Consider the following 111701-nt stretch of genomic DNA (forward strand, 5'->3'; position numbering starts at 1 on the left):
GCTGGCGACCCTTGGCAACGATGGTGGTGGCGCCGCGCTTGGCGAGGAACTGGTCGAGCGTCAGCGAGAAGCTGCGCTGGCCACGGTCGGCCGCGATGGTGGCACTGGCGTAATTGGTCTGCATTAGCGCCGAGAGCGCAGTCTGGCCGACGCCCTTGCCCTGCGCCTCCGCGCTGAACTCGCGCTTCCAGGCCTCGAAGCCGGCCGACGAACTGCCGCATTGCGCGGCGTGGGCGGCGGGCGCCAGGCAGCCGAGCAGCGTCATCGCCCCAAAAACCGCCGCAGTTCTGCCCCTGATCATGTCCGACGTCCTCTCCCTGGGTGATCCAATGCCCGAGCTTACCCGGACGAAGGCGCCGACTCCATGGCGTGATCATACGACAGTTCCAGTCCATCCAAATTGCCCTCCTGGCGCCACTTGTCCAGCAGCCGCAGGAATGCCACCGGCCCGCGCCAATACTGGCTGTTTCTCGCCGCGATCGGATCGAACACGCCTTCATTGTTGTAATAGCCGGGCGTGCATTCGGCGAGATAGGTCTGGCGGCCGAGCGCAGCTTTGACCACCTCCTCGACCCAGGCGTTCTCGGCATCGAGCGTCGGCTCCAGCGTCCGGGCTTTGCGCTTGCGCGCCTCGGCTATCACATAGGCGATGTGCTGCGACTGCTCGTCGATGATGTGCGGGAAGTTGGCGCTCTGGCCGGCCTGCACCATGACGATCAGGAAGCAATTCGGGAAGCCGCGACTGTAGAAGCCGTGCAGCGTCTTGACGCCATCGCGCCAGCGCGCCGACAGGCTCACGCCGTCACGGCCGTAGACCTCAAAGCCCATGCGGCGGGCGTAGTCGGTGCCGACCTCGAAGCCGCTGGCATAGATCAGGCAGTCGAGCTCATAAGCCCTGCCGTCGACCACGACCGCGTTCTCGGTGATGCGCTCGACGCCCTGTCCCCTGGTGTCGACGAGATGCACGTTGGGACGATTGAAGGTGTCGAGATATTCGTCGTGGAAACACGGCCGTTTGCAGAATGCCTTGTACCAGGGTTTCAACGCCGAAGCCGTCGCCTCATCCTTGACGATCGCATCGACGCGCGCTCGGATCTCTTCCATCTTGCGATAATCGGCCTGCTCGATGACCTTGAGCGCCTCCTCGATCGAAGTCACCGGCTGCGGCTGGCGGCGCGGCGCCAGCAGGATCTCGCCGAGCAGGCCGGTCCAGCCGTCCTGCACCAGATCCTGTTCGAATGGCTCGCCCGAGATCACGGCGGTGAAATTGTCCATGCGTTCGCGCTGCCAGCCGGGCCTGAGCCCCTGCGCCCAGCTCTGATCCGTCGGGCGGTCGTCGCGCACGCCGATCGCCGACGGCGTACGCTGGAAGACGTAGAGCTCCTTGGCCGAGCGGCCGAGATGCGGCACACATTGCACGGCGGTGGCCCCGGTGCCGATGATACCGACGCGTTTGTCGCCAAGACCACTAAGATCACCTTCGGCCGTGCCGCCGGTGTAGGCGTAATCCCAGCGGCTGGTGTGGAAGCTGTGTCCCTTGAAGCTTTCGATACCGGGAATGCCCGGCAGCTTCGGACGGCTCAGCGGGCCGCCAGCAAGGATGACGAAGCGCGCGCGGATGCAATCACCGCGATCTGTCTCGACCAGCCAGCGTGCCTCCTGCTCCCGCCATTCCATGTGGGTGATGACGGTCTGAAACAGCGCGCGCTCATAGAGGCCGAAATGACGGCCGATGCGGCGCGAATGCTCGTAGATCTCGGGGGCTCGCGCATATTTGCGCACCGGCATGTAGCCGGTCTCTTCCAGCAACGGCAGGTAGATGTAGCTCTCGGTATCGCAGGCCGCGCCAGGGTAGCGATTCCAGTACCAGGTGCCGCCGAAATCGGCTGCCTTTTCCACGACCCGGAAATCATCGATGCCAGCTTCGCGCAGTCGCGCGCCGCACAGAAGGCCGCCGAAGCCGCCGCCCACGATCAGCACCTCGGTCTGTTCGCTGACGGCCTCGCGGGCAAATCCGGAATTGGCCCAGGGATCGTCGAGATAGCGCCCGAACTCGCCGGTCACTTCGACATATTGCGCCTTGCCTTCGGCGCGCAGGCGGCGATCGCGCTCGTCGCGATAGCGCGCACGGAGTGCGGCAATGTCGATTGTAGATTCGCCGGCTGCACCGGTCTTGTGTCTTTGCGCTGTCATCCGTTTCCTCCCCCGGCGGACACTGCTTCGCCGGCAGCTCGCATCACTTAGCCCTGAAAAAGTGACGCATGCAATCGCGTCTCTCGCTTTTTGCGTGAACGTCGCGTGGCGTTCCGCTAACCTCAAGCGCACATCACAAGCGTACGTCATGCAGCGACATGGCGGTCCGGAGGAGACGATGCAGGGATTGATGATGGATATGCCGCTCCTGATCAGCGGCCTGATCCAGTATGCCGCCGACTATCACGGCGAGGCTGAGGTCGTCGCTCGCGAGATCGAAGGCGACATCCATCGCTATACCTATGCCGACGCCCATCCGCGCATCAAGCGCATGGCGTTGGCGCTCGAGAGGCTCGGCATGATGTCCGGTGACCGCGTCGGCACGCTGGCCTGGAATACGCACCGGCATTTCGAGATGTTCTACGCCGCGCCGGGCATGGGATATGTGCTGCACACCATCAACCCGCGGCTGTTTCCCGAACAACTCGTCTACATCGTCAATCATGCCGAGGACCGGCTGCTGTTCATCGACCGTGCCACGCTGCCGATCGTGGAGGCGATCGCGCCGCAGCTCACATCGATCGAAGCCTATGTCGTGATGTGCTCGCGCGAGCGGATGCCGCAGACCAAGCTTGCCAACGTGCATTGCTACGAGGAGCTGCTGGAGAACGAGAACGACGCCGGCTTCGCCTGGCCGGAGTTCGACGAAAAATCGGCGTCCACCATCTGCTACACCTCCGGCACGACGGGCAATCCGAAGGGCGTGATCTATTCGCACCGCGCCGCGATCCTGCAAACCATGGTCTCCTGCAATTTCGACTTCCTGCCCGGGCACCTGGAAGGCGTGCGCGAGGTGATGATGCCGATGGCGCCGCTGTTCCACGGTAACGGCTGGAACATGCCGTTCACCGCGCCCTATACCGGCTCGAAGCTGGTGCTGCCCGGCCGCAATTACGAGCCCGACAAGCTTTATGAACTGCTCGAAGGCGAGAAGGTGACGCTGTCGGCGGGCGTACCGAGCTTCTGGCTGATCCTGCTCGACTGGCTCGGGCGCACCGGCAACAGGTTCTCGACACTTCGTGCAACATTGTCGTCGGGCTCGGCGCCGCCGCGCGCTATGGTCGAGAAGCTCAAGCGCGAATATGACATCGACTACGTCCAGGCCTGGGGCATGACTGAAGCCTTGGGCTGCTCGATGCCGGGCTTGCGGCCGGGCTCCGAGCATCTCGACGACAAGGAGAAGTTCGAGCGCCGCCAGGTGTCCGGCCGCGCCTGTTTCGGCACCGCCTTGCGCATCGTCGACGACGGCGGCAACGAGCTGCCGCGTGACGGCAAGAGCGTCGGCCATCTGCGCGCGCGGGGACCGTGGGTTGCGTCCGGCTACATGAAACTCGACGAAGGCCTCGACCGCGACGGCTGGCTGATCACCGGCGACATGGCCGTAATCGACCCCCAGGGCCACGTCACGCTGACCGACCGCTCCAAGGACGTGATCAAGTCCGGCGGCGAATGGATCTCCTCGATCCAACTCGAGGACGTGGCCTTGTCTCACCCCGATGTGCTGCAAGCCGCCGTGGTCGCGATCAACCATGAGAAATGGCAGGAGCGGCCGCTGCTCCTCGTCGTCCGCAAAAAGGGCGCGACCGTCGACGGCAAGACGTTGCTCGACCACATGCGTCCGAAAATCGCGAGCTGGTGGATGCCTGACGCCGTCGAATTTCTGGACGAATTCCCGATGACCGGCACCGGCAAGGTGCTCAAATCGGCGCTGCGCGAGAAATTCAGGGAGTATCGCGTCGCTTGAGCCGATCGTGCACCGGCCTGTCTGTCGATCGAGGAGACCAAAGATGCTCTACCCGATGTCCCCCAAAGTCGTCGAGCTCATGCGCAAGCTCGACAGTTTCATGGATCGGCACATCTATCCCAATGAGGAGCGCTTTTATCGCGAGGCGGAGGAGCTGGGACCGTGGAAGGTCTATCCGGTCGTCGAGGAGCTGAAGCCGCGGGCGCGCGCTGAAGGCCTCTGGAACCTGTTTCTGCCGGACTCCGGCCACGGTGCCGGCCTGACCAACCTCGAATATGCCCCGCTCTGCGAGGTCATGGGCCGCTCGCATCTCGCACCCGAAGTCTTCAACTGCTCGGCGCCCGACACCGGCAACATGGAGGTGCTGGAGCGCTATGCCACGAAGGAGGACAAGGAGCGCTGGCTGAAGCCGCTGCTCGCAGGCGAAATCCGCTCCTGCTTCGCCATGACCGAGCCTGCCGTCGCCTCTTCCGATGCGACCAACATCGAAAGCTCGATCGTTCGCGAGGGCGACCATTACGTCATCAACGGCCGCAAATGGTACACCACCAATGCGACCGACCCGCGCTGCAAGATCTGCATCTTCATGGGCAAGACCGATCCCGACAATGCTGACCGCCACAAGCAGCAATCCATGATCCTGGTGCCGATGGACACTGCGGGCGTCGAGGTCAAGCGCCCCCTGCCCGTGTTCGGCTTCTATGGTGTGCCCGACCGTGCCTCTGAGGTCGTCTTCACCGATGTGCGCGTGCCCAAAGAGAACATGCTGCTCGGCGAGGGCCGCGGCTTCGAGATCGCGCAGGGACGCCTCGGCCCGGGGCGCATCCACCATTGCATGCGGCTGATCGGGCTCTCCGAGCGCACGCTGGAGAAGATGTGCCGGAGGGTGCGCAGCCGCATCGCCTTCGGCAAGCCGGTCTCCGAGCAGACGGTGACGCAGGAACGCATTGCAGAAGCCCGGATCATGATCGAGCAGGCGCGGCTGCTGACGCTCAACGCCGCCTACGCGATGGACACCGTCGGCAACAAGGTGGCGAAAGCGGAGATCGCGATGATCAAGGTCGCCGTGCCCAACATGGCCTGCCAGATCATCGACTGGGCGATCCAGGCCCACGGCGGCGGCGGCACGTCGAACGATTTCGGATTAACCCAGGCCTATGCGACCGCGCGCTTGCTGCGGCTTGCGGATGGGCCGGACGAGGTGCACAGGAACCAGATCGCGCGGTTCGAGCTGAAGAAATATTCGAATGAGTAGGACGAAGCATTCCGCTCGTGCGGCTCGCTCTCTTTCCTTCTCCCCTTGCGGGAGAAGGTGGCGCGAAGCGCCGGATGAGGGGTCTGCTTCCGCGGAGACAAACCCCTCACCCCAGTGAGTCTGCATCAACCAGCGGAGCTGCCCTCTCCCGCAAGGGGCGAGGGCACGCTGACACGCAGCCCGATTACAACCAGCGCCGTGGCGCCCTCACTCAATTCACCACGTACACATCGGGATCGAAGCTGGAGCTCGGCTTCTTGAAGGCGTTGCGCAAGGCGCCCGACATCGGGACGTTGTAGTTGAGGCCGTTCGGCGGAGTCGGCGATTCCAGCCACTTCTTGTAGAGGACCTCGATCTCCTGGCTGGCGTACAGCTCCGCAGTCGCGCGATCGGCGAGCGCCTTGAATGGAGCGTCCTCTCGCCGCAACATGATCCCGTAAGGCTCGGGCTTCGAGAACGTCTCCTCACTGATCATGAAGAGCTGTGGTTCCTTCGAGCGCGCGATCGCCACCGCGAGCTGCACGTCGTCGAGCGCGTAGGCCTGGGCGCGATCGGTTTCCAGCAGCAGGAAGGCTTCGGCCTGGTCCTTGGCCGGCATCACATTGATGCCCAGATTGCGCTCGGTGTTGACCTTGGCGAGCTGTGTCAGGTTGACCGAGCCGGCCACCGCCGTCACCGCTCTGCCCTTGAGATCGTCGATGGTGTTGATCTTTGCGGCTTTCTTGGCCGCAAATCGCGTTGCGCTGAGGAAGTGCGTGTTGGTGAAGGCGACCTGCTTCTGGCGATCGGCATTGTTGGTGGTCGCCGAGCAATGCAGGTCGAGCGTCCCGTTGACCATTAGCGGAATCCGGTTCGACGACGTCACGGCGAGGGTGTCGACGGCGATGTCGGGCATACCGAGCTGCTTCTTCACGGCATCCACGATCCTGAGGCAGATATCCATGGCAAAGCCGACCGGCTTCTGGTTGCCGTCGAGATAGCTGAACGGGACCGAGGCCTCCTGGTAGCCCAGCGTGATCTTCTTGGTCTCTTTGACCTTCTGAAGCGTACCCGACAGGTCTTCGGCGGAGGCGGCAGTTGCAAGGCATGTGAGGGCCAGGACAACGGTGGGTAAACGCATCGGGAACTCCTCGAGGAGGCTTGTGCCCCCATGCCGGGCGCAGCAATCGCACCGTTGATAGCGCAGGCGCGCGGCAGCCGCCACACGAGCTTGCATCTATCAGGTATCGCGGCTTGCGATATGGTGGACCGGCCTTTTGTCCCCCTGGAGTCGGGGCGCTCAAGCGCCAGGATGGCTGTTACGCGTCGATGCCGCGCTGGACCAGGATCCGCTCGGCGCTGTCGTTCCAGACGTCCATCTTGGTGATCTGGCCATTCCGCACCACGAAGCGGTCGACATAGCGGTTGCCCTCGAACGCGGACCCATCCATCCATTCGCCGTAGAGCGTGCCGACGCTATAGACCACGGTCTCGCCGTCGCCGGGGCAGACGTCGAAACGGTCCATCTTCTTCTTGACCCAGCGGTAGCGCTTGGCGTTGAAAGCGGTCGGGCCGCGCGGATGATCGAACTCGCGCCCACCGGTAAAGGTGATCACCGTGCCCGGCGCCATATAGGCAGCCGCGGCGTCCGGATCGGGGATCATCGACGCCGTGAGATAGGCTTCCACGATCTCGGCGTCGGACGACGGACCGGCTTCGGCTTTTGCGGCAGCGGACATGGCTCATTCTCCAGGGCTTGCGGAATACTAACGCCGCTCTCGGGGAATACGTGCATATATTTTGAACATTTCCGTCGCTAGACTGCCGACAATCTGGAGCCGCCAAACGCGGCCGAATGCACTAAATTCCTTCCGCAAGAGCCATGACCGCCCAATCCGCCTTTGACCTTATCTTTCGCAACGCCTTGCTGCGTGGTGCCGCCGACCCGATGGACATCGGCGTCACGCGCGGCCGGATCACCGCCATCGAACCGACGCTCGCTTGCGAGGCCGCCGAAGTCGATGTCGGCGGACGCCTCGCCCTGCCCGGCTTCGTCGACAGCCACATCCATCTCGACAAGGCCTGCCTGCTCGGCCGCTGCGGGCATGATCACGGCAGCGTCTCCGAAGCGATCCGCGCCGTCTCCGAGATGAAGAAGGGTTTCTCGGTCGAGGACGTCTACGCGCGCGGCGCCCGGGTACTCGAACGTGCTATCGTCCACGGCACCACGCGCATGCGAACCCACGTCGAGATCGATCCCCGCATCGGATTGCGCGGCTTCGAGGCGGTGAAGGCGCTGAAGCGTGACTATGCCTGGGCGATCGACCTGTCGCTCTGTGTCTTTCCGCAGGAAGGCCTCACCAACGATCCCGGCAGCGAGGAGCTTCTGATCCAGGCGCTGCGCGATGGTGGGGAGGTGATCGGCGGCTGCCCCTACACGGACACCGACCCGAACGCCCATCTCGCACGCATCTTCGACCTCGCCGAGGCGTTCGACCTGGACGTCGATCTCCATCTCGATTTCGATCTCGATCCCTCCTGGTGGCACCTCGACGAGGTCTGCCGGCAGACCGAGCGGCGCAACTATGGGGGGCGCGTGGCAATCGGCCACGCCACGAAACTCTCCGCACTGCCACCGGAGCGGCTGAGGGCCGCCACCGCGCAGCTGGCCAAGGCTGGCGTTGCCGTCACCGTGCTGCCGGCAACCGATCTGTACCTGATGGGGCGGGAAGCGACCCACAACGCGCCACGCGGGCTGACGCTCGCCCACAAGCTCGCCGCCGACGGCGTGCTGTGCTCGATCGCGACCAACAACGTGCTCAATCCCTTCACGCCGTTCGGCGATGCCTCACTGCTGCGAATGGCGAATTTCTACGCCAACGTCGCGCATGCCTCGGTGAACGACTTCGATACCTGCCTTGATCTCGTGACCGAGCTGCCGGCGCGGCTGATGAACCTTGGGGATTACGGCATCAAGGTCGGAAACCCCGCCGATCTCATCGTGCTCGATACGCAAGACAGCCGCTTCGCCGTCGCCGAGCTGCCGGATGTCGTAATGGGCTTCAAGAGCTGCCGGCAGACTTTTGCGCGGCAACGGCCCACTGTGTTCCGCCCCGGCTCCTGAGCCGCTCTGGACGCATATCTGCATTGAAGCGGGGCGAATTGCCGCGTTTTTTCCGTTAGATGTTACCGTCGATCGTTCTCATGTTCCGAATCCGGTAGAATACCGGATAGTCGATCGGCGCTGATTGCCGATAGCTGAGCATATTGCCAGTCCCGCGGTGCCGTTCAAAGCAGAACCTGCACTGAAGTCTGCATTCAACGGGGAAGCATCGACATGTTCAGCGCATTCAGCAGCATCGACCATCACGCCATTCGAGCGAGAACGCCCGGCGAGGCCGCTATAAAACGGCTCGACGGCATCGGGCATGTCCTGTCAAACCTCGATCTGGTGAGCATCCGGACCCAAGATGACTTGACGCGCATGCTCCTGACGCTCGATACCGCCGACAAGTGTATTCGATCGATCCGCGCAGAATTCCGGACCGAAGTCGCGAACGATCGGCTGGCCCGCAAGGCCGAAGACCTGATGGCGCTGATCGAACGCACCCGCGACGAACTCACTGGCTCTCGCACGGCGAAGTCCTGAGCAGGAGCCGCCCTATTTCTCGCGATTGATCTTCGCCAGGATTCGGTCCGCCTCGGTGCGCCAGTCAGCGTTGCGGGCGAACTCCTTGGTACCCTTCGTTCCGAACAGGCCCTCGTCGGCGAGGTCCGCCACCCAGGCCTGCCGCTCGGCGGTGCCCTGCGCGGACCACGGCGTCAGCCCCGCTTCACGCACGGTCTCGGCGACCTCGCGTACTTCCTCGGCGCGGCGGCGGCCATGCTCGATCACACGCTGGAAGCAATAAGCACCCTGCTTCTCCCAATCGATCATGGGAAAGGTTTCCGCCAGCGAAGCCAGTACCGCATCCTCGACGCCATAGGCGCGCGCGGTAGTGAAGCTTTCGATCACCATGGCCTCCAGGCCCTTGATCATGATGCTGCGACACATCTTCACCGCCGATGAAACCCCGAGCTTGTCGCCCGCAACCTTGGCCGCAAAACCCATCCCGTTCAAAAGCGGCTCCAGCTCCCTGGCCCCGGGACCGCCGAGCAGCAGCGGCACCTTGATGCGATAAGGCGGCACCGACGTCATAACCGCGCCCTCGACATAACGTCCGGCGGCGCCATCAATCAGCGCGGCAGCGCGCTGCTTGGCGGCGGGAGACGCCGAATTGAAATCCAGGAACCAGGTGCCCTGATTGATCGCGGCCGCGCAGGCCTTTGCCACCGGCACGGCCTGGCTCGCGGTGACCGCGGAGATGATGAAATCGGACTTGGCGGTCAGCTCGGCGTGCGAGGCTGCGAGCCCCACACCGAATTTTTCAGCATGCTCGTGCAGCGAACCACCCTGCTCGCCCGCGAGCTTGATGTCAAAGGCTGTGACCTTGATGTCCTGCTGGCGCAAATCCTCGGCCAGAATCCTGCCGACCTCGCCATAACCGACCAGCCCGACCTGCCATCGCTTGGGATCGCCCGCCATCAGTTCAGTCCTCGCGTTGTTGCGTCGAACAGGTCCTCAACCGCATAGCGGCGCGGGATCAGCGCCTGCTGGAACGCGTAGTCGACGATCAACTCCAGCGACCTTCTGTTCGCTTCGATTCCGAACGGAACCAGGTCCGGCGTTGCCGCAGGCCCCGCCTGCGCCTTATTTTGCTTGAGGAGATCATAAATGCCCGAAACTACGTCAGGACGCGATTTCGCTAGCTGCTCGGTCACGACCACGAGATGGTTGACCGGCACGACGCCGCGGCGCGCGTACCATATGGCGGCTTCCGCGGCCGGATCGGGGAACAGCGGCCTCAGCTTGGGATCGTTCGAGGCCTCACCAAGGACGACGTCGAGCTCGCCGTCGAGCAGCATCTGAAGGATCTTCTTGTGCTTCGGCGCGCGCTCGGTGGTGTCGACATATTCGGCGACATGCGGGTCTTCGAACGTGACCCAGCGGATCTTGTCGAGGTTGACGCCGTAGTCGTTGGCGAGGATGCCCCTGATCCAGGCGCCGGTCGTGGTCGTGAACGAACGGATGCCGACGCGCTTGCCTTCGAGATCGGACGGCCCGAGAGTTCCCTGCGCAGAACTATAGAGCGCGTAGGAATGCTGAAAGCGGCCGAGCATTGTGGCAGGCAGCAGCACCAAGGGCTTGCCATGCGCCTTCGCCATCAGATAGGTGACGATCGCCATCTCGCAGACGTCGAAGGCTTGCTCGCGCACCATCGGTTTGAACGCAGTGTTGGTCGGCGTGTAATCGATGAAGTCGAGGTCGAAGCGGTTGGAGCGGAGCTCGCCGCTCTTCACCGCCTGGACATGGGGGTGACTGCCGAGCACGGCCTTCAGCTTGAGACGATCCATCGGCCCACTCCGCTGATTGTTTTAGACGTCCTCGGGATTGTCGACATAGACGAGCCCGGCCTTCGCCAAGGCCTCGCGCATGCTGTACATGTCGAGGCCCAGCTCGCCCGAAGCCAGCCGCTTGCGTTTGCCGCCTTCGTCCGCGTTGCGCTTCCTCGCCTTCTCGGCGACCTCGGCCGCGTAGCGCTTCGGCACCGCCACGACGCCGTCGTCATCGGCCACGATGATGTCGCCGGGATCGAGGTTGACGCCGGCGCAGACCACGGGGACATTGACCGAGCCGAGCGTCGCCTTCACCGTGCCCTTGGCCGAGACCGCGCGCGACCACACCGGAAAGTTCATCTCGTGCAGTGCCCTGACGTCGCGGCAGCCGGCATCGATGATCAATCCCTGCACGCCGCGCGCCTGCAGCGAGGTTGCGAGCAGCTCGCCGAACATGCCGTCGGTGTTGTCGGTGGTGCAGCCCACGACGAGGATGTCGCCCTTCGTGCACTGCTCGACCGCGACATGAATCATCCAGTTGTCGCCGGGCTGCGCCAGCACGGTGACGGCGGGGCCGGCGATCGCCGCGCCGGCCCAGACCGGCCGCAGATACGGCTTCATCAGTCCGAGCCGATCATAGGCCTCGTGCACAGTCGAGACGCCGTACTCCGCCATCCCAGCGGGATCGGCACGCTTGATGTTGCGAACGACGACCGGCTTCATGCCAACTCCTCCGCAACCGTCGGAAACAGCCGCTGATAGGCCTCGCCATACGTCATCGGCACACCGGTGTTACGGCTGCCCTGGATGCCGCGATTGAGTGCGACACGTTCGTAATAGCCCCAGAGATGTTTTTGCGCGGCGAGGATCTGGAACGACTCGTACTTCTCCTTCCAGACCTCGTCGATCTTGAGGAGCAGGTCCGGCTTGTAGTTGCATTGCTCCGGCTGGTGCGGCTCGAACAAAAACACCGGCGGGGCCGAATATTTGTACTGCGCGCCGGGCTTGTGGCCCATCGCCTGCGCGACCACGCGGGTTTCCTGCGCGAAATGCGCCGCGTTCGGATGGTCGAAATTATAGGGATCCTCCAGCGCGTGCGTCAGCACGAAGCTCGGATTGAGCTCGCGGTAGACGTCGACCATGCGGTCGAAATGCGCCTCGGCGAGCTTCAGCGGATAGTCGCCGCAGTCGAAGAACTCGATCTCGGCGCCGAGCAGCTTGGCCGCCCGCTCCGCCTCGTCCTTGCGACCGGCCTTGACCGATTCCAGCGTGGCGCCCTTCTCCTTCCAGGCGAACTGGCTCTCGCCGCGCTCGCCGAAGGACAAGCAGACGATCTTCATGCGATAGCCCTTCTTCGCATGCAGCGCGATGGCGCCGCCGGCACGCCAGACGAAATCGCCCGGATGGGCCGTGATCACGAGACCTGTTTTCATGGGACAAACTCCCCTCTATCGTTCGTCAACGTCATCGGTTCATCGAGTCGCGACAGCGGATTCCTCGCCGTCGAGCACGCGCTTCAGGCGGTCGCCATCGAGTGCGCCTTCCCATTTGGCAATCGCGATGGTCGCGACCGCGTTCCCGATCAGATTGGTTGGCGTCAGCCCCTGCGACATGAGGCGGTGGATGCCGAGCACGAGCGCCACGCTCGTCACCGGAATGCTGCCGGTGGCGGACAAGGTTGCCGCCAGCACGACGAAGGCGGCTCCCGCGATTCCCGCCGCGCCCTTGGAGGTCACGAGCAGGATCAGAAGCAGCTCGATCTGCTCGGCGAGCCCAAACGGCGTGTTGGTCGCCTGTGCCAGGAACACCGAGGCGGCGGCAAGGTAGAGGCAGGTGCCGTCGAGATTGAAGGAATAGCCGGTCGGGATCACCAGCCCAACGACGCTGCGCTCGCAGCCGGCCTGCTCCAGCTTGGTTAGCATCCGCGGCAGCACCGTCTCGGACGATGTCGTGGCGATGCAGATCAAGAGCTCTTCCCAGATGTAACGGATCAGCTTGAGCAGCGAGAAGCCACACAGACGCGCGACCGGGCCGAGCGCCACGATGATGAAGATCACGCAGGTGAGATAAAAGCCGCCGAGGAGCTTGCCCAGCGAGGCCAGCGAGCCGACGCCGAACTTGCCGACCGTGAAGGCGATGGCGCCGAAGGCGCCGATCGGCGCAGCCCACATCACGAATCCGACGATGGTGAATACCATCTTCGCGGCGATGTCGATGAGATAGACCAGCGGCGCGGCGCGCTCGCCGAGCTGCACCAGCGCAAATCCGCACAGTACGGCGATGAAGAGCACCTGGAGGATGTTGCCCTCGGCAAAGGCGCCGACGAACGTCGCGGGCACAATGTTTATCAGGAACGGCACAAAGCCGATCACGCCCGACTGCTTGACATAGGGCTCGATCGCGCTGGCATTGATGCTGGCGGGATCGATGTTCATGCCGACGCCGGGCTTGAGCAAGTTCACCGCAATGAGACCGATGATCAGCGCGATCGTGGTCATGATCTCGAAATAGACGATCGCCTTGACGGCGACGCGCCCGACACGGGCCATATCGGCCATATGCGCGATGCCATGGACCACCGTGCAGAAGATGATCGGCGCGATCAGCATCCGGATCGCCTTGATGAAGGCGTCGCCAAGCGGCTGCATCCTGGCGCCCCCCTCGGGATTGACGATCCCAAGCGCGATTCCGGCCGCCATGGCGATCAGCACCTGGATCCAGAGCTCCTTCCACCAGGCGCGGCCGCGCGGCTTGTCGATCGCGAGCGCCGTCATTGGTCGAACTCGAACAGCCGCGCTGGATTATCGACGAGGATCTTCTGCTGATACTCCGGCTCCGGCGCGAACAGCGGGATCAGGTCGACGAGATCGCCGTCGTTCGGCATCGCCTTGACATTGGGATGCGGCCAATCGGTGCCCCAGATGACGCGGTCGGGCGCCGTCTCGACAATTTTTCGCGCGAACGGCACGGCGTCGGTGAACGGCGGACCGGCCGATGACACCCGCTCCGAGCCGCAGATCTTGACCCAGCATTTCTCGTCGCGCTGCATCAGCTCGACCAGGATCTTGAACGGCAGCTGGTCGAGCCCTTCGGACGCCTTCACCCGTCCCATATGGTCTATGGTGTAGCTCAGCGGCAGCCTTATCAGCGTGTCGGCATGTTCAGGCAGGTCGATCGCATCGAAATGCAGATCAATATGCCAGCCGAGCGGTGCGACCAGCGCGACGATGCGGTCGAACACCTGCTTGTCCGGGACCCCGCCGAGATGGCGGACGAAATTGAAGCGGCAGCCGCGGAAGCCGCCCTCATGCAGCACGCGAAGCTCGCGCTCGGTGATGGTGTCGTCGATATTGGCAACCGCGCGATAGGCCCCGTTGCTCTGCGCGATGGCGTCAAGCGCCACCGTGTTGTCGGTGCCATGCACACTCGCATTGACGATGACGGCACGTCCAACGCCGAGCTTGGCATGCAGCGCGCGGAAATCCTCGAGCGGCGCATCCGGCGGCGTGTAGGAACGCTCCGGCGCGTAAGGGTATTTCGCGCCGGGCCCGAAGATGTGGCAATGCGCATCGCAAGACAGGTTCGGCAGTCTGAACTTCGGCGTGCGCGTGTCCGGATCGGGCGGCGGAATGGTCGGCGTGTACATCATTGCCATCGGATAAACCGCCGAACCAGATCGTGTCTTCAAGTCTTGCTGCTGACGACCGGCCGTCGCCGTGCTGGCGCCTGATCCAGCGCCGGCGCCTGGAACGCGGCCACGGTGGCTTGCACCAATTGCTCGATGGCACTTGCGGCATCGCTGCCGTCGGCCTCGCCGCGCGACAGGCGCGAGACGCGATCCGGCGTCACCAGCGAATAATAGAGTGCGCCAAGCAGGAAGTGGCTGCGCCAGACGATATCGGTGCGCGGAACGTGCGGCAGGCTTTCGTGAACAGCATCGATGAAGGCGTGGCTGGTGTCGTCAAAAGTCTGTGCGATGATCTTTCGCGCGACTTCATTGCCCTCCGCGGACATCACCGCGCGCAGCCGCGTGAACCGCGCCCCGCCCCCGGCAAGATCACTGCCCGAGGTGAAGGCCGGCACGACATAGGCCCGCACCACCGCTTCGAGCCGGTCCTGGAGATCGCGCACGCGCTTGGCGGCCGCGAGCAGCTCGGAACGGCGCAAATTCATTGGCCCGCAATGGCGCCGGTAGATCTCCAGCAGCAGGCCGTCCTTGGTCTTGAAATGATAGGTGACGCTGCCGGGATTGGCGCCGGCGGCCTGTGCGATATCGCGCACCGACACGGCGTTGAAGCCGTTGGTGGCGAACAGCTCCTCGGCCGCGGCGAGGATCGCCTCGCGCATGTTCGGCTTGCGGGCCGTTTCCTTGCTGGCGGGGTTGCGGATCATGTGATTTGTACTATCGTACAAAAGATCAGGTCTCGTCAACAAAAACCATGGATGACACCCGGAAAGGCCGAGAGACCGCCGCTGGGTGCAAAGGAGTGCTGGGAAATGCTGGGTTTCAACAAGACCATCAGCGGTCTGATGGTGGGCGCCGGTCTGCTGCTCGCGGGGACCGCCGCACAGGCCGACAAATATCCGAGCAAGCCGGTCCACATCCTGGTGCCTTATGCGGCCGGCGGCGCCGTCGACGTGCTCGCGCGCACCTTGGCTCAGGCGCTGGCCGGGACTTGGGGCCAGCAGCCGGTGATCGACAATCGTCCCGGCGCCGGCGGAATCGTCGCGTCCCAAGCGCTGACGCAGGCCGCGCCCGACGGCTACACGCTGATCCTCGTCGCGAGCGGCCATCCACTCAACCAGTTCATCTATCCGAGCGTGCCCTATGACACGTTCAAGGATTTCACCGCGATCAGCGAAGTCGCCTCCTCCCCGCTCGCGATCGTCGTGGCCAAGGACAGCCCCTATAAGACGCTCAGTGATCTCCTCATCGCGGCGAAGAAGGAGCCGGATAAGCTCTCCTACGGCATGTCCGGCAACGGCACCTCGGCGCACCTTGCCGGTGAGCTGCTGAAATACATGTCCGGCACCAAGATCGTCGCGATCCCCTACAAGGGCGGCGCCCCCGCGCTGACTGCCGTGATCGCCGGCGACATCCCGCTCAGCATCAATCCGCTTGCGGAGGCCATCAGCCAGATCGAAGGCGGCGCGGTGCGCGCGCTCGCGGTGACCTCGGCCGAACGCTCCAAGGCGCTGCCCAATGTTCCGACCGTCGCGGAGTCGAGTGTGCCGGGTTACGACGTCTCCGTCTGGTGGGGCGTTCTTGGCCCGGCAAAAATGCCGCCGGATATCGTGGCGAAGCTCGAAACCGATCTGAAGGCGGCGTTGCAGGACCCGAACGTACTGTCGACGCTCGGCAAGATCGGCGCGGCCCCGGTCGGCTCATCGTCGAGGGATTTCGGCGCCTACATGCATGCCGAGGCGACCAAATGGGAGCCGGTGCTGAAGGCCGCCGACATCCGCGCGCAGTGAGGTGCTTCGCATGAGGACCAGCGCGCTGGACACGATCCAGCGCCAGGCAGGCTTGCGCGGCGCCACGAAGGCCGACGCGCAAGTAGGTCAATTGCGTGCGCTCGCCCGCATCTTCTCCGGCGGCGCGGGACGCCGCACGAAATCGGCGTCATCGTCGCCTCCTCCCGACGGGATCAGGATCGCGCGCTCGCGCGGCAGCGCTTCCGGCATCTCGTCCCGGATGAAGGCGATGAGCTTCTCCCTCATCTCGCAGCGCAGGTCCCAGGACTGCGGCGCGTTCCTGGCGCTGACGAGGGCGCGGAGCTCGATGGTGCGAGCATCCGCGTCAACGACCTGGAGATTGACCACCTCGCCGTCCCAGAGCTTGGACTCCTTCACTGCTTCTTCCAGCCAGCGCCGGATCCGCGGCACGTCGGCACGATAATCGACATGAAACGCAATCACGCCGATCAGGGACGCAGTGTCGCGGGTCCAGTTCTGGAATGGCTTTTCGATGAAATAAGACAGCGGCACCACCATGCGGCGCCAGTCCCACAGCCGGATCACCACATAGGTCGCGGCGATGTCCTCGACCCAGCCCCACTCGTTCTCGATGATGACGGCATCCTCGATGCGGATCGGCTGGGTGATTGCGATCTGCATGCCCGCGATCAGATTGCTCAGCAGCGGCCGGGCGGCAAGACCAACGATGATACCGGCGGCACCGGCGGAGGCGAACAGGCTGACGCCGTATTGCCTGACCGAGTCGAATGTCATCAGCGCGGTCGACACCGTGATGATGACGATGATGATATCGGTGACGCGCTTGAAGACGCGGACCTGGGTGACGTGCTTGCGCGCGACAAAATTCTCGGTGACGTCGCGAAAGTTCTGGAGATACCGTGCCGCGCTCATATCCACGATCCGGATCGAGATCCAGCCGATCAGCGCAATGAAGGCGACGACGAACAGGCGCGTCAGCGGCGTGCGGAAGGCGTCGTCCAGCGGCGCGAGCGGCAGCACCAACGCTACGGCGGCAAGACTGAGGGCCAGCTGAGTTGGGCCCGCGGTGCGGGCGATGAACACGCTCACGAGCGGGAGGCGGGTTCCGAAGGCGCGGTTGAACAGCCAAACCGAAAGGCGATAGATCGACAGGGCGATCAGGATCGCGCCCAAGACTAGAGTGAGGCCGACGAACCACGACGGGATCCACCCGAACATCCTGTCGATGTCGGCCAAAAGGGTCTGCCAATCCATTAATGTCCCCGCATTGCATCCGCGCTTGCGTTCAACGCGTTTCAGCGTCGTTCGCTCCCCCGCTCGGTGCAATGCAGCATCCCTCTGGTGCAATCATCGCCGAACTGCGCTATTTGTGGTCAATCATGACTCGACGGACCGGCAGCGCCGATCTTCCCCTTCACACCGGCCGGGTTCCACCCTGGCTGGCGACCCGCATGTCGTCGCTCGGCGCGATCGTCACACAGGCGATCGTGCATCACTACGGACGCGATGCATTCCTCCAGCGGCTCTCGCACCCGTTCTGGTTCCAGTCGTTCGGCGCCGTCATGGGGATGGATTGGCACTCCTCCGGCATCACGACGTCGGTGATTGGCGCGCTGAAGCGCGGGCTGGGACCGCTCCAGGACGAGCTCGGAATCTACGTCTGCGGCGGGCGTGGCCAGCACTCGCGCAAGACCCCGGACGAGCTGATGCAGCTCGGCGACCGAATCGGCTTCGACGGCGCAAAGCTCACGCGTGCGAGTCGCCTCGTGGCGAAGGTTGACAGCGCCGCGGTCCAGGACGGCTTTGACCTTTACCTGCACGGCTTCTTCGTCACCGCCGACGCCAAATGGACCGTGGTGCAGCAAGGCATGAACGGCGACAAGCGGCAGGCCCGCCGCTATCACTGGCATTCCGAGGCGCTGAAGAGTTTTGTCGACGCACCGCACAGCGCGATCGACGGGCCGCGGCAAGGCGAGATCGTCAACCTCACCGACCATCGCGCCGAGATCTCGCGCACCGCGCAGCTCGAGCTTCTGAGCGATCTCGGCCCGGATCGTATCCTTTCCGAATTCGAGCGGCTCACCGGAACTGCGCCCGCGCCCGCACAGGCGACGCTGCCGCACCTGATCATGCCCGGGCATCACGACGTGCGGCCGAAGGACGTGTTTGCGCGCCGCCTGCACGGCACACTCGCTGCTGCGGCCGAGCGCGGCCCGGTCGACTTTCCGGAGCTGCTGCTGACTCCCGGCGTTGGCGCTCGCACCGTTCGTTCGCTGGCGATGGTCGCCGAAGTCGTGCACGGCGCGCCCTACCGCTTCAACGATCCCGCGCGCTTCTCGCTTGCCCACGGCGGCAAGGACCGGCATCCCTACCCTGTTCCACTCAAGGTCTATGACGAAACCATTCGCGTGCTGAAGGGGGCGATTCAGAACGCAAAGCTCGGGCGCGAGGAAGAGATGCAAGCCATCAAGCGCCTCGACGACCAGGCGCGGCGGCTGGAGCGCACCGCGCATGGGCCATCCGTCGAATCCTATATCGCCGGAGAGCGTGCGGCCTCGCCCGATCTCGACGGCCGTTCCGTGTTCGGCTGGGAGCGTGATCTCGGGTCGACAAAAAAGCAGACCGGCTGAAAGCCGGTCCGCGAGTTCAGCGGGAAGGAACGCCGCTCTCAGGTCTCGTCGGTGCCCGGCTCCTCGTCGAGCCGGTTGGCCGAGTGGTCCTGATATTGTTCGGTCTGGATCGCCTTGCCGTCCATGCCGCGAATGTCCGAGTGCTGCGCCTTGTCGCGGTTTGACAGCACCATGTTGTCGCCGATCTTCTCCTTGGGCACGTCCGTCATGGCGCCGCTGCCGTCGCCCTTGCCGTGCATGCCCGATCTGAAATGCGTCTTGCTGCCACGACCACCTGGCATCTTTTTCTCCTCTTGCTTTGATCGCCCGTGCAGCTCAATGCTTCTGCTGTGCCGGCGTCGGTTTCGGCGGCTTGTGTCCGCTTTGGCCGGAATCATTGTGCTTGTTGTGATCGCTTTCCTGGTTGAGGCCGCCTCGGCTCACCGGGAATTCACTCTGTCGCGCCTCAGGTCGCGCCCGGTGAACGGCCGTATTCTCCGGATTGTGGCCGAGGGCGCGCTCAAGCTCTCGCGCGTCTGGAACATCCGGCTTGCGCTCGAGGATGCGAACCTGTTGCTCGTGGGTCTTCTTGCCTTGCATGCTCGTCCTCCGGAGCTATCGGCCTCTTCGGTGCGTGCCACTGCGTGCGATGTCCTTGTCGATGTCGCCAGCGGCGTTCACGTCGTTCTCGACGTCGCCTTCGATCGTGTTCTCGCCCAAGGCGTCCTCGAGGTCCTCAGGCGAGATACCGGCCATCGTTGCGCCCTTCGATCCGCCGATCATGGGGTTATTTTGCATATCCTTTTCCGTCGGTGCGTAGAGTTTGGGTTGCTTGTTGGTCATGCCTCACCTGCCTCCGCCTTTTCCGGCCTCGTCATGCCTGTGGTGTGAATCGTGCTCGCCACCTCCGCCGGAGACGCGGCTGTGGTTGCGCTGCGGGTCGTCCGCCGCGGGCTTCTTCACTTCGAGCGGTGCCTTCGCATTCTCATGCGATGCGCCTGGTCCGCCCTGACGGATGCTGTTCGGTGTCTTGGTGGATGTCGACATGAGGGTCCGCTCCTCAGCGATCTTGCTGATAGCCTTGGTTGGTGGTGTTCTGCTTGATGTTGCCCTGCTGCCCTTGCTGGTCCGGATTTTGCGCACGCTGCTGGCCGCGCGGGGCAGTCGAGGACACTTGCTTGCTGTCGCCGGTTCCCTTCGGACTTTGATTCTCGGCGGGAACAGGTGGCATCTTGCCGGTCATGATGCTGTCTCCTGTTGTTGATCTGCGACATCGACCGGAGGAACTCGTCGCGGCTTTCGATGTCGCAAAAACAACTAGAGCAACGGCATGCCGTTCCTACCGACGAGTGCAGAGAAATTTTCCGCAAGGTGTAAGTCTCAGCAGGCCACTGGCTGGGAACGAACCAACATCGATCCAGCTGATGCTGTCGCCTGTGCTGCGTGGCCGTCGGGCGCGACAGGGAGGTTCGCGATCGCTCGCATGCCCGGTCGCTTGCGCCAGTGGATCTGAGACACGTCCACAGCAAAGCCAAGCCGCGGCCATCGCACAAACAACGCTTCCAGGGCACACGCTGCCTCGATGCGCGCGAGTTGATGGCCGAGGCAGAAATGGATGCCCGTTCCGAAGGACATGTGACGGTTCGGCTTGCGCGCGGGATCGAGGCTCTCGGGGCGCTCATGCATCGCCGGGTCCATGTTCGCGGCGGCGAGCATCACCATGACGCGATCGCCCTTCTTGAGACGCACGCCCGCGAGCTCGATATCCCGCCTCACATAGCGGGGCTTGGAGAACTGCACCGGCGACACGAAGCGCAGGAATTCCTCCACCGCAAGCCCGACGCGGCTCCAGTCCTGTGCCAGCCAGTCGCGGACGCCGGGATTTCTGAGGAGCTCGTAGACAGAACCGCTGATGAGATGCGTGGTGGTCTCGGAGCCCGCCGCGAGCAGTAGGAACACCATCGACACCATTTCGTCCGGCGTGATCTGGCCGCCCTCGCGCTCGACCTGAACCAGCTCCGCGATCAGGCCTTCGCCGCCCCGCACGCGGGCAATCTGCAGCTGCCGTTCGAGGTAGGCTCGCATCTTGCGGAACGCGAACAGCATGCGGAAGAAGCTGGCGACGTTCGTAAGTGAGGACATCGTATTGGCCCAGGCGATGAAGCGGGGGCGATCGGCCAACGGCAATCCGAGCAGCTCGGAGATCACCGCGAGCGGCAGGATGCGCGCATAGCGCTGGACGAGATCGGCCGGGCTTCCTGCCAGGAACAGCTCGTCGGCGAGCCCGTCCGCGATGGCGCGGATGCGCGGCTCCATCGCGACGATCGCGCGGCGGCGGAAGGCCTCGTCAACAATGCTGCGCAGCCTTGTGTGGTCAGGCTCGTCCATTGTCAGCATGTTGTTGGCGATGGTTCTGACGTAGTTCGGCATCCACCAGCGTAAACCCGCGACGTCCCCATCCTCCTTGCGCAGCGTGAAATCGGTGCCGTCCTTCAGGACCTGCGCGGTGGCCTCATGGGTCGTGGTGATCCAAACATCGCCGACGAGAGGAAATCGCGCCGCGACCACAGGACCGGACATGCGCAACGTTGCGATCGCCTTGGGCAGATCGCGAAAGAAGGCCTCGCTGGTGAAATCGAGGCGTGGTGCCATGTGATCACCGAAGCGGTTGACGGGGTCTCACCAAGACGGTGCACGACGCCGCCCGCGCAAGGGAACCCGGAACCTCCGCTTCGGCTTCGGTGCAGGCGTGAGAGTCGAGTTTACCCCCGCCCCGGCGAACGCGGGCCGATCTTGCGCTGCTGCTGGTTGGTGTAGGCGTCCCAATTGCTCCAGCTGCCGTTGCTGAGGCTTCGCAGGTCGGTGGTGAGCGGACGGCGCGTGCGCTTGTCGTGATCGGCGATCACGCGCTCGGATTGCACGATCTTGCGCTTGAGTTCCCCGAGCGCCTTCTGGGTCTGGCCGTTCCGCTTCGAAGACGCGATCTCGCCCATCGTGAAGCGCGCGGTTTCGAGCGCCTTCAACTCGGCGCGGTTCTTCTTCAACTGAACCCGGTGCCAGGCGATATTGCTGTCGCTGTCCGCAACCATGTGGGAACTCCGCTGATTCGTTCCCACAGTGTATCGCGTGCCGAATCGACGCCGCAACGGGCGCGCGGCGGCGAAAATACGGTCTTCTTGCGCGGGGGTTCCGGGCTCAGCGCTCGGCGAAGGCCTTTTCGACCACGAATTGGGCCGGCTCGCCGTGATTGCCCTCGACAAGACCCCGCTCGCCGAGGAGCACGCGGGTATCCGCCACCAGCGCCGGGCTGCCGCAGATCATGACGCGATCGTGGGCCGCCTCCAGTGCCGGCAGGCCGATGTCGGAAAACAGCTTGCCCGACGTGATGAGATCGGTGATGCGCCCGCGATTGCGGAAGGGATCGCGCGTCACGGTCGGATAGTAGATCAGCTGGTTGCGGATGTACTCGCCGATCAGCTCGTCCTTGGGCAGCGTCTCGGTGATCATCTCGCCATAGGCGAGCTCCTTCACGTGTCGGCAACCGTGCAGCAGCACGACCTTCTCGAACCGCTCGTAGGTTTCGGGGGCCTTGATCACGCTCAGGAACGGCGCAAGACCCGTACCGGTGCCGATGAGGTAGAGGTTGCGGCCGTCCTCCAGATTGTCGATCACCAGCGTGCCGGTGGCCTTGCGGCTGACGATGATCTCGTCGCCTTCCTTTAGATGCTGGAGCCGTGAGGTGAGCGGGCCGTCCGCGACCTTGATCGAGAAGAACTCCAGCGTGTCCTCGTAATTGGCGCTGGCGACGCTGTAGGCCCGCAGCAGCGGCTTCTCGCCGACCTTGAGCCCGATCATGGTGAATTCGCCGTTGCGGAAGCGGAAGGTCGGGCTGCGGGTGGTCTTGAAGGAGAACAGCGTGTCGGTCCAGTGGTGGACGCTCAAAACGGCTTCCTGATTGAAATTGCTCATCTCACCCTTCCGTGGCGCGTCGTGGCGGTTTTCAAGGCGGCAGCTATGCGTCGTTTGTATACGATCATTTGTATACTAATGAATAATCCGGCTTGATCCCGCGGTCAAGGCTGCCCAAGATCGGAAGCGTTGCAGTTAAGGACAAGGACCCATTCCATGGCGCATGACGCACCCCAGGCCACCGGACCCTCGAAGCTCGTGATCCGCAATATCGGCCTGATCCTGTCCGGCGCGCTGGAAAAGCCGATCCTGGACGGCGACACCATCGTCGCCGAGAACGGCAAGATCACCGCGATCGGCCGCTTCAAGGACCTCAACACCGAAGGCGCGACCACCATCGTCGAGGCCAACGGCACCACGGTGGCGCCCGGCCTGATCGACAGCCATGTCCACCCTGTTGCGGGCGACTGGACGCCGCGCCAGAACCAGATCGGCTGGATCGACAGCAATTTGCATGGCGGCGTCACCACGATGATTTCCGCCGGCGAGGTGCATATGCCCGGCCGCCCGCGCGACGTCGTGGGGTTGAAGGCGATGGCCATCTTCGCGCAGCGTGCATTCTGGAATCTGCGGCCTGGCGGCGTGAAGGTTCACGCCGGCGCGCCTGTGATCGAGTGCGAGATGGTGGAGGAGGACTTCAAGGAGTTGGCCGCAGCCGGCGTCAAGCTGCTCGGCGAAGTCGGCCTGGGCGGCGTCAAGGACGGCCCCACGGCGCGAAAAATGGTCGGCTGGGCCCGCAAATATGGCATCCAGAGCACGATCCACACCGGCGGTCCTTCGATCCCCGGCTCCGGATTGATCGACAAGGATGTGGTGCTTGAGGCAGACACCGACGTGGTTGGCCACATCAATGGCGGTCACACCGCGCTTCCCGACGACCAGATCCGCTGCATCTGCGAGGGCTGCAAGCGCGGCCTCGAGCTCGTTCACAATGGCAACGAGCGCTCGGCGCTGTTCACGTTGCGCATTGCGCGCGAAATGGGCGATCTGCACCGCGTCATCCTCGGCACCGATGCGCCGGCCGGCTCCGGCGTGCAGCCGCTCGGCATTCTCCGCATGGTGTCGATGCTGTCCTCGCTTGGCGACCTCCCGGCCGAGGTCGCGTTTTGCCTGGCCACCGGCAACACGGCGCGGATGCGCGAATTGGATTGCGGCCTGATCGAAGTGGGCCGCTCGGCCGATTTCGTCATCATGGACAAGGCGCAGCACTCGGCCGGCAAGAACATTTTGGACAGCGTCCAACTCGGCGACCTCCCCGGCATCGGCATGACCATCATTGACGGTATCGTGCGCACCCAGCGCAGCCGCAACACCCCGCCGGCCGGCAGGGTGCCCGAGGTGGTGGCGAAGTGACGCAGCCGGAGCGGCTCGCCGCTCCCGTGCTCCCTTGACAGCATTGAACAAGTCGTCGGCCTGCTGCGTCTAACGCAGGCAGTTCATTGCTGGAACGCCGAGGGAGACATGAAGAATTCGTCGCGGATTGCCGCCGGTGTTGCCGGTGCGGTCGGAGGTTATGTCGCGACCTTTGTGCTGTTTTCAGTGCTCGATCTGGGCAACCGGGCGGACCCGATCACGTCTGGCCTGTTGGCACTGTTCGTCTACTCACCCATCGGAGCGATCGCTGGCGTGGTGCTTGCCAGCTGGCTGGTGACGCGTTCCGGCACGGATGCAGGCAATAGCGGTCTCGCGCGCAACAGCCTGAACTCGCTTGGTGTCGTGGTCCTGCTTTGCGTGGCCGCCGCCGCCACCTACCTGGGCGTCGCGTACATGACGGCCACGCCCTGGCTCAACCGAAACGGTGCCACTCCTGCGCTCGTCTTCGAGGTTCGCCTTCCGGCCGGCGCAACCGTGCCGAAGTCACCGCAAGATATCACCATCGAATTGCAGACGGACCTCAACACCATGCCGGGCGAATCGAACGCAGCTGGCTTCCATAGTGACGGCGATCAGCCCGTCATCGCAGGCGAAGTCGAACTGGCGTTCCGAACCTCGCACCGGCAACTCGCCGTCAACATCCAGGGACAGCCCAGCCGAATCTACCCGATCGGATTGACGGCCTCGGCTCCGCATACGCCGGAGTTCGGAACGTGGCGGCGGCTCGCCGATGGCAGCGAAATCCGCTATCGCGCAAAATGGCCGGGGAAGACGTAGCAGGATCACCGCGGTTTCGCTATCTCACAACGCACATAGGTCTGGCGCTTGCCCGGCCCGACCGGGCTGTTGTCCATCACCAGCTTGCCGTTCGCGGCAATGGAAACCCGGGGACTGGAGCGATACTTCTCACCCTCGCCTTCGCAGGCGAGCTTCATTTTCCAGGCGAGCTTCCCGTCGGCAGTGATCTCGCTGGCGCGGCACCGGGTCTCGTACCAATAGAGACGGTTGCCGCCCTCGATGCTCATGCAGTTGGCGCTGTCCTCGTCGCGGCAATCCTTTTTGGTTGACGCCCAGAACCCCTCATAGGCTTGCGCCGCCAGGGCGGGAGCAGACTGGCCCGCCAGCATCACACTCATGCTCAGAGCCATAGCAAACCGGGTCGCCGCTCTCATGTCAAAAACCTCGACAAGACCTTCACCGAGGTTAGTCGCGCCTCACCGCAGCTTGTTCAACAGCGCCATCAGCATCTCGCGCTCCTTTGCCTCGAGCGGCGCCAGCGTCTCTCGTGTGATCGCAAGCGCATTCGGCGCGACCTTTTCCGCCAATTGCTGGCCCGCGCGCGTCAGGCTGACCAGAAGCCGCCGTCCATCCTCCGGATCCTGGCTGGTCTCGGTGAGGCCGCGCGCCGTCAACCGATCGATCACGCCCTTGATGGTCGCCACGTCCATCGCAGTCAGGCGCCCGAGCTGGTTCTGCGAGCATGGCCCGGCCTCGGCGAGCTTCGACAGCGCCGCCCATTGCGTCGGCGTAATGTTGGTGCCGATCTCGCGAGAGAAGATCGCGCTGTGGCGCTGCCAGACCTGGCGAAGGATGAAGCCGACCTGCTCGTCGAGCACATAAGGCGGCTTTGCCGGTTTGACGCTTTTCTTCGCCGCGACGCTTCTCGCCATCCGCTCGATGCCCTTGCCCTTTGCCTTCACAACGACAGATGCGCGTCGCGGATATCCGGACGCGCGTCGAGCTCGGCCATGGTGCCGCCGAAGCAGATGCGGCCGCGCTCGATGATATAGGCGCGATCGGAGATCAGCCGCGCAAAATGCAGATTCTGCTCGGAGACGACGATGCTGACGCCCTCCTTCTTCATGGTCAGGATGGCCTCGACCATCTGCTCCACGATTTTCGGCGACAGGCCTTCCGAGGGCTCATCCAGCAGCACCAGCGATGGATTGCCCATCAGCGTGCGCGCGATGGTGAGCATCTGCTGCTCGCCGCCGCTCATGCGGCCGCCCGGGCGATTTTTCATCTCGCCGAGGTTAGGGAACAGCGAAAACAGCTTGTCGCGAGTCCAGTGCGGCGCGTTCGGGCGCTTCGGCTGGCGGCCGACCTCGAGATTCTCTTCCACCGTCAAATCGGTGAAGATACGCCGCTCCTCCGGCACGTAACCAAGCCCATCCCGCACGATCTCATGTGTCGGACGCGCCGAGACATCCTTGCCTTCGAACATGATCCGCCCCGACCGCTGCGCGACGAGCCCGACGATCGAGCGGAACGTCGTCGACTTGCCGGCGCCATTGCGGCCGAGCAACGCCACGACTTCCCCCTGGCCGACCTCGAACCCGATGTCGAACAGGATATGCGCCGGGCCGTAATGACTGTTGAGATCCTGTACTGTGAGCTTCATGCCGATGCTCCCTCGCGATGCCCGGCCTCGTAAAGCAGGCCCTCGCCGAGGTAGACCGCCTGCACTTGCGGATTGCCGCGGACCTGGGCGGGCGAGCCCTCGGCGATCAGCGTGCCGCGGTTGAGCACGATGATGCGGTCGGCGTGCTCGAACACCACGTCCATGTCGTGCTCGGTGAAGAGAACGCCGATCGATTTTTCCCGGGCGATCTGCGCGGTCAGCCGCATCAAATCGACCCGCTCGCGCGGCGCCATGCCGGCGGTCGGCTCGTCCATCAGCAGCAGCTTTGGCTGGTTGGCGAGCGCGACGGCGAGCTCGAGCCGCTTGAGATCGCCATAGGCAAGCTCGCCGCAGGGGCGATCGGCGTAACCGCCCATGCCGACCAGCTCGAGCAGTCGCCCGGCTTCGCCGCGGTCGAAGTTCGGCGCCGAGCCCCAAAGATTGTACAATTGCTTGCCATGCGAGATCAGCGCGACTTGCACGTTCTCGCGCACCGTCATGGTCGCGAAGGTCGCGGTGATCTGGAAGGTGCGACCCACGCCCATCCGCCAGATCTCGCGCGGCTTCCTGCCGGTTGTGTCCTCGCCGAGCAGGCGGACGTGGCCGGTATCAGGCTTGTTCTGGCCATTGAGCATGTCGAAACAGGTGCTCTTGCCCGCGCCGTTCGGTCCGATCAGCGCCAGGATTTCACCGGCGCGCAGCGAGAACGAGACGCCGCGCACGGCATGGACGCCGCCATAGGATTTGGTCAGTCCTTCGACCGCGAGAAGTGGGGGCGCGACGCTCATTCGGCGGACTCGATCGGCTTGGCAAGCAAGGGTGACCCCGGCGGCGACGTCTTCCTGCGGCGCTGCGCTAACATCTCCAGCATGCCGACGATGCCCTTGGGGAAGACGACGACGATCAGAACGATGAAACCGCCGAGCACGAGTTTTGACAGGTCGGTCTGACTGACCAGCCAGATGTTCAAGGCCTTGTAGACGATGGCGCCGATCACCGCGCCCGACACCGTCTCGACGCCGCCGAGCAGCACCATGACAAGGACGTCGACCGAGAGCGAGATGCCGAGATTGTCCGGAAAGACGCTGCCCTTGAGGTAGGCGAACAGCGCGCCGCCAATGCCCGCGGTCGTGCCCGCGATCACGAAGGCGGTCCACTGGATGCGCTTGGTGTTGATGCCGACCGCTTCGCTGCGCAGCAGCGAGTCGCGCGTCGCCCTCAGCGCATAGCCGAACGGCGAGAACACCATGGCCCGCAAAGCGATCGTCACGAGCGCCGCAACACCGAGCGACAGCCAATAGAAATGCGATGGGCTCGCCGCCCAGCTCGAGGGCCAGACGCCCAGGATGCCGTTGTCGCCGCCGGTGACGCTCACCCACTGGAACGCGATCGACCAGACGATCTGCGCGAAGGCGAGCGTCAGCATCGCAAAATAGACGCCGGAGAGCTGCACCGCGAAGAAGCCGAACACGGCAGCGCCCATGCAGCCGAGCAGCGGACCGAGCAACAGGCAGACGATCATCGGCAGTCCCGCCATCTTGGCGAGGAAAGCGACGCCGTAGGCGCCGAGGCCGAAATAGGCGGCGTGGCCAAAGGACGCGAGCCCGCCGACCGACATCAGGAAGTGCAGGCTGACGGCGAAGATCACCGAGATCGCGATCTCGGAGCCGACGGTGAGCGCATAGTTGCCGGCGAACAGCGGCAGCGTCGCCGCAACGACGAGCGCTGCAAACGCAGCCAACCGCTCATTCGACGTCAGCGGTCGCCAGGGATTGACGGTGAGACCGGGCGTCTTGCGGGCCGGCGCCTCGGGCCTGCCGAACAAGCCCCAGGGCCGCACGATCAGCACCACCGCCATCACCAGGAAGACCAGGATGATAGAGATTTTTGGAAAGATCAGGATGCCGAAGGCGTTGAGCTCGGAGACCAGCACAGCCGCGACGAAAGCGCCGATGATGCTACCGAGGCCTCCGATCACCACGACGACGAAGACCTCGACGATGATGCGCAAATCCATCGCATGATGCACGGCATCGCGTGGGATCTGGAGCGCACCGCCGAGAGCGGCGAGGAAAACGCCGACCGCAAACACGCTCGTGAACAACCATTTCTGATTGACGCCCAGCGCCGCGACCATGTCGCGGTCCTGCGTCGCTGCGCGCACCAGAACGCCCCAGCGCGTGCGCTGGAACAAGAGCCAGAGAATGCCGAGCACGACCGGTCCGAGCACGATCAGAAACAGATCATAGCTCGGAATGTTCTGGCCGAAGAAGTCGATCGCCCCCTTGAAGCCGGGCGCACGGCGCCCCACGAGATCGTCTGGGCCCCAGATCAGGACGACGAGGTCCTCGACCATCAAGGTCAGGCCGAAGGTCGCAAGCAGCTGGAACAGCTCGGGCGCGTGATAGATGCGCCGGAGCAGCACCATCTCGACGATGACGCCGATCAGCGCCACCGCGAACGCCGCCGCCACGATGCCGCCCCAGAAGCCGAATGCACCTGACAGCCGCTCCGTCAGCGTGAAGGCGACATAGGCGCCGATCATGTAAAAGGCGCCATGCGCAAAATTCACGATCCGCGTCACGCCAAAGATGATCGACAGGCCCGACGCCACCAGGAAAAGCGACGCTGCGCTGGCGAGACCGGTCAGAAACTGTACGACGTAAAAGGCCATCTGCGGTCCGGGTTAAGCGTAAGTCGCAATATTAGGCTTCATCCTTCGAGACGGCGCTACGCGCCTCCTCAGGATGAGGTCCGGGACCCTCATGGTGAGGAGCGCGGCTGCGCCGCGCGTCTCGAACCACGAGGCCCCGGTCTCACTTTGGATCAATCCTTCGGACGCAGCTTCTCGACTTCGGCATCACTTGGTAGATAGTCCGCGCCCTTCTTGTAAGACGAGTCCACCATCACGCCCTTACCGTCCTTCAGCGCGGTCTTGCCGACATAGGCACCGAGCGTCGACTGGTGATCGATCTTGCGGAAGGTGATCTCGCCCAGCGGCGACGGCATCGAAAGTCCTTCCGCCGCAGTGATCAGCTTCTCCGGATCGGTCGAATTGGCCTTCGCCAGGATCGCCGCCGCCGACTTGATGGTCTGGTAGCCAACGATCGAGCCGAGGCGCGGATAGTCGTTGTACTTGGCCTGATAGGCCTTCAGGAACGCGTCGTGCTCGGGCGTCTTGATCGAGTACCAGGGATAGCCGGTGACGATCCAACCCTCGGGCGTCTCCTCCTTGAGCGGATCGAGATATTCCGGCTCACCGGTGAGGAACGAGACGACCTCGCGTCCCTTGAACAGGCCGCGGGTGTTGCCTTCGCGCACGAGCTTGACGAGATCGGCGCCGAAGGTGACGTTGAGGATCGCTTCGGGATTGGCCGCGGCAACCGCCTGCACCACCGGACCGGCGTCGATCTTGCCCTGCGGCGGCCACTGCTCATCAACCCACTGGATGTCGGGCCGCTTCTCCGACATCAGCTTCTTGAATACGGCAACCGCGGACTGGCCGTATTCATAGTTCGGCGCGATCGTCGCCCAGCGCTTTGCGGGCAGCTTGCTGGCCGCTTCCACCAGCATCGCGGCCTGCATGTAGTTCGAAGGACGCAGTCGGAACGTGTACTTGTTGCCTTTCGACCAGGTGATGGCGTCCGTCAGAGGCTCGGCCGCCAGAAAGAACACCTTCTTCTGGTTGGCGAAGTCGCTGACCGCAAGACCGATGTTCGACAGGAACGTACCCGTCAGCATCGCCACGCCCTCGCTCGACACCAGCTCGTTGGCCGCGGTCTGCGCATCTGCCGGCTTGCCACCATCGTCCTTGGAGACGACGATGAGCTTCTTGCCGTTGATGCCACCGGCCGCATTGATCTCTTCGACCGCGAGCTGCCAGCCCTTGCGATAGGGCTCAGTGAACGCCGGCAGCAGCGAGTAGCTGTTGATCTCGCCGATCTTGATGTCCTGCGCAAGGGCCGAATGAGCCATGCCGCTTGCCAACAGCGCGAACGCCGCCCCGACAAAATAGTTCTTTGCTCGCATCCCAACCTCCACTTTCTGAAAAGATTAACGCAGTCCGTCTTCGCCCTTGATCTCCGCAACGGTCAGCCCGCCGACGCGCGGCAAAGGACGGCCACTGTCGGTGACGGCGACCGCGACCATGATCTCGTTGGCGCGCGGCGCGTCGTTGATCTGCACTTCCATGCCATCGAAATGACTGCGCACGAAGGCTGCATCCTTGTGGCCCAGCGGAACGTCCAGCGTCGTGCCGGGTCCACTGCGCTTCTTCGACGACGGGATCAGCGCAGCGCCTTTGCCCAGCACTTTACGCACCGGCGCGCCCATTTTCGGGTGAAGGATGGCGGCTGCATGCTCCAGCTCGCCATTCTCGCCGACGGCCGCGGCCTTGCCATAGCTCTGCGCCTTGGACCCGTCGATGCCGAGCGCCGCCACCGCGCGCTTCGAGAGCAGCTCGCCGAGCTCCTCGCCAATCGCGATTAGCGGCGAGAGATCCTCGACATACTTTCCAGCAAACGGATTCTCGATCACGGCGATCGCCGCCGCACGCCGCGTCGGCGGTGAGACCTGGCGGCCCATCTCCATCTGCGTCTCTTCGACGACGGTGACGATCTTGCGGATGATCGCGCTCATGATTGTTTCCTCAAACCGCTTCCCAGTTCAGGCATGGACCGCGTTCTCTTGTACAAGCGGGCGCGATCGTTGCCGTTCAATATCCTTGGTCCCGATGACAATCATATCACCACAAAGCTGCAACACGGCACCCTCGATCAATCCGCGATCGAATAATTGCCGTGCACATTCCGCGCCAGATTCGAGCGCGGTGGTGATCTCGTTCTGCGACAATCCACCAACGTTGCGGGTCACGAGCCGCGCGCCAAGATCGCTGTCGGCCTGAAGTTCGTTCGCAGGTTTTCGGATGATGGCGGGATGCCCCGGCAGATCGACGGCGTTCGCAACGATCGTCGCGGCCGCGTCGGCTTGCGACGCCGTTCCGGCCAGTACGGTCACCGCATCGGCAATCCCGAGGGAAAAGCTGCGGCCGTGCCGTCCGCTGGTCGCAATGCCACGCACGGGATCATCGGCGTCCACCCTGATTGTCCGCATCACGCCGTCGCGATCGGGCCGGTCCATCAGGCCGACCGAAAAATGCTCGCCCTCGCCGAGATGCAGGGCAATGTCTCCGCCATTGTTGACATAGGCCCGATCGAGCGCCGCAGCGTTCAGCATTGCGCCCAACACCTCCTCCGCCACGCTGCCGGCCACAGCTGCCATCGGCGTGATGAAGCCATCACCGGCATAGGGCGCCACCGCGGCGTGCATGCGACGCGCCACAACGCCTCTCAACGAGGTCCGCTCCTCGACAGCGGTCCGCAGTTCCGGCAGTTCCGCGCAGAGCTCGTCGAGAAGCCCGGTGAACCGTTCGGCCGCAGCCTTATAGGCCTCGCGCACTGCGTCGGTGGCCCCCCTCGCTTCGACGATCAGGTCAATCGGTCCATCCTGCAAATGCTGCCGCCGGCCGTCAGACAGCAATGCGATTTGCGGGAGCCTTGTCATGCCCGAGGTCCCGGGATCGGGTTTTGCCAGGGCAATTGGCGGACGTCGTCGCCGCCTTGAACCTCGGCGAGCGGCTTCACATAATCCATGTGCCCGCCGAGCGCCGCATAGTCCGACAGCTTCATCGTGAATTCGATCGGGGCGACCAGCGCTGGCGTCGGCACGTAACCGAATGCCCCCGCCGGCATCTGCGTCACGTCGACCATGTAGGTAATGCCGCCGCCCGGCCAGACATAGACCGGTGCGCCGCCACTGGTGACGCGCGTCAGCGCGTCCTTGACCGAGCGGGTCAGCCGCACCGGATTGTCGGTCACGCCCGCCCGCAAGGAACCACCGGCGCCCGCCATGAACAGCACCGTACACAGCGCCGGTTCGCAATTCTCCTGAATGCGCTCGACCGAAAACTTGAGGTCATCCGGCATCTCGGTCTCGACCGGCTTCAAGGCTTCGTCGAGCACGTAATAGGACGAATGCTCGCCCGTCGTGGAGACCATCAGCATCGAGAGGCCAGGCTTGGCCTCCTTCGCGTCGAACGGTCCCAGGATTGCGAGCGGATCGGAGATATTGGTGCCGCCCCAACCCGTGCCGGGATCGGCGACCTGGAAATAGCGGCCGGGCGTCGAGCGGCGCCCATTCATCTTGATGCCGGTATCGGCGATGTCGAGCAGCTTGCCGGCCTGGTGCTCCGAGAGCACGCCGGTGATATGGTCGTCGACCACGACGACCTCGTCGACCTTGCCGTGCCATTGCTTGGCGAACATGCCGATGGTCGCCGAGCCGCAGCCGACGCGCATGCGCTCTTCTTTCATGCCGTTGACGATCGGCGCCTGGCCGGCCTGCACCACCACGCTCGCGCCGCCGTCGATGGTGAGTTCGACCGCCTTGCAATTTGCGAGGTCCATCAGCGTGTCGCAGGTGACGCGGCCTTCCTTCTTGGAGCCGCCGGTCAGATGGTGCACGCCGCCGAGCGACAGCATCTGCGAACCGTATTCGCTGGTGGTGACATGACCGACCGCCTCGCCTTGTGCACGGACGGTCGCCGTCTCCGGCCCGAGATAACGGTCGGTGTCGATCTTCACCTTGATGCCGCAGTACGAGAAGATACCCTCGGTGACGACAGTCACCATGTCGACGCCGTCGACCTCCGCCGAGACGATGAACGGCGCCGGCTTGTAGTCGGGATAGGTCGTCCCCGCGCCGATCGCCGTTACAAAGGTGGAAGGCTCGTGGACGATCTTGCCGTCCCAATCTTCGGTGCGGCTGAACGGAACGAGCTTGCCGCCATGGGACACGGTGCGCTCCAGGATCACATGCGGATCGACGCGGACGAGCTTGCCCTCGTGATTGGCATAGCGGTCGCAGGCGCCCGCCGCGCCCGGCTTGATGTAGCACATCACCGGACACGCATCGCAGCGGATCTTGTCGATGGCGGCGCTCGTAGGTTCAGTCACCATGTCAAAGCCAGCCGACAGTGCAGTTATCATTTGTACACGAACGATGTTGCGCGCCCTCCCGATGACTGTCAAGCGGCGGTGCGGCGCAAAACATACGCCTGCCGCATAAAACCTCGTTTGCCTATCCGGCCTGTCCACAAAGAAGGCACTCGCGCTGCACTGCGGCATATCCGGCTTGCACGTTTGTGTACAAACGGTATCGTCACAACGTAGATTTTGAGCGGACTTGGAATTTCGCGAAGCTTTGGCCGCGGCGCTCAACGAGTCGATTTGGGAACGAGGATGACGCAGACACCGATCCGCATCACCGTGAACGGCAGAATCCACGAGATCACTGCGGCGCGAGCCACGCCTCTGCTCTACGTGCTGCGCAACGATCTCGCGCTCAACGGTGCGAAATACGGATGCGGCCTCGGTGAATGCGGCACCTGCACTGTCCTGATCGATGGCGCGGCGGCGCGCTCCTGTGTCATTCCGATCAGTGGCTGCGCCGGCCGCGACATCGTGACGCTCGAGGGGCTCGGTACCCGCGACAAGCCGGATGTGGTGCAGCAGGCCTTCATCGACGAGCAGGCCGCGCAATGCGGCTATTGTCTCAACGGCATGATCATGACGACCAAGGCGCTGCTTGCGATCAACCCTCAGCCCACCGAACAGGAGGCGCTGGCGGCGCTGCGCTACAATCTCTGTCGCTGCGGCACGCATATCGAAATCCTGCGCGCCGTGATGCGTGCGTCTGGTCAGCTTGCCGAGGCCGGTGATTGATGGCCTCCCCGCATCCGAACGGAGCTGAGCTGCAATCCGGCTCGCTCGTCGTCGTCCGCACGGTGGACGAGTGCACATCCGAGACCTTCGTCCGCATCACCGCGGACGGTTCGGTCACAGCCTACAATGGTCATGTCGATCTCGGCACCGGCATCCGCACGGCGCTTGGCCAGATCGTGGCTGAAGAGCTCGACGTCTCCTTTGCCCGCCTCGTCGTGGTGCTCGGCGACACCGCAACGGTGCCGAACCAGGGCGCCACGATCGCAAGCGAGACCATTCAGATCACTGCCGTTCCCCTGCGCAAAGCCGCCGCGCAGGCGCGTCACTTCCTGATCGCACGTGCGGCCGAGCGCCTGGAGCTGCCGGCAGCCGATCTCAGGATCGAAGACGGCCTCGTGCGCGGGCACGACAATCGCAGCGTCAGCTATGGCGAGTTGATCGGCGGAGAGACCATTCGTCTCGAGCTTGCCGACGACGTCGCCGTCAAGCCGGTCGGCGATTACGCCATTGTCGGCCAATCGATGCCACGCGTCGACCTGCCCGCCAAGGCCACGGGCGAGCTGACGTTCGTGCATGACATCCGTATGCCGGGCATGCTGCACGGCCGCGTGGTGCGCCCGCCCTATGCCGGCGTCGACGCCGGCCCGTTCGTCGGCACCAGCCTGATTTCGGTCGATGAATCCTCGGTGCGCGACATTCCCGGCATCATGGCCGTCGTACGCATCGGCGATTTCGTCGGAATCGTCGCGGAGCGCGAGGAGAACGCGATCCGCGCGGCGGAGCAGCTTGCGGTGAGCTGGCGACCGACGCCTGAACTGACCGATCTCGCCGACGTCGAGACGGCGCTTCGTGCCAACCCGTCCACGCCGCGCACGCTGATCGACAAGGGCGATGTCGATGCTGCCATTGCCGGCGCGGCCAAACCGATGCGGCGCACTTACGTCTGGCCATATCAGATGCATGCCTCGATCGGCCCGTCCTGCGCGGTCGCCGACTTCCAGGACGGCAACATCCGTGTCTGGTCGGGCACGCAGAACCCGCACGTGCTGCGCGCAGACCTGTCACTGCTGATCGAGCGTCCCGAGAGCGAGATCGAGGTCATCAGGTTGGAGGCCGCCGGATGCTACGGCCGCAACTGCGCCGACGATGTCACCGCGGACGCTTTGTTGCTCTCGCGCGCGGTCGGCCGGCCCGTGCGCGTACAGCTGACGCGCGAGCAGGAACACGCCTGGGAGCCCAAAGGCGCCGCGCAGCTCATCGACGTCAATGGCGGCCTGGATGCGGCGGGCGACGTCGCTGCCTACGATCTCGCTACGCGCTATCCGTCGAATGCCGCGCCGACGTTGGCGCTGTTGCTGACGGGACGGATATCGCCGAGGCCGGACGTCCTCCAGATGGGCGACCGCACCGCGATCCCGCCTTACGATTACGGCCACATGCGCGTCGTCGCCCACGACATGGCGCCGATCGTGCGCGCGTCCTGGTTTCGCGGCGTCTCGGCCCTGCCCAACACCTTTGCGCATGAATCCTATATCGACGAGGCCGCGACCGAGGCCGGGGTTGACCCGGTCGAATATCGTCTGCGTTACCTGAAGGACCAGCGCGCCGTCGATCTCGTCCATGCTGTCGCCGAGCGCGCGGGCTGGACGCCGCGGCCGGTGCGCGAAGAGAAAGACGGCGAGATCGTGCATGGGCGCGGCTTTGCCTATGCGCTCTACGTCCACAGCAAATTCCCCGGCTATGGCGCGGCTTGGTCGGCCTGGGTCACCGACGTTGCCGTGAACAAGTCGACCGGCGAGGTCAGCGTGACGCGCGTGGTTGCTGGGCAGGACTCCGGATTGATGATCAACCCGGACGGTGTGCGCCACCAGATCCATGGCAACGTCATCCAGTCAACCAGCCGCGCACTGATGGAGGAGGTCTCGTTCGAGCGCGGCGCAGTCGCGGCGCGGGAATGGGGCGCCTATCCGATCATCCCCTTCCCTGACGTGCCCAAGATCGACGTGTTGTTGCTGCCGCGGCCGGACCAGCCGCCGCTCGGCGTCGGCGAATCCGCCTCGGTCCCGAGTGCGGCTGCGATTGCGAACGCGATTTTCGATGCCACCGGCGTGCGATTTCGCGAGCCGCCGTTCACGCCCGAGCGCATCCTGAATGGATTGCACAGCGGCGGGCCGGCCACGCGGCAGGCGCTGCCCGCTCCCGCTGCGCCACAACCATCCCGTATCTGGGAGAATCCATTCGCCAAACGCGCCGGCATCTTCGCGACGGTCGCGGCCGTCTGCACCGCGGCGATTGGCATCGGTGCGGCTGTTTTGCCCGGCCGCGCCATCGCACCGATCGCGCGGCCAGACCCATCGGTCTATTCCGCAGCGACGATCGCGCGCGGGCAACAACTGGCCGCACTCGGCAATTGCGCGGAGTGCCACACCATGATCGGCGGTGCGCTCAACGCCGGTGGCCGCGCGCTGGAGACGCCGTTCGGCACGATCTACGCGACCAACATCACGCCCGACGTCGAGACCGGCATCGGCGTCTGGTCCTATCCCGCATTCGAGCGCGCGATGCGCGACGGGCTGCATCGCGACGGACGGCAACTCTATCCCGCCTTCCCCTACACGCACTTTTCGAAGACTGGCGATGCCGACATGCAGGCGCTTTATGCCTATCTAATGGCACAGCCTGCGGTGCGCGCGACGCAGCCTGCGAATACGCTCGCCTTTCCGTTCAATCTCCGCCCGCTACTTGCCGGATGGAATGCGCTGTTCCACCAGACGCGAGAGTTCAAGCCTGATCCCGCGAAATCCAAGGTCTGGAATCGCGGCGCTTATCTCGTCGAAGGTCTCGGCCATTGCAGCGCCTGCCATTCGCCGCGCAACACGCTCGGCGCCGAGCAGCGTGACGCCTATCTCGCCGGCGGTTTTGCCGAGGGCTGGGAGGCGCCGCCGCTGACGTCGCTGTCGCAAGCGCCGATCCCGTGGAACGAAGACGAGCTTTTCGCCTATTTGCGCACGGGCCACTCGCGATATCATGGCGTCGCCGCTGGGCCGATGGCGCCGATCGTCAGGGATCTGGCGGCCCTGCCCGACCAGGACATCCGCGCCATGGCCGTCTATCTCAACTCGTTCAATGACACCGCGACCGATAGGAAAGCGCAGGATGCGATCGCTCTGAAGCTAGAAGCTTCAACGCAAGTCACGATGGCGTCCTCAACCGGCGCGCGCCTCTATCAGGGCGCCTGCGCCGTCTGCCACGAGGTCGGCGGCCTGGCGCTGTTCGGCAGCCGCCCCTCGCTCGCCCTCAACAGCAACCTGCACAGCGCCACATCGGACAATCTCGTGCAAATCATCCTGCACGGCATCGCCGAGCCGGTGTCGAGCAATCTCGGCTATATGCCGGCCTTCAAGAACAGCATGAGCGATGCGCAGGTCGAGGAGCTGGTCACCTTCCTGCGCAAGCAGTTCGCACCCGACAGGCCAGCATGGATCGGTGTGAAGGAGACGATTGCGCGTGTGAGAGCCGCCGCGAACTGAGCGCTACTTCTTGTGCTGCACCGGCGGCGTGCCGTGCGTGTGAAACGACTCGATCGTCTTGAGGCCCCACGCCTGCCCCTTCTTGCGTTCGTCTTCCGTCCACACGATCGGCTTCCAGTCGGGCGCGAGGATGAGGCGCGCGCCGGCATTGGCGACTTCGACGCGGTTGCCGCCGGGCTCGTAGACATAGAGGAAGAAGGTCTGCTGGATCGCGTGCTTGTGCGGGCCGGTCTCGATGTGGATGCCGTTCTCCAGGAAGATGTCGGCAGCGCGCAGAATCTCTTCGCGGCTGTCGAGCGCGTAAGTGACATGGTGGAAGCGGCCGGCCGTGCCGGAATGGTCGAGCGAATAGGCGAAATCGTAGCTCTTGTTCGACATCGTCAGCCACATCGCCGCTTCGCGGCCGTCGTTCAGCACGATCTGCTCGGTGAGGCGGCAGCCGAGATAATTCTCGAAGAACTCCCGGTTGGCCTTGATGTCCACGGCGAGGCAATTGAGGTGATCGAGGCGGCGGACATTGACGCCGCGCGCGGGAAAGCGCTGCGCCTGGTTCTTCAGTGCGGGCTTCAGCTCGGGCGGCGCCTGATACCATTCGGTCTCGTAGTAGAGCTCGACGATGTGTCCATCGGGATCGCGGCAGCGGAAGGTCGGCCCCTGCCCCATGTCGCCGTCGATCCAGCCGATGTCGAAGCCGGACCCTTTCAGCGCCGCGACGCGACGCTCCAGCGCCTGCTGGCTGCGCGCACGTAACGCCATGTGCTCCATGCCCGATGTCTTCGACGCCGTCAGTTTGAGCGAATAGCGCTCGTAATCGTCCCAGCCGCGCAAATAGACCGACTCGCCCTTTTGTCCGCTGACGGTCATGCCCATCACGTCGACGAAGAATTTCAGGCTCTCGTCCGGCTTGGGTGTCAACAGCTCCATGTGGCCGAGATGAGCGAGATCGAGGATCGGTTCGGGCTGCATGGTGTCCTCCAAGACGTGGCTTGCGATCCGCTGGACCGGATCCCGCGATCTGGCACAGGCTGCAATCCACTCACGCGCCGGTGGGCGGCACAAGGCCGCCGGTTTATTTGTACTAATGTACAAATGATTAGGTCCCGTCAACAAATCAAACATCGCCGCCCGGAACGGATGACGGACCATCCAGGATGACCAACCCGTCCCGGAACCGCGGACCGACTGCCCGAATGGTAAAATCTCTCTTAAGCACTCTCGGACCCGTCGGCCGGGAAAAAGCAGCATTTTCCGCCGCTACTGCCAGGGAGTATGTATTGGGAACAATCCTCGCACCTGAATTGTCGCGGATTTAACGAAGCGCCGGCGCCTGCCGCTTAACCGTTTGTCCAGCGACGGCCGTGCATAGTCCGGACAACCCGTTGCTCTTGCCAGGTTCATTCATTGTGACATCCTTTGGACGCGTGATTTCGGTTCGCGGATCGCTCGCCCGGGTCGGGCTGCTGGCTGAAAGCCGCATGCCGGTCTCGGAAGTTCGGGCCACCGTCGGCCGCTTCGTCAGTATCCGCTGCGCCAGCTCGGTCATCGTCGCCATGATCACCGAGGTGTCCTGCGAGAACCTCTCGAGCAACGACAATCTGATCGCCATCGCCTCGGTCGACCTGCTGGGCGAAATCCTCAACGCGACCGGCAAGGCCAAATTCCAGCGCGGCGTCACCAACTATCCGACCATCGGCGATTCGGTCGACCTGATCACGAGCCAGGAGCTGCGCACGATCTACGCGCCCACCGGTTCCGACCAGATCAATGTCGGCTTCCTTCAGCAGGACAGCTCCGTCGTCGCCTATGTCGACATCGAGGAAATGCTCTCCAAGCACTTTGCAGTGCTGGGATCGACCGGCGTCGGCAAATCGACCGGTGTGTCGCTGTTGCTCAACGAGATCCTCAAGGCACGCCCGAACCTGCGCATCTTCCTGCTCGATGTGCACAACGAATATGGCCGCTGCTTCGGCGACCGCGCGCTGGTGCTCAACCCGCGCAATCTGAAACTGCCATTCTGGCTGTTCAATTTCGAGGAAATCGTCGACGTGCTGTTCGGCGGCCGCGCCGGCGTGCCCGAGGAGCTCGACGTCCTCGCCGAGGTCATTCCGCTCGCCAAGGGCGTCTATACCCAGTACCAGAACGCCGACCGCATCGGCTTGAAGCGCATCGATCCCAAGCAGATCGGCTACACCGTCGATACGCCGGTGCCTTATCGCCTGGTTGATCTGATGTCGCTGATCGACGAGCGCATGGGCAAGCTCGAGAACCGCTCCTCGCGCATCATCTTTCACAAGCTGATCTCCCGCATCGAGGCGGTCCGCAACGACCCGCGCTACGCCTTCATGTTCGACAACGCCAATGTCGGCGGTGACACCATGGCCGAGGTGATCAGTCACCTGTTCCGCCTGCCGGCCAACGGCAAACCGATGACGGTGATGCAGCTCGCCGGCTTCCCGGCCGAGGTCATCGATTCCGTCGTCTCGGTGCTCTGCCGCATGGCCTTCGACTTCGGCTTGTGGAGCGACGGCGTTTCGCCGATGCTGTTCGTCTGTGAGGAGGCTCACCGCTACGCCTCGGCCGATCGCAATGTCGGCTTCGGGCCGACCCGCAAGGCGGTGTCGCGCATCGCCAAGGAAGGCCGCAAATACGGCGTCTATCTCGGCCTCATCACCCAGCGTCCGGCCGAGCTCGACGCCACCATCATCTCCCAGTGCAACACGCTGTTCACGATGCGCCTTGCCAACGAGCGCGACCAGGCGCTGCTGCGCGCCGCGGTGTCGGATGCGGCCGCGAACCTGCTTTCGTTCGTGCCCTCGCTCGGCACCCGAGAAGTGCTGGCATTCGGCGAAGGTGTCGCGCTGCCGACGCGGCTGCGCTTCAAGGAGGTGCCGCCGCATCAATTGCCGCGCGGCGAAGCCACGATCAGCAGCGTGCCCTCCGTCACCTCCGGTCACGACATGCATTTCGTCGGCGCCGTGCTCGAGCGCTGGCGCGGTGCCACCTCGCAGCGCGACGTGCCGAACGATCCGGTGTTCTCGGCGCCGCCCGCGAAGACGCTCTCCAGCATCGAAACTCCGATGCTGCAACCGTCGATGGGGTTGGATCCGGACCGCTTCTCGCTGCTGAAGAAGCCGCTGCGGTAAAGCGACGCTCGTTTTCCAGCGCCGGCATTGCGAGCCTGGCGTCACGTTGAGCATGGCACCCGCATCGACTATGGTTGCCGGCCCCAAGCCGGAATCCATGCCCATGACAAAGCCTGTGCAACGCTTCGCCGCTCCCGCCCTCGATGCGCTCCCTGACGACATCCGCACGCGTCTCCTCGCCGTCCAGGAGAAGAGCGGCTTCGTGCCGAACGTGTTCTTGACGCTGGCCTACCGCCCGGACGAGTTCCGCGCCTTCTTCGCCTACCACGACGCACTGATGGAGAAGGACGGCGGCCTCAGCAAAGCCGAACGCGAGATGATCGTGGTCGCGACCTCGGCAGCCAATCAGTGCCAGTATTGCGTGATCGCGCATGGCGCGATCCTGCGTATCCGTGCCAAGAACCCGCTGATCGCCGACCAGATCGCCACGAACTACCGCAAGGCCGACATCACGCCGCGGCAAAAGGCGATGCTCGACTTCGCGATGAAGGTCTCGGCCGATGCGCAGCGGATTTCCGAGGACGATTTCACCGCGCTCGCGCCGCATGGCTTTAGCGACGACGACATCTGGGACATCGCCGCAATCTCCGCCTTCTTCGCACTGTCGAACCGGCTGGCGAATTTCACCGGCATGCGGCCGAACGACGAATTCTATCTGATGGGACGGTTGCCGAAGAAATGACCGACCGCCGCGAGGGCGGAAGGAACGCATCGCCACAATGCAGCGGATGAGTTCCCGCTTGACGGGAACTCTGTGTTTTCGCAATCGCACACGTTTAATTAAGAATCTCACCCTCAACTAGCACAAACGCCTTGGCACAACTTGCGCAGTTTCCGTCCCCGGAGACGCGGATGAGTCGTGCCTGTTGGGGGGCTTCTCATGAACGTGCGGGCATTTGTTATCGCGACCTGTATTGGCACGACATTCTTCGCTGCCGGATACGCATGGAACTATCAGCCGGAGATCATCAACGCGAACGAGATATGGAGCATGTTCGAATCGGAGCACGGCAAGGCGCGGGCTGCCGTCTTACGCGTCCTCGTTGCGCCGAATTCAGCTCACTTCAACGGCCTGCGAACGATCGATGCAGACCAGGCAAGATACGTATGCGGCTCCGTAAAAGCGATGGACAAGGAGAGGCAGTATGTCGAGGCCGCGTTCGTTTACACCGTCTCGATCGATTTTGCCCGTATCGACGACGACGGCCGGATGACGTCGCAGCGCTCTGCTTACAAGCCCTGCCCAGGCGCGGCCGACGACAAAATTGCCGACCAGAACACGCTGATATCGCCAGGCGCGCTGTCGATGATCAAGACCATCGAAAAAGTCATCCCCAAGTCGAGCGGCGGAACGATGGAACAACAGCTTGGCCAGCTGGCCGGACAGACAGCGGCGGTGGCGCCAGGTTCGGCGGTCCCGCGGAGATCAGCCGGCTCATCGGGTTCGCCAGCCTCAGCAGGGGCAGGATGGGCGCCAGCAGCACAGCATTCAGGTTCGGGCGTGGAGGCGCGACAAGCAGATGAACTGACGTGGCGTGTCGATCAGCCGCCGGCTGCATGGCCAAGTTTCCCCTCGGACCATCCGCTGGCGAAATCGGCGCAGAAGCGGACGAGCGCCGAGGCCCTGGCTTTCGCAACAGATATCGAGGCTCGCTGGGAGAAGGCCAAATCATCTGGCGTTCCGGCCAAGCGTCCTTCGCCTGAGGAGATCAAGGAAGCATGCCGCGCGCTACTTACGATTGATCCCGCGGACAAGGATTATCCGCGGGCCTGGGCCGCCTTTGTGCGGTTGCGCAAAATCGATCGCGACGCTGCTGGTTGAACTGGCGTGAACCTGTCCTAGCGCTGCGCCATCAACTCGAGCGCCGGGGCAAAGCGCTCGGAAAACGTCAACGTCTTGGCATGGTGAACTGCGGCAAACGATGCCGAGATCCCGGCTGAAGCGACCACGAGCAGGGCAACGGCGAAAATCAGACGGCGCATTTCGGCCTCCTGTGTGAGCTCGACAATTCCAACAAGTGGCACGGCTTTGTTTCAGCACTGCTTCGCGCGGACGGGAGATGGTTTCACTCAAGAGGCTGTGATCAGATCCAGTTTGCGGAGCCGCATGCCTGCTGCTGCGAGCGTTGCGCCTAATCATCCTCCGCTGGCCCACACCAGCCGGGCAGATAGATCGCATCCTTGCTCTTGGCTGAGGACATCGCCTTCTCGAGCGCCTTGTCGAAATTGGCATCCACAGCCTTGCGCGACAGCTTTCGACGCAGATAGTCGGCCCACAGGAATTCGGAGAAGGGCGTGGTGTCCTTGGCGAAGCCGCCCATGCGGCGCAGTTCGCCGGCAAGGCTCCGGAAAGGATCGTCCTTGAGGTCGACGACGGATTTGGGCAAATCGCGGAATGGTCGCCGTTCGCCCTTGGCGTCGTAGGGGTAAACCCAGCGCTTGTTGTCCATCACGCCCCAGAACGCTTCGCGCTCCACCATCCTGAGGTCGCCGACAATGGTGACCAGCACCTCCTTGACGCCCTCGTCGTGCAGCGCGCGACCGAGATGATGATGGTCGATCACGTAATAGCGCTCGTCGGGGCCGTGCACGACGGGGATCATATGCTTGCCGAGCAGATCGGCCTGCTTCTTCTTGTCGTGCTCGCGCCAGCGCTTGCGCTTCTCCTTGACCTCGCGCATCCCGACCGTCATCTGCGTCGGCCGCAGCGACAGGATCGACACCGGATGCACTCTCGGTTCGCGCGTATTGGTCATGGTCGAAAGGCCCCTAACATGGTTGCAGCTGCGTGGTCAGGTTCCCTGGACTATGTCATGGGCACCGCGCCGGCAAATGCATTCGGCTCGGTGGATATTATTGCATCGCACCCTCTGCAGGCCCCGAACGACCACGGTTCCACGGTCCTTCGTTCGCAGTCCTGCAGGATAGTGCGAACGCGCAATGCACGTGCGCGTTGAGAAAATTTTCTGCAACGCGTTCACTACGTATGCTATCTAAAAATCGCTGCTTCGGAGTGATCCCTGCACCATGACAACCCAGCGGCCCATAAGCTCGGATGACGAGCACCGGGTGCTCCAGTTCAGGCCGCGCACCTCGCCTTCCCCGACGGCCCACCGCGGCAACGCTAGCGTGCAGCAATTGCGCGTCGCGCCCGAGCGGCTCGACCTGTCGCGCTACGAGGAGCCCCGCACCGAACCGGACGATTTCCGCCGTCGCATGCTCGCCAATATCGCGGCGCTGGCCTTCACCATCGCACTGACCGCGATGGGGATCTGGCTCGCGGTGAGCATCGCCGACCTGCGCCGGACCCAGGATTGCGTGCTGATGGGCCGCCGCGACTGCGTCAAGATCACGACGCCGCACATCTAGGCAGGACATCTGGTAAGCAAGACGTCTGGTAGGCCCGCTGGCGCTCCTTCGGCCGAAACGGCTCAGCCGGGGCGTCCCCAGCCCGGTCCCCACACCCGTCCGGCTCCATTGAACTCAGGGCGGCGCTCCGATATACGGGCTTTCGACCCGGCCAGAGGGGGGTTGAGGGCGTCATCGGGGCGCGATGCCCACCCATCGTTCCACTCTGGAAAATCTGACAAACATCTGCAATATATCAAAGGCTTAGTGATGTCCTCCACATTCGATCAGGTCGCTACGATCATCGCTGAAACCTGCGACATCCCGCGCGACACGATCACGCCGGATAGCCATGCCATCGATGACCTCGGCATCGACAGCCTCGATTTCCTGGACATCGCGTTCGCGATCGACAAGCAGTTCGGTATCAAGCTGCCGCTGGAAAAGTGGACTCAGGAGGTTAACGACGGCAAAGCGACCACCGAGCAGTATTTCGTGCTGAAAAACCTGTGCGCCCGCATCGACGAACTGGTTGCGGCCAAGGGCGCGAGCGCCTAAGCGCGCGGTCATGCAACTCGAATACTTCCACATGATAGATCGCGTCGTCGACCTCAACGTCGACGCGAAGACGATTGTTGTCGAGGCTCAGGTCCCGATGGAGAGCACCATCTTCGAAGGGCACTTCCCGGGCTATCCCCTGATGCCCGGCGTGCTCCTGATCGAATCGATGGCGCAGGCCTCGGGCTGGCTTCAGCTTGGCGTGCTCAAATTCGAGCGTATGCCGATCCTGGCTGCCGTCAAGGAGGCCAAGGTCCGCGGCTCGGTCTTCCCCGGCGATCTCATGAGCATCGAGGCGAGCCTGGCCCATCAGGGCTCAGGCTACGCCGTGACCGAAGCCAAGATCAAGGTCGGCGGCAAGCTGCGCGCGAATTCGACGCTGACCTTCACGCAGATTCCCTTTCCCCATGCGGATATGCGCGCCCACATGGACGCGGTCGCCAAACGCGTCGGCTTTCCGCAACAGGCCGTATTGCCATGACCGAGACTGCTTCGAAGCCTGCCCAGACGGAAGTCTGGATCACCGGCATTGGCCTGGCCACCTCGCTCGGCGAGGGCCTGGACGCCAACTGGGCCGCGCTTCAGGAGAAGCGCATCAATGTCGACGAGAAGGGCTTTGCACCCTACATTGTGCACCCCCTGATGCCTGTCACCTTCGACAGCCAGATCCCCAAGAAGGGCGACCAGCGCCAGATGGAAGCCTGGCAGCGCATCGGCACCTATGCGGCCGGGCTTGCGCTCGACTCCGCCGGGATCAAGGGCAACAAGGACATCCTGTCGAAGATCGACATGGTGGTCGCCGCCGGCGGCGGTGAACGCGATCTCAACGTCGACACCGGCGTGCTCACGGCCGAGGCCAAGGGCGCCAACGCGCCCGGCTTCCTCAATGAGCGGCTGATGAGCGATCTCAGGCCGACGCTGTTCCTGGCCCAGCTCTCCAACCTGCTCGCCGGCAACATCGCCATCGTGCACGGCATTGGCGGCACCTCGCGCACCTTCATGGGTGAAGAGGTTGCCGGCGCCGATGCCGCCCGCATTGCATTGTCGCGCATCGCCTCCGGCGAGAGCGACATCGCGCTGATCGGCGGCTCGCACAATGGCGAGCGCAAGGACCTGATGGTCCTCTACGAATTCGGCGACTTCAATCTGAAGGACAAGTTCGCCCCCGTGTGGGCGCGCAAGGACCACGCCGGCTTCGCGCTCGGCTCGGCTGGCGCGTTCTTGGTGCTGGAATCGAAGGCCCATGCGGAAGCGCGCGGCGCAAAACCATTCGCAAAGCTGTCGAGCGTCGTTGCCGACCTTGCCCGTCGTAAGACCCCCGGCGACATGGCCGCGACGCTGGAGAAGCTTTGGGCAAAGTTGCCGAAGCGCGACGGCAAGGGCGCGATCATATCCGGCGCGACCGGCGCGGAGCCTGCGACATCAGAAGAGCGCGCCTTCCTGAAGGGCCACGCCGAGTTCCCGGTGCGCTCGACCGGCACGATGTTCGGCCACACCATGGAGACGCAATTCCCGCTCGGCATCGCGCTCGCCGCGCTGTCGATCTCTCGCGGCGCGCTGTTTCCGCCGAACGATTCCACGGGCACCGAGATTGAAATGCAGGGAGCGCCCACCCAGATTGTGGTGGTGGGGGCCGGACACTGGCGCGGCGAAGGCATGGCGCTGGTCGAGGCAGTAAGCTAAAGCGCGTTACGCTTTGGCAGGTTATTGTTTGGGTATGATCTTCTCGGAAAACCGCGTCACGCTTTTTCGGATCATGCTCCAGCTCAAGCGGGGATCGACATGACTGCACCACGCGACAAACTCGGGCGTCCCGTCGTCGTCGTCACCGGCATGGGCATCATGACCTCGCTCGGCAACGGCAAGACCGACAATTGGGCGAAGCTCGTCGCCGGCGAATCCGGCATCCGCACCATCACGCGCTTTCCGGTCGACGGCCTCAAAACCACGATGGCCGGCACGGTGGATTTCGTCAGCGTCGATCCGTTCTCCTCCACCGGCCTGTCCGAACGGATGGCCGAACTGGTGACGCAGGAAGCGCTGGACCAGGCCGGGATCGGCACCAAGGCGGATTTCCCGGGTCCTCTCTTTCTTGCGGTCGCACCGGTCGAAGTCGAATGGCCGCAGCGCCGCGAACTCGGCCGCGCCGTCGGCAAACCCGACTTCAATTACGACGATCTGCTGCGCATCTCCGGTGGCGGCAAGTACAGCGCCTATCACCACCGCTTCATGTTCGGTTCGGTCGCCGCCTACCTCGCCGAGACCTTCGGCACCAAGGGCTCGCCGATCTCGTTGTCGACGGCCTGCGCTTCGGGCGCGACCTCGATTCAGCTCGGCGTCGAGGCGATCCGCCGCGGCGAGACCGATGCCGCGCTGTGCGTGGCGACCGACGGCACCGTGAATCCGGAGGCGCTGGTGCGCTTCTCGCTGCTCTCGGCGCTTTCGACCCAGAACGACCCGCCGCAGGCGGCCTCCCGTCCCTTCTCCAAGAACCGCGACGGTTTTGTCATGGCCGAAGGCGCCGGTGCGCTGGTGCTCGAAAGCTATGAAGCCGCCACCGCGCGCGGCGCAAAAATACTCGGCGTAATCGCCGGCTGCGGCGAGCTCACCGATTCCTTCCATCGCACCCGCTCCTCGCCCGACGGCAAGCCGATCATCGGCTGCATGAACAAGACGCTGGCCGATGCCGGCATGACGCCGGATCAGATCGACCACATCAACGCGCACGGCACCGCGACGCCCGAGAACGACAAGATGGAGTACAATACGACATCGGCCGTGTTCGGCGAGCTCGTCTCGAAGATTCCGGTCACCTCCAACAAGTCGATGGTCGGCCACACCATCTCGGCCGCGGGCGCGGTCGAGGCGATCTTCTCGCTGCTGACGCTGGAGCATCAGCGTATCCCGCCGACGATCAACTACGACAATCCGGATCCCACGATCCTGTTCGACGTCGTCGGCAACAAGGCACGCGATGCCCGCGTCACCGCGGTGATGTCGAACTCGTTCGGCTTCGGCGGCCAGAACGCCTCGCTGATCCTGACCCGCGAACCGGCCTGACCGGACGCATGGCGCTGCTTCCGGCGAGGACGAAGGCCCGCGCGCGGCAGACGGCAAAGTCGATCGGTGGAGGGCTGATCGGCGCTGCCACCGTCGGCATGTTGCGCACCACGCGTTATTTCGATCCAGCCAAGACCTCGGACTTTTTCGCACGCGTCACCAAACTGATCGGCCCGCGCCTGCGCGAGCACCGCATCGGCCGCGCCAATCTCACCGCGGCGTTTCCGGACAAGTCGCCCGAGGAAATCGAAGCCATCCTGATGGGCGTCTGGGACAATCTCGGTCGCGTCGGCGCCGAATTCGCCCATATGGACCAGGTCTGGGATTACGACCGCGATCATCCAGAAAACAGTCGGATCGAACTGCCCAGCCGCAGCATCGAGCTGTTCGATCAAATCCGCGACGACGGCAAGCCGGCGTTGATCTTCGCCGCACATTTGGCCAATTGGGAATTACCGGCGCTCGCCGCGGTCGCGCACGGGCTCGATGCAGCGATCCTCTACCGCCGCCCGAATATCGCCTCCGCCGACCGCATCATCCAGGAGATGCGACAGGTCAACATGGGCACGCTGATCCCGGCGGGGCGCGACGCGCCGCTGCGGCTTGCCCAGGCGCTCAAGGACGGCAAGCACGTCGCGATGCTGATCGACCAGTATCTGACCGGCGGAGTCGAGGTCACCTTCTTCGGCCGCAAGACCCGCGCCAATCCGATGCTGGCGCGCCTGTTACGACAGGTCGAATGCCCGATCCACGGCGTCCGCGTCATCCGCCTGCCCGGCGGCCGCTTCACCGCCGAGATCACCGAAGAGGTCCACCCGGTGCGCGACGCCGACGGCAAGATCGACATCCAGGGCACCACGCAGGCGATCACGAGCGTGGTGGAAAACTGGGTGCGCGAGCATCCGGAGCAGTGGCTGTGGCTGCACCGCAGGTGGCGGTAGCGGACAGTAGTGCTTACCGCCCCGTCTTCACCCTGGTCCAAAGCCTATTGATGACCCGCTGGGTCGCGGGCTCACGCGCCGTGATGACGAACAGCTTTGCGAGCGTCGCCTCGTCCGGATAGATGTTCTTGTCGTTCAATATTTTCGGATCGACCAGTTTCTGGCTGGCGAGGTTGCCATTGGCGTAGGACAGGAAGTCCGTATTCCTGGCGGCCACGTCCGGACGGTAGAGATAGTTGATCAGCTCGTAGGCTTCGCTGACGTTCCTGGCATCCGCGGGGATCGCGAGATTATCGAAGAACATCTGCGCGCCCTCCTTCGGGATGGCGTAGCCGATCTCGATGCCGCTTTTGGCTTCGGCAGCGCGGGCGCGGGCCTGCATGATGTCGCCGGACCAGCCGACCACGAAGCAGATCTCGCCGGTGGCGAGCGCGCTCAGATATTCGGACGAATGAAACTTGCGCACGGAGGGCCGCACCTTGGTGACGACATCGGCGGCCTTTTCGAGGTCGGCCTGCTTGGTCGAGTTCGGATCGAGCCCGAGATAGTTCAACGCCGCCGGAAAGATGTCGTCGGCGGAATCCAGCATGTGGACGCCGCAGTCTTTGAATTTCGCGAGGTTCTCCGGCTTGAACACGATGTCCCAGCTGTCAATCTTGGCATCCGCTCCGAGAATCTGCTTCAGCTTGGCGACATTGTAGCCGATGCCGGTCGTGCCCCACATGTAATTGGCGGCGTAGACGTTGCCGGGGTCGTAGATCGCGAGACGTTCGGTCACCACCGGCCAGGCATTGGCCAGGTTCGGCAGCTTCGACTTGTCGAGCTTCTGGAAGATGTTGGCCTTGATCTGGCGCTGGAGGAAATAGGCGGTGGGCACCACGACGTCATAGCCGGATTTGCCGGCCATCAGGCGCGTCTCCAGCGTCTCGTTGGCGTCAAACGTGTCGTAGACCACCCTGATGCCCGTCTCCCTGGTGAAGGCCTGGAGGACGTCGGGCGCCACGTAGTTCGACCAATTGTAGAAGTTGACGACCCGCTCCTCGGCCACGGCAGGAGCGGAGAGCAACGTCAGCGCGGCGGCGATCGCAAGGCCAAAACCACAGCGGCTGACGTTGGTCATCTCCCTACCTCTTGCGCCCGCGCACCGCGTCCGACAGTCGCTCCAGTGCGGTGTCGAGCGTCTCGTCCTTCTTGGCAAAGCAGAAGCGCACCACCGAGGTCACAGGGTCCTGCTCGTAGAAGGCCGAGACCGGGATAGCCGCGACCTTGTAGTCCTTCACGATCCGCCAGCAGAACTCGGTGTCGCTCTCGTTCAGCCCGAGCGGGGACAGGTCGACGGTGAGGAAGTAGGTGCCCTGCGACTTCAGCACGGGGAAGCCGAGGCTCTCCAGGCCCTTGGCGAGGCGGTCCCTGCTCCGCGTCAGGTCCTTGCGCATCGACAGGAAATACTCGTCGGGCTTGCCGAGGCCGTAGGCGACGGCGGCCTGGAGGTTCGGCGCGGTGGTGAAGGTCAGGAACTGGTGCACCTTGGCGGCAACGCGCAGCAACGGCGGCGCGGCGCACACGAAGCCGATCTTCCAGCCTGTCAACGAGAAGATCTTGCCGGCCGAGCCGATCTTGATGGTGCGGTCGCGCATGCCGGGGATGGTGATCAGCGGGATGTGCTTGTGCTCGTCGAAAGTGACGTGCTCCCAGACCTCGTCGCAGATCGCGATGACGTCGAACTCCTGGCAGTAGCGCGCCAGCAGCTCGAGGTCCTCCCGCGGAAACACCACCGCGGACGGATTCAGGGGGTTGTTGAAAAGCACCGCCTTGGTCTTTGAATTGAAGACACTTTTCAGCATGTCCTCATTCAGCCGCCAATGCGGCGGCTCGAGCCGGACCAGGCGCGGAATGCCGCCGGCCTGGCGGATAATCGGCAGATAGGAATCGTACACCGGCTGGAAGCACACCACCTCGTCACCGGGCTGGACCACGGCGAGGATGGCCGAGGTCAGGGCCTCGGTGCCGCCGGAGGTCACCATCACCTCGCTCATCGGATCGAGCTCGAGGCCGTGCCAGTGGCCGTAATGGGTCGCGATCGCCTGACGGAGTTCCGGCAGGCCCATCATCGACGGGTACTGGTTGTAGCCGTTCAGCGAGGCCTCGGCCGCGGCGCGGCGGATGTCCTCGGGCCCGGGATCGTCGGGAAAGCCCTGCCCAAGATTGATGGCGGCATTGTCGCGCGCAGCCTGCGACATCGCCTCGAAGATGGTGACGGGAAGGTCTGCGAAGACCTTGTTGAGGGACGAGCTCTTGGACATCGGCGGGGTCAGCCGCCGACCTTGCTGGGAAGACCCGCCGCCTTCCAGCCCAGCATGCCGCCGGCCAGATGTTTGTCGTAAGGCAGGCCCGCGGCCTGCGCCGCCAGTGAGGCCGTCACCGAACGCTTGCCCGAGCGGCAGGCGAACACGACCTCCTTACCCTCCGGATCGGGGATCGCTTTGGGATCGAAGGTCGAGAGCGGCACGACCACGCCGTAGGGATAAGCCTCGGCCTCGACCTCGTTCGGCTCGCGCACGTCGACGAGGAGATAGCGCCCTTCCGCAACACCCTTGGAGACCTCGTCCGGGGTCAGATCCTGTACTTGATTTGCCACATCATCCTCCAACGTCGCGGGCCGCTGCCGGGGCGATCCCGGCGGCCGGCAACCTCGCCTCTTGGCCCGCGAAAATCAAGCGCTACAAAGGCTTGAGCTGCCTTGCGCAAGTTAAAGCTAAATCGCAGCGACTTGAAGCGCGACCTTCCAACGGAGGATCAGATCGTCACTTAGATGGTCACCTGGGTGCCGACCTCGACGACGCGGCCGGAGGGGATCTGGAAATAGTCGGTGGCGTCGTTGGCGGAACGGCTGAGCGAGATGAACAGCCGGTCCTGCCAGCGCGGCATGCCGGAATGGGCGGCCGGCTTGAGCGCCCTCCGCGACAGGAAGAACGAGGTCGACATGATGTCGAACTGCCAGCCGAGCTTGCGGGCGATCGCCAGCGCCTTCGGCACGTTGGGCGATTCCATGAAGCCGAACTTCAGCGTCACCTTGGAGAAGGTCGGCGAGATCTGTTCCAGCTTCACCCGCTCGGCCGGATCGATGCGCGGGGTCTGCGCGGTCTCGATGGTGAGAATGACGTTCTTCTCGTGCAGCACCTTGTAGTGCTTCAGACTATGCATCAGCGCGGTCGGCGCGCTCAGGGGATCGCTGGTCAGGAACACGGCGGTCCCGGGCACGCGCTGCGGCGGCCGCTTCTCCAGCATGGCCACCAGGTCGGCGAGCGGGAATTCGAGCTTGCGCGACTTCTCGAACAGCAGCCGGCTGCCGCGCCGCCACGTGTACATCAGGATGATCATGAGCGCGCCGAGCGCCAGCGGCACCCAGCCGCCCTCGAACACCTTGAGCAGATTGGCGGCCAGGAAGGTGAGGTCGAGAAACAAGAACGGCGCGATCAGGGCGGCAGCCGTGAACGGCGACCACCGCCATACCTTCCAGATCACCACGAAGCCCATCATCGCCGTAACCACCATGGTCCCGGTGACGGAGATGCCGTAGGCCGAGGCCAGCGCGCTGGAGGAGCGGAATAAGAGCACCAGCAGGACCACTGCGACGAGCAGGAGCTGGTTGATGCGCGGGATGAAGATCTGGCCGGAATGGGCTTCGGACGTATGGCGAATTTCAAACCGCGGCAACAGACCGAGCTGGATCGCCTGACGCGTCAGCGAATAGGCACCGGTGATGACCGCCTGGCTCGCGATAACCGTTGCGGCGGTGGCCAGCACCACCATGCAGCCGCGGAAAAAACCTTGCGGAAAGAGCTGGAAGAACGGGCTCACGATCGCGCCGGGGTCGCCGAGCACGAGGGCGCCCTGCCCCAGATAGTTCAATGCCAGCGACGGCACCACGATGAACAGCCAGGCGGTCTGGATCGGCCGCTTGCCGAAATGGCCGAGGTCGGCATAGAGCGCCTCGGCACCGGTGACCGCCAGGAACACCGCGCCGAGCGTCACGAAGCCGATGATGCCGTGGTGGATCATGAAGGACACGGCGTAGAGCGGGTTCAGCGCGAACAGCACCTGCGGCTGCTGGATGATCGGGTGGATCGCCGCGATCGCGATCACCGCGAACCAGACGCACATGATCGGGCCGAAGAAGGCGGCGACGCGAGCGGTGCCACGGGACTGCACGGCAAACAGACCGACCAGGATGATCACGGTCAGCGGCACGATGTAGGGCTCGAAGTGCAGGGTGACGTCCTTCATGCCTTCGAGCGCCGACAGCACCGAGAGCGCCGGCGTGATCACGGCGTCGCCGTAGAACAGGGCTCCGGAAATGATGCCGAGCAGGACGATGGTTGTTCCGCGGGTGCCGACTGCGCGCTGGGCCAGCGCCATCAGCGCCAACGTGCCGCCCTCGCCGTTGTTGTCGGCACGGAGCAGGATCACGACGTATTTGAGCGTCACAACGACGATGAGCGCCCACAGGATCAGGGAGAGCACGCCGAGCACGGCCGCCGGCGTCGGCACCCCCTCCGCGCCAGAAGCCGCCATCACCGCCTCGCGGAACGCGTAGAGCGGGCTGGTGCCGATGTCACCGTAGACCACGCCGATGCTGCCGAGTGTCAGCGCACCGAAGCCGGCAGTGGTGTGGGCATCGCCATGCCCATTGGCCGCCGCCGTTTCCGGGGCGGAAATCGCGATATCACTTGTCATGGGAGAGCCTGGTGGCCTCTAAAAATGCTTCACTGCACAACGGCAGAAGGGCGCGGGGCTTATAGGCCTGCGCTGCCGGCATAGCCTAGCCAGATTTTGGACCTTAGCCATGCACATTTGCATGGCTTGGCCGGATGCCGTTTAGATGGTGACCTGGGTTCCGACTTCAACCACGCGTCCGGTGGGAATCTGGAAATAGTCGGTGGCGTCGTTGGCGGACCGGCTCAGCGCGATGAACAAATGGTCCTGCCAAAGCGGCATGCCGGACTGCGCCGACGCCTTCAGCGAGCGCCGCGACACGAAGAATGAGGTCGACATGATGTCGAATTGCCAGCCCTGCTTGCGCGCGATCGCGAGTGCCTTGGGCACGTTCGGCTGCTCCATGTAGCCGAAGCGCAGGCGGACCTTGAAGAACTTGTCGCTGATCCTCTCCATCCGGAACCGCTCCGACAGATCGACCCGCGGCGTATGCGCGGTCTCGATGGTCAGGACCACGTTGTGCTCGTGTAGCACCTTGTTGTGCTTGAGATTGTGCAGCAGCGCGGTCGGCACGAAGGAGGGATCGCTGGTCAGGAACACCGCGGTGCCCTTGACGATGTGCGGCGGCCGCTTTTCCAGGCTCCGGATCAGATCGTCCAGCGGCACCTCGATGCGGCGCGTTTTCTGGATCAGGATCCCGGACCCTCGCCGCCAGGTCCAGATTGTCCCGGCCATGATCACGCCGAACAGCAGCGGCACCCAGGCGCCTTCGAGCAGCTTCAGAAGATTCGCGCTGAAGAAGCTGATGTCGACCACGACGAAGGGCAGGATCACCGCTGCGGCCGTCGCCGCGCGCCAGTTCCACAATTTCCAGATCACGATGAAGCCCATGATGCCGTCAGCAACCATGGTGGTGGAGACCGCAATACCGTAGGCCGAAGCCAGATTGCTGGGGGTGTGGAACAACAGCACCAGCAGCATCACACCGATCAGCAGCAGCCGGTTTACACGCGGCAGATAGATCTGGCCGGCATGAGTTTCCGAGGTGAAGCGCACCTCGAAGCGCGGCAGGAGGCCGAGCTGCACTGCCTGATAGACCAGGGAATAGGCCCCCGTGATTACCGCCTGGCTCGCGATCACGGTCGCCGCGGTCGCAAGTCCGACCAGCGGCAGCACGAAATGCTCGGGCACCATGCGATAGAAGGAGTGTTCGATCGCGCTCGGATCCGACAGCACCAGTGCGCCCTGCCCGAAATAGTTGATCAGGAGCGCAGGCAGCACGAAGAACATCCAGGCCGACTGGATCGGCTTGCGGCCGAAATGGCCGAGGTCTGCGTAGAGCGCCTCGCCGCCGGTCACCGCGAGGAACACCGCGCCCAGTGTCACCAGGCCGATCGTGCCGTGCGACAGCAGGAATTGCAGGGCGTAATAGGGATTGATCGCTGCCAGCACCGACGGATCGTCGGCGATGTGAACGGCACCCAGCACGGCAAGAACGGTGAACCAGACGACCATCACCGGCCCGAAGGCTGAGGCGACCAGTGCCGTCCCCTTGCTCTGGACCGCGAACAGCAGCGTCAGGATGAGAACGGTCAGGGGAACGACATAGTGCTCGAAGGCGGGCGTTGCGAGCTTCAGACCCTCGACCGCCGACAACACCGAGATCGCCGGCGTGATCATGGAATCGCCGATGAACATGGAGGCGCCGACGACGCCGAGCGCCATCAGGAACCAGCTCCGCCGCCCGAGCGCGCGCTGGCCGAGCGCCATGAGGGAAAGCGTGCCGCCCTCCCCGTTGTTGTCGGCGCGCAGCAGCAGCAGCACGTATTTGGCGGTGACGACGATCAGCAGCGCCCAAAGGATCAGCGAGAGCACGCCGAGCACCATGACCCGCGAGACCGGCTGGCCATGGGCCGCGCCCCTGACGGCCTCGTGGAATGCGTAGAGCGGCGACGTGCCGATGTCGCCGAAGACGACGCCGATGCTCCCGAGCGTCAGGCCCCAGAAACCCGAGGTGACCGGCCCGTCCGGAGCTTCGGTCGATGTGATGCTCGCCGTCATATGAAACTGGAACGCTTCTGCCCGAGAATTGATCCGGCGCCTTTTGACGGTTCCGGTGCCCCTGTCAATCGGCACATCACCATAGCAGGCACCGGGCCAGATGCTGTGACGGCGCAGCAACGGTCGTTGCCCACGCGACGACATGCCTCAGGTAAGATGGTGGCACAAGAGCCCTGAGCCTTTCAGTCCCCGATTGAAGGGGAATTGGCTCTACATCCTTGTTTTGTCGCGCTTCTTCGCGCGAAACAGGGTCCACTTCGCTCGAATGCGCCCTACGGCTTCAGATTCGGCGGCAGCGGCGGATCTTCGCGCATCAGGGTGATGGTCACCCGCCGGTTGGCCGCGAGCGAGGGATCGTCCGGAAACAGCGGCTGGGTATCCGCCTTGCCGGCGACGGCGAAGACATGGGCGGCCGGCAGGCCCTCGCGTTCGAGGATCTGACGCACGGCATTGGCGCGGTCGGCCGACAGATCGAAGGCGCCGTAGTCGCTGCGGGTCGGCACGAATCCAGCCGCGGTGTGGCCGGCGATGGAGACGCGCAGCGGCGTCGCCTTGAGCGGGACAGCGAGCTTCTCGATCAGGCGGCGGGTGCGGTCATAGGGGACTTTGGAGCCGTCGGCGAACATCGAGCGACCGTCCTGGTCCACGATCTCGAGGTTGAGGCCCTGCTTGGTCTCCTCGAACATGATGTGCTTCGACATCTCGGTCAATTCCGGCATGTCCTGCAACGCTTGGCGCAGCGAGGCCGCCGCCAGCGCAAAATTGCGGTCGACCTTGATCTTGGCGCCCGACGTGCGGTCACGATCCTCCTGGTCCGGCGTCGGCGTGTTGGAGGAGTCCTCGGGCTGAATGTGATCGACGTTCTTCAGCCGAGGGCGGGTCGGCAGCCCGTCGGACTCGACGATGCCGGAATAGCGCGCTTCGGTCTGGACACCGAAGGCGTCGCGCATGGAGCCTGCGACGACCTTCAGCTTGTTGGCATCCTGGGTCGAGAACGCGACGAGCATCACGAAGAAGCTCATCATCAGGCCCATCAGATCGGCGAAGGTCACGAACCAGCCGTGACCGCCTCCGTGTGAATCGCCGCGCTTCTTCTTGGCCATATCTCAAATCCCGGCGCGCGGCCTCAGGCCGGCACCGGCTCGCCTTCAGCGTGGCGGTGCTTCTCGGGCAGATAGGCCAGCAGCATTTCGCGGACCAGCGTGGGGCTCTTGGAGTCGCGGATCATCAGGATGCCGTCGATGATCAGCGTGCGGTTGGTCTCTTCGTCCAGGAGCTTTCCATGCAGCTTGTCGGCGATCGGGGTACAAAACAGGTTGGCGACCAGCGCGCCGTAGAGAGTCGCGAGCAGCGCGGTCGCCATGAACGGGCCGAGCTTTGACGGGTCGGTCATGTTGGCGAACATCTGCACCATGCCGATCAGCGTGCCGACCATGCCGAAGGCCGGGGCGCAGTCGCCGATGGCGCGGTAGATCTTGCTGCCTTCATCCAGATGCATCAAAAAATTATCGCGGTCGCGCTCGAGATTGTCGCGAATGAAGTCCAGGTCGTAGCCGTCGGCGACGTAGCGGATGCCCTTGGCGAGGAACGGCTCGTCGGTCTCGACCTTTTCCAAACCCACGGGCCCTTGCTTGCGGGCGATCTCGGCGATGCGGGCGAGTTCGTCGACCAGATCGTGCGCCGACAGACGGCTCATAGTGAAGGCAAACTTGGCGCCGAGCGGTAGGCCGTGGATCAGCGTCGAGAGCGGAAAGCGGATCATGGTCGCGGCCGTCGAGCCGCCGAAGATGATGATCATCGCATGCTCGGAAACGAACATGTGGAGATCGCCGCCCAGCAGCATCATCGTCGCGATGACGACAATGCCCGCCACGAGCCCGATGCTCGTCATGATATCCATGGGAGACTCCAACGCGAACGCAACAACGGCCGTCCTGGCCGATGGCGCGGCCCAACCCCGAACCGCATCGGAAACCCTAGTGAGCCGCGATTAAAGACGCGTAAAGGTTAAGTTGAGCCGGCGCGCCTGGCGGCCGCAGCGCGCTGAAAGGCGCCGGCTTTTGCCGACTGCCGACACGGATCTCAACATTTTGCTAACCATACGGTGTCGCGCGCACCCGTCACCCGTGCACGCGATCCCTTCGGCTGCGGCCCTGCGCCACATCGGGGGCGACCGATCAATTGGTATTCTGGACCCGGCCGGCACCTCATGGCGGAAGGCATCGCAATGGTGACGCTGTTCAGTCTTCTCACCGCGGTTCCCGCAGTGCTGGCGCTCCACATGCTCGAACCCGGGCTCGTCCTGCCGGCGTTCAGCGTGCTGCTCTTTGCCGAGGCGGCCCTCGCCGGGATCGCAGCGCACCTGATCCACATGCCGGACAATGCGGAAGATATCACCCTGTGGGATTTTGCCGGCGGCTTCACCTTGATCGGATGCGCTGCCGCGGTGCTCGGCGAGCCGGATCAGGCCGCCTTGTTCCTGACGGAACAGGGCAGCCTGCGAGCGGCGTCGCAACCGTAGATCATCGCGGTCCCGCCGTTAGTGAATCTCCGCCGAGCGCTTCAGCGCAGCCTTCAACTTCTCCAACGAGAAGTCGGGGCTGCGGGCGATCTCGAGGATCGGCGTCTCGCGGCGGCCACAGAGTTCGGCGGCCTCGGGCAGCTTTGCGGCAATATCGTGCGGAATTACGACAGCGCCGTGCTGGTCGGCATGGATCAGATCGTCCGACTTCACGGTCATGCCGGCGACGCGCACTTCGCCGCCAAAGCTCTCGGCGTGCACCCAGGCATGCGACGGGCCGATCGAGCCGGCCAGCGCCTGGAAGCCCGGCGCCCATTGCGGAATGTCGCGGATCGAACCGTCGGTGATGACGCCGAGGCAGCCGAGCGCCTTGTGCACGTTGCTCTGCACCTCGCCCCAAAACGCACCGTAGCCGACGTCGGGACCGTCGATGTCCTGGATCACCGAGATGCGCGGACCGTGGCCGGTACCGACATATTCGTAATATGCGATGCGGCGCTTGGACTGCTCTTCCGGCGGTAGTGAATTTTTCAGCACCGAGCGGATCGCGACCGTGCGGGCATAGCCGACGATCGGGGGCAGATCGGGAAATGGGCAGACCAGTGGTTTGGTGGTGTAGCCGATCAGCCGGCGCTCGGGCGCCACGATCTCCATGGCATTGCAGATCGTCGGCGTGTCATAGCGGCCCAGCGCTTCGAGGACGGAAGCGGGCAGCGGCCCGGTCGCAGTATTCGTCACAGCGTTCTCTCCCAGATTGGCGGCCGCTGTTGGTGCGGTGCCGCCTGCACCGGGCGATATAGCCGAGATCGGGCCTCAACCCAACTCAGGGCGCCTCATGGCAGATATCCAAGTCTCGCTGTTCAGTGCCTTGGCTGCTTGGCGCTTGCCGTTCAGTGCAGCCGGTCGGGCCGGTCGTCTTCGCGCGGCGGCTCCGACAGGTTTGCCAGCGTCGGCGCCGAAGGCGGCGAGGAGACCTCGCCTCCAGCCGGCGCGGTGGCTTCCATCGCGCGCGCCTGGTCGCGATAGGATTTGTAGCCGAGCGGCAAAGCGAGCAGATACAGCACCGTTCCGATGGACAGCACGTGCCAGGGATAGGCGATCAGGATCGCGATGAACACGACCACCGCGACGAACGCCGGCAGCACCAGCTCGGGCGGCACGCGCATGCGCTTGGTCTTGCCGGAGAACACCGGCAGGCGCGACACCATCAGGAAGGCGATCAGCAGCGTATACGCAGCCGTCACCGCCGCAGGCAGCCGGCCGAGATCGAGGAACGCGACATAGATCGGCAGCAGCACCGTGATCGCGCCGGCCGGCGCCGGCACGCCGGTGAAGAAGTTGGCCGCAAAGGCCGGCTTGTTGGGATCGTCCATGGTGGCATTAAAGCGCGCCAGGCGGAGGCCACCGGAGATCGCAAACACCATGGCGGCGATCCAGCCGGCATTGCCGAGCTCGTGCAGCTGCCAGAAATACAGCATCAGGCCGGGCGCCACGCCGAAATTGACGAAGTCGGCGAGGCTGTCGAGCTCGGCGCCGAACTTGGACTGCCCCTTGATCATGCGCGCGATGCGGCCGTCGATGCCGTCGAGTGCCGCCGCGAACACGATGGCGTAGACCGCGAGCGACATCCGCCCCTCGATCGAGAGCCGGATCGAGGTCAGGCCGGCGCAGATCGCCAGCAGCGTGATGACGTTGGGCACCAGCATGCGCACCGGGATCGGGCGGAACCGCCGGCGGCGCACATCAGGATCTTTGAAGTCATAAGGCGTCATGGCTCGTCCTCACCTTGGGGCGAGATATAGCAAGCCGCGTTCCCCTCCGCCATTGCGGCGGAAGGCCCCTCAGGACCGACTTATTGGTTAATTGGCACGGTAGGCGCGGCTCGGGTCGTCTCCGGCAAGATCCGCCAGAATCGTCTCGCCGGCGATCGCGGTCTGGCCTTCCGAGACCAGCGCCTTCGTGCCCAGCGGCAGATAGACGTCGAGCCGCGAGCCGAATCGGATCAGACCGAAGCGCTCACCGGCGCCGATTGCCTGCCCCTCTTTGACGAAGCAGACGATGCGCTTGGCGACCAGACCCGCGATCTGGATCACGCCGATCCGCGCCGTCGGCGTCGTGATCACCAGCGAGTTGCGCTCATTGTCCTCGCTCGCCTTGTCCAGCTCGGCATTGATGAACAGGCCGGGCCGGTAGGCGATACGGTCCACCCGGCCCGCGATCGGGCTGCGGTTCACATGGCAGTTGAACACACTCATGAACACCGAGACGCGCGGCAGCGGCCGATCGCCGAGCCCGAGCTCGGCCGGCGGCAGCGCCATAGTGATCATGGAGACGCGGCCGTCGGCGGGCGACACCACGAGCCCCTCGCGCACTGGGGTCACGCGCACGGGGTCGCGGAAGAACAGCGCGCACCACACGGTCAGGATGGTGCCGATCCACCCCAAAGGCGACCACAGCCAGAACAGGAGGAGGCTTGCCAGCGCAAAGCCCCCGATGAAGGGATATCCCTCCTTGTGGATCGGCGGGATCTGACGCTGGATCGAATCGAGAATGGACATCGCTATCTGCCGCTCAGGGTTGATGGCGCAGGTCGTCCCGCGCGGTGGTGTTGTTTAGGCCAGAGTTGGGACCGGAGACAAGGTCACTCCGCCGCCGCAGGCGCCGTCAGGACATCGGCGACCGGCGGTGGCTCCCGGTTGGGCGCCTCGCCGGAATCGGCCATCCTCGCCAGTTTCTCGCGCGCCGCCTCGGCCTCGCGCTGCCTGTTCCACATGCTGGCGTAAAGTCCCCCCTCCCCAAGCAGTTTCGCGTGGGTGCCGCGCTCGGCGATGCGGCCCTGGTCCAGCACGATGATCTCGTCGGCGCCGACGATGGTCGAGAGCCGATGGGCGATCACCAGCGAAGTGCGGTTCTTCGCCACGCGCTCGAGCGCACCCTGGATTTCGTGCTCAGTGTGGGTGTCAAGCGCGGAGGTCGCCTCGTCCAGCACCAGGATCGGCGGCGCCTTCAACACGGTGCGCGCGATCGCAACCCGTTGTTTTTCGCCGCCGGACAGTTTCAGGCCGCGCTCGCCGACCTGGGTCTCGTAGCCTTTCGGCGCCATGCGGATGAAATGATCGATCTGCGCCAGCTGCGCTGCCTGCTCGACCTCGGCATCGCTGGCGTCCCAACGCCCGTAGCGGATGTTGTAGCGGATGGTGTCGTTGAACAGCACGGTGTCCTGCGGCACCATGCCGATGGACGCGCGCAAGCTCGCCTGCGTGACTTCGCGAATGTCCTGGCCGTCGATCAGGATCTTGCCGCCCGAGATGTCGTAGAGGCGAAACAGAAGCCGCGAGATGGTCGACTTGCCCGCACCTGACGGGCCGACGATCGCGACCGTCTTGCCGGCCGGCACCTCGAAGCTGATGCCCTTGAGGATCGGACGGGACGGCTCATAGGCAAAGCGCACATCCTCGAAACGCACATTGCCCGCGGAGACCACCAGTGGCTTCGCGCCCGGCGCATCCTTGATCTCAGCCTCGCGCCCCAGCACGTTGAACATCTTCTCGATGTCGATGATCGCCTGCTTGATCTCGCGATAGACCATGCCCATGAAGTTCAAGGGCTGGTAGAGCTGGATCATCATCGCGTTGACCAGCACGAAATCGCCGACCGTGTTGGTGCCGTTGCGCACGCCGATCGCGCACATCAGCATGGTCGCGGTCAGCCCCAGCGTGAAGATCACGGCCTGCCCGGTGTTGAGCACGGCCAGCGAAGTATAGGCCTGGACGCTCGACTCCTCGTAACGCGCGACCGACCGGTCGTAGCGCTGTGACTCACGGGCCTCGGCGCTGAAATATTTGACGGTCTCGTAGTTGAGCAGCGAGTCGATCGCCTTGGTGTTCGCCTCGGTGTCGGCATCGTTCATCTTGCGGCGGATGCCGATCCGCCACTCGGTCGCGATGTAGGTGTAGTACATGTAGACCGCGACAGTGACGAGGGTCGCAAGCACGTAGCGCCAATCGAACTGCCACAGCAGCACGGCCATCAGCAGCGAGACCTCGACGATGGTCGGGATCAGCTGCAGGATCACCATGCGCACGATGACCTCGATGCCCTCGCGGCCGCGCTCGAGCACGCGCGTCAGGCCGCCGGTCTTGCGCTCCAGGTGGAAGCGCAGTGACAACTCGTGCATGTGGATGAAAGTGATGGTGGCGAGCTTGCGCACCGCGTGCATGGCAACGCGCGCGAAAATGCCGTCGCGCCATTGCGTCAGCACCGCCATCACGATGCGCATCACGCCGTAGCTGGCGGTCAGCAGCAGCGGCGAGGCGATCACCCAGAGGTGCCAATTGTCGGCCTGAACTGGCGCACTGTTGGCGCCGGTCAGCGCGTCGGTCGCCCATTTGAAGCTGAAAGGAACCGTCAGCGTGATCAGCTTGGCGGCGAGCAGCAGCACCATCGACCAGACCACGCGCATCTTCAGGTCGAAACGGTCGCCCGGCCAGATATAGGGCCACAGATGCGCCAGCGTGCCCATCAGCGTGGCCCGCTCCAGCGGCCCCCCGGCGGGATCAGGAACGTTGGCGCCGGCGGGCGATTGAGCTTGGTCCATCAAGAAGCCTGAAAAGCCCGTCGATGCGGGCTGCGTTGCCATTAAGGATTTTCGTTTGTCATATAGAGCCTTACCGATGCCCATGCACCCCGCCAGATGGCGAATCTTGGATTGTTCGTCGTGGTTTACCGGTAGATTTCCGGAAGCCCCGAATCACCGATTGGGCTTGACGCCCCTTCGCTGCAATGCATCATGGCACCAATGAGCACGATCAAAACCGTCTGTGTCTATTGCGGCTCCGGCCCAGGAACCAATCCCCGTTTCACCGAAGGCGCCAAGGCATTCGGCAAGGCGCTCGCCGAGAACAACATCCGCCTCGTCTATGGCGGCGGCTCGCTCGGCCTGATGGGCTCGGTGGCGACCTCCGTCCTCGATCACGGCGGCACTGTCACCGGCATCATCCCCGATTTCCTGCGGATGCGGGAAAACGCGCTGACGCGCGTGCAGGAGATGATCGTCACCCCCGACATGCACGAGCGCAAGCGACTGATGTTCGAACGCTCCGACGCCTTCGTGGCGCTGCCGGGCGGCGTCGGCACGCTGGAGGAGTTGGTCGAGCAATTGACCTGGAAGCAGCTCGGACGTCACGCCAAGCCGGTGCTGCTGGCCAACATCGATAATTTCTGGGAGCCGCTGTTCTCGCTGCTGTCGCACATGCGCCAGACCGAGTTCATCCGCGCCGGCCTTTCGGTCGACATCCTCAAGGCCGATCGGATCGAAGAGATTTTGCCGAAGCTGAAATCGGCTGCAGCGCAGATCGAAGATGCGGAAAAGCAGCTCGCACCGGAAATGGCGCGCAAGCTCTAGTCCGCAGGAAACGTCACCGCCTCGATCCGGTTACCATCGGGGTCGACAACGAAGGCTGCGTAATAACGCACGCGATCGTGCGGGCGGATACCCGGCGCGCCGTCGGATGCGCCGCCGGCCGACAGCGCTGCGGCGTGAAATGCATCGACCTCGACGGTCGTCTTTGCCCGCAGGCAGATATGGACGCCGCTCTCCGGCGGCACGTGCGGCATGCCCTCGCGCAGATTGATCCAGAATTCGGGATAGGCCTTGCCGAAGCCGATCGTCCGCGGCCGCGTGACGAGGCGAGCGAGACCGAGCGCGGCGAGTGTTGCCTCGTAAAATGTCGCCGAGCGCTGGAGATCGCTGACGCCGACAGAGATGTGATCGATCATGGGTCGCGCCCCCTCTCCTGCTCGTCATCCCGTTTGTGGCACCGCCGCCCTACGCCGGCGCGCCCGACTTCACCAGCTTGTAGATCACCGAATCCATCAGCGCCTGGAACGAGGCGTCGATGATGTTGGGGGACACCCCGACCGTGGTCCAGCTGTCGCCGTTCTCGTCCTCGCTCTCGATCAGGACGCGCGTGACCGCGCCGGTGCCGCCGTTGAGGATACGCACGCGATAGTCGATCAGCGTCAGGCCTTCGATATATTTCTGGTACTTGCCGAGGTCCTTACGCAGCGCGACGTCGAGCGCGTTGACGGGACCGTTGCCTTCGGCCGCCGAGATCAGATGCTCGCCGGCGACGTCGACCTTGACCACCGCCAGCGCCACGGTGACGCGTTCGCCATGCGAATTGTAACGCTGCTCGACATTGACGTCGAACTGCTCGACCTCGAAATAATGCGGCACCTTGCCGAGCGTGCGCCGCGCCAGCAGCTCGAACGAGGCGTTGGCGGATTCATAGGCGTAGCCTTGCGCCTCGCGCTCCTTCAACTCCTCGACCAGCCGCGACAGTTTCGGATCGCTCTTCTCGTAGGCGATACCGGCGCGGTCGAGCTCGGCAATGACATTGGAGCGGCCGGCCTGATCGGACACCAGCACCTTGCGATGATTGCCGACCAGCTCCGGCAACACGTGCTCGTAGGTCTGCGGATCCTTCAGCACGGCGGAGGCATGGATGCCGGTCTTGGTGACGAACGCGCTCTCGCCGACATAGGCCGCATGCCGGTTGGGCACGCGATTGAGCATGTCGTCGAGCGTGCGCGACACCTTGACCAGGGTCGCGAGCTTCTCCGCCGTGACGCCGATCTCGAAGGCGTCGGCAAACTCGGCCTTCAGCTTCAAGGTCGGAATCAGCGAGCAGAGATTGGCGTTGCCGCAGCGCTCGCCGAGGCCGTTCAGCGTGCCCTGGATCTGCCGCGCGCCGGCGCGCACCGCGGCGAGCGAATTCGCCACCGCCTGCTCGGTGTCGTTATGGGCGTGAATGCCGAGATGATCGCCGGGGATGTGCTTCGCCACCTCGGCGACGATCGCTTCGACCTCGTTGGGCATGGTGCCGCCGTTGGTGTCGCACAGCACCACCCAGCGCGCGCCGGCTTCATAAGCAGCTTTCGCGCAGGCGAGCGCGAAACCGGAATCCTCCTTGTAACCGTCGAAGAAGTGTTCGCAGTCGAGCATCACCTCGCGGCCGGCAGCCTTCGCCGCTGCGACGCTGTCGCGGATCGAGGCGAGGTTCTCCTCCTTCGTCGTCTCCAGGGCAACGCGCACCTGATAGGCCGACGACTTCGCCACGAAGCAGATCACGTCGGCCTTGGCCTCCAGCAGCCCGGCCACACCGGGATCGTTGGAAACCGAGCGCCCCGCTCGCCGCGTCATGCCGAAGGCGGTGAAGCGCGCATGCGAAAACTTCGGCTTGGTGCCGAAGAACTCGGTGTCGGTCGGATTGGCGCCGGGATAGCCGCCCTCGACATAGTCGATGCCGAGTTCATCGAGCATCTGGGCGATGATTTGCTTGTCGGTCAGCGTGAAATCGACGCCGTTGGTCTGCGCGCCGTCGCGCAGCGTGGTGTCGAACAGATAGAGGCGCTCCTTGCTCATTGCAGCGCTCCCGACGCGGGTCCACTGCCGAGCGTCTTCTGCATGGTGGTGTTGGCCAGCCATTCGTCGTTGACAGTGATGCTGTTGCGCTGCATGGCGACATAGCCGCGCTTGGCGAAAAAGCCCTGCGCGTTGTCGCTGGCATCGACCGTCAGCTTGTCGGCGCCGCGGCCGCCCGCAAGCTTTTCCAGCGCATCGACGAGCATGGTCGCGAGGCCCTGCCCGGCCACGGCCGGATGCACATAGAGCATGCGGATATGATCCTTGCCCTGCAGCGAGGCAAAACCCACCGGTGACCCCTCCAGCGTTGCGATCAGCGTCAGGTCGGAGGCGAGCCCCTTGCCGAACTCTTCGTCTTCCGCCGACGCCATCCAGGCCTGTTGTTGGGCCTCGCTATAGTCCTCGCCGGTCAGCTCTTCGATGCTGGCGGTGAAGATCGCGGCGAGAACCGGCACGTCCTCCGGCAGAAAGGGCCGCAAGCCAGGCTTTGGGAGTGCTTGTGCCATCGTCTTCACCACATCCCATAGAGTTTCAGCGCCAGCGCCACGGCAGCGCCGAGCAGCAGGATTTTCAGCGCGATGTAATAGAACCAGTGCCGCGGAAAAGGCGTATCGGGTCGCTTCATCGTGCGACCTCCCACGTCGTCCCTTCCTTGGAATCCTTGATCGCAACGCCCATCGCGGCAAGCAGATCGCGGATACGATCGGACTCCGCAAAGTCCTTGCGCGCACGCGCCGCCGTCCGCTCCGAGATCAGGCGCTCGACTTCCTTGGCATCGACGCCGCTCGCCTGCTGCTTGCGTCCTTCCCACTGCGCGGCACTCTCGGAGAGAAAGCCGAGCAGACGCAACGAACCCGCGAGGGCACCAACATCGCTGCCGCGCAGCCCATGCAGCGCCGCGATCGCCAGCGGCGTGTTGAGGTCGTCGAGCAGCGGCTCGACCACTGAGGGGGCGGGCTTGCCGGATGCGACGTCAGCCGCACCCCGATACCAATCGTCGAGCGTCCTGGCGCTCTCCTCCAGCGACTTCATCGTCCAGTCGATCGGCGAGCGGTAATGCGTCTTGAGCATATTCAGGCGCAGCACTTCGCCCGGCCAGTCCGCGAGCAGCTCGTGAATCGTGACGAAGTTGCCTAGCGATTTCGACATCTTCTCGCTCTCGACCTGCAGGAAGCCGTTGTGCATCCAGTAGCTCGCCATGCGCTCCCGGTGGAAGGCGCAGCAGGTCTGCGCGACCTCGTTCTCGTGATGCGGAAACACGAGATCGATGCCGCCGCCATGGATGTCGAAGTGCTCGCCGAGATGCTTCCAGGCCATGGCCGAGCACTCGACATGCCAGCCCGGGCGCCCCTGCGCGGCGACGCCGGCGGGTGACGGCCATGACGGCTCGCCGGGCTTGGACGGCTTCCACAGCACGAAGTCGGTGTTGCCTTTCTTGTAGGGCGCGACATCGACGCGGGCGCCGGCAACCATCTCGTCCAGCGAACGATTGGACAGCGCGCCATAGCGCGGCAACCCGGCATCGACCGCGTTCATCGCCTGCGGCGAGAACAGCACGTGATCCTCGGCAACATAGGCAAAGCCGCCGGCAACCAGCCGTTCGATGATCTCGCGCATCTCGCCGATATGCTCGGTGGCGCGCGGCTCGACGCTCGGCCGCAGCGCGCCGAGCGCGTCGACGTCAGCGTGAAACTGTTTGCCGGTTTGCTCGGTGACTTTCCGGATCGCCTCGTTCAGCGGCAGGCCGGGGAAATCCCGCGCGGCGCGGTCGTTGATCTTGTCGTCCACGTCGGTGATGTTGCGGACATATTTGACGTGCGCCTCACCATAGAGATGGCGCAGCAGCCGAAACAGCACGTCGAACACGATCACCGGCCGGGCATTGCCGATATGGGCGAAGTCATAGACCGTCGGTCCGCAGACATACATGCGGACGTTCTTGGCATCGAGCGGCACGAAGGTGCGCTTTTCCCGGCTCAGCGTATCGTAAAGGCGCAATTCCATAAGGATACCCGTCGGCTGTTGGCCGGGCGTCCAGTGCTCTCAATGGTTTTGAGAAAAGACGGCTCCAGCCAGCGAATCGCTAGCTCGTAATCTCGCGGCAAATGGCGCAAATGACGAGGAGACCGTTCATGACGGAACATATGGGCTATGAGGCGGCCCCGCGTCAAGAGAGCCGCGAAAACGCCGTCTTATCTCCGCAATGCGCAGCCGCCGCGCGCAGATGGTTCATCTCCTTAACCATTTGAGCCCATTCTGGAACTGGCAGTTCACATTTTTTGCCCCGGTGTTTTCATGCGATCATTGCTTGCGCTCATGTCCTGCGCCTCCATCCTTGCGGCGTCCAGCGCTCTCGCGGAGACCCGCGTCTTCATCATCCCAAACCAGGCGGACGGCTACGGCGTCGATCAGTGCCTGGCCAAGAGCGACAAATGCGGCGCGCAGGTCGCCCGCACCTACTGCCAGTCACGCGATTTTGCCCAGGCTTCGGCCTATCGCCGGGTCGATCCCGACGAAATTACCGGCTCTGTCCCCAAATCCGGCGCAAACTGCTCCCATGGCCATTGCGACGAATATGTCGCAATCACCTGCCAGCGCTGAATTCGCTCGGAACTGGCGTACCTTAGGCCCAATCGCTGGCCTCTGAAACGACGTGACGATGCCGCAGGAAGCGGCTATGGGAGGGCGCGCTCCGGCCTCCCCACATCACGCGTGGCCGTGACCTCGCTAGAATGGCGGATATGCCTGAATTTTTGTCTCTCTCCCGTGCTCGCTCGATCCTTGCCTGTGCCGTGCTCTTCAGCACGGTTGCGCTCGCCAATAACGCGTTCGCACAGGCCGGCCCGCCGGGACCGCCGCCTCAGCCCGGCCAGAACGGGCTCGGACCCAACCCGATGTGCGCGCGCCTGGAAGGTCAGCTCGCCGGTCTCGATCGTGGCGGCGGCGGTGATCCCGCGCGCGAAGACCAGATCCGCCGCTATCAGGAATCTCAGACCAAGCAGCAGGCCGAGCTCGATCGTGTCACCATGCAGGCCAAGCGCATGGGTTGCGATTCCTCCGGCTTCTTCTCGCTGTTCAGCGGCCAGTCGGCGCAATGCGGTCCGGTCAACACCCAGATCCAGCAGATGCGCGCCAATCTGGACCAGATCACCGGCAATCTCGAACGCCTGCGCGGCGGCGGCCCCGGCGGCTTTAGCCCCGAGCGTGACAACCAGCGCCGCTCGGTGCTGGCAGCGCTGGCGCAGAACAATTGCGGCCCGCAATATGCCAATGCGGCGCAGTCGCAAGGCGGCGGCAATTTCCTGAGCAATCTGTTCGGCGGCAACAACCCCAATAATCCGCAAGGCGTGCCGCCGTCCGATCTCGGCCCGCAATCAGGCACCTATCGCACTGTGTGCGTGCGCACCTGCGACGGCGCCTACTTCCCGGTCTCGTTTGCGACCGTGCCGGCGCGCTTCCCCGACGACGAGAAGACCTGCAAGGCGCTGTGCCCGGCCGCCGAGGCCGTGCTCTACACCCATCGCAATCCCGGTGAAGACATGAACTCCGCGGTCTCCACCAGCGGCCAGCCCTACACGGCGCTGCCGACCGCGTTCAAATTCCGCAGCGAGTTCAACCCGTCCTGCTCCTGCAAGGCGGCGGGCCAGACCTGGGCCGACGCGCTCAAATCCGCCGACGACAAGGCGTCGGCCGAACAGCAAGGTGACATCATCGTCACCGAGGAGAGCGCCAAGAAAATGCAGCAGCGGCAGCTCAACAAGGGCACGCCTGCCGCCAATGGCAAGAAGGGTGCGACGCCGACCACGGCGGCTGCACCTGTCGCGACTCCGCCTGCCGATACCGGCACCGCTACGACCTCGTCCGAGAACAAGCCGATCCGTTCGGTCGGACCAAGCTTCTTGCCGCAGCAGCAGAAGTAGGTCACGTCCTCCGCTGTCATGGCCCCGCGAAAGCGGGGGCCATCCTGTACGCTGGCATCAGCTGGTTTTCACGACGACCGGCGCAGCGTACTGGATCATCTGCTTTCGCGGCTGATAACAGCGAAATGGGTGGCGAGACCGTTTGCCTCGCGAATCATCCAATCAATTGCGCGCAAGAGTTCCCCGACCCGGCCGCCGCCAAGCGGCGCTGTCGGGTAGCGCCCCAAGACACGAACAAATCTAGGCGTCGCGCGCCGGGCGGCGTGCTCAATATAGTCTACACCGACACCGGGATTCGCAGCCGTTTCGAGTTCGAGGGCCCGTGCGGCGTGGGCCGCCGCGCCAAGAATGTGCCTGACCTGGGTCGATCGAGCCAGGGGATGAAGATACGCCGCGGATGAGGCACTCATCGCCGCGCGTGCGGCTAGGCTGGCTGCCGCACCTTTGGATTCGTTTGCTGCCTTCAGCGCTGCCCAGGCTGCATCGCGCAGGGTCTTTACCCGCTTGCCTCCCTTCGCGAAGGTCCGCGCTGCTTCGACTGCGTCACGCGGCCGGAAATCCACTGGATGCGCCCGCTCGAATATTTCCAGCACGTCCGCGGCATTTGCCGCCGCATAGGCTGCAACCTCTCGGAGATCATCCATGTCAAGGGAGATTTCGTCTGCCATGCTTTCGCCCACCACCAGCTCCGGAGCACACCTATGAATGCTCTATGGTCGAATTCGATCGCCCAAGCAGGATGCCAGAAGATATGGATCACCTCATTGGATGACGACAGCGGAATGCAATCTCCAAGCTACCCGAACTGGCAGCCCCTACCCCTCAAACGCGTCGATCGAGGCTTTGCTCACACGCGAGACCAGCGTCTCATCCGGAGCGGCGAGCTGCTCGCCTTTGTCGCGAAAGCGGTTGGTGATGGGATAGCGGCGGTCGCGGCCGAAATTCCTGGCTGTGACCTTGACGCCGGGCGCGGCCTGGCGGCGCTTGTATTCGGCGACGTTGAGGAGATGGTCGATGCGGGTGACCGTCTCGCGGTCAAAGCCCGCGGCGATGATTATATCGAGCGGCTCTTCGCGCTCGATGAGACGCTCCAGGATGGCATCAAGCGCGTCGTAAGCCGGCAACGAATCCTGGTCGGTCTGGTTCTCGCGCAGCTCCGCGGTCGGCGGACGCGTGATGATGTCGGGCGGGATCACCTCACCGGCCGGCCCCAGCGCCCCCTCGGGCTTCCACGAATTACGCAAGCTTGCCAGCCGAAACACCTGCGTCTTGTAGATGTCCTTGATCGGATTGAAGCCGCCGTTCATGTCGCCATAGAGCGTGGCGTAGCCGACCGACATCTCCGACTTGTTGCCTGTGGTCACCACCATCAGGCCGGTCTTGTTCGAGATCGCCATCAGCAGCGTGCCGCGGGTGCGGGCCTGGAGATTCTCCTCGGTGACATCGGGCGGCAGATTCTTGAAGACGCCGGACAGGATGGTCTCGAACCCGGTCACCGCTTCGGCGATCGGCAGCACCTCGTAGCGGATGCCGAGATGGCCGGCGAGCTCGCCGGCGTCCGCAATCGAGCTTGCCGCGGTGTAGCGATAAGGCAGCATCACGCCGTGCACCTGATCGGAACCGAGTGCATCGACCGCGATCGCCGCGCACAGCGCGGAGTCGATGCCGCCGGAAATGCCGAGCAGCACGCCGGGAAAGCCATTCTTGGCGACGTAGTCGCGCAAGCCCAGCACGCAGGCCGCGTAGTCGGCGTAGTCTGCCTCGGGCTGCGCGGCGATCGGCCCGGTGCAACGCCAATCGTCGCCGCTTCTCGTGAAGTGCAGTGTGGTGATGCTCTCCGCGAACGCCGGCAATTGCGCTGCGAGCGAAAGGTCGCCGTTGAGCGCAAAGGAGGCGCCGTCGAACACCAACTCGTCCTGGCCGCAAACCTGGTTGAGATAGACCAGCGGCAGACCGCTCTCGGTGACGCGCGCGACCGCGACCGACAAGCGCACGTCGGCCTTGTCGCGGGCGTAAGGCGAGCCGTTCGGCACGAGGATGATCTCGGCGCCGGTCTCGGCCAGCGTCTCGACCACGTTCTCGTAGTCCTCGGACTCCTCAAGCCAGATGTCCTCGCAGATCGGCACACCGACGCGCACGCCGCGCACGGTGACGGGGCCGGCGGCAGGCCCGCGCGAAAACAGCCGCTTCTCGTCGAACACGCCGTAATTCGGTAGATTGCATTTGAAGCGCAGGCCAGCGATACGGCCGCCATCGAGCAGCGCGCAGGCATTATAGAGCCTGCCCTCCTCAACCCAGGGCGTGCCGATCAGCATCGCCGGCCCGCCATCGGCGGTCTCGCGCGCCAGCGCTTCGATCGCAGCGCGGCAGGCGGCCTGAAAGGAAGGCTTCTGCACGAGATCTTCCGGCGGGTAGCCGGCGATGAACAATTCCGGAAACAGCACGAGATCGGCACCGTCGGCGGCTGCCTGCACGCGCGCCGCGCGCGCTTTCGCGGCATTGCCCTCGATGTCGCCCATGGTCGGATTGAGCTGGGCGAGCGTGACCGCGAATGCGTTGAGACGTTCGGTCATGGCGCTCCGATCAGAGCATGATCCGGAAAAGAGTGAAGCGGTTTTCCGAAAAGATCATGCTGAAAAAACAGTTTAAAGCGCGATACGCGCTTTAAAGAAATCCCAATCGCTCGATGATGGCGATGATCCAGAACGCGCCGGCCATCAGCAGCGCGACACCGACCGCGGCCGAGCCCATGTCCTTGACCCGTCCGATCTGCTTGTCGTGATCCATGGTCAGCCGGTCGGCAAGCTTCTCGATCGCCGTATTGAGCAGCTCGACCACCAGCACGAACGCGACCGCGCAGATCAGCTCGACCGCCCGCATCGCGGTCGCGCCGACGAACCACGCGAGCGGCAGCGACAAGAGGAGCGCAACGATTTCCTCGCGGACGGCCTGCTCCGAGCGGAACGCAAAGGCCAGACCGTTACGGGAATTGATCGTGGCCTTCCAGATTCGCAGCAAGGTCTCAGAGCCCCGCTGCGACCGGCATCGGCCTGACCTTGCCGGCGCGTTCCTGCTTGAGCAGTTCTGCGACCAGGAAAGCCATATCGATGGATTGCTCGGCGTTGAGCCGGGGATCACAGACCGTGTGATAGCGGTCGTTGAGATCCTCGTCAGTGATCGCGCGGGCGCCGCCGAGGCACTCGGTGACGTCCTGGCCGGTCATCTCCAGATGCACGCCGCCGGCATGGGTGCCTTCAGCGGCGTGGATCGCGAAGAACGACTTCACCTCGGACAGGATGCGGTCGAAGGGCCGTGTCTTGTAACCTGATGTCGAGGTGATGGTGTTGCCGTGCATGGGATCGCACGACCACACCACCACTTTGCCCTCCCGCTTCACGGCGCGGATCATGTTCGGCAGGTGCTCGCCGATCTTGTCGGAGCCGAAGCGGCCGATCAGCGTCAGCCGGCCCGGTTCGTTGTCGGGATTGAGCACGTCGATCAGCTTCAGCAGTTCGTCGGGCTTGAGCGACGGGCCGCATTTGAGCCCGATCGGATTCTTGATGCCGCGGAAATATTCGATATGGCCGTGGTCGAGCTGGCGGGTGCGGTCGCCGATCCAGATCATGTGGCCCGAGGTCGCGTACCAGTCGCCGGTGGTGGAATCGACCCGGGTCATGGCCTGCTCGTAGCCGAGCAGCAGGGCCTCGTGGCTGGTGTAGAAATCAGTGGCGCGCAGCTCGGGATGGGCCTCGAGATCGAGGCCGCAGGCGCGCATGAAGTTGAGCGCATCGGAGATGCGGTCGGCCAATTCCTTGTAGCGACGGGACTGCGGACTGTCCTTGAGGAAGCCGAGCATCCACTGATGCACGCTGCCGAGATTGGCGTAACCGCCGGTCGCGAACGCACGCAGCAGGTTCAGCGTCGCGGCCGACTGGCGATAGGCCATCAGCTGGCGCTGCGGATCAGGGATGCGCGCTTGCTTGGTGAAGGCGATGTCGTTGACGATGTCGCCGCGATAGCTCGGCAGCTCGACCCCGTCGATCTTCTCCATCGGCGAGGAGCGCGGCTTTGCGAACTGGCCGGCGACGCGCCCGACCTTCACCACCGGGACGGCGCCGGCATAGGTCAGTACCACCGCCATCTGGAGCAGCACGCGAAAGAAGTCGCGGATGTTGTTGGCACCGTGCTCGGCGAAGCTCTCGGCGCAGTCGCCGCCCTGCAGCAGGAAGGCCTCACCGGCTGCGACCCGCGCCAGCGCCTTCTTCAGATTGCGCGCCTCGCCCGCGAACACCAGCGGCGGAAAGGTCGCAAGCTGCGCCTCGACGTCGGCCAGGGCCTTGGCGTCGGGATAATCGGGCACCTGTAGCACCGGCTTGCTGCGCCAGGACTCGGGCGTCCACCGCTCGGACATCGCAATCTCTCCGTGAAGCAAAAAGCACAACCTGATCTGTGGGTTGCGAGGGTCGCCTTATACACAGGGTGGCCACCGGCCGCCAGTTGTAAATCCGTCTGGCACTGCAAAGCCTTGCGGGGAAAGCCAAATTCGCATTTGCTGGGAACTGCTTGGAAACTGGCAAGATACCTTCGGCCCATGGACGTGGCACTAGACGACGTTTTCATCGACGAGATCAGCTTCCCGGCGACTGACGGGTATGCGCTGACCGGCACCCTATTCCTGCCGCGCGGGACCAAGCGCCATGCCGTCTTGATCAACTCCGCCACCGCCGTCCCGCGAAAAATCTATCGTGGCTTTGCCTCCTATCTCGCCCATCGCGGCTGCGCGGTCCTGACCTACGACTATCGCGGCATCGGCGACTCCCGGCTGCCGGCGATGGTCGGCTACAACCGGCCGAAATCGCTGGTCGGCTTCAAGGCCTCGATGTCGGACTGGGCCGCGCTCGACGTCACCGCCGCAGTGCACTGGATGCGCGAGCGCTACAATACCCTGCCCTTGACCTATGTCGGGCATTCCTTCGGCGGCCAGGCGCTCGGGCTGCTCGCGAACAACACGGACATTTCGCGCGCCGCGTTGGTGGCCTCGCAGGCGGCGACCTGGCGGCTGATGACGTCGCCGGAAAAATACCGCGTCTTCGCCTTCATGAATTTTGTCGGCGTGCCGCTCGTGCACGCGCTCGGTTACGCGCCGGGCTGGGCCGGCATCGGCGAGGATTTGCCCAAGGGCGTCTTCCTGCAATGGGCCGAGTGGGTCTCGAGCCCCCGCTATCTCTTCGATTCAAAGCTGCCGGCGCTGGAAAATTTCGCCAAGTTCAAGGGCGAGCTGCGCACCCTCTGCTTCTCCGACGATCCCTGGGCGACGCGGCCCGCGGTCGAGCTGCTTGCGAGCGGATTCACCGCGATCAAGCCTGAGGTGCTCAACGTGAAGCCGTCCGACGTCGGCGCCAAGGAGATCGGCCATTTCGGCTTCTTCCGCCCCGACCACCGCGACACGTTGTGGCGTGGCGTCGCGGAATGGATCCAGGGAGAGTAGACGGCGCTTACCGGAGGATCGTCGTCAGCGACGAGTAGCGCTTGTTCGGCTTGGCTTCGCCCGGCGCGAATTGCGCAAAGGCCTGGCTGACGCGGACGGCCGGCGGCGTATCGCCCGCAAAACGAAACTCCTTAGGCCGCGGCGCGTAAAAACTGGCGCTGTAATAGGCGTCGTCGAAGCGCGCCTCGCCGACCCCGAACATTGCGTCGCACGCGAACAGAAGTGCGTAGACTCCCGCGATTGCGACGACGACCTCCCTGAGAACTGACATGCTGATGCCCCACCCTGTTGCAGGCAGGATGCACGCCGGTTCCAAAGCCGGGGTTTAAGGCCGCATGGTTCTTGTCCGCATGGTTTGCCGCAGCTGAGCGGAATGCAGACAATTTTATCGATCTCGAAAAAGAGCCCGCCTGCACGGGTGGTCAGGCGGGCTCCAGGCTTGGCCGCTCGGGAGGTATCAAACGGCCAGATTCATCCAGACCGCCTTGGGCTCGGTGAAATTGTCTAGCGCGGCGGTGCCGTGCTCGCGGCCGAGGCCGGAGTCGCGCTCGCCGCCCCAGGGCAGCCGCACGTCGGTATAGCCATAGGTGTTCATCCAGACTGTGCCCGCGCGCGCTCGCTTGGCGAAGCGCTGCAGCTTGCCGATGTCGCGGCTCCAGACGCCGGCGGCGAGACTGTAAGCCGTGCCGTTGGCAATCCGCAAAGCGTCGGCCTCGTCCTTGAACTTGAGGACACTGACGACCGGGCCAAAGATCTCTTCCTGCGAGATCCGCATCTCGTGCGCGACATTCGCGAACACCGCGGGGCTGATGAAGTAGCCGCGATCGCCGACCTTCTCGCCACCGGTGACGAGGGTCGCGCCCTCCTTCCGGCCGATGTCGACATAATCGAGGACCGACTTCATCTGCTTCTCGGAGATGACGGGACCGAGCACCGTCTTGCGGTCGAGCGGGTCGCCGATCCTGAGCGACTTTGCGCGCGCCGCCAGCCGCTCGACGACCTCGTCATAGGCCTTCTCCTGCACCAGCACGCGGGAGCCGGCCGAGCAGACCTGGCCCGCATTGAAGAAGATGCCGGAAGCCGCAGCTTTCGATGCGGCTTCGAGATCGGCATCGTCGAAAATGACGTTGGCCGACTTGCCTCCCAGCTCGAGCGAGATGCGCTTGAAGTTGCTTGCGGCGCCCTTCATGATTCCCCGCCCGACACCGGGAGAGCCGGTGAAGGTGACCTTGTCGACGTCAGGGTGATTGACCAGCGCGTCGCCGACGACGCGGCCGGGGCCAGTGACGACGTTGAAGACGCCCGCCGGCAGGCCGGCTTCGAGCGCGAGCTCGGCGATGCGTAGCGCCGACAGCGAGGTGAGCTCGGCCGGCTTCATCACGATGGTGCACCCGCAGGCCAGCGCCGGCGCGAGCTTCCACATCCCGATCATCAGCGGGAAATTCCAGGGCACGATCGCCGCGACCACGCCGACCGGCTCGCGCACGGTGTAGGTCAGGGCATCATCGCGCACGGGCACGACGTCGCCGCTGATCTTGTCGGCCCAACCGGCGTAGTAGATCAGCGTGTCGACGGCGGCCGGAAAATCCTGCCGCGATGTCGCGGCGATCGGCTTGCCCGCATCGATCGACTCGAGCTCGATGATCTCCTCGGCGTGAGCCTTGAGCAGGTCCGCCCAGCGCAGCAGGATCTGGCCGCGCTCGGACGCCCGCATCGTGCGCCAGGGGCCTTCGAAGGCCCGGCGCGCGGCCGCTACTGCATGATCGACATCGGCCTCGTTGCCTTCGGCGACGATGGCGATGACCTGCCCGGTGGCCGGATTGAGCGACTTGAATGTGCGACCGGAGCTCGCCGGGACGCGGCGACCGTCGATCAGCAGATGCTGTGGCCGGGACATGAACTCGGTGGCCGGCGAGTGTGCAAAGTCATATGCAACAGACATCATATTCCTCCAGTTCTGGTATACCAGACTAGGCGCCTGTGGACGGGAGTAAATATGATATGGATTGCAAATGGACCGCGGTCATATGAAATGTAGTTCATAGGGAGGACCAATGCTTCAGATCGAGATCGAGGCCGTCTGGCGGTTTCGCCGGGAGGGCAATCCGCGCACCGCCGTCATCATGCTTGGCGTCCTCAACGAGATCAGGAGAACCGGGAAGATCACCAGCGCGGCCAAGGATGCGCACCTCTCCTATCGCCATGTCTGGAATCTGATCGAGCAATGGTCGGAGTTCTTCGGCACGCCGCTGGTGGAAACCCAGCGCGGCAAAGGCTCGAAGCTCACGCCGTTCGGCGAGCGGCTGGTATGGGCGGGCGAGCGTATGCAGGCCCGGCTCGGACCTCAGCTTGAAAACCTCGCGCAGGAGCTGGCGAGCGAGATCAAGCCATTCCTCGAGCAGCGCCCGTCGGTGATCCGCGTGCATGCCAGCCACGGTTTTGCGGTCGCAAAACTGCGCGAATTCCTCGACCGCGAGCCCGGCATCGGCGTCGATCTGCGCTATGTCAGCAACCAGCATTCGCTGGTCTCGCTGGCGCAGGGCGCCTGCGATCTCTCCGGCCTGCATCTGCCGCACGGCGCGCTACGGGCTCAGGGCATCAAGGCTGCGCGCGAATGGCTCGATCCGCGCGAGGATCGCATCATCAGCTTCGTCACACGCGAAATGGGATTGATGGTCGCGCGCGGCAATCCGCTGCGCATCGCTTCGCTCGATGATCTCACCGGACCAAAAGTCCGCTTCGTCAACCGCGACCACGATTCCGGCACGCGGCTTCTGTTCGACCAACTGCTTGCGGCAAACGGCATCGACGAGAGCAGGATCAAGGGCGCGCAGCAGATCGAATTCACCCACGCCGCGGTCGCAGCCTATGTCGCGAGCGGCATGGCTGATGCGAGCTTCGGCGTCAAAGCCGCCGCCCGGCATTTCGGCCTCGATTTCATCCGGCTCCTGACCGAGGATTATTTCTTCGTCTGCAAGCGCGCGTTCCTGGACACCGGGCCGATGCAGCGCATCCTGGAGATCATGCGCAGCGCCGATTTTCGCGCGGCCGTCGCCACCCTGCCCGGCTATGTGCCGTCCGACACCGGCACCGTCACCGGCGTGAAGGCGTTTCTGGAGATGCACGCCGTGCGATGATGTCGAAGGATGCCATCGCCTTCCGCGCCGGTCAGATCGCCGGCTCGTCCTTCAGCGCGGAAATCACCTGCTCACCCTGCGCGGTCAGGCGATATGTCACCAGCGGACGGCTCGATGGCGGCTTTCGCGCCAGCTCGACGATGTAGCCGCGCACCATCAGGGCTTCGAAGCTGCCGTAATAGCCGAACATGCTGATCTGGTTCTGCCTGAGCAGCTTGAACTCGCGCAAGAGCCGTATCTCGTTGCCCGACAGCAGCGACCGGCGCACGCGCTGAACGAACCGCGCGCGCTGCTCGAACCAGTTTTTATCCGGCAGTTCGTGCGAGGCTGGTGCGGGGGCCCGTTCGCAGGGACGCGCGTCCTGCGCAATCTCGACCATCACCTGCGGCAGGCACGGCATGCTGCTGGCGACAACCGCGTCCTTCGCAACGTCGAGCAACGCGAGCGGCCAGCGCCGCTTGTTGTCTACCATGACCGGCGGTGGCACGACGCTGTCGCGCACCAGCTGCTCGAAGCGTCCGGCGGTCACGCCGACATAGGCCGCCGCGCGACGGCGATCGACCAGACGCGTGTCCGGCGCGACCTCGCAAACAATGTTCTCGTCCACCCGGGATCCCCTGGCGCCTCGTTGCGCATGGCATGACGGCCCGACAGGACCGGCCAAGCCGGCGGCGAACCTAGGTGGGAGGAGCGAACTCGAAAAGCACAGAATTTCGTACACGTTGATGCCGTTTCGGCAACGGCTATAGTCCGGCCGGGGGTCCCATGCGATTTCACTCACCAGCCATCCAGTACTTCCACGCCGTCCGCCGCACCGGCTCGATCCGGGCCGCTGCGCGCATGCTGAACGTTGCCTCGTCGGCCGTAAGCCGCCAGATTCTCAAGCTTGAACAAGAGGTTGGGTCACCATTGTTCGAGCGCAATGCGCGCGGCCTGACGCTGACGACGGTCGGGGAGATGTTGGCCCGGCACGTCATGAACGTGCTCCAGGACCTCGACCGCTTCCGCTCGGACGTCGCGTCCCTGTCCGGGACGTGGCACGGCACGGTCAGCATTGCCTGCATCGAGTCGCTCACGGAGTCGGTGCTGCCGGACCTGATCGCCGCCCATCGTGGCCGCGCCCGGCGCGTCAGCTTCACCACCGAGGTGAAGGGATCGTCGGATGTGCTGGAGGCCTTGAGCCGCGGCGAGGCCGACATCGGCATCGCCATGGCGCTGCGCCATCCGCCGGATCTGCGCCAGGTCGCCTTGAAACGGTTTCGCCTCGGCGCGGTCGTGGCGTGCGATCATCCACTGGCGCGCGGCAAGACGGTCACGCTAACCCAATGTCTCGCCTTTCCCGTCATCCATGCGCTGCCGGAGCTGTCGATCTACCATCTGCTGCAGCCGCTGATCGCGCAGCTGTCCGAGACGCCGGAGCCGGCCATCCAGGCCAACTCGATCGACCTGATGCGCGAACTCGCCGCGCGCGGCGTCGGCGTCGCCTTCCAGACCCAGCTCGGCATCGACCGACTATCGCGCGACAGCCGGCTCGTCTTCCTGCCGCTCGACAACGCCGGCAGTCCGGTGTGGTCAGATCTCGGCATCTACGTTCGCGCCGAGCGCACCCTGCCCGCCCACACGGAATCCTTCCTCCAGGAGCTGGTGCGCGAATTGGGCGAGCGCGAGCGGCGGGAAAACGCGGCGCATCCGCAGATCGCCTGATCAAACGCCGACGTCTGACGCTCAGCCGTGGCCGGCTCCCTTGCGCTGGCCGCTATCGCCGAGGCGGTCGACCCAGGCGATGCCGATCGCGGAGATGATGAAGGTCAGGTGGATCAGCACCTGCCACATCACGCCGCTCTCGGTGAAATTGCTCCGCGTCGTGCCGAGATTGCCCGCCTCGATGAAGGTCCTGAGCAGCGAGATCGAGGAGATGCCGATGATCGCCATCGCAAGCTTGATCTTGAGCACGCTGGCATTGACGTGGCTGAGCCATTCCGGCTCGTCCGGATGACCGCTGAGGTTCAGGCGCGAGACGAAGGTCTCGTAACCGCCGACGATCACCATCACCAGCAGGTTCGAGATCATCACGACGTCGATCAGCCCGAGCACGACCAGCATGATCTGCTGCTCGCTGGCGTCGAACGAGTGCACGACCAGGTGCCAGAGCTCCTTCAGGAACAGCAGCACATAGACGGCCTGCGCGACGATGAGGCCGACATAAAGCGGGACCTGCAGCCAGCGCGAGCCAAAGATGAGTTGGGCAAACGGGCCGATTTGCGGCGCCGGCACGGAATCCGCCGAAGGTGCTTTGGGTTCGGACGTCATTGATCACTCCGGATGATGGACAGGCGCGTTGCCTCAGAGACTCGCGATCACAGGCGCGAGCTCGAGCGATCCGCGATAGATCATCTCGAAGGCGACGTAAACGATGATGGCGAGGCCGACATAGCCGATCCAGCGCTGCTTCTGGAGCACGCGGCCGAGCAAATCGGCGGCGACGCCCATCAACGCGACCGACAATAGCAGGCCGAAAGCGAGGATGTAGGGATGCTCGCGCGCAGCGCCCGCGACCGCGAGCACGTTGTCGAGCGACATCGAGACGTCGGCGGCGACGATCTGCACCGCCGCCTGCCTGAAGGTCTTTCGGGACGCAGGCGCAGCGCTGCTGCCGCCATGGCTGAACGCGAGCTCGTTCGCATGCGCGGACTGCTCGCGCAGCTCCCGCCACATCTTCCAGCACACCCAGAGCAGCAGCACGCCGCCGGCGAGCAATAGCCCGATCACTTGCAGAAGCTGGGTCGCGACGCCGGCAAAGACGATGCGCAGGGCGGTGGCGGCGATGATGCCGACGACGATGGCGCGCCGGCGCTGCTCGGCCGGGAGGCCGGCTGCGGCAAGGCCGATGATGACGGCGTTGTCGCCGGCGAGCACGAGGTCGATCAGGACGACCTGAAGCAGCGCGGTCAGCGCTTCGGTGGTGATGAATTCAGTCATGATTGGTCATTTTTCGGTGCGGACGGATCGAGCCAGTGCGGCTTCTTCCGCTCGACCCAATCCAGAACCTTGGCGCGCCCGGAGCGCAGCGCGGGCACGTCTTCCGCGAGCAAAGCGAGGCCGAGCGGTAGCATCCAGACGCCGAGCACCGGCAGGAAGGAGAGCACGCCGCCGACAATCAGCAGCGCACCCGAAGGGATTCTCACCCAGCGGCTGGATGGCTTGAGCAGATAGGTGACGGTGTCGCCCATGCGCGGCGGCAGGCGACGGACAAGCTTGTCGAGGCGCGGGTCGCCGCCAGCCATCTGGCCGCTAGCGCCCGCAGTCCCTGTCTTATCCTCGTCCGAAACTACGCTCATGCTTACTCCTCGGCGGCGATGCGGTGTTCGGCGCGCACTGCACCCGGCGTCACCTGCTTTGCGCGCGGCAGCACCAGCGTCAGCAGGCGCAACAGCTTGATCGCCTGCACTTCGTGGGGATGCACGTCCTCGTCCGCGGCCGCGACGCGCTCCGACAGTTCCATCAAATGAGCCGACAGCGGCAGGTCTGAAACCGGACGCAAATTCTCGATCACCACATTGGCGAAATCCGGCTCCTCGAGTCGTTCAGCAAGCTCGTCGAACATCGCGTAGAGCCGGTCGTCCGAGATATGCGGCGCCAGCTTGCGATCCCGGATGAACCGGACGACCTCGTCGCGTTCGACCGGCGAAACTTGCCGGTCGGCGACGGCAACCAGCGCGCCGACGATCACCAGTGCCACCGCAGCCTGCTCGTTCAGGCTGGATGGCTCGGTGATCTCGATTTCGATCGGATTTGAATGCTTGGCGTCGGACATCGTTGCTCCCTTATCTTGCGAAAGACCGCACGGAGCTGCGATGGGGACGATTCGGTCGGAGAGACTCTCAAGAAGGCCCGACGATCGGCCGATCCATCGCATTCGCGCGGGACAGGTCATCCGACATCACGAGGTTTTGCCGACAGCGTCGACTTCCTCGCCAGAGGGGCCCGGATTCTTGTTCGTTTCACACATAAAGATGGGGCTGTCGGAATCAAGACGACGCGACTGCGACCAGCCGCCGCATCGGGTTCCGTGTTGCCACATTGGCTAAGCAGTTCTGCGCGCTCCGCACCTGCGATCATGTCTTTTACTGCCGCCCGCGCAGGCGGGCGATCCAGTACTCCGAGACGCCCGTAGTTTGTCGAGAAGCCGCAGCGTACTGGATTCCCCGCCTGCGCGGGGAATGACAGCGGAGTGCGGAGCACTCAGCCTACCCCACCTGCTCGACAAGATGCGCCCGCGAGGGCGACGGCTCGAACCTGTCGCCGAAATATTGCGTCTCGTGCGCCACAAGGTCGTCGCGGAATTCCATGATACTCACGACGTAAGACGGCACCCCGTCATAGGTCAGCACGAATTCGCTCACCCAGAGATCGTTACTGCCGACGATCCGCCGAACCGTGAAGCGCTTCTTGTTCGGCTGCACGAACCGGCTCTCTTGAATCTTCCTGCGACCGCGGATGCGCTCGCCGGACTGCGGATAGTCGAGCACCGCGTCCTCGCGATAGATGTCGTGCTCGGCCTCGAAATCGTTCGCATCCGAAGCATCCCAATGGCGCTGGAGCGCGGCCAGCTTGCCCTGATCATCCATCGTGATCTCCCGTTGTACCGACTGCGTTTACGTTACGCATTTCAAATTGGCCTCAGGGCCGCCGGTGGCAAGGCTTGCTCGCAACGTCTAACAACGACTAACGAGCCAAAAACCCCATCCGATGCAATGATGACGGCAGAACCGCGCAGCCAGATCGGGAACACGCAATGGCACGTCTGCTTTCGGTCAATGTCGGCCTGCCGCGCGACGTCGCTTGGCAGGGTCGGACCGTCCACACCGGCATCTGGAAAGCACAGGTCACAGGCCCGCGCAGGGTGCGCCGGCTCAACATCGATGGCGACGGCCAGGGCGATACGGCCGGTCATGGCGGCGAACATCGTGCCGTATTCGTCTATCAGGATGAATCCTACCGGTACTGGCAGGAGCATCTGGGTCGATCGAACCTCGTTCATGGCCAGTTCGGCGAGAACTTTACGGTCGAGGGCCTCGCCGACACCAACGTGTGCATCGGAGACCGCTACAGGATCGGCTCCGCGGTGTTCGAAGTGACGCAGCCGCGCGTCACCTGCTACCGTCTCGGCATTCGCATGGACGAGCCGGACATGGCCGCGCTGCTCGTCAGGCACGGGCGGCCCGGATTCTATTTCCGTGTGATCGAGGAAGGCGACGTCGAAGCCGGTGACGAGATCACACAGATCGCTGTGGGACCCGAGCGCATGAGCGTGTTCGAGATCAATCCGCTGCTTTACGTGCCGCCTCATCCGCGCGAACGCCTGGAGCGCGCGCTGCGGATTCCCGCGCTGAGCCGCGGCTGGCGCCGTTCTTTCGAGGCGCTGCTCGAGCAGCAGAAGGACAACAAGACCGCGGGAAACGCCGGGCTTGGGCCGGCGGCGAGCCCAGCTCCGGCCTGGCGCGGATTCCGCTCCTTTCGCGTGGCGCAAAAGATCGCCGAAAGCGGCAACGTGACGTCGCTGATCCTCGAACCCGCCGACGGACATCCCGTGGCGGCCGCCCTGCCCGGTCAATTCGTCGTCATCAAGCTCGAGCCCTCCGGTGCGCAGGCGATGACACGCAGCTATTCGCTGTCGGGCGGCGCCGATGCCGCGTCCTATCGCGTCAGCATCAAGCGCGAAGTTCACGGCGCCGCCAGCCGTTACATTGCCGACGAGCTGCTGGCCGGCGCTGCCGTGCAACTAGGTGCGCCACGCGGCAGTTTCACGCTCCGGCAAGATGCACGCCCCGTCATCCTGTTGAGCGCCGGCATCGGCGTCACCCCTTTGCTCGCAATGCTTCACGCGCTCGCCGCCGAAGCGACGACGCGGGACGTGTGGTGGCTGCACGGCGCTCGCAATGGCCGCGAGCATGCGTTCGCCGCCGAGGCGCGCGAATTGCTAGGTGGACTCTCTCGTCACCATACCCACGTCTGCTACAGCGCGCCTGGCCCGGACGATCGTCTCAATGTGGCGTTCGACACAGCCGGACATCTCGACGCACGCCTGCTCCAGACCCTGAGCGTGCCGCGTGACGGCGATTTCTATCTGTGCGGACCGGCAGGTTTCATGAACGATCTGAAAGCTGGCCTCACCACGTTGGGCGTCGCACCGGATCGCATCCACACCGAATTGTTCGGCGCCGGACCGTCCTTGACGCCCGGCATAGCGTCCTCCCCGCAGAAGCGGGCGCACCCGCCGATCGGTGCCCCCGGCCCCGGCCCGATGGTTTCGTTCGCCCGGAGTGGCCTCAATGTCCGCTGGGGACCATCCTATGCCAGCCTGCTGGAATTGGCCGAGGCGTGCGACGTCCCCGTGCGCTGGTCGTGCCGGACCGGCGTCTGCCACAATTGCGAGAGCGGGTTGATCGCGGGGACGGTTGACTATGCGCCGGATCCGCTCGATCCGCCGGCGGACGGCAATGTCCTGATCTGCTGCTCACGCCCCCGAAACGACGTCGTGGTTGATCTGTAAAAGTGGGAGAGCGCAATGCGACCTGACATGATGCCGGGAGTAGCCTTCCCGGATTACGAACTCAGCGACCACACCGGCAAGCACCGGAAGCTCTCCGAACTGCAGGCGGGCGATCCAATGGTGCTCGTGCTCGGCCGCGGCGGATTTTGTCCCAAGGATCGTCGCCAGGCCGAAGGCTTGCTGCAACTCCATCGCGAGATGGAGGTGGGCTATTGCCGGATGGTCACGATCACGACCGACAACATCACCCAGACCAGCGAATATCGCAGCGGCGTCGGAGCGCACTGGCCCTTTCTCTCGGATTCGCGGCGCCTCGTTCAGAAGGATCTCGACATCGCCGAATACACCGACCCCGTCCACAATCCGATGATTCCGCACGTGATCGTGCTCGAGCCCGGCCTCGTCATTCACAAGATCTACAACGGCTACTGGTTCTTCGGCCGTCCAACCGTCGAAGAGCTCCGCCAGGACCTCAGGGCAGTCGGCATGAAGTGCCGGCCGGATTGGGACATCGCGGCGCCCGGCCTCAGGGCACTGTGGGACCAGGGCCGCAGGGAGCATTTTCATCCCTACGGCAAGGCTTACGTCGAAACTCTCGGCGAACGGGATTAGAACCACATTCCGACATCGTCCGCTCGGGCGAATGCCGGTTCGGAATGTGGATGATCCAGATGAAGACCAATCCCGCGCCCCGTGCCGACCGCATGGGCGCGCGCCAGATCTACGAAGTCCTGCGGGATCAGATCATGGCACGGGTGTACGGGATCGACGGGGTGCTGCCGTCCTCCCGCGCGCTGGCCGGTGAGATGGGCGTGGCGCGCTCGACCGTCACGATCGCCTACGAACAGCTCGCCGCCGAAGGCTTCATCGAAACACGCCATGGCGCGCGACCGCGCGTGGCTCGCGCCGTCGTCGAGCGAGGACGCACGCGCGTAGTGTCGCGGCCGTCGGCGCGGAAGGTGCGGCTGTCGGCCTTCGGGAACCGGTTGCTTCAAGACCCGCCGCGCTGGTCCGAGCCGCCGCGCGGGCTGGTCGCGAACTTCCGCTATGGCGAGCTCGCGCCGTCGGATTTCCCGGTACTGGCATGGAAAAAGGCCGTGACCGCTGCGATGGCGCGCAAGCCCGAGCGGCTGGCCTATGACGATCCCTGCGGGGCGCTGCGGCTGCGGACCGCGCTTCAAGGCTATCTCTGGCGGTCGCGTAGCGTCCGCTGCGAGGTCGATCAGATCGTCGTCGTCAACGGCTCGCAGCAGGGCCTCGACATCTGCGCGCGCCTGCTGCTCGATGCCGGCGACCGCTTCGTGATGGAGGATCCCGGCTACCAGATGGCGCGGCATACTTTCGCAGCGACGGGCGCCGAGACGATCCCGATTCCCGTCGACGTGGATGGACTGGAAACAGCGCGGCTCGATGGCGTCGAAGCCCGCCTCGCCTATGTCACGCCGTCGCACCAATATCCGCTCGGCGGCGTCATGCCGATCGGCCGCCGGCACCAATTGCTCGCCTGGGCCAGGGCAAACGACGCCTACGTGATCGAGGACGATTACGACAGCGAGTATCGCTACGATACCAAGCCGATCCCGCCGCTGCACGCGCTGGAAGGCGGCGGCAATGTGATCTATCTCGGCACCGTCTCCAAGACGCTCTCGCCGACCTTGCGGATCGGCTTTCTGGTGGTGCCCTCCGCCCTGCGATCCCTGATCGCCGCCGCCAAGCAGATCATGGACCGGCACACGCCGCTGATCGAACAGGACGCTCTCGCGTCGATGCTGGAAAGCGGCGCCTATGACGGCCACATCAGGCGCGTGCGCCGGCGCAACGCCGAACGCCAGCGGGCGCTGCTCGACGCGCTTCGCCGCAGGTTCGGGGACCGCGTCCGGATCGAGGGCACGGCCGCCGGCCTGCACATCGTGGCGTGGTTCGACGACCTGCCGCAGAAGCGAGAGGACGCGTTGATCAAGGCGGCCCGTGCAAAGGGCGTCGGCATCTATTCCGTCTCTGCGCTGTTCGTCGGACCTCGCCGACCGCGGAAGACGGTCGGCCTCGTCATGGGCTATTCGGCATTGGAGGTGGCACAGATCGAGCGCGGCTGCAGGCTTCTCGCACAAGCCGTCGCCGAACTGGACTGATCAAATAGACGATAACTGGCAGTTTCTTACAGGCCAGATTCCGGCTATCTCCAGAGCAACACCGGAGATAGACATGTACATCCCTCCCGCCTTCAAGGACGACATCGAGAGCATCCGAGCGACCATTCGCGGCGCCCGCCTCGCCAGCCTGGTCACGGCCACCAGCGAAGGCCCCGTCGCCACGCCGCTGCCGCTGCTTCTCGACGAGAGCGAAGGCGAACATGGCGTGCTGTACGGACATGTGGCGAAAGCCAACCCGCAATGGAAACTGCCGCCGATCGGAGATGCGCTGGCGATCTTCAGCGGTCCCGACGCCTATGTGACGCCGTCCTGGTACGCGACCAAGCAGGAAACCGAAAAGGTCGTGCCGACCTGGAACTACGTCGCGGTGCATGCCTACGGCCCGGTCGAATTCTTCCAGGAGCCCGAGCGCCTGCTCGACGCCGTGACGCGGCTCACGAATAGGCATGAAGGATCGCGTGCAAAGCCGTGGGCCGTTACCGATGCCCCCGAAGATTTCATCGCAACTCAGCTGCGCGGAATCGTCGGCGTGCGCATTCCCGTCGTGCGGTTCGAAGGCAAGCGCAAGATGAGCCAGAACCGTCCCGAGGCTGACCGTGTCGGCGTCGCGCAAGGTCTCGCAGCGAGCGAGAACGCTGGTGATCGCGAGGTTGCGCCATTGATTCCGGTTCCGGTTTAGTGGCCACTTGGTTCCCGACACTCGCTGTCGGGAACCATCGTCCTGTCAGGTTCGTTGATACATTTCAGCAAGCATCTCCTGACGGAATTCCTATGTGCCGCTGGATCGCATACCGGGGCGAGACCACGTCCTTCGAGCCCTATGTCACCGAGCCCGAGCATTCGCTCATCGCGCAAAGCATCCGCTCGCTCCAGTCGACGGCGGGCTCGAATGGCGACGGCTTTGGTCTCGGCTGGTACGGTGAGCATCCGGAGCCTGGTCTTTATCGTGAAACACGCCCCGCTTGGTCGGACGAAAATCTCCGCTACCTCTGCCGCCATTTGCGCTCGCATCTGTTCTTCGCCCATGTGCGCGCCGCCACCGGCACGGCAGTGACGCGGCAGAACTGCCATCCCTTTGCCTGCGGCCAGTGGATGTTCATGCACAATGGTTTCGTCGGCAGCTGGAATCGCCTACGGCGCAAGGTCGAGGCGCTGATCCCCGATGCCTACTACCCCTCGCGGACAGGCACGACCGATTCGGAAGCCGTGTTTCTCGCCATGATGGGCGCGGGTCTCGACGCCGATCCGCTCGGCGCAACGCATCGCGTGCTGCGAGCCCTCGTCGGCCTCGTCAACGAAGGCGAGCTTCGTGAGCGGCTACGCTTCACCAGCGCCCTCGCCAACGGCCGGGATCTCTATGCCTTCCGGGTTGCGGTCAACGATGCCGCCAACACGCTCTATTTCCGCGAGGCTGGCGGCCAAGTCATCGTCGTCTCCGAGCCGTTCGACAAGGAAACAGACTGGACGGAAGTGCCCGCGAATCACGCGCTGGTCGCACGTGCGTCCGAGAGCGCGAAAATTGTTCCGTTCGATCTTGCCATTTCCAGTGAGGTCGACGCGGAACCCGCTCCTGCCAGAAGGATTATCGCCCGCGGGTAAATACCTTGGCCGGGTGGCACGATGACATTGGCGTCAGACGTCTTGAAACTGCTGCGGCTTGATTCCTCCGAGGACAGGCAGCACCTCGTCATTCGCTCGGCCGGCGGACGCGGCAAGGCTGCGGAATATTCGTTCGGTATCGAGGAGGAATACTTCCTCGCCGATCGCCGCAGCCTGGAGGTCGCGATCCAGACCCCCAATGAGCTATTCGAATCTGCGAATTGGTCGACAGGCGGCCAGGCGATGCGGGAGATGTTACAATCGCAGCTCGAGGTCGCCACCAACGTGCATGTCGACGTCGCCGACGCGCGCGAAGAGCTTCGCTTCCTGCGTCGCGAAGTCGCAAACGTCGCGGCACAATACGGCTTCGTGATCATGGCCTGCGGCACGCACCCGACCGCGGTCTGGCGCATGTCGCAGCCGAGCCCGAAGCCACGCTACGAGGAGATGATTGAGGATCTGCGCAGCATCGGCCACCGCAACCTGATGTGCGGCATGCACGTGCACGTCCAGTTGCCCGATCCCGAAAAGCGCATGGCGGTGATGCGAGCGATGCTGCCGCATCTGCCCTTGTTCATCGCCCTGTCGGCCTCCTCCCCGTTCTGGAATTCACACAAGACCGGACTGAAGGGCTATCGGCTCGCCGCCTATTCCGAGCTGCCGCGCACTGGCCTGCCCGAATTATTCGAGAGCCGGCAGGATTACGACGAATATGTCGGCGCGTTGCAGCGCTCGGGCGTGATCCCCGATGAAAGTCACATCTGGTGGGCCATGCGCCCCTCGATGAAGCACCCGACCCTCGAGCTGCGTGCGCCCGATACCTGCACCTTCGTCGACGACGCCGTTGCCATTGCCTCGCTCTATCGCTGCCTGACCCGCTATCTCTACCTGCGACCTCATCTCTCGAAAGAGGTCACCGCGGTCGAACGCGCAATTGCGGTGGAAAACAAATGGCGCGCCCAGCGCTACGGCACCGATTGCATCTTTGCCTCCAAGGACGGGCCGGTCGAGATCTCCGAGCTGCTCTCCCGTGTGATCGAGGACATCGCCGAAGACGCCGCCGCGCTGAACTGCATGGCCGAGGTCGAACACTGTCGCACCATCGTCGAACGCGGCAGCTCGGCCGAATTCCAGCTTCGCGCCTTCCGCGACAATGCGGAAGACATCGCCGCCGTGTCGCGCTGGATCGCAGACGCGACGATCTCGGGCACGAGCACCCCCGCCGCAGGCGTTCCCGCGCCTTCATAGCGCCCGCGCAAGCTTCGCGAGCAACAATGTCGGTCCTGAATGCGTAAGGTCGCGGAGAGAACGATGAATCACGTCAAATGTTGCGCTGGCTGTGGCCATGGCCTCATTCCGATGCTCTCGGCCAAAGGGCGCGCGGAGCTCAGCTGCCTCTGGTGCGAGCTCATCGAGGCGCGTGCAGTGGACATGGCGAAGTGGGCTGACAGCCCGTACGGCAAGCCCGAGCGGACCGTCCGTCGAGCTTTCGAATGAACGGCTTCAGACACCCGGCCGCCGACTTCTCCTGATCGGCGCAGCTGCGCATCCGCGCCAGAATGCCGCCAAATTAGACAAGACACGTCTCGTCACCAGGATTGCAGACTGGGCGAACATGGCCATGCAGGCTGGTCAAGCGTGTCATCTAACCTCAAGTGCAACCTCGATTTTTCATCGCGTGGCGGCGAGTCGCAAAGCCTTGCGTGCCGCGCACCGCCTCGACTGGCCTAAAATTCGCAAGGCAGCATCAGGCCTGATCCCCTGCTCTCAGCAAGATGCGTGCGCCGAGACAGGGTGAGCGGGCCAGATCGGAGAATGCCATGAACGTGCATGCCACCGGCGATCTCAAATTCACCGGCCTCACCCGCCCGGACGGCGCGCCCCTTCGCCTCAACGATCAGGAGTTCGTGGCGATCGATCGCGACCGGAATGCGAAGTTCGAGGCAACGTACCGGCCGCAGGCCCTCTACAATCGCGCCAACGAGGGTTTCCACGCCAACAACGAAACCTTCCTGCTGCACGAGGTCGCGACCAATCTGCCGATCTATCTGCCCGACACCGGCCCTACCGACTTCCATCTTCATCTGCCGCCGGGCGGCTTTCAGCTCGTGCTGGTCACGTCGGGCGCGTTCACGTTCGATTATGACGGGCGCTTCTATAATGTCGGCCCCGGCGCGGTGATGCTGCAAAGCGCGATCGTGCACCGACAGCTGTTCTACACCTGGTCGGGACTGTCGACCGAAGAGAATCTGAAGACGCCGCAGACGGTGGTGCCGGATCCAATCTCGATGGGCTATTCGGGCAAATTCCTCGAAGCCTTCATCACTGACCCGACGACGTTTCCAAACCCGACCATCGTCGGTCCGGACCAGATCAACGAAGCCGAGACGCCGCGGGTGGCATGGAGCCACTCTCTGCATGATCGCCCGGTCGATGCAGGCTTCTGGCTCCAGGACCCCTTGGCGCTGGATGCGCTGTTCAAGCCGCTCACCGACAGCCCGATCAAATCGGCCATGCCGGTTTACGTGCGCGATATCGGGATCGAGGCTCCGAGCGGTCACCTCGTCGCCGGCCACATCATCGCAACCGATCCGCGCGGCCAATCGCTCTTGTCCAAGAGCACGTCGTCAGCGGCGGACACCACATGTTTCGCCAAGGGCGAGGTCGTGATCTACCGCGTGATCCGCGGCACGGCCGAATTCAGGAACAAGACTGGCGAGACCTTTGAGCTCGCGGCCGGCGATGTGGTGACGGCGGGCAAGAACGCCACAAGCCTCGTCGGTGTTGGTGAGAACACGCAGGTCCTTCGGCTCGGCCTTCTCAAGGGCATGAACGACCTCCGCAGCTGGACGCCGACGCAACGCGACGAGATCGACGGCCTCGCCGGTCAGATCATCACGCAGAAGGACATCCGTCCGCTGCGCACCGAGGGCAAGCCGGTCGGATACCTGTACGGCTGAGCGGAGTTACTCCGCCGCTTGGCGGACGTGGCGAGCGGTCGGGGTGCGCATGGTGACGAGCTCTTCGGACGCGGTCGGATGCAGCGCGATCGTCGCGTCGAAATCGGCCTTGGTCGCCTTCATCTTCACCGCAATCGCGACTGCCTGCGTGATCTCGGCTGCGGCATCGCCGACGATGTGACAGCCGAGCACTCGGTCGGTTGAACCATCGACGACGAGCTTCATCAGCACGCGGGTATCGCGGCCCGACATCGTCGCCTTGATGGGCCGGAACGTGGTCTTGTAAATGTCGATATGGCTGAATTGCGCGCGGGCTGCCGTCTCGGTCAGGCCGACGGTGCCGACCTCCGGCTGCGAGAACACGGCGGTCGGGATGTTGGCGTGATCGACCTGCACCTCGCGCTTGCCGAACACGCTGTCGGCGAAAGCATGGCCCTCGCGGATCGCGACCGGCGTCAGGTTGAAGCGATGGGTGACGTCGCCGATCGCGTAGATGCTGTCGACCGAGCTCTTGGAGAAATGGTCGACCGCGATGCCGCCGTTCCGCGGGTTGATGGCGACGCCGGCCTTCTCCAGGCCGAGATTGGCGACCGCGGGATGGCGGCCGATCGCGAACATCACCTGGTCGGAGGCAAGGCTCGATCCGTTCGACAGATGCGTGGTGAATTCCTCGCCGTGCCGATCGACCTTCGTCACCGTGCAGCCGGTCAGGATGGTGATGCCCTGCTTCTCCATCTCGGCGCGGACATGGGCGCGAACATCCTCGTCGAAGCCGCGAAGAATGTTGTCGCCGCGATAGATGACTGTGACGTCGGAGCCGAAGCCGGCGAAGATGCCGGCGAACTCCAGCGCGATGTAGCCGCCGCCCTGGATCACGATCCGCTTCGGCAGCTTGGCCAGGTGAAACGCCTCGTTGGAGGAGATCACGTGCTCGATGCCGGGAATCGGAGCGCCGTGATTGGGCGCGCCGCCGGTGGCGATCAAAATGTATTTTGCAGTGATCTTCCGGTCGTTCTCGAGCAGGCGGACGGTGTGCTTGTCCTCGATCACCGCGCGGCTCTTGACGATTTGCGCGCCCGACTTCTCGACATTGGCGGTGTAAGCCGCCTCCAGACGCGCGATCTCCTTGTCCTTGTTGGCGATCAGCGTCGGCCAGTCGAAGGTCGCAGACGGAACGGTCCAGCCAAAGCCGGCGGCGTCCTCGATCTCATGGCGGAAATGCGAGCCGATGACGAACAGCTTCTTCGGCACACAGCCGCGGATCACGCAGGTCCCGCCCATGCGGTACTCTTCCGCGATCATGACGCGGGCGCCGTAGCCGGCCGCGATGCGGGCGGCGCGCACGCCGCCCGAACCGCCACCGATGACAAAGAGGTCGACGTCGAATTCAGCCATTGTCCACTCCGACCTCTTTCAGAACATGATCCGGATTCCGATCAGATAGGGACTGTCAGATCTCCTTGCCACGCTTGCGCATCTCGGCGCGGAAGGCACCCATCACGGTCTCGGAGAAGTTCTGAGCCCAGGAGTTCATGAAGGCCATGCTCAGCCCGATCGCGCGCGGCTCGGCTTCGATCAGCTTCTTGCCCAGCGGCGACTTGTAGAAGGTGACGAGATCCTTCAGCTCCTGCTCGGTGAACTCGCTGGCATAGACCTGCGCCATGCCTTCTCCGATCTCCTTTTCGCGGCCTGCCAGCTGCTGGTTGACGACCCCGGCGACCTCGGTGAGATCCTTCTGATAGTTGAGGTTCTGCTGGATCAGCGCGATCCTGGTCTTATCGACCAGGCCGGGCACGGCGTTGGCATACATCGCACTGGCGTTCTTGATCGCGAGGATCTCCTTGGCGGCCGCGATGGCCGTCGGCGACGATTTCGGCGGAGCCGCCTGCTGGGCCCCGGCCGGGGCGACCGAGAGGGCCAGTCCCACAGCGAGGGTCGCGACCGGCAACAATTTCAAAACGCTCTTCATTCCTAGTCTCCTTTCGGCTTTCGCCGTTCAATCACGCGAATTCCCTCGCCACCCGCCAAGACAGCCGAGCTGGCCAAGCCGATGAACAAACCATGCTCGACGACGCCGGGGATCGCGCTCAACGCCGTGGCGAGGCGGGCGGGATCCTCAATCTTTTCGAGCTGGGCATCGAGGATCCAGTGGCCGCCATCGGTGACGAAAACGTGGCCGTCCTTGCCGTTGCGGACCGCCATCTGCCCGGAAACGCCGCATTCCGCAAACGCCTTCTCGATCGCGCGACGCGTTGCGCCGAGCCCGAACGGGATGACTTCGACCGGCAGCGGAAAGCCGCCGAGTGTCGGCACCCATTTGGTGTCGTCGGCAATCACGATCATGCGATCCGAGGCGGCCGCCACGATTTTCTCGCGCAACAGCGCGCCGCCGCCGCCCTTGATCAGATTGAGTTCGGGATCGATCTCGTCGGCGCCGTCGACGGTGATGTCGAGATGATCGATCTCATCCAGCGTGGTCAGCGGCACGCCGCAGCGGATTGCATCGAGACGCGTCGCCTCGGAGGTCGGCACGCCGATCACTTTCAGTCCGGCGCGGACCCGCTCGCCGAGCAGCTCGACGAAATGTTTTGCAGTCGAGCCGGTACCGAGCCCGAGCTGCATGCCGTCACGGACGTCCTCGAGGGCGCGCGCCGCAGCCTGCCGCTTCAACTGGTCCATGTTCACGTTTGCGCCGTCCCTGAATTACGAGTGTTAGGCTTGCGGCGGCCTGTGTAGCCTCGTTTTCCCTCGGAGAACAGGGTCTGGGGGAACAGGCCTCCGGACCCACCTTATAAGTTGATCTTATGGCTTCGGCCCTTGCGCGGGCGGGGCCGGGCCGGTAGCGCTGGACCATGACCCCCTCCCACACCATCGTCTTCGATCTCGACGGCACGCTTGTGGATACCGCGCCCGACCTGATCACCGCGCTCAATTACGTGCTCGACCGCGAAGGGCTGCCGCCCGTGCCGATGGCCTCGGCCCGCAACATGATCGGCGCCGGCGCCCGCAAGCTGATCGAGCGGGGGCTGGAGGCCGAGGGCCGCAGCGTCACGGTGGCCGACATGGACCGGATGACGGCCGATTTCATCGGCTATTACGCCGACAATATCGCCGTCGAATCCCGGCCCTTCGAGGGGCTGGAGGCCGCGCTCGACCATTTTGCGGTCCAAGGCCATCGTCTCGCGGTCTGCACCAACAAGCTGGAATGGCTATCGAAGCGCCTGCTGGATCAGCTCGACCTGAGCCGGCGCTTCGCCGCGATCTGCGGCGCTGACACTTTTGGCGTCCAGAAGCCCGATCCGACCATTTTCCGGGAAACGGTGGCGCGGGCCGGCGGCGAGGTCAAAGCGAGCATCATGGTCGGCGACGCCGGACCCGATGTCGGCGTGGCCCGGCGCGCCGGAGTTCCCGTGATCGGGGTCAGCTTCGGCTATACGGACGTCCCGATTGCCGAGTTGAAGCCGGACCGGCTGATTCATCACATGCGCGACCTGCCGGCCGCCGCCAGCAGCCTGATGACCGCGCAGGCAGCTCTCAAGTAGCTGAGATAGCTTAGTTATTCCACGGAATCCGGCGTTAACCATCTACTAACTATGTGCGGCCGGCCGGTTGCTCGGTCGGAACGACACTCCTAAGTTTGTCCGGGGATGTGGCGGTTCGTCGCAATAGGTCGATGGTCATGCGTCGTGTCATCGCGATTGCGCTAGCTGGGGTCAGTCTCTTGGGAGCAGCGAGCCTTGCCGGCTGCTCCTCGATGTCTTCGACGTCCTGGGACATGTTCAAATCGGCCCCGCCGACCGTGCAGGTCCGGCTCGAATCCAATCCCCCGGGTGCTGACGCCACGACCTCACTGGGTGCCGGCTGCAAGACGCCCTGCTCCGTCGCGGTTCCCGCCCCCGACGCCCCCTTCACGGTCGCTTTCGCGCTCCCAAAATACCAGCCGGTGAGCGTACCGGTGAATGTCATCAGGAATCCCGGCGACTTCACCACGCCCGCCTCGATCACCACCGACCCCAACCCGATTTTCGCGGAGCTCCAGCCGGCCGTTCCGCCAAAACGGTCCGCAAGCCGCACCGCCCGAAGAAACCGAAACCGGCGGCGGCCGCGGTCGCCCCGGCTGCTGCCGCACCGGCTGCGGGCTCGCCTTTCCCCGATCCGAACGCGGGCAAGCGCTGACCTCCGTCATCCCCCATTTGTCTCTGACGCATTCGATGCTTAGATTGCTTCCAGGACACCGCTGAAGCAAAACTGCTCGCGTTGCCGCAAGTGACAAGGCATTTGGTATGAACGGACTTTCCGCGAGCCCCCTGTCGAGCACGATGACCGATCCGTTCGGACGGACCATCTCGTATTTGCGCGTCTCCGTCACCGACCGCTGCGACCTGCGCTGCTTCTACTGCATGTCGGAAGACATGACGTTCCTGCCCAAGGCGGACCTGCTGACGCTGGAGGAACTCGATCGGCTCTGCTCGGCCTTCATTGCCAAGGGTGTGAAGAAGCTGCGGCTCACCGGCGGCGAACCGCTGGTCCGCCGTAACGTGATGACGCTGGTTCGCTCGCTGTCGCGGCACCTCAAGAGCGGCGCGCTGAGCGAGCTGACGCTGACCACCAACGGCACCCAGCTTGCGAAACATGCCAGCGAACTCGCCGATTGCGGCGTCCGCCGCATCAACGTTTCGCTCGACACGCTCGATCCGCAGAAGTTTCGCGAGATCACCCGCTGGGGCGAGATCGACAAGGTGCTGGAAGGCATCGAGGCCGCACGCGCCGCGGGCCTCGCAGTCAAGATCAACGCCGTTGCGCTGAAGAACCTCAACGAGGACGAACTTCCCGACCTGATGCGCTGGGCCCACGGCAAGGGCATGGGGCTGACGCTGATCGAGGTCATGCCGATGGGCGAGATCGGATCGGGACGAATCGACCAATATCTGCCGCTGTCGCTGGTGCGCGCGCGCCTTGCCCAGCAGTTCACGCTGACCGATCTGGCCGAGAGCACCGGGGGGCCGGCGCGCTATGTCAGCGTCGCCGAGACCGGCGGCAAGCTCGGCTTCATCACCCCGATGACCCATAATTTCTGCGAATCCTGCAATCGCGTGCGCGTCACTTGCACGGGAACGTTGCACACCTGCCTCGGCCACGAGGATGCCTCCGATTTGCGCAAACCTCTGCGTGCATCGGGCGACGATTCGCTGCTTGCGGATGCGATCGACCGCGCCATTGGGCTGAAGCCCAAGGGCCACGATTTCATTATCGACCGCCGCCACGACCGCCCCAGCGTCTCCAGGCACATGAGCGTCACCGGCGGCTAACATCGGCTGGCCGGCCGCGGCTTATTCCCCTTAACTATCAACAAACTTCCGATTGACTGGCGGCACGCTCGCTGGTTTGGTGCGGCAGCCTCATGCCTGCGCGGCGAGACAAGCCAACGCGCCCACTCGGCGCAGTCAAGACGGCCGGGGCAAATCGGGGAGGACCAATCTTGCAAGCGCTCCTGAAGCTGAGCAATGGAATTGACGCGTTCACACGTTGGACGGGCAAACGTCTGGCTTGGCTGATCCTGCTCGCCGTCGTCATCTCGGCGCTGAATGCGATCATCCGAAAGACATTGGACACGTCCTCCAACTCGTGGCTCGAGCTGCAATGGGTGCTTTTCAGCATCGTGTTCCTGCTGTGCGCGTCCTGGACGCTGCTCGACAACGAGCACATCCGGATCGACATCTTCAATAGCATGATGCCGAAACGGGCTCGCAACATCATCGACATCATCGGGCACATCTTCTTCCTGATCCCGCTGACCGTTGTCATGATCGTGACCGGAATACCGTTCTTCCTGCGCTCGCTCCAGATCAACGAGCAATCCGGCAATGCGGGCGGCCTGCCACAATGGCCGGCAAAAGCGCTGATCATGATCGGCTTCGCCCTCCTGCTCGTTCAAGGCATATCCGAGCTGATCAAGCGAATCGCGATCATGCGCGGCATGATCCCGGACCCACACGAGTCGCAGGTGTCCGCACTGGAGGCCGAGGTCGAGCACCTCGTCGAAGCGATCGAAAAGAAGTAGCCGTTGGCGACGGTTTAGGGGGAAGTCATGACCGCGTTTATTATCGCCAATCTGGCGCCCATCATGTTCGCGACGCTCGTCGTCGTGCTGCTGCTCGGCTATCCGGCGGCATTTTCGCTCGGCGCAGTAGGCCTGTTCTTCGCCATCATCGGCGTTCAGCTCGGACAATTTCACCCGGACTTTCTCCAGGCCCTGCCGGAGCGCGTCTACGGCGTGATGAACAACGACACGCTGCTCGCCATTCCCTTCTTCACCTTCATGGGACTGGTGCTCGAGCGCTCCGGCATGGCCGAGGATCTGCTCGACACCATCGGCCAGTTGTTCGGCACCATCCGTGGCGGCCTCGCCTACGCGGTGGTTTTCGTCGGCGCCCTGCTTGCGGCGACGACCGGCGTCGTGGCGGCCTCGGTGATCTCGATGGGCCTGATCTCGCTGCCGATCATGCTGCGTTACGGCTACGACCGCCGCGTGGCGACCGGCATCATCGCGGCCTCCGGCACGCTGGCGCAGATCATTCCGCCCTCACTCGTCCTGATCGTGATGGCCGACCAGCTCGGCAAGTCGGTCGGCGACATGTACGAGGGCGCATTCATTCCGGGCCTGGTGCTCGCCGGCCTCTATGCAGGTTACGCGTTCCTCGTGACCATGATTTTCCCGAAGGCGGCGCCGGGTCTTCCCAAGGAGGCGATCGGCTTCCGCGAGGAGAGCGGCGACCGCGGCCTCAAGTCGCTCGGCGTGCTGTTCCTGGCGAGCTGCGTCTTCGGCTGGTTCATGATGCGGAATTCGGAGACACACGGCGCCGACTTCGTCGTGCTCAGCATGTTCTTCGGCATTCTCTTCGCGTTCTTCGTCGCCATCGCGAACTGGGTCCTCGACAAGCTGACGGGCTACCGCTTCCTCTCGAAGATGGCGCAACAGACCACCTTCGTCATGGTGCCCCCGCTATTCCTGATCTTCCTGGTGCTGGGCACGATCTTCATCGGCGTCGCGACGCCCACCGAAGGCGGTGCGATGGGTGCAGCCGGCGCCCTCATTCTCGGAGCCGCGAAGCGGCGGCTGACCTGGGACCTGATCCGTCAGGCTACCGAATCGACGGCGAAGCTGTCCGCGTTCGTCGTCTTCATCCTGGTCGGGGCACGCGTGTTCTCGCTCACCTTCTACGGCGTCAGCGGCCATGTCTGGGTCGAGCACCTGCTGACATCCCTGCCCGGCGGCCAGATCGGCTTCCTGATCTTCGTCAACGCCTTCGTGTTCGTGCTGGCGTTCTTCCTCGACTTCTTCGAGCTTGCCTTCATCGTGATCCCGCTGCTCGGGCCGGCTGCCGAGCATCTCGGCATCGACCTGATCTGGTTCGGTGTCATCCTCGGCGTCAACATGCAAACGTCATTCATGCATCCGCCGTTCGGATTTGCGCTGTTCTATTTGCGCTCGGTCGCGCCGAAGGAGCGCTATACCGACCGCGTCACCGGCAAACGCATGGAGCCGGTCACGACGGGACAGATCTATTGGGGTGCGGTGCCGTTCGTCGTCATCCAGCTCGTCATGGTGCTGCTCGTGATCATGTTCCCGTCGATGGTGATGCACTACAAGGGTGTGCAGTCCACCGTCGATCCCAACAGCATCAAGATCGACATTCCCCAGATCGATCTGCCGCCGCTCGACTTCGGCCAGCCGAAACAATAGCGCCCGGCCCGCCTACAAAAAGAAACCCGGAGCGAAAGCTCCGGGTTTTTTCGTTTGGGCCGATCGTGCGCTCTGCGATCAGCTCTGCGAGTTGCGCGCCATGAAGTTGTCATAGCCGACTTCGGCGACCTGGAACCACTGATATCCGTTGTTCGAGAACGCGGTCAGCGATTCGTAGACCTTCTTGAAATCCGGGTTGGTGGCCGAGACTTCGGTGTGCAGCTCCTTTGACGCCTTGAAGCAGGCCTGCATGACCTCTGGCGAGAACGGATGCAGCTTGGCACCGGCCGCGAGCAGGCGCCGCAACGCCGGCGGATTGGACTGGTCGTACTTCGCCATCATCCAGTTGTTGGCGTAGTGCCCCGCCTGCTCGAGGATGCTCTGGTAGTGCTTCGGCAGCGCATTCCACTTGTCCTGGTTGACGAAGGCGAGAAGCATGGGCCCGCCTTCCCACCAGCCCGGGAAGTAATAATGCGGCGCGACTTTCACGAAGCCGAGCTTCTCGTCGTCATAGGGCCCGACCCATTCCGCCGCGTCGATGGTGCCCTTCTCCAGCGCCGGATAAATGTCGCCACCGGCGATCTGCTGCGGCACCGCACCGAGTTTGGCCATCACCTTTCCGGCAAAGCCGCCGATGCGGAATTTCAACCCGCTGAAGTCCTGAGGCGTCTTGACCTCCTTGCGGAACCAGCCGCCCATCTGACAGCCGGTGTTGCCGGCAAGCAGCGAGACGACGTTGTACTTCTTGTAGAACTCGTTGAGAATCTCCCTGCCGCCGCCGAGTGTGTACCAGGCCTGGTTGATGCGCATGTTCGGCCCGAACGGCACCGACGATCCGAAGGTGAAGGTCGGGTCCTTGCCGAAATAATAATAAGACGCGGTGTGGCCGATTTCGCAGGTGCCGTTCTGCACGGCATCGAGCACCTGAAGGCCCGGCACGATCTCGCCGCCGGCAAATGTCTGAATCTGGAATTTGTTGTCGGTCGCTTCCGCGACCATCTTGGCCATCATCTCGGCGCCGCCATAGAGCGTGTCGAGCGATTTCGGCCAGCTCGTCGGCATGCGCCATTTGATCTCGGGCGTCGTCTGCGCGATCGCTGGAGCGGCGAGCGTGGCGACACCCGCCGCACCAAGCCCGGTGACCTTGATGAAATCTCGTCTTTTCATGATGTCCTACCCTGATGGATTGTGCCGATGGGCCTTCTTGCCGAGGCTTGGAGGCCAGCATGGAACATGTGTCGTCCGATTTCCATCCCTCACGATGTGAGGGACGAAAATGCCCAGCTCCCGCGCCATCCGGTCCTACGACTTTAGGCTTAGACGGCCGCGGCCCTGGCCGTTCCCATCACGCCCGCCTCGGCCGGGCATGACGGGCGCGCCGGGCACGTGACAAGCGCCGGAAACACGGGCATACCGCGCCATTCCCGCAACCTAAGGCCGCCACGCATGTCGCGATCCTACCCTGCTCCATCGCTCGTTGGTTCGTTGATCGCGTCGCTCTGGCTGGGATGTGCGGCAATGCCGGCGCATGCTGAGCTGAGCGCGAATGTCATGGCCGACGTCCATGCGTTGGCACAAAAAGAGCAGCAGCCGCTGCTCGATACGCTGCGCGATCTCGTCAGCATCGAATCCGGCAGCAAGGATGTCGAAGGTCTGAACCAGATCGCCCAGCGCGTTGCCGGCCAGCTCAAGCAGCTCGGCGGCACGGTGGAGATCCTCGAACCCACCGACGTCTATCGCCTCGACGACACACCCGAGAAGATCGGCCCGGCCGTACACGCCGTATTCAAGGGCACCGGCAGCAAGAAGATCATGCTGATCGCCCACATGGACACCGTGTACCTGAAGGGCATGCTGAAGGATCAACCGTTCCGCATCGACGGCGACAAGGCCTACGGCCTCGGCATTGCCGACGACAAGCAGGGCGTCGCGCTCATTCTTCATACCGTGGCGTTGCTGCAGAAGCTGAGCTTCCGGGATTACGGCACGCTGACGGTGCTCACCAATGGCGACGAGGAGATCTCCTCACCGGGCTGGCGCAGCACCATCACCAGGTTCGCTGCGGATCAGGATGTGGTGTTCTCCTTTGAAGGCGGCGGTACCGACGGCACGCTGCGGCTGGCCACCAGCGGCATCGGCTCGGCCTATCTCACGGTGCAGGGCAAGTCGTCACATGCAGGCTCACGGCCCGAGGGCGGCGTCAACGCGCTGTACGAACTCTCCCACCAGCTGCTGCAGATGAAGGACCTGTCCAAACCAGAGCAGGGCCTGAAACTGAACTGGACGGTCTCCAAGGCCGGCACCAACCGCAACGTGATCCCCGCGGAGGCCACGGCCCAGGCCGACGCACGTGCACTTAAAGTCACCGATTTCGACGAGCTCGAGAAGACACTGCAGGAGAAGATCAAGAATCACCTGCTGCCCGAGTCCAAGGTCGAGCTGAAATTCGAGGTGCGCCGTCCGCCGCTGGAGGCCAACGACGCCTCACGTCGAGTCGCGGCCCACGGCAAGACGATCTATGAGGAGATCGGACTGCCTCTCAAAGTCGACGAGAAGGCGACCGGCGGCGGCACCGACGCGGCGTTTGCCGCACTCAAGACCAGCGGAGCCGTGGTCGAAGGCATGGGTCTGTCGGGCTTCGGCGCGCATTCCAACGACGCCGAATATGTCAAACTCGACAGCATCGTGCCGCGTCTCTATCTGACCACGCGCATGATCATGGATTTGTCCACCGGCAAGCTGAAATAGCCGTCGCTTTCGCCTTCTCCCCTCATGTCCGCCGAAGCCTTGGCGAAGGCGGATGCGGGAGAAGGTGGCGCGTCAGTACCGCACTGCGTTCAAATTAAGGTCGTCCGACTTCTCCGCCAGCCTGAACCGCAGCGTGAACTGCGCGCCGCCGCCCGGAAGATTCTCCACCGCAACCGTCGCCGCGTGATCATCCGCCACGGCGCGCACGATCGACAGCCCGAGGCCGGCGCCGTCGCTGCGCTGGCGGTCGGCGCGCCAGAAGCGGTGGAAGATCAATTCGCGCTCGGCTTCCGCGATTCCCGGCCCGCAATCGCGCACGCGCACCGCGCCATCCTCGCTCACATCGACATCGACCGACGTGTCCATTGCCGTGAACTTGATGGCGTTTTCGGCGAGATTGAAGATCGCGCGCTGGAGCATCACCGAATTGCCGTGGATCAGCACCGGCGCCTCGGTGCCCCTCAGCGCGATATCCTTGTGCTGTGCGATCGCGAGCGGCGCGATCGAACCGACCACCTCGGCGCAGACCGCGCGCAAATCCGCGGTCTCGCCGGGATCGAGCACCAGCGTGTCGAGCTCGGCGATCTCCAGTAGCTGCGCGACGATGCGGCTCATGCCCTCGATGTCCGCATGCAGCGCATGCCGTGCGGCGCCATCGCCGAGCGTCTCGATCCGCGTGCGCAGGATCGCGAGCGGCGTGCGCAATTGATGCGCGGCGTCGGCGGTGAACTGCCGCTGCACCCGAAAGCCGTCCTCGAGGCGGTCGAGCGCCTGGTTGACGGCGGTGACGAGCGGCATGATCTCGCGCGGAATCTGCTCCGTCGGCAGGCGGATGTCCGTGCGCGCCGGGCCGATATTGCTCGCCTCCTCGGAGGCCTTCCATAGCGGCGCAACAGCGCGGCGAAAGATGATGATGTCGATGCCGAGCAGGACCAGCAGGATCGGAATGGTGATCCATCCGACCCGCCGGAAGAAGTTCGATACGATGTCGTCGATGATGACGTCGCGGTGCGCGAGGTCCTCCGCGACGCGAATGCGTATCACCTTGCCGTCGATGGTGCGGGTGACTCCAGCCCCGGAAATCGTTTCGGAGAGCGGCGGTGGCGCGGCCGCCGCAGTGCCGGTCTTGCGCCGCGACGAAAACAGCAGATTCCCCCCGGCATCGCGAATGTCGTACTGGTAGCGGCCATAGGCTTCTGAATAAAGGCCCTTGAGACTGTCCGGCAGGTTGAACGTCAGCAGCCCGTCGGGCTGGGCGACGATGCGCTCGGCCAACACCTCGGCCTGCGCGCGCATGGCATCGCGATGCAGCTGGTCGATCTCTGAATTGAGCAGCCAGAACAGCACCAGCGGCAGGAAGATCGCGACCACCGCGACCGCCACGATGTGCAGGAACACGATGCGCCAGATCAGCGATTTGAACGTCGGCGACCTCCCATGGATCCCGGCGCGGAATCCGGCGTGAGATCCGATCCGGGCCACGCTATTTCTCCTCGGCCATGAGATAGCCGACGCCACGGATGGTGTGGATCACGACCTTGGCGCCATGCTCGGCGAGCTGCTTGCGCAGCCGCGAGACGTAGACCTCGACCGCGTTGGAGGCGACCTCGCCATCGAGGCCGAAGATGTGGTCCTCGACGTTCTTCTTCGGTACCACCCGCCCCTGCCGGCGCAGCAGGATCTCGAGCACCGAGGTCTCGCGCGCGGAGATGATGCGCGGCTGGTCGTCGACGAAGATCTGGCGGCTCTCGGTGTCATAGACGAGGTTGGCGAGGCGCAGCGAGCGGCCAAGCAACTGGCCCGGACGGCGCAGGATCGCCTCCAGTCGCGCCACCAGCTCCTCCATCGCGAACGGTTTTGCGAGATAGTCGTCGGCGCCGCTGCGCAGGCCGCTGACACGATCTTGCAAGCCGCCGCGGGCGGTCAGCACCAGCACCGGCAACGGCTCCATCTGCCGGCGAAGCTCACGCAGCACCGACAGGCCATCGCCGTCGGGTAGTCCGAGGTCGAGGATCATCGCGGCATAGCTGACGCTGCTGACCGCCTCGCGCGCTTCGGCAGCGCTGCCGACGATGTCGCTCTCATAGCCGGCCGCCGACAGCCCGCCGGCAACGAGCCGCGACAGCTCGGCATTGTCCTCGACGATCAGAAGGCGCATCGCATTTTCCCGCGGGATGTTCCGGTGTCACCGCACGGCTTCCGCCGCATCTTCGCTGTCTTCCATCATCCGGGGCATCTCGGCCAGCGAAAAAGCACCCGGCGGGCCGGCCGCTCCCTTCCGTCAGGTTCCTGTAAGCCAGTCCGGGCACGAGCGGATGAGGTCGCGGATGGCCCGGAAATTTACCTCCTTGGGCCCCGCCGCCGTCGGCCCTGCCGAGGAACGAACACCCCCGCGAACCGTTCAACTCAGCTGCAACATTTCTCATTTGATGGGGCGTCGTGCAGACCACCTAAGGTAATGCACATGCGCCTTGCACGACGAACACGTTCCAGCTCCCTTCTATCCGATTGCTTGAGCGCCATTACGCGACATCCAGGCGCCGCCGCGTTTGCTGCCGCAGGTACCCTCGTTGCGGCTACCGCAATCATAAACCGGCGGCTCGCGAACAAAGCGCAACGCGATAATCCTCCGCAGGGTCGGTTCATCGACGTCGAGGGGGTTCGCCTGCACTATTTGGAACGCGGCAGAGGCAAGCCGCTGGTCTTGTTTCACGGCAATGGGAGCATGGTCCAGGATTTCGTCTCGAGTGGATTGATCGATCTCGCAGCCGAGAACTACAGGGTCATGGTGTTCGATCGTCCCGGTTTTGGGCATAGCTCGCGGCCAAGGCACGTCGTCTGGACTCCGGATGCCCAGGCGGACCTGTTCAAGAAGGCCCTCGATCAGTTGGGCGTCTCTCAAGCGATTGTCCTTGGCCATTCATGGGGAGCGTCGGTTGCGGTTGCGCTGGCGACAAGACATCCTTCGTTCGTGCAGGCTCTCGTATTGGCCTCGGGCTATTATTTCCCGACTCCCCGCGCGGACAGCGCGGCGTCGGTGCTGTCCGCCCTACCGGTGGTCGGGGACGTCATCAGCTCCACGATTTCGCCGCTAGCCGGTCGGATGATGTGGCCCGCGATGTTGCGCAAGCTGTTTGGCCCCCGGCCGGTCCCGAACAAGTTCGCCGGCTTTCCGAAAGAAATGGCGTTGCGCCCATCACAGATGCGGGCCACAGCGGCCGAAGCGACCATGTTGATCTCCGCCGCATTCTCAGGTTCGAAGACTTATGCAGAACTCAAGATGCCGACGATCATTATCGCGGGCCAGAACGATCGTCTGATCGATATCAAGCAGTCGGTCAGGCTGCATGGCGAGGTCAAGCAGAGCAAATTGCACCGGATCGACGGAGCGGGACACATGATTCATCATTCCGCAACCGCTGATGTGATGGCGGCCATCGACGAAGCTGCTGCCGAGGCGGTGTTGACTCATGGAAGGGAAGGCCCAGGCGTTTCGCGAAGCAACGCGTAATCGCTCACGAACAACGCCGCTGATCGCCGTCGGCGAACCTCACGGCTCGTTTGCGGAGGATCGCTTCTGAGCCAACTCGGGCGCGGGACCACACTTCAACCCGCCCTCTCGGTCGAACGGAGACCTTTTCGACCGGGTATGGTATCTGTCGATCGCCCGTTGGCCGAGGTGCCGATTGGTCAGATAAAGCGGGAAAACGAAGCACAATGGTTCCTAGCCAGGTGACGATGCCCTTGTGGCACGAAAAGCACCTCCGGGCTGCCACTCGCGCCGCCGGTGTCGCTCTATGGTCCTGGAACGTTGATACCGACGCCATCACCATGGATGAACCCGCGTACGACCTTTGGGAGGTGCCCAAGGGCGAGCAGAAAATTACGTTCGAGATACTGTCCAAGAACATCCACCCTGCCGATCTTGAGAGGGTGAGATCGGCATTTGCCGCTACTCGCGCAGTCGTAGGCTCTTACGAGATAGATTTTCGTATTCTGACCGGCAGCGATATCCGTTGGATTTCCGCGCGGGGCCAGGGCGACGATGCCGACATCGCGGATCGAACGATGTTCGGTATTTTCCTGGACGTCACCCAACGCAAGCAAGCCGAGGAAGCCAACGAGCTCCTGGCGGGCGAGATGAGCCACCGGCTGAAAAACCTTCTCACCGTCGCAACGGCGCTGACGCAAATGAGCTCACGCTCGGCAGCATCAAAAGAGGATATGGCCCAGGAGCTGACCAGTCGCCTGATCGCTCTTGGACGTGCTCAGGACCTTGTGCGCCCGGTACCGGGACGAAATAGAGAAGGGACGCTTCTCGGAGACCTCATCTCTGTTCTGCTTGCGCCGTACGATGAGGAAGGAGCCAGCGTTCGTATTCGTGTCTCGGTCCCCAAGATGAACGTGGGAGAGGCTTCCAGCACAGCACTCGCCTTGGTGATGCATGAACTGGCAACCAACTCTGCGAAATACGGTGCGCTGTCCCTTTCAAGTGGCACCCTGGACGTATCGTGCAACGCTCACGAGGACGAGGTCGTGGTCAAGTGGACGGAGCGGGGTGGTCCCCCCGTTGTCGCTCCAACAAAGCTCGAAGGCTTTGGAAGCCAGTTGGTGCACCGAAGTATGGCCGCCCAGCTTGGCGGGACCATAACTTTTGACTGGTCGGAAGAGGGTGTGGTGGTCATCCTGCGCATGAGCAAAGACCGTCTTGCGAATTGATGTTCAGCTGATTCCCCGCGCCCACTCCTCTCACCCGTCTGCGATCGGCCCTTGGCTTTACTTCGTACGACGCTCCTGAAAAGCGGCTCTGAGTTCGGCCAGTTCATCGCTTGTCGCTCCCAATTCCACATCGGCACGGCTTGCGGGCAAATCCTTGTAAGCAATCGGCTGATCGAACTGGCTCGCCGTGAAGTCGTACCGCCGGCCTCTAATGCGATTGTAAAAATGGTCGCCGGCCGGCAGCGGCGTCCTCAGCAACTCGCCGCCGAAGAGCTCGTGAATCAGCAGCGAGGTGACGTTGCATTGCCCTGCCGCCGGATTGCTCGCCGTCCATTGACTGGCGGTTGCCAACGACCAGGCCTTGCGCAGCGCGCTTTGAACCTCATCGGGATCGAAGCTCATCATCAACCCCAGGCCAGCCGCCGAGGCGCTCATTTCGGATTTTGCGATAATGCCTTTATGCCACTGTTTTGCCCGACGAGTCAAACGATCTCGCTGAAGCACGCGCGCCTGCCCGCTTTGACGCCCAAAAATACGAAGTTGCCCTCGACCGCGCGATGCTCGGGCGTGCCTGCCAATTAGCCCATCGCATCAAGCTGTTGGCTACACTCGCAACGCCTTGTCCTCTCACCCCTCGTCTACTGTGCATGGGGTTGTTTTTCAGATTTTTTGTTGGAGGCCCCGCCCGTCCCCCGGCGACAACGCCGCTCCGCAGCGTCGCCCCAAAGAAAAAGCCCGGCCTCGCGAACGAGACCGGGCGTGTCGTCTTGCGACTTGTTCGAAGATCAGCCGCGGGTGCGCGAGCGGATCATGAAGCTGTCGTAGGTGTATTCGGCGACCTGCCACCACAGATATTCGTCGGAGCGGTAGGCCTGCATGGCGTCGATCGACTTCTTGAAGTCGGGATTCTTGGCCGAGATCTCGCCCCACAATTCGTTGGTCGCCTTGAGGCAGGCTTCCAGAACCTCATTGGTGAACGGGCGAAGCTGCGTTCCGCCGGCGACCAGACGCTTCAGCGCGCCGGGGTTCACCATGTCGTAGCGCGCGGCCATCCAGGTGTTGGTGTTGACGGTCGCGTTGGTGAGGATCGCCTGATAGTTCTTCGGCAGCTCGTTCCACTTGTCGATGTTGGCGAAGGCGTGAACGGTCGGACCGCCTTCCCAGAAGCCCGGGTAGTAGTAGTACTTGGCGACCTTGGCGAAGCCGAGCTTCTCGTCATCGTAGGGACCGACCCATTCGGCCGCGTCGATGGTGCCCTTCTCGAGCGACGGATAGATGTCGCCGCCGGCGAGCTGCTGCGGCACCACGCCGACCTTCTGAAGCACCTGGCCGGCAATGCCGCCGATGCGCATCTTCAGGCCCGACAGGTCGGCAACGGTCTTGATCTCCTTGCGGAACCAGCCGCCCATCTGGGTGCCGGTGTTGCCGCAGGGGAAGCCCACCACGTTCGTCTTCTTGAAGAACTCGTTGGCGAGCTCGTTGCCGCCGCCTTGGTACAGCCAGGAATTCTGCTGGCGTGCATTCAGGCCGAAAGGCACCGACGCGAAAATCGCGAAGGTCGGGTCTTTGCCGACGTAATAATACGACACCGTGTGGCACATCTCGACGGTGCCCTTCTGGGTCGCATCCAGCGCCTGCAGGCCCGGGACGATTTCACCCGCCTGGAAGACCTGGATCTGAAACTTGTTGTCGGTCATCTCGGCGACGTACTTCGCCATCTGCTCGGCACCGCCATAGATGGTGTCGAGCGACTTCGGGAAGCTCGACGTCAGGCGCCACTTGATCTCGGGCGAGGACTGCGCGATCGCCGGCGAGGCCACCGCGGCGGTCGCCGCCGCGCCGGCTGCCGACACTTTCAGGAAATCACGACGCTTCATCTTCAGTCTCTCCTTGTTGGGGCGTTTCCCCTAACTTCCTCTTTGCTGCCGCTCATTCCGGCGACGCGTTCTTGGGCCGCGTCGAACCGAAGGGGCTTGACTGCCGTGGGCCTTTAACACGGAAGCCCTGCTTTCGAAACGCGACATTGGCATGACAGGGCTCTACGAAAGTCGCATGTCCCCAAGGTATTGGTTTCAAGGGATCGGCTTGGATCCGCTTAGGCCGCGGCGATGACGCCCTTGAGCTGGTCCCGCACCTGTCCCGCAATGGCGCGGTAGATCGCCGCATGGGGACCATCCGGCTCGCTGTCCACTACGGGCGTGCCCGCATCCGAGGTGGCGCGAATCGCCATGTGCAGGGGGATCTCGCCCAGGAATGGTACCCCGAGCTTCTCGGCCTCGTGGCGCGCGCCGCCATGGCCGAAAATGTCGGATTTCGTGCCGCATTGCGGGCACTGGAAATAGCTCATGTTCTCGACGATGCCGAGCACGGGCACGTTGACCTTCTTGAACATCGCAAGCCCCCGCCTTGCGTCGATCAGCGACAGGTCCTGCGGGGTCGAGACGATCACGGCGCCCTTCAAAGGGACGTTCTGCGCCAGCGTGAGCTGGGCATCGCCGGTGCCTGGCGGCATGTCGACGACGAGCACATCGAGCTGGCCCCATACGACGTCGCGCAGCATCTGCGTCACTGCCGACATCACCATCGGCCCGCGCCAGATCATCGCGGTCTCTTCCTCCACCAGGAAGCCGATCGACATGATGGCCAGGCCAAAGCGCCTGAGCGGAATCATCTTGCGCTCGTCGTTCAGCTCCGGCTTCTCGTGCAGGCCCGTCAGCCGCGGCACCGATGGGCCGTAGATGTCGGCATCGAGCAGCCCGACCTTGAGGCCGAGATCGCGCAGACCGAGTGCCAGGTTGAGCGCGCTGGTGGATTTGCCGACACCGCCCTTGCCCGAGGCGACCGCGATCACGGCCGCGACGCCCGGAATCTCGGACTGCCGCGCCATCGGCGATTGGGCGCCGCCCTGCGGCGGCGGCTTGTGGGCGTGGACGGGCTGCACGCCCGGCGTGCCGCGGCTGGGAGTTGGCGGCGGTGGCGGCGCCGCGCCGGCCTTCCGCTCGGCGGTCAGCGCCACCATGACGGTGGTGACGCCGGGAATGGCGCGCACCGCGGCCTCGGCCTCGGCCCGGACGGATTCCCAGGCTCGCGCTTCGGCGGCATCGACATTGATCGAGAAGAACACCTTGCCGTCGGCCGCGCTGATCGCGCTCAGCACATTGGCATTGGTGAGCGCGACCCCGCGGGGCGACTTGATCCTGGCGAGGCTGTCGAGAACCTGTTGCTGCGTCACGCTCAAAGCGCATCTCCTAGAATTCAAGATGCCCCATTAGAGCGGAAACGCCCAAAAGGCTACTGCCTGCCGATATCGTCAGCCATCTCGGCGGGCGCGGCCCCCTGCTCCAGGGCCGCCTCGTAGTTGAGCTCGATCATGACCCCGTTGGGGTCGTGGACGAAGATCTGCCAGAGCTCACCGCCGGGCACTTGGCGGGAGTCGAACTTCATCCCCTTTGAGGCCAGCCGCTGCTTCATGCCGTCAAACCCGCGGCTGGCGAAGGCGACGTGGTGGACAACGCCGGAATCCGGCTTTTGTGGCTCGGCAGTCGGAGAAATATCGACGAGGTGCACCACCGGCTTTCCCTCGCTGTACATCCAGGCGCCGGGGAAGGCGAAATTCGGCCGGGCGCCTTTTTCCAGGCCCAGCACGTCCTCGTAGAAGCGGACGGTTTCGGCCAGATTCCGGGTCCGGACATTGAAATGATCGAGCACGCCCACGCTTACGCCGCCCATGCCTTCGCTCCCTTTTTTTGAAGTCCTTAGGTCCACCATCCTAACACAGGCGGGGCCAAACGAACCCGTTGCCCTCCGGCCTCAAGGGTTTATGGTGCGCCCGATCTGCCGCAATGGCGGAACCGGACGGCCCTCGCCCGGCAAGAACCGTAAAACCCAAACTACGGACAAGGTACTACAGATGGCTAAAGTCGCTTTCCTCGGTCTCGGCGTGATGGGCTTCCCCATGGCCGGACACCTCGTGAAAAAAGGGGGCCATGAGGTCACCGTCTATAACCGCACCGCGGCCAAGGCGAAGGAGTGGGCGGACAAGTTCGGCGGCAAGACCGCGGCGACCCCGAAGGCCGCGGCCGAGGGCCAGGATTTCGTGATGTGCTGCGTCGGCAACGATAACGATCTGCGCGCGGTCACGATCGGTGCCGACGGCGCGTTTGCCGGCATGAAGAAGGGTGCAACCTTCGTCGACCACACCACCGCTTCCGCCGAGGTCGCGCGTGAGCTCGATGCGGCCGCGACCAAGGCCGGCTTCAAGTTCATCGACGCACCCGTGTCCGGCGGCCAGGCCGGCGCCGAGAACGGCGTGCTGACGGTGATGTGCGGCGGCGCGCAGGACGCCTATGCCGGCGCCGAGCCGATCATCACAGGCGCCTATGCGCGGATGTGCAAATTGCTGGGGCCCGCCGGCTCCGGCCAGCTGACCAAAATGGTCAACCAGATCTGCATCGCCGGCCTCGTCCAGGGCCTCTCCGAGGGTATTCACTTCGCCAAGAAAAGTGGCCTTGACGTCGCCGCCGTGATCGAAACCATCTCCAAGGGCGCCGCGCAGTCCTGGCAGATGGAGAACCGCTACAAGACCATGAACGAGGACAAATACGATTTCGGCTTCGCGGTCGAATGGATGCGCAAGGATCTCTCGATCTCGCTGGCCGAAGCCCGTCGCAATGGCGCCAATCTGCCGGTGACCGCGCTCGTCGACCAGTTCTACGCCGAGGTCGAGAAGATGGGCGGCAAGCGCTGGGATACATCGAGCCTGCTCGCGCGCCTGAATCGCTGACACCTCACGAAGTGATCCTGCCTTGCTGACCGCACTCGCCGCAATCTTCATCCTCGCCTATGCGGCGATCGCGCTCGAGCATCCTATCGGGGTGAACAAGAGCGCGTCTGCGCTACTCGGCGCGGGCGTGCTCTGGACAATCTACGCGCTCGCGACCGGCGACCACACGCTGGTCGGCCGTCAGCTTGACGAGTCCGTCGCTGCCACCGCGCAGATCGTGTTCTTCCTGGTTGGCGCGATGACCATCGTCGAGGTCATCGACGCCCATGACGGTTTCGAGGTCATCACCTCCCGCATCAGCACGACCAGCCAGGTCCGTCTGATATGGCTGATTGGCT

The 111701-nt window shown here is 63.9% G+C and carries 111 protein-coding genes and 1 pseudogene (2 of these 112 only partly in view); 43 read left to right on the top strand and 69 right to left on the bottom strand.

Annotated features, from left to right (window positions below):
• Both IVB50_RS25150 and IVB50_RS25155 read right to left on the bottom strand, forming a co-directional pair.
• On the bottom strand, positions 1 to 301 hold the start of the coding sequence (locus IVB50_RS25150) for a lytic murein transglycosylase (RefSeq protein WP_247297586.1). The gene continues 512 nt to the left of window position 1, outside the view; only the first 301 of its 813 coding nucleotides appear in the window; its start codon is at positions 299 to 301; its stop codon lies beyond the left edge, outside the window.
• Positions 302 to 339: 38 nt separating this feature from the next.
• Positions 340 to 2193 (bottom strand): NAD(P)/FAD-dependent oxidoreductase, encoded by a 1854-nt coding sequence (locus IVB50_RS25155; protein WP_247297588.1) that lies wholly within the window; start codon positions 2191 to 2193, stop codon positions 340 to 342.
• 178 nt (positions 2194 to 2371) lie between these two features.
• Between IVB50_RS25155 and IVB50_RS25160 the strand changes: the two genes are divergently transcribed.
• Together IVB50_RS25160 and IVB50_RS25165 are read left to right on the top strand one after the other, a co-directional pair.
• Positions 2372 to 3997 carry a long-chain fatty acid--CoA ligase gene (locus IVB50_RS25160; RefSeq protein WP_085396000.1) on the top strand — a complete coding sequence of 542 codons (1626 nt, stop codon included), beginning with the start codon at positions 2372 to 2374 and terminating at the stop codon, positions 3995 to 3997.
• A gap of 43 nt (positions 3998 to 4040) precedes the next feature.
• The gene (locus IVB50_RS25165) at positions 4041 to 5252 is read left to right on the top strand and encodes an acyl-CoA dehydrogenase family protein (RefSeq protein WP_247297590.1); all 1212 of its coding nucleotides are present in this window, start codon (positions 4041 to 4043) and stop codon (positions 5250 to 5252) included.
• 211 nt (positions 5253 to 5463) lie between these two features.
• Here the strand turns inward: IVB50_RS25165 and IVB50_RS25170 are convergent, their stop codons facing one another.
• Together IVB50_RS25170 and IVB50_RS25175 are read right to left on the bottom strand one after the other, a co-directional pair.
• Entirely contained in the window at positions 5464 to 6372 is a 909-nt protein-coding gene (locus IVB50_RS25170; RefSeq protein ID WP_085352769.1) for an amino acid ABC transporter substrate-binding protein, read from the bottom strand.
• 178 nt (positions 6373 to 6550) lie between these two features.
• A complete protein-coding gene (locus IVB50_RS25175; RefSeq protein WP_018459291.1) occupies positions 6551 to 6970 on the bottom strand; it encodes a nuclear transport factor 2 family protein in 420 nt (139 codons plus the stop codon).
• Between the two features lie 143 nt (positions 6971 to 7113).
• On the opposite strand from IVB50_RS25175, the gene IVB50_RS25180 reads away from it, so the two are divergent.
• Both IVB50_RS25180 and IVB50_RS25185 read left to right on the top strand, forming a co-directional pair.
• The gene (locus tag IVB50_RS25180; RefSeq protein ID WP_247297591.1) at positions 7114 to 8355 is read left to right on the top strand and encodes an amidohydrolase family protein; all 1242 of its coding nucleotides are present in this window, start codon (positions 7114 to 7116) and stop codon (positions 8353 to 8355) included.
• A gap of 213 nt (positions 8356 to 8568) precedes the next feature.
• On the top strand, positions 8569 to 8880 hold the full coding sequence (locus IVB50_RS25185) for a hypothetical protein (protein ID WP_204510923.1): 312 nt from the start codon (positions 8569 to 8571) through the stop codon (positions 8878 to 8880).
• Between the two features lie 12 nt (positions 8881 to 8892).
• On the opposite strand, the gene IVB50_RS25190 is transcribed toward IVB50_RS25185, so the two are convergent.
• Genes IVB50_RS25190 through IVB50_RS25220 form a run of 7 tightly spaced genes read right to left on the bottom strand, consistent with a single transcriptional unit; the run spans position 8893 to position 15059 of the window.
• Entirely contained in the window at positions 8893 to 9816 is a 924-nt protein-coding gene (locus IVB50_RS25190) for an NAD(P)-dependent oxidoreductase (protein ID WP_247297593.1), read from the bottom strand.
• Entirely contained in the window at positions 9816 to 10685 is an 870-nt protein-coding gene (locus tag IVB50_RS25195; protein WP_085395883.1) for an ABC transporter substrate-binding protein, read from the bottom strand. Before IVB50_RS25195 ends, IVB50_RS25190 begins: the two co-directional genes overlap by 1 nt.
• 21 nt (positions 10686 to 10706) lie before the next feature.
• A complete protein-coding gene (locus tag IVB50_RS25200; protein WP_204510921.1) occupies positions 10707 to 11390 on the bottom strand; it encodes a 4-carboxy-4-hydroxy-2-oxoadipate aldolase/oxaloacetate decarboxylase in 684 nt (227 codons plus the stop codon).
• On the bottom strand, positions 11387 to 12100 hold the full coding sequence (locus IVB50_RS25205; RefSeq protein ID WP_204510920.1) for a PIG-L deacetylase family protein: 714 nt from the start codon (positions 12098 to 12100) through the stop codon (positions 11387 to 11389). Before IVB50_RS25205 ends, IVB50_RS25200 begins: the two co-directional genes overlap by 4 nt.
• Before the next feature lie 39 nt (positions 12101 to 12139).
• Entirely contained in the window at positions 12140 to 13441 is a 1302-nt protein-coding gene (gene dctA / locus IVB50_RS25210; protein WP_247297595.1) for a C4-dicarboxylate transporter DctA, read from the bottom strand.
• Positions 13438 to 14322 (bottom strand): amidohydrolase family protein, encoded by an 885-nt coding sequence (locus IVB50_RS25215; protein ID WP_247297685.1) that lies wholly within the window; start codon positions 14320 to 14322, stop codon positions 13438 to 13440. Before IVB50_RS25215 ends, dctA begins: the two co-directional genes overlap by 4 nt.
• Positions 14323 to 14351: 29 nt before the next feature.
• Positions 14352 to 15059 (bottom strand): TetR family transcriptional regulator, encoded by a 708-nt coding sequence (locus tag IVB50_RS25220; RefSeq protein WP_085385611.1) that lies wholly within the window; start codon positions 15057 to 15059, stop codon positions 14352 to 14354.
• Between the two features lie 105 nt (positions 15060 to 15164).
• Between IVB50_RS25220 and IVB50_RS25225 the strand changes: the two genes are divergently transcribed.
• A complete protein-coding gene (locus tag IVB50_RS25225; protein ID WP_247297598.1) occupies positions 15165 to 16142 on the top strand; it encodes a tripartite tricarboxylate transporter substrate binding protein in 978 nt (325 codons plus the stop codon).
• Between the two features lie 87 nt (positions 16143 to 16229).
• Here IVB50_RS25225 and IVB50_RS25230 read toward each other — a convergent pair whose 3' ends face one another.
• Positions 16230 to 17378: a mechanosensitive ion channel domain-containing protein gene (locus IVB50_RS25230; protein ID WP_018459302.1), complete on the bottom strand. Its 1149-nt coding sequence runs from the start codon at positions 17376 to 17378 to the stop codon at positions 16230 to 16232.
• Positions 17379 to 17503: 125 nt separating this feature from the next.
• Here IVB50_RS25230 and IVB50_RS25235 point away from each other — a divergent pair, with 125 nt between their 5' ends.
• The gene (locus tag IVB50_RS25235) at positions 17504 to 18754 is read left to right on the top strand and encodes a DUF763 domain-containing protein (RefSeq protein WP_026233776.1); all 1251 of its coding nucleotides are present in this window, start codon (positions 17504 to 17506) and stop codon (positions 18752 to 18754) included.
• Between the two features lie 38 nt (positions 18755 to 18792).
• Here IVB50_RS25235 and IVB50_RS25240 read toward each other — a convergent pair whose 3' ends face one another.
• The 8 genes from IVB50_RS25240 to IVB50_RS25275 form a co-directional block, all read right to left on the bottom strand.
• A complete protein-coding gene (locus tag IVB50_RS25240; RefSeq protein WP_026233777.1) occupies positions 18793 to 19035 on the bottom strand; it encodes a hypothetical protein in 243 nt (80 codons plus the stop codon).
• A 34-nt stretch (positions 19036 to 19069) separates the two neighbouring features.
• Entirely contained in the window at positions 19070 to 19333 is a 264-nt protein-coding gene (locus IVB50_RS25245) for a hypothetical protein (protein WP_018459305.1), read from the bottom strand.
• A 15-nt stretch (positions 19334 to 19348) separates the two neighbouring features.
• Complete coding sequence (locus IVB50_RS25250) at positions 19349 to 19576, bottom strand: hypothetical protein (RefSeq protein ID WP_204510918.1); 228 nt, start codon at positions 19574 to 19576, stop codon at positions 19349 to 19351.
• 3 nt (positions 19577 to 19579) lie between these two features.
• A complete protein-coding gene (locus tag IVB50_RS25255) occupies positions 19580 to 19780 on the bottom strand; it encodes a hypothetical protein (protein WP_204510917.1) in 201 nt (66 codons plus the stop codon).
• Positions 19781 to 19793: 13 nt separating this feature from the next.
• Positions 19794 to 19976: a hypothetical protein gene (locus tag IVB50_RS25260; protein ID WP_018459308.1), complete on the bottom strand. Its 183-nt coding sequence runs from the start codon at positions 19974 to 19976 to the stop codon at positions 19794 to 19796.
• Positions 19977 to 20113: 137 nt separating this feature from the next.
• Complete coding sequence (locus IVB50_RS25265) at positions 20114 to 21385, bottom strand: cytochrome P450 (protein WP_247297600.1); 1272 nt, start codon at positions 21383 to 21385, stop codon at positions 20114 to 20116.
• A gap of 110 nt (positions 21386 to 21495) precedes the next feature.
• Complete coding sequence (locus tag IVB50_RS25270; RefSeq protein ID WP_018459310.1) at positions 21496 to 21822, bottom strand: hypothetical protein; 327 nt, start codon at positions 21820 to 21822, stop codon at positions 21496 to 21498.
• A 106-nt stretch (positions 21823 to 21928) separates the two neighbouring features.
• The gene (locus tag IVB50_RS25275; RefSeq protein WP_247297601.1) at positions 21929 to 22702 is read right to left on the bottom strand and encodes a ferredoxin--NADP reductase; all 774 of its coding nucleotides are present in this window, start codon (positions 22700 to 22702) and stop codon (positions 21929 to 21931) included.
• A gap of 156 nt (positions 22703 to 22858) precedes the next feature.
• Between IVB50_RS25275 and IVB50_RS25280 the strand changes: the two genes are divergently transcribed.
• Both IVB50_RS25280 and IVB50_RS25285 read left to right on the top strand, forming a co-directional pair.
• Positions 22859 to 24055 (top strand): amidohydrolase family protein, encoded by a 1197-nt coding sequence (locus IVB50_RS25280; protein ID WP_018459312.1) that lies wholly within the window; start codon positions 22859 to 22861, stop codon positions 24053 to 24055.
• Positions 24056 to 24163: 108 nt separating this feature from the next.
• On the top strand, positions 24164 to 24853 hold the full coding sequence (locus tag IVB50_RS25285; RefSeq protein WP_247297602.1) for a hypothetical protein: 690 nt from the start codon (positions 24164 to 24166) through the stop codon (positions 24851 to 24853).
• Positions 24854 to 24858: 5 nt separating this feature from the next.
• Here the strand turns inward: IVB50_RS25285 and IVB50_RS25290 are convergent, their stop codons facing one another.
• The 9 genes from IVB50_RS25290 to IVB50_RS25330 all read right to left on the bottom strand — a co-directional run bounded on the left by IVB50_RS25290 (position 24859) and on the right by IVB50_RS25330 (position 33493).
• Positions 24859 to 25248, bottom strand: coding sequence for a hypothetical protein (locus tag IVB50_RS25290; RefSeq protein ID WP_346658552.1), 390 nt, complete (start codon positions 25246 to 25248; stop codon positions 24859 to 24861).
• Positions 25249 to 25290: 42 nt separating this feature from the next.
• On the bottom strand, positions 25291 to 25746 hold the full coding sequence (locus IVB50_RS25295) for a MarR family transcriptional regulator (protein ID WP_007592445.1): 456 nt from the start codon (positions 25744 to 25746) through the stop codon (positions 25291 to 25293).
• A 26-nt stretch (positions 25747 to 25772) separates the two neighbouring features.
• The gene (locus IVB50_RS25300; protein WP_018459315.1) at positions 25773 to 26477 is read right to left on the bottom strand and encodes an ABC transporter ATP-binding protein; all 705 of its coding nucleotides are present in this window, start codon (positions 26475 to 26477) and stop codon (positions 25773 to 25775) included.
• Complete coding sequence (locus IVB50_RS25305) at positions 26474 to 27265, bottom strand: ABC transporter ATP-binding protein (RefSeq protein ID WP_018459316.1); 792 nt, start codon at positions 27263 to 27265, stop codon at positions 26474 to 26476. The genes IVB50_RS25300 and IVB50_RS25305 overlap by 4 nt, the downstream gene beginning before the upstream one ends.
• Positions 27262 to 29151 carry an ABC transporter permease gene (locus IVB50_RS25310; protein ID WP_247297607.1) on the bottom strand — a complete coding sequence of 630 codons (1890 nt, stop codon included), beginning with the start codon at positions 29149 to 29151 and terminating at the stop codon, positions 27262 to 27264. The genes IVB50_RS25305 and IVB50_RS25310 overlap by 4 nt, the downstream gene beginning before the upstream one ends.
• A gap of 152 nt (positions 29152 to 29303) precedes the next feature.
• Positions 29304 to 30506, bottom strand: a complete 1203-nt coding sequence (locus tag IVB50_RS25315; protein WP_018459318.1) for an ABC transporter substrate-binding protein — start codon at positions 30504 to 30506, stop codon at positions 29304 to 29306.
• Between the two features lie 24 nt (positions 30507 to 30530).
• Positions 30531 to 31115, bottom strand: coding sequence for an amino acid synthesis family protein (locus IVB50_RS25320; RefSeq protein WP_085352760.1), 585 nt, complete (start codon positions 31113 to 31115; stop codon positions 30531 to 30533).
• 27 nt (positions 31116 to 31142) lie between these two features.
• Complete coding sequence (locus IVB50_RS25325; protein ID WP_247297609.1) at positions 31143 to 32039, bottom strand: UPF0280 family protein; 897 nt, start codon at positions 32037 to 32039, stop codon at positions 31143 to 31145.
• A complete protein-coding gene (locus IVB50_RS25330) occupies positions 32036 to 33493 on the bottom strand; it encodes a 6-hydroxynicotinate reductase (protein ID WP_247297611.1) in 1458 nt (485 codons plus the stop codon). The genes IVB50_RS25325 and IVB50_RS25330 overlap by 4 nt, the downstream gene beginning before the upstream one ends.
• Positions 33494 to 33775: 282 nt before the next feature.
• Here IVB50_RS25330 and IVB50_RS25335 point away from each other — a divergent pair, with 282 nt between their 5' ends.
• A complete protein-coding gene (locus tag IVB50_RS25335) occupies positions 33776 to 34258 on the top strand; it encodes a (2Fe-2S)-binding protein (RefSeq protein WP_085352758.1) in 483 nt (160 codons plus the stop codon).
• A complete protein-coding gene (locus IVB50_RS25340; protein ID WP_247297612.1) occupies positions 34258 to 37788 on the top strand; it encodes a molybdopterin cofactor-binding domain-containing protein in 3531 nt (1176 codons plus the stop codon). Before IVB50_RS25335 ends, IVB50_RS25340 begins: the two co-directional genes overlap by 1 nt.
• 3 nt (positions 37789 to 37791) lie before the next feature.
• On the opposite strand, the gene IVB50_RS25345 is transcribed toward IVB50_RS25340, so the two are convergent.
• Positions 37792 to 38754, bottom strand: coding sequence for a catechol 2,3-dioxygenase (locus tag IVB50_RS25345; protein WP_085353038.1), 963 nt, complete (start codon positions 38752 to 38754; stop codon positions 37792 to 37794).
• Between the two features lie 437 nt (positions 38755 to 39191).
• Here IVB50_RS25345 and IVB50_RS25350 point away from each other — a divergent pair, with 437 nt between their 5' ends.
• The 3 genes from IVB50_RS25350 (at position 39192) to IVB50_RS25360 (ending at position 42753) form a co-directional block, all read left to right on the top strand.
• A complete protein-coding gene (locus tag IVB50_RS25350; RefSeq protein WP_247297614.1) occupies positions 39192 to 40931 on the top strand; it encodes a DUF87 domain-containing protein in 1740 nt (579 codons plus the stop codon).
• Between the two features lie 103 nt (positions 40932 to 41034).
• Positions 41035 to 41613, top strand: coding sequence for a peroxidase-related enzyme (locus tag IVB50_RS25355; protein ID WP_026233779.1), 579 nt, complete (start codon positions 41035 to 41037; stop codon positions 41611 to 41613).
• Positions 41614 to 41811: 198 nt separating this feature from the next.
• The gene (locus IVB50_RS25360; protein ID WP_085395871.1) at positions 41812 to 42753 is read left to right on the top strand and encodes a hypothetical protein; all 942 of its coding nucleotides are present in this window, start codon (positions 41812 to 41814) and stop codon (positions 42751 to 42753) included.
• Between the two features lie 17 nt (positions 42754 to 42770).
• Here IVB50_RS25360 and IVB50_RS25365 read toward each other — a convergent pair whose 3' ends face one another.
• Together IVB50_RS25365 and IVB50_RS25370 are read right to left on the bottom strand one after the other, a co-directional pair.
• Positions 42771 to 42914, bottom strand: a complete 144-nt coding sequence (locus tag IVB50_RS25365; RefSeq protein ID WP_201263842.1) for a hypothetical protein — start codon at positions 42912 to 42914, stop codon at positions 42771 to 42773.
• 149 nt (positions 42915 to 43063) lie between these two features.
• On the bottom strand, positions 43064 to 43687 hold the full coding sequence (locus IVB50_RS25370) for a ParB-like protein (RefSeq protein WP_211399711.1): 624 nt from the start codon (positions 43685 to 43687) through the stop codon (positions 43064 to 43066).
• Positions 43688 to 43958: 271 nt separating this feature from the next.
• Between IVB50_RS25370 and IVB50_RS25375 the strand changes: the two genes are divergently transcribed.
• The 6 genes from IVB50_RS25375 (at position 43959) to IVB50_RS25400 (ending at position 48838) form a co-directional block, all read left to right on the top strand.
• Positions 43959 to 44300 (top strand): hypothetical protein, encoded by a 342-nt coding sequence (locus tag IVB50_RS25375; RefSeq protein ID WP_247297616.1) that lies wholly within the window; start codon positions 43959 to 43961, stop codon positions 44298 to 44300.
• 249 nt (positions 44301 to 44549) lie between these two features.
• The gene (locus tag IVB50_RS25380; RefSeq protein ID WP_007592476.1) at positions 44550 to 44837 is read left to right on the top strand and encodes an acyl carrier protein; all 288 of its coding nucleotides are present in this window, start codon (positions 44550 to 44552) and stop codon (positions 44835 to 44837) included.
• A gap of 10 nt (positions 44838 to 44847) precedes the next feature.
• On the top strand, positions 44848 to 45318 hold the full coding sequence (locus IVB50_RS25385; protein WP_085352753.1) for a 3-hydroxyacyl-ACP dehydratase FabZ family protein: 471 nt from the start codon (positions 44848 to 44850) through the stop codon (positions 45316 to 45318).
• The gene (locus IVB50_RS25390) at positions 45315 to 46520 is read left to right on the top strand and encodes a beta-ketoacyl-ACP synthase (protein ID WP_018459332.1); all 1206 of its coding nucleotides are present in this window, start codon (positions 45315 to 45317) and stop codon (positions 46518 to 46520) included. Before IVB50_RS25385 ends, IVB50_RS25390 begins: the two co-directional genes overlap by 4 nt.
• Positions 46521 to 46619: 99 nt before the next feature.
• Positions 46620 to 47897 carry a beta-ketoacyl-ACP synthase gene (locus IVB50_RS25395; protein WP_018459333.1) on the top strand — a complete coding sequence of 426 codons (1278 nt, stop codon included), beginning with the start codon at positions 46620 to 46622 and terminating at the stop codon, positions 47895 to 47897.
• An 8-nt stretch (positions 47898 to 47905) separates the two neighbouring features.
• Positions 47906 to 48838: a lipid A biosynthesis lauroyl acyltransferase gene (locus IVB50_RS25400; protein WP_204510907.1), complete on the top strand. Its 933-nt coding sequence runs from the start codon at positions 47906 to 47908 to the stop codon at positions 48836 to 48838.
• A 13-nt stretch (positions 48839 to 48851) separates the two neighbouring features.
• Here the strand turns inward: IVB50_RS25400 and IVB50_RS25405 are convergent, their stop codons facing one another.
• The 7 genes from IVB50_RS25405 to IVB50_RS25435 all read right to left on the bottom strand — a co-directional run bounded on the left by IVB50_RS25405 (position 48852) and on the right by IVB50_RS25435 (position 57515).
• The gene (locus tag IVB50_RS25405) at positions 48852 to 49958 is read right to left on the bottom strand and encodes a polyamine ABC transporter substrate-binding protein (protein ID WP_247297618.1); all 1107 of its coding nucleotides are present in this window, start codon (positions 49956 to 49958) and stop codon (positions 48852 to 48854) included.
• A 4-nt stretch (positions 49959 to 49962) separates the two neighbouring features.
• Complete coding sequence (locus IVB50_RS25410; protein WP_231188630.1) at positions 49963 to 51141, bottom strand: aminotransferase; 1179 nt, start codon at positions 51139 to 51141, stop codon at positions 49963 to 49965.
• Between the two features lie 8 nt (positions 51142 to 51149).
• Positions 51150 to 51476 carry a rhodanese-like domain-containing protein gene (locus IVB50_RS25415; protein WP_063996571.1) on the bottom strand — a complete coding sequence of 109 codons (327 nt, stop codon included), beginning with the start codon at positions 51474 to 51476 and terminating at the stop codon, positions 51150 to 51152.
• Between the two features lie 170 nt (positions 51477 to 51646).
• Positions 51647 to 53575, bottom strand: a complete 1929-nt coding sequence (locus IVB50_RS25420) for a potassium transporter Kup (protein WP_204510904.1) — start codon at positions 53573 to 53575, stop codon at positions 51647 to 51649.
• 141 nt (positions 53576 to 53716) lie between these two features.
• Entirely contained in the window at positions 53717 to 55615 is a 1899-nt protein-coding gene (locus tag IVB50_RS25425; protein WP_085385797.1) for a potassium transporter Kup, read from the bottom strand.
• Positions 55616 to 55887: 272 nt separating this feature from the next.
• Positions 55888 to 56718, bottom strand: a complete 831-nt coding sequence (locus tag IVB50_RS25430) for a flagellar motor protein MotB (RefSeq protein WP_007592497.1) — start codon at positions 56716 to 56718, stop codon at positions 55888 to 55890.
• A 23-nt stretch (positions 56719 to 56741) separates the two neighbouring features.
• Entirely contained in the window at positions 56742 to 57515 is a 774-nt protein-coding gene (locus tag IVB50_RS25435; RefSeq protein WP_018459340.1) for a MotA/TolQ/ExbB proton channel family protein, read from the bottom strand.
• A gap of 327 nt (positions 57516 to 57842) precedes the next feature.
• Here IVB50_RS25435 and IVB50_RS25440 point away from each other — a divergent pair, with 327 nt between their 5' ends.
• Entirely contained in the window at positions 57843 to 58136 is a 294-nt protein-coding gene (locus IVB50_RS25440; RefSeq protein ID WP_247297620.1) for a hypothetical protein, read from the top strand.
• 18 nt (positions 58137 to 58154) lie between these two features.
• Here IVB50_RS25440 and IVB50_RS25445 read toward each other — a convergent pair whose 3' ends face one another.
• The 4 genes from IVB50_RS25445 to IVB50_RS25460 all read right to left on the bottom strand — a co-directional run bounded on the left by IVB50_RS25445 (position 58155) and on the right by IVB50_RS25460 (position 62733).
• Positions 58155 to 58874 carry an RraA family protein gene (locus IVB50_RS25445; protein ID WP_018459343.1) on the bottom strand — a complete coding sequence of 240 codons (720 nt, stop codon included), beginning with the start codon at positions 58872 to 58874 and terminating at the stop codon, positions 58155 to 58157.
• 152 nt (positions 58875 to 59026) lie between these two features.
• Positions 59027 to 59908 (bottom strand): phosphatidylcholine/phosphatidylserine synthase, encoded by an 882-nt coding sequence (locus tag IVB50_RS25450; RefSeq protein WP_018459344.1) that lies wholly within the window; start codon positions 59906 to 59908, stop codon positions 59027 to 59029.
• 87 nt (positions 59909 to 59995) lie between these two features.
• Positions 59996 to 60700 (bottom strand): phosphatidylserine decarboxylase, encoded by a 705-nt coding sequence (locus IVB50_RS25455; RefSeq protein ID WP_256374445.1) that lies wholly within the window; start codon positions 60698 to 60700, stop codon positions 59996 to 59998.
• A 77-nt stretch (positions 60701 to 60777) separates the two neighbouring features.
• Positions 60778 to 62733: an ABC transporter ATP-binding protein/permease gene (locus IVB50_RS25460; RefSeq protein WP_018459346.1), complete on the bottom strand. Its 1956-nt coding sequence runs from the start codon at positions 62731 to 62733 to the stop codon at positions 60778 to 60780.
• A 201-nt stretch (positions 62734 to 62934) separates the two neighbouring features.
• On the opposite strand from IVB50_RS25460, the gene IVB50_RS25465 reads away from it, so the two are divergent.
• On the top strand, positions 62935 to 63540 hold the full coding sequence (locus IVB50_RS25465) for a TIGR00730 family Rossman fold protein (RefSeq protein WP_018459347.1): 606 nt from the start codon (positions 62935 to 62937) through the stop codon (positions 63538 to 63540).
• Here IVB50_RS25465 and IVB50_RS25470 read toward each other — a convergent pair.
• The 4 genes from IVB50_RS25470 to cysS form a co-directional block, all read right to left on the bottom strand.
• Complete coding sequence (locus tag IVB50_RS25470) at positions 63537 to 63914, bottom strand: VOC family protein (protein WP_018459348.1); 378 nt, start codon at positions 63912 to 63914, stop codon at positions 63537 to 63539. The genes IVB50_RS25465 and IVB50_RS25470 overlap by 4 nt on opposite strands.
• 49 nt (positions 63915 to 63963) lie before the next feature.
• On the bottom strand, positions 63964 to 65562 hold the full coding sequence (cimA, locus tag IVB50_RS25475) for a citramalate synthase (protein WP_085395863.1): 1599 nt from the start codon (positions 65560 to 65562) through the stop codon (positions 63964 to 63966).
• Positions 65559 to 66068: a GNAT family N-acetyltransferase gene (locus IVB50_RS25480; protein WP_085385796.1), complete on the bottom strand. Its 510-nt coding sequence runs from the start codon at positions 66066 to 66068 to the stop codon at positions 65559 to 65561. The genes cimA and IVB50_RS25480 overlap by 4 nt, the downstream gene beginning before the upstream one ends.
• A 115-nt stretch (positions 66069 to 66183) precedes the next feature.
• Positions 66184 to 67566, bottom strand: coding sequence for a cysteine--tRNA ligase (gene cysS, locus IVB50_RS25485; protein ID WP_247297622.1), 1383 nt, complete (start codon positions 67564 to 67566; stop codon positions 66184 to 66186).
• A 291-nt stretch (positions 67567 to 67857) separates the two neighbouring features.
• Between cysS and IVB50_RS25490 the strand changes: the two genes are divergently transcribed.
• Complete coding sequence (locus tag IVB50_RS25490; RefSeq protein ID WP_026233782.1) at positions 67858 to 68163, top strand: hypothetical protein; 306 nt, start codon at positions 67858 to 67860, stop codon at positions 68161 to 68163.
• A gap of 131 nt (positions 68164 to 68294) precedes the next feature.
• A complete protein-coding gene (locus IVB50_RS25495; protein ID WP_247297624.1) occupies positions 68295 to 69482 on the top strand; it encodes a DUF2865 domain-containing protein in 1188 nt (395 codons plus the stop codon).
• Positions 69483 to 69577: 95 nt separating this feature from the next.
• Here the strand turns inward: IVB50_RS25495 and IVB50_RS25500 are convergent, their stop codons facing one another.
• The 4 genes from IVB50_RS25500 to IVB50_RS25515 all read right to left on the bottom strand — a co-directional run bounded on the left by IVB50_RS25500 (position 69578) and on the right by IVB50_RS25515 (position 73893).
• Complete coding sequence (locus IVB50_RS25500; RefSeq protein ID WP_247297626.1) at positions 69578 to 70150, bottom strand: putative immunity protein; 573 nt, start codon at positions 70148 to 70150, stop codon at positions 69578 to 69580.
• A 147-nt stretch (positions 70151 to 70297) separates the two neighbouring features.
• Positions 70298 to 72055, bottom strand: coding sequence for an NAD+ synthase (locus tag IVB50_RS25505; protein WP_247297628.1), 1758 nt, complete (start codon positions 72053 to 72055; stop codon positions 70298 to 70300).
• Between the two features lie 91 nt (positions 72056 to 72146).
• Entirely contained in the window at positions 72147 to 72500 is a 354-nt protein-coding gene (locus IVB50_RS25510; RefSeq protein ID WP_018459355.1) for a diacylglycerol kinase, read from the bottom strand.
• Positions 72501 to 72504: 4 nt separating this feature from the next.
• Positions 72505 to 73893 (bottom strand): 3-deoxy-7-phosphoheptulonate synthase class II, encoded by a 1389-nt coding sequence (locus IVB50_RS25515; RefSeq protein WP_247297630.1) that lies wholly within the window; start codon positions 73891 to 73893, stop codon positions 72505 to 72507.
• Positions 73894 to 74073: 180 nt separating this feature from the next.
• Between IVB50_RS25515 and IVB50_RS25520 the strand changes: the two genes are divergently transcribed.
• Positions 74074 to 74970, top strand: coding sequence for an alpha/beta fold hydrolase (locus IVB50_RS25520; RefSeq protein ID WP_247297633.1), 897 nt, complete (start codon positions 74074 to 74076; stop codon positions 74968 to 74970).
• Between the two features lie 7 nt (positions 74971 to 74977).
• Here IVB50_RS25520 and IVB50_RS25525 read toward each other — a convergent pair whose 3' ends face one another.
• Together IVB50_RS25525 and IVB50_RS25530 are read right to left on the bottom strand one after the other, a co-directional pair.
• Positions 74978 to 75241, bottom strand: a complete 264-nt coding sequence (locus IVB50_RS25525) for a hypothetical protein (protein WP_018459357.1) — start codon at positions 75239 to 75241, stop codon at positions 74978 to 74980.
• A gap of 186 nt (positions 75242 to 75427) precedes the next feature.
• Positions 75428 to 76912, bottom strand: coding sequence for an aldehyde dehydrogenase family protein (locus tag IVB50_RS25530; RefSeq protein ID WP_247297635.1), 1485 nt, complete (start codon positions 76910 to 76912; stop codon positions 75428 to 75430).
• 112 nt (positions 76913 to 77024) lie between these two features.
• On the opposite strand from IVB50_RS25530, the gene IVB50_RS25535 reads away from it, so the two are divergent.
• A complete protein-coding gene (locus tag IVB50_RS25535; protein ID WP_247297637.1) occupies positions 77025 to 78107 on the top strand; it encodes a substrate-binding domain-containing protein in 1083 nt (360 codons plus the stop codon).
• Positions 78108 to 78138: 31 nt separating this feature from the next.
• On the opposite strand, the gene IVB50_RS25540 is transcribed toward IVB50_RS25535, so the two are convergent.
• A complete protein-coding gene (locus IVB50_RS25540) occupies positions 78139 to 78714 on the bottom strand; it encodes a hypothetical protein (RefSeq protein WP_247297639.1) in 576 nt (191 codons plus the stop codon).
• A 158-nt stretch (positions 78715 to 78872) separates the two neighbouring features.
• Between IVB50_RS25540 and IVB50_RS25545 the strand changes: the two genes are divergently transcribed.
• Positions 78873 to 79811, top strand: coding sequence for a LysR family transcriptional regulator (locus IVB50_RS25545; protein ID WP_247297641.1), 939 nt, complete (start codon positions 78873 to 78875; stop codon positions 79809 to 79811).
• Positions 79812 to 79832: 21 nt separating this feature from the next.
• On the opposite strand, the gene IVB50_RS25550 is transcribed toward IVB50_RS25545, so the two are convergent.
• From IVB50_RS25550 to IVB50_RS25570, 5 genes are all read right to left on the bottom strand, one after another.
• Positions 79833 to 80417, bottom strand: coding sequence for a TIGR00645 family protein (locus IVB50_RS25550; RefSeq protein ID WP_018459361.1), 585 nt, complete (start codon positions 80415 to 80417; stop codon positions 79833 to 79835).
• Between the two features lie 33 nt (positions 80418 to 80450).
• On the bottom strand, positions 80451 to 81086 hold the full coding sequence (locus IVB50_RS25555; protein WP_204510895.1) for a TerC family protein: 636 nt from the start codon (positions 81084 to 81086) through the stop codon (positions 80451 to 80453).
• A complete protein-coding gene (locus tag IVB50_RS25560; RefSeq protein ID WP_026233786.1) occupies positions 81083 to 81445 on the bottom strand; it encodes a hypothetical protein in 363 nt (120 codons plus the stop codon). Before IVB50_RS25560 ends, IVB50_RS25555 begins: the two co-directional genes overlap by 4 nt.
• 2 nt (positions 81446 to 81447) lie before the next feature.
• The gene (locus IVB50_RS25565) at positions 81448 to 81921 is read right to left on the bottom strand and encodes a tellurite resistance TerB family protein (RefSeq protein ID WP_085352736.1); all 474 of its coding nucleotides are present in this window, start codon (positions 81919 to 81921) and stop codon (positions 81448 to 81450) included.
• 433 nt (positions 81922 to 82354) lie between these two features.
• The gene (locus IVB50_RS25570; RefSeq protein WP_204510894.1) at positions 82355 to 82735 is read right to left on the bottom strand and encodes a nuclear transport factor 2 family protein; all 381 of its coding nucleotides are present in this window, start codon (positions 82733 to 82735) and stop codon (positions 82355 to 82357) included.
• A 167-nt stretch (positions 82736 to 82902) separates the two neighbouring features.
• Here IVB50_RS25570 and IVB50_RS25575 point away from each other — a divergent pair, with 167 nt between their 5' ends.
• From IVB50_RS25575 to IVB50_RS25605, 7 genes are all read left to right on the top strand, one after another.
• Positions 82903 to 84660, top strand: coding sequence for an MOSC and FAD-binding oxidoreductase domain-containing protein (locus IVB50_RS25575; protein WP_247297642.1), 1758 nt, complete (start codon positions 82903 to 82905; stop codon positions 84658 to 84660).
• Positions 84661 to 84675: 15 nt separating this feature from the next.
• Entirely contained in the window at positions 84676 to 85272 is a 597-nt protein-coding gene (locus IVB50_RS25580) for a redoxin domain-containing protein (protein WP_085362153.1), read from the top strand.
• A 50-nt stretch (positions 85273 to 85322) separates the two neighbouring features.
• A complete protein-coding gene (locus IVB50_RS25585) occupies positions 85323 to 86789 on the top strand; it encodes a PLP-dependent aminotransferase family protein (protein WP_247297645.1) in 1467 nt (488 codons plus the stop codon).
• A gap of 73 nt (positions 86790 to 86862) precedes the next feature.
• Positions 86863 to 87489 carry an FMN-binding negative transcriptional regulator gene (locus IVB50_RS25590; RefSeq protein ID WP_018459369.1) on the top strand — a complete coding sequence of 209 codons (627 nt, stop codon included), beginning with the start codon at positions 86863 to 86865 and terminating at the stop codon, positions 87487 to 87489.
• Positions 87490 to 87581: 92 nt separating this feature from the next.
• On the top strand, positions 87582 to 88409 hold the full coding sequence (locus tag IVB50_RS25595) for a class II glutamine amidotransferase (protein ID WP_085352733.1): 828 nt from the start codon (positions 87582 to 87584) through the stop codon (positions 88407 to 88409).
• 21 nt (positions 88410 to 88430) lie between these two features.
• Positions 88431 to 89657, top strand: coding sequence for a carboxylate-amine ligase (locus tag IVB50_RS25600; protein WP_026233789.1), 1227 nt, complete (start codon positions 88431 to 88433; stop codon positions 89655 to 89657).
• Positions 89658 to 90229: 572 nt separating this feature from the next.
• Positions 90230 to 91369 (top strand): hypothetical protein, encoded by a 1140-nt coding sequence (locus IVB50_RS25605; RefSeq protein WP_018459373.1) that lies wholly within the window; start codon positions 90230 to 90232, stop codon positions 91367 to 91369.
• Between the two features lie 6 nt (positions 91370 to 91375).
• Here the strand turns inward: IVB50_RS25605 and gor are convergent, their stop codons facing one another.
• From gor to rpiA, 3 genes are read right to left on the bottom strand one after another with little or no spacing between them, the layout of a single operon-like run.
• Positions 91376 to 92764, bottom strand: coding sequence for a glutathione-disulfide reductase (gene gor / locus IVB50_RS25610; RefSeq protein ID WP_247297647.1), 1389 nt, complete (start codon positions 92762 to 92764; stop codon positions 91376 to 91378).
• 55 nt (positions 92765 to 92819) lie between these two features.
• Complete coding sequence (locus tag IVB50_RS25615) at positions 92820 to 93338, bottom strand: DUF2059 domain-containing protein (RefSeq protein WP_085352730.1); 519 nt, start codon at positions 93336 to 93338, stop codon at positions 92820 to 92822.
• Positions 93339 to 93340: 2 nt separating this feature from the next.
• Positions 93341 to 94054 (bottom strand): ribose-5-phosphate isomerase RpiA, encoded by a 714-nt coding sequence (gene rpiA / locus IVB50_RS25620; protein ID WP_085352729.1) that lies wholly within the window; start codon positions 94052 to 94054, stop codon positions 93341 to 93343.
• Positions 94055 to 94221: 167 nt separating this feature from the next.
• On the opposite strand from rpiA, the gene IVB50_RS25625 reads away from it, so the two are divergent.
• The 5 genes and pseudogenes from IVB50_RS25625 to IVB50_RS25645 all read left to right on the top strand — a co-directional run bounded on the left by IVB50_RS25625 (position 94222) and on the right by IVB50_RS25645 (position 99113).
• Positions 94222 to 94911 (top strand): HAD-IA family hydrolase, encoded by a 690-nt coding sequence (locus IVB50_RS25625; RefSeq protein WP_247297648.1) that lies wholly within the window; start codon positions 94222 to 94224, stop codon positions 94909 to 94911.
• A gap of 137 nt (positions 94912 to 95048) precedes the next feature.
• Positions 95049 to 95545, top strand: a pseudogene (locus tag IVB50_RS25630) (hypothetical protein).
• Between the two features lie 107 nt (positions 95546 to 95652).
• The gene (moaA, locus tag IVB50_RS25635) at positions 95653 to 96678 is read left to right on the top strand and encodes a GTP 3',8-cyclase MoaA (protein ID WP_247297650.1); all 1026 of its coding nucleotides are present in this window, start codon (positions 95653 to 95655) and stop codon (positions 96676 to 96678) included.
• Positions 96679 to 96848: 170 nt separating this feature from the next.
• Complete coding sequence (locus tag IVB50_RS25640) at positions 96849 to 97430, top strand: TRAP transporter small permease subunit (protein WP_018459380.1); 582 nt, start codon at positions 96849 to 96851, stop codon at positions 97428 to 97430.
• A 27-nt stretch (positions 97431 to 97457) separates the two neighbouring features.
• On the top strand, positions 97458 to 99113 hold the full coding sequence (locus IVB50_RS25645; protein ID WP_018459381.1) for a TRAP transporter large permease subunit: 1656 nt from the start codon (positions 97458 to 97460) through the stop codon (positions 99111 to 99113).
• 78 nt (positions 99114 to 99191) lie between these two features.
• Here the strand turns inward: IVB50_RS25645 and IVB50_RS25650 are convergent, their stop codons facing one another.
• Positions 99192 to 100280, bottom strand: coding sequence for a TRAP transporter substrate-binding protein (locus IVB50_RS25650; protein WP_018459382.1), 1089 nt, complete (start codon positions 100278 to 100280; stop codon positions 99192 to 99194).
• A 279-nt stretch (positions 100281 to 100559) separates the two neighbouring features.
• On the opposite strand from IVB50_RS25650, the gene IVB50_RS25655 reads away from it, so the two are divergent.
• Positions 100560 to 101861, top strand: coding sequence for a M20/M25/M40 family metallo-hydrolase (locus tag IVB50_RS25655; RefSeq protein ID WP_039800683.1), 1302 nt, complete (start codon positions 100560 to 100562; stop codon positions 101859 to 101861).
• 72 nt (positions 101862 to 101933) lie between these two features.
• On the opposite strand, the gene IVB50_RS25660 is transcribed toward IVB50_RS25655, so the two are convergent.
• Both IVB50_RS25660 and IVB50_RS25665 read right to left on the bottom strand, forming a co-directional pair.
• Positions 101934 to 103343, bottom strand: coding sequence for an ATP-binding protein (locus IVB50_RS25660; protein ID WP_018459384.1), 1410 nt, complete (start codon positions 103341 to 103343; stop codon positions 101934 to 101936).
• A 1-nt stretch (position 103344) separates the two neighbouring features.
• The gene (locus tag IVB50_RS25665; RefSeq protein ID WP_007592584.1) at positions 103345 to 104019 is read right to left on the bottom strand and encodes a response regulator transcription factor; all 675 of its coding nucleotides are present in this window, start codon (positions 104017 to 104019) and stop codon (positions 103345 to 103347) included.
• A 306-nt stretch (positions 104020 to 104325) separates the two neighbouring features.
• Here IVB50_RS25665 and IVB50_RS25670 point away from each other — a divergent pair, with 306 nt between their 5' ends.
• Together IVB50_RS25670 and IVB50_RS25675 are read left to right on the top strand one after the other, a co-directional pair.
• A complete protein-coding gene (locus IVB50_RS25670) occupies positions 104326 to 105372 on the top strand; it encodes an alpha/beta hydrolase (protein WP_026233795.1) in 1047 nt (348 codons plus the stop codon).
• Positions 105373 to 105599: 227 nt separating this feature from the next.
• Complete coding sequence (locus tag IVB50_RS25675) at positions 105600 to 106580, top strand: sensor histidine kinase (protein ID WP_157643099.1); 981 nt, start codon at positions 105600 to 105602, stop codon at positions 106578 to 106580.
• A 57-nt stretch (positions 106581 to 106637) separates the two neighbouring features.
• Here the strand turns inward: IVB50_RS25675 and IVB50_RS25680 are convergent, their stop codons facing one another.
• From IVB50_RS25680 to IVB50_RS25695, 4 genes are all read right to left on the bottom strand, one after another.
• Positions 106638 to 106982 carry a hypothetical protein gene (locus IVB50_RS25680; protein ID WP_085395846.1) on the bottom strand — a complete coding sequence of 115 codons (345 nt, stop codon included), beginning with the start codon at positions 106980 to 106982 and terminating at the stop codon, positions 106638 to 106640.
• Positions 106983 to 107365: 383 nt separating this feature from the next.
• Positions 107366 to 108457 carry a TRAP transporter substrate-binding protein gene (locus tag IVB50_RS25685; protein ID WP_018459388.1) on the bottom strand — a complete coding sequence of 364 codons (1092 nt, stop codon included), beginning with the start codon at positions 108455 to 108457 and terminating at the stop codon, positions 107366 to 107368.
• Positions 108458 to 108675: 218 nt separating this feature from the next.
• The gene (locus tag IVB50_RS25690) at positions 108676 to 109818 is read right to left on the bottom strand and encodes an Mrp/NBP35 family ATP-binding protein (protein WP_247297652.1); all 1143 of its coding nucleotides are present in this window, start codon (positions 109816 to 109818) and stop codon (positions 108676 to 108678) included.
• A 53-nt stretch (positions 109819 to 109871) separates the two neighbouring features.
• On the bottom strand, positions 109872 to 110309 hold the full coding sequence (locus tag IVB50_RS25695) for a VOC family protein (RefSeq protein WP_018459390.1): 438 nt from the start codon (positions 110307 to 110309) through the stop codon (positions 109872 to 109874).
• Positions 110310 to 110490: 181 nt separating this feature from the next.
• Between IVB50_RS25695 and IVB50_RS25700 the strand changes: the two genes are divergently transcribed.
• Entirely contained in the window at positions 110491 to 111363 is an 873-nt protein-coding gene (locus tag IVB50_RS25700; RefSeq protein ID WP_026233796.1) for an NAD(P)-dependent oxidoreductase, read from the top strand.
• 22 nt (positions 111364 to 111385) lie between these two features.
• On the top strand, positions 111386 to 111701 hold the beginning of the coding sequence (gene nhaD, locus IVB50_RS25705) for a sodium:proton antiporter NhaD (protein WP_018459392.1). 962 nt of this gene lie beyond the right edge of the window; 316 of the gene's 1278 nt are visible here — the first part of the coding sequence; it begins with the start codon at positions 111386 to 111388; its stop codon lies beyond the right edge, outside the window.

This window comes from Bradyrhizobium sp. 87 (genome assembly GCF_023073015.1).
Lineage (GTDB): Bacteria > Pseudomonadota > Alphaproteobacteria > Rhizobiales > Xanthobacteraceae > Bradyrhizobium > Bradyrhizobium canariense_D.

What these genes read in the sequence shown, in the direction of transcription:
- IVB50_RS25425 (WP_085385797.1), bottom strand. Translation starts at nt 55,615, where the DNA reads ATGACGGCGAGCATCACATCGACCGAAGCTCCGGACGGGCCGGTCACC.
- IVB50_RS25180 (WP_247297591.1), top strand. Translation starts at nt 7,114, where the DNA reads ATGACCGCCCAATCCGCCTTTGACCTTATCTTTCGCAACGCCTTGCTG.
- IVB50_RS25580 (WP_085362153.1), top strand. Translation starts at nt 84,676, where the DNA reads ATGCGACCTGACATGATGCCGGGAGTAGCCTTCCCGGATTACGAACTC.
- IVB50_RS25260 (WP_018459308.1), bottom strand. Translation starts at nt 19,976, where the DNA reads ATGACCGGCAAGATGCCACCTGTTCCCGCCGAGAATCAAAGTCCGAAG.
- IVB50_RS25235 (WP_026233776.1), top strand. Translation starts at nt 17,504, where the DNA reads ATGACTCGACGGACCGGCAGCGCCGATCTTCCCCTTCACACCGGCCGG.
- IVB50_RS25245 (WP_018459305.1), bottom strand. Translation starts at nt 19,333, where the DNA reads ATGCAAGGCAAGAAGACCCACGAGCAACAGGTTCGCATCCTCGAGCGC.
- IVB50_RS25355 (WP_026233779.1), top strand. Translation starts at nt 41,035, where the DNA reads ATGACAAAGCCTGTGCAACGCTTCGCCGCTCCCGCCCTCGATGCGCTC.
- cysS (WP_247297622.1), bottom strand. Translation starts at nt 67,566, where the DNA reads ATGGAATTGCGCCTTTACGATACGCTGAGCCGGGAAAAGCGCACCTTC.
- IVB50_RS25160 (WP_085396000.1), top strand. Translation starts at nt 2,372, where the DNA reads ATGCAGGGATTGATGATGGATATGCCGCTCCTGATCAGCGGCCTGATC.
- IVB50_RS25565 (WP_085352736.1), bottom strand. Translation starts at nt 81,921, where the DNA reads ATGTCCGACGCCAAGCATTCAAATCCGATCGAAATCGAGATCACCGAG.
- IVB50_RS25585 (WP_247297645.1), top strand. Translation starts at nt 85,323, where the DNA reads ATGATCCAGATGAAGACCAATCCCGCGCCCCGTGCCGACCGCATGGGC.
- IVB50_RS25370 (WP_211399711.1), bottom strand. Translation starts at nt 43,687, where the DNA reads ATGACCAATACGCGCGAACCGAGAGTGCATCCGGTGTCGATCCTGTCG.
- IVB50_RS25700 (WP_026233796.1), top strand. Translation starts at nt 110,491, where the DNA reads ATGGCTAAAGTCGCTTTCCTCGGTCTCGGCGTGATGGGCTTCCCCATG.
- IVB50_RS25305 (WP_018459316.1), bottom strand. Translation starts at nt 27,265, where the DNA reads ATGAGCGTCGCGCCCCCACTTCTCGCGGTCGAAGGACTGACCAAATCC.
- IVB50_RS25440 (WP_247297620.1), top strand. Translation starts at nt 57,843, where the DNA reads ATGGTGACGCTGTTCAGTCTTCTCACCGCGGTTCCCGCAGTGCTGGCG.
- IVB50_RS25530 (WP_247297635.1), bottom strand. Translation starts at nt 76,912, where the DNA reads ATGTCTGTTGCATATGACTTTGCACACTCGCCGGCCACCGAGTTCATG.
- gor (WP_247297647.1), bottom strand. Translation starts at nt 92,764, where the DNA reads ATGGCTGAATTCGACGTCGACCTCTTTGTCATCGGTGGCGGTTCGGGC.
- IVB50_RS25310 (WP_247297607.1), bottom strand. Translation starts at nt 29,151, where the DNA reads ATGGCCTTTTACGTCGTACAGTTTCTGACCGGTCTCGCCAGCGCAGCG.
- IVB50_RS25460 (WP_018459346.1), bottom strand. Translation starts at nt 62,733, where the DNA reads ATGGACCAAGCTCAATCGCCCGCCGGCGCCAACGTTCCTGATCCCGCC.
- IVB50_RS25165 (WP_247297590.1), top strand. Translation starts at nt 4,041, where the DNA reads ATGCTCTACCCGATGTCCCCCAAAGTCGTCGAGCTCATGCGCAAGCTC.
- IVB50_RS25430 (WP_007592497.1), bottom strand. Translation starts at nt 56,718, where the DNA reads ATGGCCAAGAAGAAGCGCGGCGATTCACACGGAGGCGGTCACGGCTGG.
- IVB50_RS25535 (WP_247297637.1), top strand. Translation starts at nt 77,025, where the DNA reads ATGCTTCAGATCGAGATCGAGGCCGTCTGGCGGTTTCGCCGGGAGGGC.
- dctA (WP_247297595.1), bottom strand. Translation starts at nt 13,441, where the DNA reads ATGACGGCGCTCGCGATCGACAAGCCGCGCGGCCGCGCCTGGTGGAAG.
- IVB50_RS25545 (WP_247297641.1), top strand. Translation starts at nt 78,873, where the DNA reads ATGCGATTTCACTCACCAGCCATCCAGTACTTCCACGCCGTCCGCCGC.
- IVB50_RS25500 (WP_247297626.1), bottom strand. Translation starts at nt 70,150, where the DNA reads ATGGCAGACGAAATCTCCCTTGACATGGATGATCTCCGAGAGGTTGCA.
- IVB50_RS25525 (WP_018459357.1), bottom strand. Translation starts at nt 75,241, where the DNA reads ATGTCAGTTCTCAGGGAGGTCGTCGTCGCAATCGCGGGAGTCTACGCA.
- IVB50_RS25215 (WP_247297685.1), bottom strand. Translation starts at nt 14,322, where the DNA reads ATGGCAATGATGTACACGCCGACCATTCCGCCGCCCGATCCGGACACG.
- IVB50_RS25590 (WP_018459369.1), top strand. Translation starts at nt 86,863, where the DNA reads ATGTACATCCCTCCCGCCTTCAAGGACGACATCGAGAGCATCCGAGCG.
- IVB50_RS25390 (WP_018459332.1), top strand. Translation starts at nt 45,315, where the DNA reads ATGACCGAGACTGCTTCGAAGCCTGCCCAGACGGAAGTCTGGATCACC.
- IVB50_RS25400 (WP_204510907.1), top strand. Translation starts at nt 47,906, where the DNA reads ATGGCGCTGCTTCCGGCGAGGACGAAGGCCCGCGCGCGGCAGACGGCA.
- IVB50_RS25300 (WP_018459315.1), bottom strand. Translation starts at nt 26,477, where the DNA reads ATGAAGCTCACAGTACAGGATCTCAACAGTCATTACGGCCCGGCGCAT.
- IVB50_RS25340 (WP_247297612.1), top strand. Translation starts at nt 34,258, where the DNA reads ATGGCCTCCCCGCATCCGAACGGAGCTGAGCTGCAATCCGGCTCGCTC.
- IVB50_RS25470 (WP_018459348.1), bottom strand. Translation starts at nt 63,914, where the DNA reads ATGATCGATCACATCTCTGTCGGCGTCAGCGATCTCCAGCGCTCGGCG.
- IVB50_RS25270 (WP_018459310.1), bottom strand. Translation starts at nt 21,822, where the DNA reads ATGGTTGCGGACAGCGACAGCAATATCGCCTGGCACCGGGTTCAGTTG.
- IVB50_RS25250 (WP_204510918.1), bottom strand. Translation starts at nt 19,576, where the DNA reads ATGACCAACAAGCAACCCAAACTCTACGCACCGACGGAAAAGGATATG.
- IVB50_RS25605 (WP_018459373.1), top strand. Translation starts at nt 90,230, where the DNA reads ATGAACGTGCATGCCACCGGCGATCTCAAATTCACCGGCCTCACCCGC.
- IVB50_RS25275 (WP_247297601.1), bottom strand. Translation starts at nt 22,702, where the DNA reads ATGAGCAATTTCAATCAGGAAGCCGTTTTGAGCGTCCACCACTGGACC.
- IVB50_RS25595 (WP_085352733.1), top strand. Translation starts at nt 87,582, where the DNA reads ATGTGCCGCTGGATCGCATACCGGGGCGAGACCACGTCCTTCGAGCCC.
- IVB50_RS25420 (WP_204510904.1), bottom strand. Translation starts at nt 53,575, where the DNA reads ATGACAAGTGATATCGCGATTTCCGCCCCGGAAACGGCGGCGGCCAAT.
- IVB50_RS25395 (WP_018459333.1), top strand. Translation starts at nt 46,620, where the DNA reads ATGACTGCACCACGCGACAAACTCGGGCGTCCCGTCGTCGTCGTCACC.
- moaA (WP_247297650.1), top strand. Translation starts at nt 95,653, where the DNA reads ATGAACGGACTTTCCGCGAGCCCCCTGTCGAGCACGATGACCGATCCG.
- cimA (WP_085395863.1), bottom strand. Translation starts at nt 65,562, where the DNA reads ATGAGCAAGGAGCGCCTCTATCTGTTCGACACCACGCTGCGCGACGGC.
- IVB50_RS25225 (WP_247297598.1), top strand. Translation starts at nt 15,165, where the DNA reads ATGCTGGGTTTCAACAAGACCATCAGCGGTCTGATGGTGGGCGCCGGT.
- IVB50_RS25625 (WP_247297648.1), top strand. Translation starts at nt 94,222, where the DNA reads ATGACCCCCTCCCACACCATCGTCTTCGATCTCGACGGCACGCTTGTG.
- IVB50_RS25410 (WP_231188630.1), bottom strand. Translation starts at nt 51,141, where the DNA reads ATGTCCAAGAGCTCGTCCCTCAACAAGGTCTTCGCAGACCTTCCCGTC.
- IVB50_RS25200 (WP_204510921.1), bottom strand. Translation starts at nt 11,390, where the DNA reads ATGAAGCCGGTCGTCGTTCGCAACATCAAGCGTGCCGATCCCGCTGGG.
- IVB50_RS25205 (WP_204510920.1), bottom strand. Translation starts at nt 12,100, where the DNA reads ATGAAAACAGGTCTCGTGATCACGGCCCATCCGGGCGATTTCGTCTGG.
- IVB50_RS25405 (WP_247297618.1), bottom strand. Translation starts at nt 49,958, where the DNA reads ATGACCAACGTCAGCCGCTGTGGTTTTGGCCTTGCGATCGCCGCCGCG.
- IVB50_RS25575 (WP_247297642.1), top strand. Translation starts at nt 82,903, where the DNA reads ATGGCACGTCTGCTTTCGGTCAATGTCGGCCTGCCGCGCGACGTCGCT.
- IVB50_RS25465 (WP_018459347.1), top strand. Translation starts at nt 62,935, where the DNA reads ATGAGCACGATCAAAACCGTCTGTGTCTATTGCGGCTCCGGCCCAGGA.
- IVB50_RS25315 (WP_018459318.1), bottom strand. Translation starts at nt 30,506, where the DNA reads ATGCGAGCAAAGAACTATTTTGTCGGGGCGGCGTTCGCGCTGTTGGCA.
- IVB50_RS25695 (WP_018459390.1), bottom strand. Translation starts at nt 110,309, where the DNA reads ATGGGCGGCGTAAGCGTGGGCGTGCTCGATCATTTCAATGTCCGGACC.
- IVB50_RS25675 (WP_157643099.1), top strand. Translation starts at nt 105,600, where the DNA reads ATGCCCTTGTGGCACGAAAAGCACCTCCGGGCTGCCACTCGCGCCGCC.
- IVB50_RS25380 (WP_007592476.1), top strand. Translation starts at nt 44,550, where the DNA reads ATGTCCTCCACATTCGATCAGGTCGCTACGATCATCGCTGAAACCTGC.
- IVB50_RS25505 (WP_247297628.1), bottom strand. Translation starts at nt 72,055, where the DNA reads ATGACCGAACGTCTCAACGCATTCGCGGTCACGCTCGCCCAGCTCAAT.
- IVB50_RS25680 (WP_085395846.1), bottom strand. Translation starts at nt 106,982, where the DNA reads ATGAGCTTCGATCCCGATGAGGTTCAAAGCGCGCTGCGCAAGGCCTGG.
- IVB50_RS25280 (WP_018459312.1), top strand. Translation starts at nt 22,859, where the DNA reads ATGGCGCATGACGCACCCCAGGCCACCGGACCCTCGAAGCTCGTGATC.
- IVB50_RS25555 (WP_204510895.1), bottom strand. Translation starts at nt 81,086, where the DNA reads ATGACTGAATTCATCACCACCGAAGCGCTGACCGCGCTGCTTCAGGTC.
- IVB50_RS25645 (WP_018459381.1), top strand. Translation starts at nt 97,458, where the DNA reads ATGACCGCGTTTATTATCGCCAATCTGGCGCCCATCATGTTCGCGACG.
- IVB50_RS25330 (WP_247297611.1), bottom strand. Translation starts at nt 33,493, where the DNA reads ATGGTGACTGAACCTACGAGCGCCGCCATCGACAAGATCCGCTGCGAT.
- IVB50_RS25365 (WP_201263842.1), bottom strand. Translation starts at nt 42,914, where the DNA reads ATGCGCCGTCTGATTTTCGCCGTTGCCCTGCTCGTGGTCGCTTCAGCC.
- IVB50_RS25195 (WP_085395883.1), bottom strand. Translation starts at nt 10,685, where the DNA reads ATGGATCGTCTCAAGCTGAAGGCCGTGCTCGGCAGTCACCCCCATGTC.
- IVB50_RS25290 (WP_346658552.1), bottom strand. Translation starts at nt 25,248, where the DNA reads ATGAGAGCGGCGACCCGGTTTGCTATGGCTCTGAGCATGAGTGTGATG.
- IVB50_RS25345 (WP_085353038.1), bottom strand. Translation starts at nt 38,754, where the DNA reads ATGCAGCCCGAACCGATCCTCGATCTCGCTCATCTCGGCCACATGGAG.
- IVB50_RS25170 (WP_085352769.1), bottom strand. Translation starts at nt 6,372, where the DNA reads ATGCGTTTACCCACCGTTGTCCTGGCCCTCACATGCCTTGCAACTGCC.
- IVB50_RS25435 (WP_018459340.1), bottom strand. Translation starts at nt 57,515, where the DNA reads ATGGATATCATGACGAGCATCGGGCTCGTGGCGGGCATTGTCGTCATC.
- IVB50_RS25175 (WP_018459291.1), bottom strand. Translation starts at nt 6,970, where the DNA reads ATGTCCGCTGCCGCAAAAGCCGAAGCCGGTCCGTCGTCCGACGCCGAG.
- IVB50_RS25220 (WP_085385611.1), bottom strand. Translation starts at nt 15,059, where the DNA reads ATGATCCGCAACCCCGCCAGCAAGGAAACGGCCCGCAAGCCGAACATG.
- IVB50_RS25190 (WP_247297593.1), bottom strand. Translation starts at nt 9,816, where the DNA reads ATGGCGGGCGATCCCAAGCGATGGCAGGTCGGGCTGGTCGGTTATGGC.
- IVB50_RS25600 (WP_026233789.1), top strand. Translation starts at nt 88,431, where the DNA reads ATGACATTGGCGTCAGACGTCTTGAAACTGCTGCGGCTTGATTCCTCC.
- IVB50_RS25570 (WP_204510894.1), bottom strand. Translation starts at nt 82,735, where the DNA reads ATGGATGATCAGGGCAAGCTGGCCGCGCTCCAGCGCCATTGGGATGCT.
- IVB50_RS25335 (WP_085352758.1), top strand. Translation starts at nt 33,776, where the DNA reads ATGACGCAGACACCGATCCGCATCACCGTGAACGGCAGAATCCACGAG.
- IVB50_RS25265 (WP_247297600.1), bottom strand. Translation starts at nt 21,385, where the DNA reads ATGGCACCACGCCTCGATTTCACCAGCGAGGCCTTCTTTCGCGATCTG.
- IVB50_RS25450 (WP_018459344.1), bottom strand. Translation starts at nt 59,908, where the DNA reads ATGACGCCTTATGACTTCAAAGATCCTGATGTGCGCCGCCGGCGGTTC.
- IVB50_RS25155 (WP_247297588.1), bottom strand. Translation starts at nt 2,193, where the DNA reads ATGACAGCGCAAAGACACAAGACCGGTGCAGCCGGCGAATCTACAATC.
- IVB50_RS25320 (WP_085352760.1), bottom strand. Translation starts at nt 31,115, where the DNA reads ATGAGCGCGATCATCCGCAAGATCGTCACCGTCGTCGAAGAGACGCAG.
- IVB50_RS25480 (WP_085385796.1), bottom strand. Translation starts at nt 66,068, where the DNA reads ATGGCACAAGCACTCCCAAAGCCTGGCTTGCGGCCCTTTCTGCCGGAG.
- IVB50_RS25520 (WP_247297633.1), top strand. Translation starts at nt 74,074, where the DNA reads ATGGACGTGGCACTAGACGACGTTTTCATCGACGAGATCAGCTTCCCG.
- IVB50_RS25650 (WP_018459382.1), bottom strand. Translation starts at nt 100,280, where the DNA reads ATGAAAAGACGAGATTTCATCAAGGTCACCGGGCTTGGTGCGGCGGGT.
- IVB50_RS25230 (WP_018459302.1), bottom strand. Translation starts at nt 17,378, where the DNA reads ATGGATTGGCAGACCCTTTTGGCCGACATCGACAGGATGTTCGGGTGG.
- IVB50_RS25325 (WP_247297609.1), bottom strand. Translation starts at nt 32,039, where the DNA reads ATGACAAGGCTCCCGCAAATCGCATTGCTGTCTGACGGCCGGCGGCAG.
- IVB50_RS25240 (WP_026233777.1), bottom strand. Translation starts at nt 19,035, where the DNA reads ATGCCAGGTGGTCGTGGCAGCAAGACGCATTTCAGATCGGGCATGCAC.
- IVB50_RS25685 (WP_018459388.1), bottom strand. Translation starts at nt 108,457, where the DNA reads ATGAAGCGTCGTGATTTCCTGAAAGTGTCGGCAGCCGGCGCGGCGGCG.
- IVB50_RS25615 (WP_085352730.1), bottom strand. Translation starts at nt 93,338, where the DNA reads ATGAAGAGCGTTTTGAAATTGTTGCCGGTCGCGACCCTCGCTGTGGGA.
- IVB50_RS25285 (WP_247297602.1), top strand. Translation starts at nt 24,164, where the DNA reads ATGAAGAATTCGTCGCGGATTGCCGCCGGTGTTGCCGGTGCGGTCGGA.
- IVB50_RS25560 (WP_026233786.1), bottom strand. Translation starts at nt 81,445, where the DNA reads ATGAGCGTAGTTTCGGACGAGGATAAGACAGGGACTGCGGGCGCTAGC.
- IVB50_RS25385 (WP_085352753.1), top strand. Translation starts at nt 44,848, where the DNA reads ATGCAACTCGAATACTTCCACATGATAGATCGCGTCGTCGACCTCAAC.
- IVB50_RS25295 (WP_007592445.1), bottom strand. Translation starts at nt 25,746, where the DNA reads ATGGCGAGAAGCGTCGCGGCGAAGAAAAGCGTCAAACCGGCAAAGCCG.
- IVB50_RS25490 (WP_026233782.1), top strand. Translation starts at nt 67,858, where the DNA reads ATGCGATCATTGCTTGCGCTCATGTCCTGCGCCTCCATCCTTGCGGCG.
- IVB50_RS25550 (WP_018459361.1), bottom strand. Translation starts at nt 80,417, where the DNA reads ATGACGTCCGAACCCAAAGCACCTTCGGCGGATTCCGTGCCGGCGCCG.
- IVB50_RS25655 (WP_039800683.1), top strand. Translation starts at nt 100,560, where the DNA reads ATGTCGCGATCCTACCCTGCTCCATCGCTCGTTGGTTCGTTGATCGCG.
- IVB50_RS25255 (WP_204510917.1), bottom strand. Translation starts at nt 19,780, where the DNA reads ATGTCGACATCCACCAAGACACCGAACAGCATCCGTCAGGGCGGACCA.
- IVB50_RS25665 (WP_007592584.1), bottom strand. Translation starts at nt 104,019, where the DNA reads ATGCGCCTTCTGATCGTCGAGGACAATGCCGAGCTGTCGCGGCTCGTT.
- IVB50_RS25360 (WP_085395871.1), top strand. Translation starts at nt 41,812, where the DNA reads ATGAACGTGCGGGCATTTGTTATCGCGACCTGTATTGGCACGACATTC.
- IVB50_RS25670 (WP_026233795.1), top strand. Translation starts at nt 104,326, where the DNA reads ATGCGCCTTGCACGACGAACACGTTCCAGCTCCCTTCTATCCGATTGC.
- IVB50_RS25185 (WP_204510923.1), top strand. Translation starts at nt 8,569, where the DNA reads ATGTTCAGCGCATTCAGCAGCATCGACCATCACGCCATTCGAGCGAGA.
- IVB50_RS25495 (WP_247297624.1), top strand. Translation starts at nt 68,295, where the DNA reads ATGGCGGATATGCCTGAATTTTTGTCTCTCTCCCGTGCTCGCTCGATC.
- IVB50_RS25515 (WP_247297630.1), bottom strand. Translation starts at nt 73,893, where the DNA reads ATGTCCGAGCGGTGGACGCCCGAGTCCTGGCGCAGCAAGCCGGTGCTA.
- IVB50_RS25375 (WP_247297616.1), top strand. Translation starts at nt 43,959, where the DNA reads ATGACAACCCAGCGGCCCATAAGCTCGGATGACGAGCACCGGGTGCTC.